Source organism: Puerhibacterium puerhi, assembly GCF_009846865.1.
GTDB lineage: Bacteria > Actinomycetota > Actinomycetes > Actinomycetales > Cellulomonadaceae > Puerhibacterium > Puerhibacterium puerhi.
The window spans coordinates 23,246-106,920 of the sequence record NZ_WUWN01000010.1 but is presented as its reverse complement, the minus strand read 5'-3'; the positions used below and the strand labels follow the sequence as shown (position 1 = coordinate 106,920).

The 83,675-nt window shown below is 73.3% G+C and carries 95 protein-coding genes, 4 tRNA genes and 1 pseudogene; 77 read left to right on the top strand and 23 right to left on the bottom strand.

Annotated features, from left to right (window positions below; genetic code table 11):
• Positions 1-1,229: DEAD/DEAH box helicase (locus GSF02_RS08080; protein WP_159794550.1), on the bottom strand; the 1,229-nt coding region annotated here is incomplete at its 3' end.
• 227 nt (positions 1,230-1,456) lie between these two features.
• On the opposite strand from GSF02_RS08080, the gene GSF02_RS08075 reads away from it, so the two are divergent.
• Entirely contained in the window at positions 1,457-2,224 is a 768-nt protein-coding gene (locus GSF02_RS08075; RefSeq protein ID WP_159794548.1) for a M50 family metallopeptidase, read from the top strand.
• Between the two features lie 76 nt (positions 2,225-2,300).
• Here GSF02_RS08075 and GSF02_RS08070 read toward each other — a convergent pair whose 3' ends face one another.
• Positions 2,301-2,585, bottom strand: coding sequence for an iron-sulfur cluster biosynthesis family protein (locus GSF02_RS08070; protein ID WP_159794546.1), 285 nt, complete (start codon positions 2,583-2,585; stop codon positions 2,301-2,303).
• Between the two features lie 276 nt (positions 2,586-2,861).
• On the opposite strand from GSF02_RS08070, the gene GSF02_RS08065 reads away from it, so the two are divergent.
• Positions 2,862-3,164: a hypothetical protein gene (locus tag GSF02_RS08065; protein ID WP_159794544.1), complete on the top strand. Its 303-nt coding sequence runs from the start codon at positions 2,862-2,864 to the stop codon at positions 3,162-3,164.
• A gap of 94 nt (positions 3,165-3,258) precedes the next feature.
• Here GSF02_RS08065 and GSF02_RS08060 read toward each other — a convergent pair whose 3' ends face one another.
• A complete protein-coding gene (locus GSF02_RS08060) occupies positions 3,259-4,443 on the bottom strand; it encodes an ROK family transcriptional regulator (RefSeq protein ID WP_159794542.1) in 1,185 nt (394 codons plus the stop codon).
• A gap of 151 nt (positions 4,444-4,594) precedes the next feature.
• On the opposite strand from GSF02_RS08060, the gene GSF02_RS08055 reads away from it, so the two are divergent.
• The 10 genes from GSF02_RS08055 to GSF02_RS08010 all read left to right on the top strand — a co-directional run bounded on the left by GSF02_RS08055 (position 4,595) and on the right by GSF02_RS08010 (position 13,125).
• The gene (locus GSF02_RS08055) at positions 4,595-5,542 is read left to right on the top strand and encodes a carbohydrate ABC transporter permease (protein WP_159794540.1); all 948 of its coding nucleotides are present in this window, start codon (positions 4,595-4,597) and stop codon (positions 5,540-5,542) included.
• Positions 5,543-5,549: 7 nt separating this feature from the next.
• Positions 5,550-6,449 carry a carbohydrate ABC transporter permease gene (locus GSF02_RS08050; protein WP_159794538.1) on the top strand — a complete coding sequence of 300 codons (900 nt, stop codon included), beginning with the start codon at positions 5,550-5,552 and terminating at the stop codon, positions 6,447-6,449.
• Between the two features lie 71 nt (positions 6,450-6,520).
• Complete coding sequence (locus GSF02_RS08045) at positions 6,521-7,843, top strand: ABC transporter substrate-binding protein (RefSeq protein WP_159794536.1); 1,323 nt, start codon at positions 6,521-6,523, stop codon at positions 7,841-7,843.
• 48 nt (positions 7,844-7,891) lie between these two features.
• A complete protein-coding gene (locus GSF02_RS08040) occupies positions 7,892-8,878 on the top strand; it encodes a Gfo/Idh/MocA family protein (protein WP_201308844.1) in 987 nt (328 codons plus the stop codon).
• Positions 8,875-9,912: a Gfo/Idh/MocA family protein gene (locus GSF02_RS08035; RefSeq protein ID WP_159794532.1), complete on the top strand. Its 1,038-nt coding sequence runs from the start codon at positions 8,875-8,877 to the stop codon at positions 9,910-9,912. The genes GSF02_RS08040 and GSF02_RS08035 overlap by 4 nt, the downstream gene beginning before the upstream one ends.
• A complete protein-coding gene (locus GSF02_RS08030) occupies positions 9,909-10,901 on the top strand; it encodes an ROK family protein (protein WP_159794530.1) in 993 nt (330 codons plus the stop codon). Before GSF02_RS08035 ends, GSF02_RS08030 begins: the two co-directional genes overlap by 4 nt.
• 213 nt (positions 10,902-11,114) lie before the next feature.
• A tRNA-Lys gene (locus tag GSF02_RS08025) sits at positions 11,115-11,187 on the top strand.
• A 231-nt stretch (positions 11,188-11,418) separates the two neighbouring features.
• Positions 11,419-12,372 (top strand): hypothetical protein, encoded by a 954-nt coding sequence (locus GSF02_RS08020; protein ID WP_159794528.1) that lies wholly within the window; start codon positions 11,419-11,421, stop codon positions 12,370-12,372.
• Positions 12,359-12,574 carry a hypothetical protein gene (locus GSF02_RS08015; RefSeq protein WP_159794526.1) on the top strand — a complete coding sequence of 72 codons (216 nt, stop codon included), beginning with the start codon at positions 12,359-12,361 and terminating at the stop codon, positions 12,572-12,574. The genes GSF02_RS08020 and GSF02_RS08015 overlap by 14 nt, the downstream gene beginning before the upstream one ends.
• A 191-nt stretch (positions 12,575-12,765) precedes the next feature.
• The gene (locus tag GSF02_RS08010; RefSeq protein WP_159794524.1) at positions 12,766-13,125 is read left to right on the top strand and encodes a DUF4190 domain-containing protein; all 360 of its coding nucleotides are present in this window, start codon (positions 12,766-12,768) and stop codon (positions 13,123-13,125) included.
• Positions 13,126-13,179: 54 nt separating this feature from the next.
• On the opposite strand, the gene GSF02_RS08005 is transcribed toward GSF02_RS08010, so the two are convergent.
• Genes GSF02_RS08005 through GSF02_RS07995 form a run of 3 tightly spaced genes read right to left on the bottom strand, consistent with a single transcriptional unit; the run spans position 13,180 to position 15,214 of the window.
• On the bottom strand, positions 13,180-14,358 hold the full coding sequence (locus tag GSF02_RS08005; RefSeq protein ID WP_159794522.1) for a tyrosine-type recombinase/integrase: 1,179 nt from the start codon (positions 14,356-14,358) through the stop codon (positions 13,180-13,182).
• Positions 14,358-14,795, bottom strand: a complete 438-nt coding sequence (locus tag GSF02_RS08000; RefSeq protein WP_159794520.1) for an ImmA/IrrE family metallo-endopeptidase — start codon at positions 14,793-14,795, stop codon at positions 14,358-14,360. Before GSF02_RS08000 ends, GSF02_RS08005 begins: the two co-directional genes overlap by 1 nt.
• A 35-nt stretch (positions 14,796-14,830) precedes the next feature.
• On the bottom strand, positions 14,831-15,214 hold the full coding sequence (locus GSF02_RS07995; RefSeq protein ID WP_159794518.1) for a helix-turn-helix domain-containing protein: 384 nt from the start codon (positions 15,212-15,214) through the stop codon (positions 14,831-14,833).
• Between GSF02_RS07995 and GSF02_RS19100 the strand changes: the two genes are divergently transcribed.
• From GSF02_RS19100 to GSF02_RS07905, 19 genes and pseudogenes are all read left to right on the top strand, one after another.
• On the top strand, positions 15,099-15,590 hold the full coding sequence (locus tag GSF02_RS19100; RefSeq protein WP_328799007.1) for a helix-turn-helix domain-containing protein: 492 nt from the start codon (positions 15,099-15,101) through the stop codon (positions 15,588-15,590). The genes GSF02_RS07995 and GSF02_RS19100 overlap by 116 nt on opposite strands.
• Positions 15,591-15,660: 70 nt before the next feature.
• The gene (locus GSF02_RS07985; RefSeq protein ID WP_159794514.1) at positions 15,661-15,957 is read left to right on the top strand and encodes a hypothetical protein; all 297 of its coding nucleotides are present in this window, start codon (positions 15,661-15,663) and stop codon (positions 15,955-15,957) included.
• A complete protein-coding gene (locus GSF02_RS07980) occupies positions 15,954-16,142 on the top strand; it encodes a hypothetical protein (RefSeq protein ID WP_159794512.1) in 189 nt (62 codons plus the stop codon). Before GSF02_RS07985 ends, GSF02_RS07980 begins: the two co-directional genes overlap by 4 nt.
• A complete protein-coding gene (locus GSF02_RS07975) occupies positions 16,139-16,510 on the top strand; it encodes a hypothetical protein (protein WP_159794510.1) in 372 nt (123 codons plus the stop codon). The genes GSF02_RS07980 and GSF02_RS07975 overlap by 4 nt, the downstream gene beginning before the upstream one ends.
• Positions 16,511-16,513: 3 nt before the next feature.
• Positions 16,514-16,684: a hypothetical protein gene (locus GSF02_RS07970; protein WP_159794508.1), complete on the top strand. Its 171-nt coding sequence runs from the start codon at positions 16,514-16,516 to the stop codon at positions 16,682-16,684.
• Positions 16,685-16,715: 31 nt separating this feature from the next.
• Positions 16,716-17,072, top strand: a complete 357-nt coding sequence (locus GSF02_RS07965) for a hypothetical protein (RefSeq protein ID WP_159794506.1) — start codon at positions 16,716-16,718, stop codon at positions 17,070-17,072.
• Positions 17,069-18,451, top strand: coding sequence for a ParB/RepB/Spo0J family partition protein (locus GSF02_RS19010; protein ID WP_159794504.1), 1,383 nt, complete (start codon positions 17,069-17,071; stop codon positions 18,449-18,451). Before GSF02_RS07965 ends, GSF02_RS19010 begins: the two co-directional genes overlap by 4 nt.
• Positions 18,451-19,722 carry a helix-turn-helix domain-containing protein gene (locus GSF02_RS07955; RefSeq protein ID WP_159794502.1) on the top strand — a complete coding sequence of 424 codons (1,272 nt, stop codon included), beginning with the start codon at positions 18,451-18,453 and terminating at the stop codon, positions 19,720-19,722. The genes GSF02_RS19010 and GSF02_RS07955 overlap by 1 nt, the downstream gene beginning before the upstream one ends.
• 1,042 nt (positions 19,723-20,764) lie before the next feature.
• Positions 20,765-20,938, top strand: a pseudogene (locus GSF02_RS19145) (DNA translocase FtsK); the annotation flags it as partial.
• 41 nt (positions 20,939-20,979) lie between these two features.
• Positions 20,980-21,117 carry a hypothetical protein gene (locus GSF02_RS18575; RefSeq protein ID WP_201308846.1) on the top strand — a complete coding sequence of 46 codons (138 nt, stop codon included), beginning with the start codon at positions 20,980-20,982 and terminating at the stop codon, positions 21,115-21,117.
• Positions 21,114-21,650 (top strand): hypothetical protein, encoded by a 537-nt coding sequence (locus tag GSF02_RS07945; RefSeq protein ID WP_159794500.1) that lies wholly within the window; start codon positions 21,114-21,116, stop codon positions 21,648-21,650. The genes GSF02_RS18575 and GSF02_RS07945 overlap by 4 nt, the downstream gene beginning before the upstream one ends.
• A gap of 3 nt (positions 21,651-21,653) precedes the next feature.
• Complete coding sequence (locus GSF02_RS07940; protein ID WP_159794498.1) at positions 21,654-22,367, top strand: hypothetical protein; 714 nt, start codon at positions 21,654-21,656, stop codon at positions 22,365-22,367.
• A gap of 3 nt (positions 22,368-22,370) precedes the next feature.
• Positions 22,371-22,565 carry a hypothetical protein gene (locus GSF02_RS07935; RefSeq protein WP_159794496.1) on the top strand — a complete coding sequence of 65 codons (195 nt, stop codon included), beginning with the start codon at positions 22,371-22,373 and terminating at the stop codon, positions 22,563-22,565.
• Between the two features lie 3 nt (positions 22,566-22,568).
• Positions 22,569-23,039: a hypothetical protein gene (locus tag GSF02_RS07930; protein ID WP_159794494.1), complete on the top strand. Its 471-nt coding sequence runs from the start codon at positions 22,569-22,571 to the stop codon at positions 23,037-23,039.
• Positions 23,036-23,422 carry a hypothetical protein gene (locus GSF02_RS07925; RefSeq protein ID WP_159794492.1) on the top strand — a complete coding sequence of 129 codons (387 nt, stop codon included), beginning with the start codon at positions 23,036-23,038 and terminating at the stop codon, positions 23,420-23,422. The genes GSF02_RS07930 and GSF02_RS07925 overlap by 4 nt, the downstream gene beginning before the upstream one ends.
• On the top strand, positions 23,419-23,598 hold the full coding sequence (locus GSF02_RS07920) for a hypothetical protein (protein ID WP_159794490.1): 180 nt from the start codon (positions 23,419-23,421) through the stop codon (positions 23,596-23,598). Before GSF02_RS07925 ends, GSF02_RS07920 begins: the two co-directional genes overlap by 4 nt.
• 135 nt (positions 23,599-23,733) lie before the next feature.
• Positions 23,734-24,744, top strand: a complete 1,011-nt coding sequence (locus GSF02_RS07915) for an HNH endonuclease (protein ID WP_159794489.1) — start codon at positions 23,734-23,736, stop codon at positions 24,742-24,744.
• Entirely contained in the window at positions 24,741-25,790 is a 1,050-nt protein-coding gene (locus GSF02_RS07910; protein WP_159794487.1) for a hypothetical protein, read from the top strand. Before GSF02_RS07915 ends, GSF02_RS07910 begins: the two co-directional genes overlap by 4 nt.
• Positions 25,787-26,215 (top strand): hypothetical protein, encoded by a 429-nt coding sequence (locus GSF02_RS07905; RefSeq protein ID WP_159794485.1) that lies wholly within the window; start codon positions 25,787-25,789, stop codon positions 26,213-26,215. The genes GSF02_RS07910 and GSF02_RS07905 overlap by 4 nt, the downstream gene beginning before the upstream one ends.
• Before the next feature lie 150 nt (positions 26,216-26,365).
• On the opposite strand, the gene GSF02_RS18825 is transcribed toward GSF02_RS07905, so the two are convergent.
• Positions 26,366-26,881, bottom strand: a complete 516-nt coding sequence (locus tag GSF02_RS18825; RefSeq protein WP_201308843.1) for an SHOCT domain-containing protein — start codon at positions 26,879-26,881, stop codon at positions 26,366-26,368.
• A gap of 123 nt (positions 26,882-27,004) precedes the next feature.
• Between GSF02_RS18825 and GSF02_RS07895 the strand changes: the two genes are divergently transcribed.
• The 21 genes from GSF02_RS07895 to GSF02_RS07795 all read left to right on the top strand — a co-directional run bounded on the left by GSF02_RS07895 (position 27,005) and on the right by GSF02_RS07795 (position 44,074).
• Positions 27,005-28,429: a glycosyltransferase family 2 protein gene (locus GSF02_RS07895; RefSeq protein WP_159794483.1), complete on the top strand. Its 1,425-nt coding sequence runs from the start codon at positions 27,005-27,007 to the stop codon at positions 28,427-28,429.
• Positions 28,426-29,043, top strand: coding sequence for a hypothetical protein (locus tag GSF02_RS07890; RefSeq protein ID WP_159794481.1), 618 nt, complete (start codon positions 28,426-28,428; stop codon positions 29,041-29,043). The genes GSF02_RS07895 and GSF02_RS07890 overlap by 4 nt, the downstream gene beginning before the upstream one ends.
• A 28-nt stretch (positions 29,044-29,071) precedes the next feature.
• Positions 29,072-29,326, top strand: coding sequence for a hypothetical protein (locus tag GSF02_RS07885; RefSeq protein WP_159794479.1), 255 nt, complete (start codon positions 29,072-29,074; stop codon positions 29,324-29,326).
• Positions 29,326-29,634: an HNH endonuclease gene (locus GSF02_RS07880; RefSeq protein ID WP_159794477.1), complete on the top strand. Its 309-nt coding sequence runs from the start codon at positions 29,326-29,328 to the stop codon at positions 29,632-29,634. Before GSF02_RS07885 ends, GSF02_RS07880 begins: the two co-directional genes overlap by 1 nt.
• A gap of 140 nt (positions 29,635-29,774) precedes the next feature.
• Positions 29,775-30,257 (top strand): phage terminase small subunit, encoded by a 483-nt coding sequence (locus GSF02_RS07875; protein WP_201308842.1) that lies wholly within the window; start codon positions 29,775-29,777, stop codon positions 30,255-30,257.
• Complete coding sequence (locus GSF02_RS07870) at positions 30,257-31,969, top strand: terminase (protein ID WP_159794475.1); 1,713 nt, start codon at positions 30,257-30,259, stop codon at positions 31,967-31,969. The genes GSF02_RS07875 and GSF02_RS07870 overlap by 1 nt, the downstream gene beginning before the upstream one ends.
• Before the next feature lie 11 nt (positions 31,970-31,980).
• On the top strand, positions 31,981-33,366 hold the full coding sequence (locus GSF02_RS07865; RefSeq protein WP_159794473.1) for a phage portal protein: 1,386 nt from the start codon (positions 31,981-31,983) through the stop codon (positions 33,364-33,366).
• Positions 33,338-34,357: a hypothetical protein gene (locus GSF02_RS07860; protein WP_159794471.1), complete on the top strand. Its 1,020-nt coding sequence runs from the start codon at positions 33,338-33,340 to the stop codon at positions 34,355-34,357. The genes GSF02_RS07865 and GSF02_RS07860 overlap by 29 nt, the downstream gene beginning before the upstream one ends.
• Positions 34,358-34,400: 43 nt before the next feature.
• Positions 34,401-35,249 carry a hypothetical protein gene (locus tag GSF02_RS07855; RefSeq protein WP_159794469.1) on the top strand — a complete coding sequence of 283 codons (849 nt, stop codon included), beginning with the start codon at positions 34,401-34,403 and terminating at the stop codon, positions 35,247-35,249.
• Positions 35,249-35,677, top strand: a complete 429-nt coding sequence (locus tag GSF02_RS07850) for a head decoration protein (RefSeq protein WP_159794467.1) — start codon at positions 35,249-35,251, stop codon at positions 35,675-35,677. The genes GSF02_RS07855 and GSF02_RS07850 overlap by 1 nt, the downstream gene beginning before the upstream one ends.
• Before the next feature lie 3 nt (positions 35,678-35,680).
• Positions 35,681-36,715 (top strand): major capsid protein, encoded by a 1,035-nt coding sequence (locus tag GSF02_RS07845; RefSeq protein ID WP_159794465.1) that lies wholly within the window; start codon positions 35,681-35,683, stop codon positions 36,713-36,715.
• A gap of 64 nt (positions 36,716-36,779) precedes the next feature.
• Entirely contained in the window at positions 36,780-37,169 is a 390-nt protein-coding gene (locus GSF02_RS07840) for a Gp19/Gp15/Gp42 family protein (protein ID WP_159794463.1), read from the top strand.
• Positions 37,166-37,495, top strand: coding sequence for a hypothetical protein (locus GSF02_RS07835; RefSeq protein ID WP_159794461.1), 330 nt, complete (start codon positions 37,166-37,168; stop codon positions 37,493-37,495). The genes GSF02_RS07840 and GSF02_RS07835 overlap by 4 nt, the downstream gene beginning before the upstream one ends.
• Before the next feature lies 1 nt (position 37,496).
• On the top strand, positions 37,497-37,796 hold the full coding sequence (locus GSF02_RS07830; protein ID WP_159794459.1) for a DUF5403 family protein: 300 nt from the start codon (positions 37,497-37,499) through the stop codon (positions 37,794-37,796).
• Positions 37,796-38,194 (top strand): hypothetical protein, encoded by a 399-nt coding sequence (locus GSF02_RS07825; protein WP_159794457.1) that lies wholly within the window; start codon positions 37,796-37,798, stop codon positions 38,192-38,194. The genes GSF02_RS07830 and GSF02_RS07825 overlap by 1 nt, the downstream gene beginning before the upstream one ends.
• A 55-nt stretch (positions 38,195-38,249) precedes the next feature.
• Entirely contained in the window at positions 38,250-38,846 is a 597-nt protein-coding gene (locus GSF02_RS07820) for a phage tail tube protein (protein WP_159794455.1), read from the top strand.
• Between the two features lie 103 nt (positions 38,847-38,949).
• A complete protein-coding gene (locus GSF02_RS07815; RefSeq protein WP_159794453.1) occupies positions 38,950-39,330 on the top strand; it encodes a hypothetical protein in 381 nt (126 codons plus the stop codon).
• A complete protein-coding gene (locus tag GSF02_RS07810) occupies positions 39,327-39,722 on the top strand; it encodes a hypothetical protein (RefSeq protein WP_159794451.1) in 396 nt (131 codons plus the stop codon). The genes GSF02_RS07815 and GSF02_RS07810 overlap by 4 nt, the downstream gene beginning before the upstream one ends.
• 3 nt (positions 39,723-39,725) lie before the next feature.
• Positions 39,726-42,872 (top strand): phage tail protein, encoded by a 3,147-nt coding sequence (locus GSF02_RS07805; protein ID WP_159794449.1) that lies wholly within the window; start codon positions 39,726-39,728, stop codon positions 42,870-42,872.
• A gap of 1 nt (position 42,873) precedes the next feature.
• Positions 42,874-43,698 carry a hypothetical protein gene (locus GSF02_RS07800; RefSeq protein ID WP_159794447.1) on the top strand — a complete coding sequence of 275 codons (825 nt, stop codon included), beginning with the start codon at positions 42,874-42,876 and terminating at the stop codon, positions 43,696-43,698.
• 10 nt (positions 43,699-43,708) lie between these two features.
• Positions 43,709-44,074 carry a hypothetical protein gene (locus tag GSF02_RS07795; protein WP_159794445.1) on the top strand — a complete coding sequence of 122 codons (366 nt, stop codon included), beginning with the start codon at positions 43,709-43,711 and terminating at the stop codon, positions 44,072-44,074.
• A gap of 113 nt (positions 44,075-44,187) precedes the next feature.
• On the opposite strand, the gene GSF02_RS07790 is transcribed toward GSF02_RS07795, so the two are convergent.
• A complete protein-coding gene (locus GSF02_RS07790; protein WP_159794443.1) occupies positions 44,188-44,421 on the bottom strand; it encodes a hypothetical protein in 234 nt (77 codons plus the stop codon).
• 47 nt (positions 44,422-44,468) lie between these two features.
• On the opposite strand from GSF02_RS07790, the gene GSF02_RS07785 reads away from it, so the two are divergent.
• From GSF02_RS07785 to GSF02_RS07755, 7 genes are all read left to right on the top strand, one after another.
• On the top strand, positions 44,469-48,926 hold the full coding sequence (locus GSF02_RS07785; RefSeq protein ID WP_159794441.1) for a hypothetical protein: 4,458 nt from the start codon (positions 44,469-44,471) through the stop codon (positions 48,924-48,926).
• A complete protein-coding gene (locus GSF02_RS07780; protein WP_159794439.1) occupies positions 48,923-49,102 on the top strand; it encodes a hypothetical protein in 180 nt (59 codons plus the stop codon). Before GSF02_RS07785 ends, GSF02_RS07780 begins: the two co-directional genes overlap by 4 nt.
• Positions 49,099-49,539: a hypothetical protein gene (locus GSF02_RS07775; protein ID WP_159794437.1), complete on the top strand. Its 441-nt coding sequence runs from the start codon at positions 49,099-49,101 to the stop codon at positions 49,537-49,539. The genes GSF02_RS07780 and GSF02_RS07775 overlap by 4 nt, the downstream gene beginning before the upstream one ends.
• An 88-nt stretch (positions 49,540-49,627) precedes the next feature.
• Positions 49,628-50,557, top strand: coding sequence for a peptidoglycan recognition protein family protein (locus GSF02_RS07770; protein WP_159794435.1), 930 nt, complete (start codon positions 49,628-49,630; stop codon positions 50,555-50,557).
• A 147-nt stretch (positions 50,558-50,704) separates the two neighbouring features.
• Complete coding sequence (locus GSF02_RS07765; protein ID WP_159794433.1) at positions 50,705-51,304, top strand: holin; 600 nt, start codon at positions 50,705-50,707, stop codon at positions 51,302-51,304.
• A gap of 1 nt (position 51,305) precedes the next feature.
• Positions 51,306-51,593, top strand: coding sequence for a hypothetical protein (locus GSF02_RS07760; RefSeq protein ID WP_201308841.1), 288 nt, complete (start codon positions 51,306-51,308; stop codon positions 51,591-51,593).
• Positions 51,590-52,066: a hypothetical protein gene (locus tag GSF02_RS07755; RefSeq protein WP_159794431.1), complete on the top strand. Its 477-nt coding sequence runs from the start codon at positions 51,590-51,592 to the stop codon at positions 52,064-52,066. Before GSF02_RS07760 ends, GSF02_RS07755 begins: the two co-directional genes overlap by 4 nt.
• 54 nt (positions 52,067-52,120) lie before the next feature.
• On the opposite strand, the gene GSF02_RS07750 is transcribed toward GSF02_RS07755, so the two are convergent.
• The 3 genes from GSF02_RS07750 to GSF02_RS07740 all read right to left on the bottom strand — a co-directional run bounded on the left by GSF02_RS07750 (position 52,121) and on the right by GSF02_RS07740 (position 53,781).
• The gene (locus GSF02_RS07750; protein WP_159794429.1) at positions 52,121-52,834 is read right to left on the bottom strand and encodes a DUF2637 domain-containing protein; all 714 of its coding nucleotides are present in this window, start codon (positions 52,832-52,834) and stop codon (positions 52,121-52,123) included.
• A 24-nt stretch (positions 52,835-52,858) separates the two neighbouring features.
• On the bottom strand, positions 52,859-53,455 hold the full coding sequence (locus GSF02_RS07745; RefSeq protein ID WP_159794427.1) for a helix-turn-helix domain-containing protein: 597 nt from the start codon (positions 53,453-53,455) through the stop codon (positions 52,859-52,861).
• Between the two features lie 134 nt (positions 53,456-53,589).
• Positions 53,590-53,781, bottom strand: coding sequence for a hypothetical protein (locus tag GSF02_RS07740; protein ID WP_159794425.1), 192 nt, complete (start codon positions 53,779-53,781; stop codon positions 53,590-53,592).
• A gap of 213 nt (positions 53,782-53,994) precedes the next feature.
• Between GSF02_RS07740 and GSF02_RS07735 the strand changes: the two genes are divergently transcribed.
• Positions 53,995-54,240 (top strand): hypothetical protein, encoded by a 246-nt coding sequence (locus GSF02_RS07735; protein WP_159794423.1) that lies wholly within the window; start codon positions 53,995-53,997, stop codon positions 54,238-54,240.
• A 281-nt stretch (positions 54,241-54,521) separates the two neighbouring features.
• Complete coding sequence (locus GSF02_RS07730; protein WP_159794421.1) at positions 54,522-55,124, top strand: hypothetical protein; 603 nt, start codon at positions 54,522-54,524, stop codon at positions 55,122-55,124.
• Positions 55,125-55,159: 35 nt separating this feature from the next.
• Here the strand turns inward: GSF02_RS07730 and GSF02_RS07725 are convergent, their stop codons facing one another.
• Positions 55,160-55,606, bottom strand: coding sequence for a hypothetical protein (locus GSF02_RS07725; protein WP_159794419.1), 447 nt, complete (start codon positions 55,604-55,606; stop codon positions 55,160-55,162).
• A 244-nt stretch (positions 55,607-55,850) separates the two neighbouring features.
• Between GSF02_RS07725 and GSF02_RS07720 the strand changes: the two genes are divergently transcribed.
• Positions 55,851-56,894 carry an NAD(P)-dependent alcohol dehydrogenase gene (locus tag GSF02_RS07720; RefSeq protein WP_159794417.1) on the top strand — a complete coding sequence of 348 codons (1,044 nt, stop codon included), beginning with the start codon at positions 55,851-55,853 and terminating at the stop codon, positions 56,892-56,894.
• Between the two features lie 137 nt (positions 56,895-57,031).
• Here GSF02_RS07720 and GSF02_RS07715 read toward each other — a convergent pair whose 3' ends face one another.
• Together GSF02_RS07715 and GSF02_RS07710 are read right to left on the bottom strand one after the other, a co-directional pair.
• Positions 57,032-58,231, bottom strand: coding sequence for a glycosyltransferase (locus GSF02_RS07715; protein WP_159794415.1), 1,200 nt, complete (start codon positions 58,229-58,231; stop codon positions 57,032-57,034).
• Positions 58,218-59,618, bottom strand: coding sequence for a sugar transferase (locus tag GSF02_RS07710; protein WP_159794413.1), 1,401 nt, complete (start codon positions 59,616-59,618; stop codon positions 58,218-58,220). The genes GSF02_RS07715 and GSF02_RS07710 overlap by 14 nt, the downstream gene beginning before the upstream one ends.
• Positions 59,619-60,318: 700 nt before the next feature.
• On the opposite strand from GSF02_RS07710, the gene GSF02_RS07705 reads away from it, so the two are divergent.
• From GSF02_RS07705 to GSF02_RS07680, 6 genes are all read left to right on the top strand, one after another.
• Positions 60,319-61,158, top strand: coding sequence for a glycerophosphodiester phosphodiesterase (locus GSF02_RS07705; RefSeq protein WP_235915446.1), 840 nt, complete (start codon positions 60,319-60,321; stop codon positions 61,156-61,158).
• A gap of 46 nt (positions 61,159-61,204) precedes the next feature.
• Entirely contained in the window at positions 61,205-62,203 is a 999-nt protein-coding gene (locus tag GSF02_RS07700; RefSeq protein ID WP_159794411.1) for an NAD-dependent epimerase/dehydratase family protein, read from the top strand.
• Positions 62,204-62,366: 163 nt separating this feature from the next.
• The gene (locus GSF02_RS07695) at positions 62,367-63,395 is read left to right on the top strand and encodes a carbohydrate ABC transporter permease (RefSeq protein ID WP_235915445.1); all 1,029 of its coding nucleotides are present in this window, start codon (positions 62,367-62,369) and stop codon (positions 63,393-63,395) included.
• Positions 63,392-64,354, top strand: coding sequence for a carbohydrate ABC transporter permease (locus GSF02_RS07690; RefSeq protein WP_159794407.1), 963 nt, complete (start codon positions 63,392-63,394; stop codon positions 64,352-64,354). The genes GSF02_RS07695 and GSF02_RS07690 overlap by 4 nt, the downstream gene beginning before the upstream one ends.
• A 107-nt stretch (positions 64,355-64,461) precedes the next feature.
• A complete protein-coding gene (locus GSF02_RS07685) occupies positions 64,462-65,859 on the top strand; it encodes an ABC transporter substrate-binding protein (protein ID WP_159794405.1) in 1,398 nt (465 codons plus the stop codon).
• A 110-nt stretch (positions 65,860-65,969) separates the two neighbouring features.
• Positions 65,970-67,283 carry an alkaline phosphatase family protein gene (locus GSF02_RS07680; RefSeq protein WP_159794403.1) on the top strand — a complete coding sequence of 438 codons (1,314 nt, stop codon included), beginning with the start codon at positions 65,970-65,972 and terminating at the stop codon, positions 67,281-67,283.
• Between the two features lie 26 nt (positions 67,284-67,309).
• Here the strand turns inward: GSF02_RS07680 and GSF02_RS19090 are convergent, their stop codons facing one another.
• Positions 67,310-69,121: a mechanosensitive ion channel domain-containing protein gene (locus GSF02_RS19090; RefSeq protein WP_328799005.1), complete on the bottom strand. Its 1,812-nt coding sequence runs from the start codon at positions 69,119-69,121 to the stop codon at positions 67,310-67,312.
• A 90-nt stretch (positions 69,122-69,211) separates the two neighbouring features.
• The gene (locus GSF02_RS07670; RefSeq protein ID WP_235915444.1) at positions 69,212-69,853 is read right to left on the bottom strand and encodes an antibiotic biosynthesis monooxygenase; all 642 of its coding nucleotides are present in this window, start codon (positions 69,851-69,853) and stop codon (positions 69,212-69,214) included.
• Positions 69,854-70,163: 310 nt separating this feature from the next.
• On the opposite strand from GSF02_RS07670, the gene GSF02_RS07665 reads away from it, so the two are divergent.
• Together GSF02_RS07665 and galE are read left to right on the top strand one after the other, a co-directional pair.
• On the top strand, positions 70,164-71,525 hold the full coding sequence (locus GSF02_RS07665; protein ID WP_159794401.1) for a M15 family metallopeptidase: 1,362 nt from the start codon (positions 70,164-70,166) through the stop codon (positions 71,523-71,525).
• A 124-nt stretch (positions 71,526-71,649) separates the two neighbouring features.
• Positions 71,650-72,672 (top strand): UDP-glucose 4-epimerase GalE, encoded by a 1,023-nt coding sequence (galE, locus tag GSF02_RS07660; protein WP_159794399.1) that lies wholly within the window; start codon positions 71,650-71,652, stop codon positions 72,670-72,672.
• Positions 72,673-72,789: 117 nt separating this feature from the next.
• Here the strand turns inward: galE and GSF02_RS07655 are convergent, their stop codons facing one another.
• The 3 genes from GSF02_RS07655 to GSF02_RS07645 are packed head-to-tail and all read right to left on the bottom strand — an operon-like array spanning position 72,790 to position 76,960.
• A complete protein-coding gene (locus GSF02_RS07655) occupies positions 72,790-73,344 on the bottom strand; it encodes a hypothetical protein (RefSeq protein ID WP_159794397.1) in 555 nt (184 codons plus the stop codon).
• A 7-nt stretch (positions 73,345-73,351) separates the two neighbouring features.
• Positions 73,352-75,406 (bottom strand): primary-amine oxidase, encoded by a 2,055-nt coding sequence (locus tag GSF02_RS07650; RefSeq protein ID WP_159794395.1) that lies wholly within the window; start codon positions 75,404-75,406, stop codon positions 73,352-73,354.
• Positions 75,407-75,460: 54 nt separating this feature from the next.
• A complete protein-coding gene (locus GSF02_RS07645; RefSeq protein ID WP_159794393.1) occupies positions 75,461-76,960 on the bottom strand; it encodes an APC family permease in 1,500 nt (499 codons plus the stop codon).
• Between the two features lie 299 nt (positions 76,961-77,259).
• Between GSF02_RS07645 and GSF02_RS07640 the strand changes: the two genes are divergently transcribed.
• On the top strand, positions 77,260-77,850 hold the full coding sequence (locus GSF02_RS07640; RefSeq protein ID WP_159794391.1) for a TetR/AcrR family transcriptional regulator: 591 nt from the start codon (positions 77,260-77,262) through the stop codon (positions 77,848-77,850).
• A gap of 26 nt (positions 77,851-77,876) precedes the next feature.
• Here the strand turns inward: GSF02_RS07640 and GSF02_RS07635 are convergent, their stop codons facing one another.
• On the bottom strand, positions 77,877-78,221 hold the full coding sequence (locus GSF02_RS07635) for a metallopeptidase family protein (RefSeq protein ID WP_159794559.1): 345 nt from the start codon (positions 78,219-78,221) through the stop codon (positions 77,877-77,879).
• Positions 78,222-78,400: 179 nt separating this feature from the next.
• Here GSF02_RS07635 and GSF02_RS07630 point away from each other — a divergent pair.
• The 5 genes from GSF02_RS07630 to GSF02_RS07610 all read left to right on the top strand — a co-directional run bounded on the left by GSF02_RS07630 (position 78,401) and on the right by GSF02_RS07610 (position 79,786).
• Positions 78,401-78,473 (top strand) — tRNA-Glu (locus tag GSF02_RS07630).
• 128 nt (positions 78,474-78,601) lie between these two features.
• A tRNA-Asp gene (locus GSF02_RS07625) sits at positions 78,602-78,675 on the top strand.
• Between the two features lie 52 nt (positions 78,676-78,727).
• A tRNA-Phe gene (locus tag GSF02_RS07620) sits at positions 78,728-78,800 on the top strand.
• Between the two features lie 225 nt (positions 78,801-79,025).
• Positions 79,026-79,445, top strand: a complete 420-nt coding sequence (locus GSF02_RS07615) for a phage holin family protein (protein ID WP_159794389.1) — start codon at positions 79,026-79,028, stop codon at positions 79,443-79,445.
• Positions 79,442-79,786 (top strand): DUF3618 domain-containing protein, encoded by a 345-nt coding sequence (locus GSF02_RS07610; protein ID WP_159794387.1) that lies wholly within the window; start codon positions 79,442-79,444, stop codon positions 79,784-79,786. Before GSF02_RS07615 ends, GSF02_RS07610 begins: the two co-directional genes overlap by 4 nt.
• A 126-nt stretch (positions 79,787-79,912) precedes the next feature.
• On the opposite strand, the gene GSF02_RS07605 is transcribed toward GSF02_RS07610, so the two are convergent.
• A complete protein-coding gene (locus GSF02_RS07605; protein WP_159794385.1) occupies positions 79,913-80,122 on the bottom strand; it encodes a BldC family transcriptional regulator in 210 nt (69 codons plus the stop codon).
• Between the two features lie 362 nt (positions 80,123-80,484).
• Here GSF02_RS07605 and GSF02_RS07600 point away from each other — a divergent pair, with 362 nt between their 5' ends.
• A complete protein-coding gene (locus tag GSF02_RS07600) occupies positions 80,485-80,688 on the top strand; it encodes a DUF3073 domain-containing protein (RefSeq protein WP_159794383.1) in 204 nt (67 codons plus the stop codon).
• Between the two features lie 100 nt (positions 80,689-80,788).
• Here GSF02_RS07600 and purM read toward each other — a convergent pair whose 3' ends face one another.
• Positions 80,789-81,898: a phosphoribosylformylglycinamidine cyclo-ligase gene (gene purM, locus GSF02_RS07595; RefSeq protein ID WP_159794381.1), complete on the bottom strand. Its 1,110-nt coding sequence runs from the start codon at positions 81,896-81,898 to the stop codon at positions 80,789-80,791.
• A gap of 87 nt (positions 81,899-81,985) precedes the next feature.
• Entirely contained in the window at positions 81,986-83,533 is a 1,548-nt protein-coding gene (gene purF / locus GSF02_RS07590) for an amidophosphoribosyltransferase (protein ID WP_159794379.1), read from the bottom strand.
• Positions 83,534-83,675 lie beyond the last annotated feature (142 nt).

Here is an 83,675-nt window from a genome sequence, read left to right as displayed (position 1 = left end):
CGGGACCGGCCGCCCTGCGACCGGCCGCCCGGCTGCGGCGCGGGCGCCGGCGGCGCCGGCGGCACGAACGCCGCGACCTCGCCCACGAGCGCCGTCACGACGGCGTCGCCGGCCACGACGTCGCGCGGGCGCGCGTCGATCTTCGCCTTGCGGGTCAGGTCCTTCACGTCGCCGCGCTGCTCGGGGAGCATCAGGGTGACGACGTCGCCGCCGGACCCGGCGCGGGCGGTGCGCCCGGAGCGGTGCAGGTAGGCCTTGTGCTCCGCCGGCGGGTCGACGTGCACCACGAGCTCCACGTCGTCGACGTGGATGCCGCGCGCCGCGATGTCGGTGGCCACGAGCACCTTCACCTCGCCGGAGGAGAACGCCGCGAGGTTGCGCTCGCGCGCGCCCTGGCCGAGGTTGCCGTGCAGGTCGACCGCCGGCACGCCGGCGGCGGTGAGCTGCTTGGCGAGCTTCTTGGCCTGGTGCTTGGTGCGCGTGAACAGCACGCGGCGGCCGGTGCCGGCGGCGAGCTGGTGCACCACGTCGCGCTTCACCGCGGCGTCGGCCACGGCGAGGATGTGGTGGGTCATCTTCGGCGGCGGCGCGGCGGCCTCGTCGACCGAGTGCGTGACCGGGGCGTGCAGGTACCGCTTGACCAGCACGTCGACGCCGTTGTCCAGCGTGGCGCTGAACAGCAGGCGCTGGCCGCGGGCCGGGGTGCGGTCCATGATGCGCTTGACGCCGGGCAGGAAGCCGAGGTCGGCCATGTGGTCGGCCTCGTCGAGCACGGTGATCTCGACGTCGTCGAGGCTCAGCAGCTTCTGGTTGAGCAGGTCCTCGAGGCGGCCGGGGCACGCGATGAGCACGTCGACGCCGGCGTCGAGCGCCGCGACCTGCTTGTTCTGCGAGACGCCGCCGAACACCGTGGTGGTGCGCAGGCCGAGGGCCTGGGCCAGCGGCGCGGTCGTCGCGTCGATCTGCGAGGCGAGCTCGCGGGTGGGCGCCAGGACGAGGGCGCGGGGGCGGCGCGCGGCGCTGCGGCGCCCGCCGGCGAGGCGGGTGACGACGGGCAGCGCGAACGCGAGCGTCTTGCCGGAGCCGGTGCGGCCGCGGCCGAGCACGTCCTTGCCGGCCAGCGAGTCGGGCAGCGACGCCGCCTGGATGGGGAACGGGGTGGTGATGCCGCGGTCGGTCAGCGAGGTGACGACGGGCGCGGGCAGGCCGAGATCGGCGAAGGTGGTCAAGGAGCAACTCTCAGGCAGGGCGCGGCGCACGCCTCGTCGACGGTCTGCGTCGAGCGCGGGGCTGCCGCGGCGGTGGTGGTGCGTCGCGAAGGAGGTTCACCACGACGCGCGGCGCGCGGCGGATCGCCGCGCAGCCAGGATTGCCCCCAGTCTCTCATGCCGGTGCGCGCGACCCTGCACGGGACCTCCCCGCGGCCCGCCGCCGAGCCCCCGGCGGCTGTGGTTGCATGGCCGCCGTGGACGACTCCCCCGCCTCGTTCTCGGGGTTCCTGACCGCCGCCGGCGACGTGCTCCAGCAGATCTGGACGGTCGCGACGACGCCCGTGGCGGCGCCGTCGCAGGCCGTGGTGCTCGCCGCGGGGCTGGCCGCGCTCGCCGTCGTGCTGGTGACGCCGGTGTGGCGCACGGCGCGGCACGTGGTCACGATCGCGCACGAGGGCGCTCACGCCCTGGCGGCCACCCTGACCGGGCGGCGGCTCGACGGCATCCGCCTGCACTCGGACACCTCCGGCCTGACCATCTCGGCCGGGCGGCCGCGCGGGCTCGGGATGGTGGTGACGTCGTTCGCGGGGTACGTCGGGCCGGGGCTGGTGGGCCTCGGCGCGGCGGGGCTGCTGCACGCGGGCTACGCCGTCGGGTTGCTGTGGCTGCTCGTGGCGCTGCTGGCGCTGCTGCTGCTGAAGATCCGCAACCTCTTCGGGCTGTGGTCGGTGCTGGTGGCCGGCGTCGCGCTGGTGGCGGTCTCCTGGTGGCTGGAGCCGGCCGCCCAGGCGACTGTCGCCTACACGGTGACGTGGTTCCTGCTGATGGGTTCCGTGCGGCCCGTGCTGGAGCTGCAGTCGCAGCGGGCCCGCGGCCAGGCGCGGCAGTCGGACGCCGACCAGCTCGCGCGGCTCACGCGGCTGCCCGGGCTGTTCTGGGTGGCGATGTTCCTGCTGGTCACCGTGGGCGCCCTGGTGCTGGGCGCCTGGTGGATCGTGGGGCCGGCGGCCTGAGCGGCCGGCGGTCCGGAGACGACGACGGCGGGCCGCCCCCGGGAGGGACGGCCCGCCGTCGGGCGCCGTGTGGCCGTCAGGCCTGCGGCGTGAGCACGAACCCGGGGCCCGAGGCGCCCGGGTCGGTGTCGAGCGTCAGGGAGTCCAGCGCCGTGGCTGCCTCCTTCTCGACGAAGACGTGGGTGCTGCCGGCCTCGTCGACCACCTGGTCCTCAGGCTGCGGGGACGGCACGAGCGCGAGCTCGAAGTTGCCGGGCTGGCCGGCGGACTGCGCGATGCGGAGGCCGCCCTCGGCGGGCACGCCCGCCTGCTGGGCCAGATCCTGCACGACCTCGCGGGCGTTGTCGGTGACGGTGAGCACGCTGAGCTCCTTCTCTCCGGTTCTTGCGGGCACGTTCCACCGAATCAACGCACCCGGTGCGACGCAAGGTTGAGACGCGAATTCCCGCGAATCTCCCGCATGACGAGACTCCGTGTGACGCGCGCCGCGGCGCGGGCATAGGGTCCGCCACCGCCCGGCCGGGACGACCGCGTGCCGGCCCTGCGGTGCCGGCCCTGCGGTGCCTGCCCTGCGGTGGCGGGTGATGCTGGACCGACGGCCGCGGACCCGCCGCGGCCGGGACCAGGAGGGGACGCCGTGCCGCACCGCGTGAAGAACGCCTCGGTCGCCGCCACGGGCGAGTGGACCGACCCCGACGACCACGTGCGGGCGCCGGCCGGCGACGTGCACGCCTGGCTGCCCGGCACCAACCAGACGGTGTGCGGTCTCGCGCTGGCGCGCGAGGGTCTGCGGCGCTTCCCCCACATCTCCTGGGCCGACGTGCAACCCGCGACGGGCGGCCACGCCGACCGCGTCACCTCGGTGTGCCGCCGGTGCGCCGCCGGCACGGGCGCCCGGCGCGACGAGAAGCCCTGGTCGCGGCGGGACCCCCGCCCCTGAGCCGCAGGACCGGTGGCGCCGACCTGCCCTCTCGTCGGCCAGGCGACGTGGGCCTGGCGGCATCGAGGGCCTGGCGGCATCGAGGGGCCGCTCGCTATGCGCGCGAGCGCCGTCGCGCGATCGCCTGGTCCACCGCCTCGGGGGTGAAGGTGCGCTCGAGGACCAGCTTCACCCCGCCGAGCGCCTCGGCGGACCTCCCGGCCCGGCCGACCCGGACGTCGAGGACTGCGGTGACGACGGGCAGGCAGCGCTGGAAGAGGGTGCCGCGGACGGCAGCGACGAACGGTGCCGCCGCCGAGAGCGCCCCGCCGAAGACGACGGCGTGCGGGTTCAGGAAGTTGACGATCTCCGCGAGCACCTCGCCGACGAGCCGGCCGGCGTCGCGCAGCGCGCTGATGACCTCGTAGTCGCCCGCGCTCGCCAGCTCCAGGAGGTCGGCGGTCCCGCGGACGTCCCGGCCCTCGGCCCGGAGCCGCGCCGCGATGGCCGAACCGCTCGCGACCGACTCGAGGCAGTTCTCCGTGCCGCAGGAGCACGGGATCAACGAGGTGAGGCTCGTGGGCGTGTGGCTGATCTCGCCGGCGGCGCCGCTGGCGCCCTGGTGCAGGGTTCCCCCCGAGATGAACCCCGAGCCGATCCGGCTGCCGATCTTCACCGCGAGGAGGTGCTGAGCCCCCCGGTCGGCGAGGGATGCCTCCGCGACGGCGAGGAGGTTGGCGTCGTTCTCGACGAGTGCGGGCACCTGGGTGTGGGCCCCCAGCAGCTCGTACACCGCGACCAGGTCCCACCCGGGCAGCTGGACCGACGACGCCACCGAGCCCGTGCGCGAGTCGACCGGCGCGGGGAGGCCGAGGGCGATCCCGCGCAGGTCGTCCGGGGCCTTGCCCACGGCGGTCAGCGCGTCGCGGATCCGCGTCCAGACCTCCGCGACGACGGCCTCGGGGCCGGCCGCGACGTCGAGCGCCGCCTCGGCGTCGGACAGCGGCACACCGGAGAGGTTGGCCAGCAGGACGCGAGCGTGGTTCGCGCCCAGCGTCGCCGCGGCGACCACGCCGGCGTCGCCGCGGACCCGCAGCTCGCGCGCGCGCCGACCGCCGGTCGGGGCCGCGCCCGAGCGTTCCTCGAGGAAGCCCTCCTGCAGGAGCGTCTCCACGCGCTGCGACACGGTCGACGCCGCGAGGCCCGTGGCGCGAGCGATCGCCCCCCGGGTGTCGATGCCCTGGCGGACGAGGTTGAAGATCGCCCCGGGCGACGCAGGCGCGTCGACTCGCTGCTTCACAGGCCCACCGTACCCAATCTTCGTCGAAGTTCGTCTGAGTTTCGGCTTGCTTTATTCGGAATTCGAACTGTAACGTCCACGAAACCACGCAAGGTCTTCGCTGTTCGTACGCTCCCTGGAGGTGCGAACAACGGAACGCAAAGGAGCAGCCTTGAGCGAACTGCACGCGTCACCGCCCCGGCGCAGGGCCGCCAGCCGCGACGGCACGGCCGACCTGCACCGACGCAGGGAGGGCCGAGCGGGCTACGTCTTCGTCGCCCCCACCACGCTGCTGCTCGCGGTGTTCTACCTGTGGCCCCTCGCCCAGACCGTCGTCTTCTCGTTCTCGGACTGGAACCCGGGCACCGGCCGGGTGACCGAGTCCGTCGGCCTGGAGAACTTCACCCACGTCCTGACGGACCCGGAGTTCCGGCGGGCGGTGCTCAACACCCTGGTCTACGTCGTGACGGTCGTGCCCTGCTCGATGGGTCTGGGGCTCGTCTTCGCCGCGCTCCTCGCCCGGCCCTTCCGCGGCCGAGGGCTCTACCGGACGCTGATCTTCACGCCGTACATCGCCCCGATCGTGGGCAGCGCGCTGATCTTCAGCTTCCTGCTGACCCCGCTCGGCGGCCTGGTCAACCAGGGGCTGGGCCTGCTGGGCGTCCGCCCGATCGCCTTCCTGACCACCGAGCCGTGGGCGATGGTCTCCGTCGTCGTCTTCTCCACGTGGCAGCTCGTGGGGTACACGATGATCATCTACTCCGCCGCGCTCACCAACGTGCCCGAGAGCTACCACGAGGCCGCGACGCTCGACGGGGCGGGCCCGGTACGCCGGTTCCTCTCGATCTCCCTGCCGCTCGTCGCGCCGACGTCGGGGTTCCTCGCCATCACCGGCGTCATCGGGGCGCTGCAGGTCTTCACGCAGGTGTACGTCCTGACCGGCGGAGGGCCGCTGGGGTCCACCGAGACGGTCCTGTACTGGATCTACGAGCAGGGGTTCGTGCTGTTCAACGGCGGACCGGCGAGCGCCGCTGCCGTCCTCCTGCTCGTCTTCGGGATCCTCGCGTCGGTCCTGCAGCTGACCGTCATCTCCCGCCGCGACACCGTCGAGCTGAGCTGAGGCACCGATGACCACGACCCTGGAAGCATCGACCGTCGCGAGCACCTCCGCCGGCCGTGGCCCCGGCCGGCGCCAGCCGGCGTCCCGGCGCCTGCGGCGCGCGCTGCCGACGTTCCTGCGGCACGCCGTCCTGATCGTCGCGTCGGTCGCGGCCTTCGGCCCGTTCGTCTGGATGTTCCTCGCGAGCGTCAAGTCGCCGGCCGAGGCCCTCGCCTACCCGCCCACGTTCCTGCCGCGGGAGTGGCGGTTCGACAACTACGTCCGCCTCTTCGACGCGGTCCCCTTCCAGCTGTACTACCGCAACAGCATCCTCGTCACCGTGGCCACCACGGCGGGCCAGGTCCTGACCAGCCTCGCGGCGGGGTACGCGTTCGCCCGGCTCCGGTTCCCCGGGCGCAACGTGCTGTTCGTGGTCCTGCTGGCGGCGCTCCTCGTGCCGTTCGAGGTGGTCTTCACCCCGCTCATCAGCCTCCTCGCCTCGCTCGGATGGCTCAACACCTTCCAGGGGCTGATCGTCCCGAACATCCCCTCGATCCTCGGGGCCTTCCTGTTCCGCCAGTTCTTCGAGGGCTTCCCCACCGAGATCGAGGACGCCAGCCGCCTGGACGGCGCCGGCGTCTGGCGGCGCTTCTGGTCGGTCATCGCCCCCATGGCGGCGCCGATGATCGGCAGCTTCGCGATCCTGTCGTTCGTCTACAACTGGAACAACTTCTTCTTCCAGTTCCTGGTCGTGACGCGCACGGAGTTCTTCACGCTCCCGGTGGGCCTGTCACAGCTCCAGTCGACCCACGGGACGAGCTTCAACCTGCTCATGGCCGGGTCGGCGCTCGCGATCCTGCCCGTGTTCGTCGTGTTCCTGCTGTTCCAGCGACAGATCGTCACCGCTCTGTCCGGAGGCCTGCGATGAGGCTCTCCTCGCCGGCGCACCCGGCCCGCACCACCACCCCCGCAACTCCACGGCACCAGGAAGGGACGCCCATGCGCACCCACCGCATCTCCCGCACCACGCCCCGCACCGTCGCGGCGGCCGCCGCCGTGCTCGCGCTCGCGGCCTGCTCGAGCGGCGCCATCGGGCAGGACGACGCCGACGCCGGGGGCACCGGCGCCACGTCGATCCTCGTCTGGTCCGGCGTCACCGGCGAGACGGCCACCAAGCTCGACGAGCTCGTGCAGCGGTTCAACGAGTCGCAGGACGAGTACGTCGTCGAGTGGCAGTACTCCGGCACGGGCGACAAGCTCACCGCGAAGCTCCTCAACGCCGTGGAGAACGGCCAGGGGCCGAACCTGCAGTACGGGGACTCGACGCCGCAGATGCTGCCGCAGATCATCGAGACCGGGAAGGTCGTGCCGCTGGACCCCCTGCTCGACGACGCCGGGTCGGAGGTCACCCGCGAGACGTTCACGGAGAACATGCTCGCGACCGGCACGTTCGACGGAACCGTCTACTCGCTGCCGTCCGAGGCCGGGGACTACGCGCTCGTCTACAACAAGCAGATGCTCGCCGACGCCGGGGTCGGGGTGCCGACCACCTGGGACGAGGTGGCGTCAGCCGCAAAGAAGCTCACCACGGACGGGCGCTACGGCATCTACCTGCCGATCGGCACCGGTGAGTGGCCGGTCTTCACCTGGCAGGCCATGCTGTGGAGCGCCGGCGGCGAGCTCCTCAGCCCGGACGGCACCGAGGTCGCGTTCGACTCCCCGGAGGGCGTGACGGCGCTCATGACCTGGACCGACCTGGTGGCGTCCGGGGTGGCCTACCCGTCGAGCCTGCAGACGGACGCCGACGGTCAGGGCATCGCCAGCCTGACCAGCGGCCAGGTCGGCATGATCATCACCGGTGCCTACAACCTCCCGAAGATCGACGAGGCGCTCGGCGCCGAGAACGTGGGCGTGGCCCCGTTCCCGACGATCGAGGTCCCCGCGATGAACACCGGGACGAACAACTCCTACATCCTCGACGGCAGCGAGGAGGAGGAGGCCGGCGCCTGGGAGTTCCTCCAGTTCATGCTCTCCCCCGAGGTCCAGGCCGAGTGGGACATCGCCTCCGGGTACCTGCCGACCAACGTGGACACGGCGCAGACGGAGACGTTCCAGGAGTTCATCGCCGAGGACCCGCGCATGCAGGTCTTCGTCGACCAGCTCGAGTACGCCAAGGCCCGGCCCTCGATCCTCGCCTACAGCGGGATCAGCGCCGCCCTGTCCACCGAGATCGAGAAGGCGCTGCTCGGGCGGGTGACCCCGCAGGAGGCGCTCACGGCGGCGGCGTCCAAGGCGCAGGAGTCGCTCGACCACGAGCAGTGACCCCGCCGCGCACCTCCCGGCCCCGTCCACCCAGCTGCAGACCCAGAGATGAGGAACGTCCCGATGACGACAGTCGGAATGCTCGGCGCCGGCGGTATCGCCACCATGCACATCGCGAGCTGGCTACGGCTCGGGGTCGACGTGCTGGTGCACAGCCTCGAGGGCGCCGACGAGCTCGTCGCCCGCCACGGCAGGGGGGAGGTGGTCGGCTCGCTCGACGAGCTGCTGTCCAGGTCCGACCTCGTCGACGTGTGCACGCCCACCCACACCCACCGTGCCCTGGTCGAGGCAGCCGCCGCGGCCGGCAAGGACGTCGTGTGCGAGAAGCCGCTGGCGCGGACGGTGGAGGACACCGAGGCCATGATCGAGGCGTGCCGGCGGGCCGGCGTCGCCCTGCACCCGGCGCACGTGGTGCGCTTCTTCCCCGAGTACAGCGTGATGCACGACGCCGTGGCACGCGGCAGGCTCGGAGACCTCGCGGTCCAGCGGTACGACCGCCACGGCACCGCGCCGGGGCCCGGCTGGTTCCGCGACGAGGGCCTCTCCGGCGGCATCGTGATGGACCTGATGATCCACGACCTCGACTTCGCCCGGTGGAACGCCGGGCCGGTCGCCTCGGTCCGCGCGGTCCGCTCCGGTGCCGAGGGGTCCGGCACGGTCGCGGCGAACGTGGTCCTCACCCACCGGTCAGGCAGCATCAGCAGCGTCGGAGGCGTGTGGTCGGCCGGCCCGGTCGCCTTCCGCACGCGCTTCGAGGTCGCCGGCACCGGGGGCCTGCTCCGGCACGACTCGGCGGACAACCCGGTCACCTGGACCAACGGCGGCTCCACCCCGGACCGGGACGGGTACGCGCCGAAGGTCGCGATGGGCGAGAGCCCGTACCTCACCGAGCTGCGGGAGTTCCTCGCCGCCACCCGCGGCGGCCCGACGCCCCGCGTCACCGCCCAGGACGGCCTGGAGGCCGTCCGCATCGCACAGGCCGCGCTGCAGTCACTCGTCGTCGACGACGCCGTCTCCCTGGAGGATGCCCGATGAAGGTCGCCCTGATGTCGTTCGCGCACACGCACGCGAGCAGCTACGCCCGCCTCCTCGCCGCCAGGACCGACGTCGAGGTGCTGACGTCCGACCCCGACGCCGGGGAGCGGCCGGCGGGCGAGTCGGGCGGTGCCGCGCTCGCCGCAGAGCTGGGCGTGGCGTACGTCGACTCCTACGACGAGCTGCTCGCCTGGGGCCCCGACGCCGTCGTGGTGTGCTCCGAGAACGTGCGGCACCGGGCGCACGTGGAGGCCGCCGCGGCGGCCGGGGCGGCCGTCCTGTGCGAGAAGCCGCTGGCCACCTCCGTCGCCGACGCCGAGGCGATGGAGGCGGCGTGCGCGGCGGCCGGGGTGCCGCTGATGGTCGCGTTCCCGGTCAGGTTCTCCCCGGTGTTCGTCGACCTGCGCGAGCAGCACGCGGCGGGCGCCCTGGGTCGCATCCACGCGCTGTCGGGGACGAACAACGGGCAGGTCCCGGCCGCACGCGCCTGGTTCACCGACCCGGCCCTCGCGGGCGGCGGCGCCGTCACCGACCACACCGTGCACCTCGCCGACCTGGCGGACGCGCTGCTCGGCGGCGTCCCCGCCGTGCGGGTCCACGCGACGGCGAACCGGCTGCTGCACCCGAGCCTCGAGGTCGAGACGGCGGGCATCGTCACGGTGACGTACGCCGACGGCACGAACCTCACGATCGACTGCAGCTGGTCGCGGCCGGCGAGCCACTCGGTCTGGGGCGGCCTGACGATGTCGGTGGTCTCGGACGCGGGGCTCGTGGACGTCGACCCGTTCGCGCCGCGCGTCTCGGGGTGGTCGGAGACCGACGCCACGGAGCTGTGGCTCGGGTACGGCCCGAACCTCGACGACCTCATGCTGTCGGCCTTCCTCGACGCCGTCCGCGACGGCACGCGCCCGCAGCCGGGCGGCCGGGTCGGCGTCCGGACGACGGCGATCGTCGAGGCGGCCTACCGCTCGCTGCGCGAGTGCCGGGCCGTCGACGTCGAGACCGCGGGGAGCATGGCGGTCACCGCGGGATGAGCGTCGGCTCCCTCAGCGAGACGGCGGCGGCCACCGGTCGCGGCAGCGTGCGCATCGGCGTCGACGTCGGTGGGACCACGGTGCACGCCGTGGCCGTCGGCCCGGACGACGTCGTGCTCGCCGAGCACCGGATGCCGACGAGGCGCGGCGCCGAGGCGGTCGTCCGCGACATCGTCGCGGCGGCAGCCGCCGTCGCACCCGGGGTCGCACGTGAGGACGCGCAGGGGGCGTCGGACGCCCTGTCGTCCCGGGGCGTCGTCGCCGTGGGACTCGGGGTCCCGGGTCTCGTCGACCGGCGGACCGGCCGCGTCCGCGCGGCGGTGAACCTCGGCCTCGACGACGTCGCGCTCGGGCCCCTCGTCGCACGAGGCGTCGGGGTCCCGGTCGTGGTGGAGAACGACGTCAACGCGGCCGCGCTCGGCGCGGCACGCGTCGTCGGCGAGACGGACAGCCTCGCGCTCCTCAACGTGGGGACGGGCATCGCCGCCGGGCTGGTGCACGAGGGACGGGTGGTCCGCGGCGCGAACGGGTTCGCCGGCGAGCTCGGCCATCTCCCGGCCCACCCGACGGCCAGGCCGTGCCCGTGCGGCCAGCGCGGCTGCCTGGAGACCGTCGCCTCGGGGATGGCGCTGAGCCGGGACTGGCCCGTGGCGTCCGGGCACCCCGCCGTCGACCTGCTGGCCGCGGTCCGTGCCGGCCGCCCGCGGGCGATCGAGGTCTGGACCCGGTTCGTCGACGCGGTCGGGCTCGCCGCCCAGGCGGTCGCCACGGCCTACGACCCGGCGGTCATCGTGCTGGGGGGCGGGCTGTCGGCCCTCGGGGAGCCCTTTCGCGACGGGGTGTGCGCGGCGCTCGACAGCCGTGCCGCGCACTCGCCGTTCCTGCGGTCGATGGCCGTGGCCGGCCGGGTCGTGCTGCTGCCCGCGAGCCCGCCCGTGGCCCCGCTCGGCGCCGCCGCGGTCGCCCAGGTGGCGGCAGCCGGGGCCTGACCTTCAGCTCCGCCTAGCCCTGACGTCGCCGGAGGCGCGCATGCACTGCCGCCGCGGTGCAGGCGACGCGTGGTGACCCTGAGCGCCTGCCCCCGGGGTTACGGTCCGGCGAGCTCGACCGAGTAGCCTGACCTCGGCGACACGTACGGGTCATCTGACCAGGCCATCCGCTCCTGGCCGCGAGGACCGCCGGTCTCGTTCGTGCGTGCCCCCGGGCCTCTAGCTCAATTGGCAGAGCAGCGGACTTTTAATCCGCGGGTTGTGGGTTCGATCCCCACGGGGCCCACCGTCCTGACCTGCGGACTTGGTCGGCTCTTGGGGTTCTTGACCCGACTTGCGCAGCAGTTGCGCAGCAGCGGCCGGCCGCATGGGTGGTGAGGAGGGCCGCGCCAGCGGCTCTTTCACCCGGGGCAGGTGCGCCCGGGGCAACAGGCCTGGTCGCCGGGCTTGGTACCGTCTCGCCGAGTTCCGGCGCCGCAACGGGTGCCCGCGATGACGACCACCAAGGGGGATGGGGATGGACGAGCTGGATCAGCCTGAGGTCCACGAGATGGATCGGGACATGATCCAACTGCGCTTCGGCGACGAGCAGGGCGAGTACCACGACATCAATGCCAGGGACCTGGCGGAGGTGTTGCAGGGGCTCACGACGCTCGTGTCCGACTCTGCCAAGGCGGGTGTCTTCGGTGACGGCCCGCCTCCGGAGGTCCGGGTGCGGCCGATCAAGGAGGGCTCGGTCACGGTCGAGGCCGTGCTGCAGTGGGCCGTCGATAACCCGACTTGGTCGGTCCCCGGCGCGACTGCCATCCTCGGCGGCGCCGGGTACGCCGTGAAGGCTGTCATCGGCACCGCGATCAAGCGCCTGCGGAAGAAGCCTGAGAGCGTCGAGCGGCTCGACACCGGCAACTACCTGATCACGTGGCCGGGGGAAGGGCCGGAGGAGGTGTCGGAGGAGGTCTGGAAGCTGATCAACACGCCCTCGCGGCGCACCCGCAAGGCCATGGCGCAGCTCCAGGCCCCGATGTCCGAGGACGCCTCCTTCATGGAGGTGCGCGTCGCCGACCGCGACGCCGACTCTCGAGCCGTCCTGGCGACGCCCACCGACGTTCGGGCGGAGAAGCGGGACTACTACGCGGCCGCGGCTACGGAGCCCGAGAAGGAGCCCAACAAGGACGTCCACCCGGACATCGAGGCGCAGCTCAAGGCGATCAACTTCAGCGACCCGACCCAGTGGCAGGTGGCTGCCCTTGGCCGAACCAAGAAGGCTACGATCGCTGATGAGGAGTTCCTCGCGAGCGTCGAGCGCGGAACCCAGTACGGGAAGAACGACATCTTCCGCGTGACGCTCGTCGAGGAGACGTTCGAACGCGAGGGCCGAAACAAGATCGACTGGACGCTGACCAAGGTCGTCAGGACGCGACGGGGTGCGAATGATGCGGAGGAAGGCCAGCAGTCGGGTGCGCCAGACTAACCGCGCGCTTCTTGCGGTCGACGCGCTCGCGCTCATGTTCGGGATCGCCGCCGTAGTCGTGATCGTCGCGGCGGTCGCACGGGGGTCCAATCCAGCGCTACTGCTCGTCCTTGCTGCTGTGCTCCCGCTTATCGTCTGGTCGATTCGCGACGGCACGTTCGAGATCAAGCTTTGGCGCGCGCTCAACCGATCGTCGAGATAGCCCAGTACGACGACGGCCCTTCCGCCGAAGCGGGAGGGCCGTTGTCGCAGCACTCACGGATGGCGCCAGCGCTCCCGGCTCCGGGCACTGGTGACCGCGTCGACGGGCACGCTGCCCCATCGCCTCGGGCTGCCGCTTTCACCCGCTCGGGACGCCGACCGTAGCGAAGGTCCACCCGCATACTGTCGGTCGTGACTGCCGAGCCGCCGCACCAGCCCCCGCACCAGCCGCCCCCGCAGGTCCAGTACGTGCCGGTCCAGTACGTGCCGGTCTACGCGGTGAAGCCGCCCATCAACACGTTGTCCGTGATCGGCCTGGTCGCCGGCATCCTCGGGATGCTCCTGTTCATCCTTCCCATCATTGGGCTGCTGATCAGCGTCACGGCGGTTGTGTGCGGACACGTCGGCCGGCGGCAGATCGGACAGGAGCACGCGGAAGGACGTGCCGCGGGCGGCCGAGGTATGGCCATTGCGGCCATCGCGCTCGGGTGGGTCGCAACCGGCCTCGCCGCCTTCATGACCATCGGGATGATCATGGTCAGGGTCTTCTAAACCGCCCATCCGCAGGCAGCCCCGTCGGCCCTCCGGCCAGCGGGGCTGTCTGCGTTATCGAGCCTGGCGGCGGGCGCGGCGAGCGGCGAGCTCGTCGATCGGGCTGGTGCCGCCGGCGGCCACGGGCGCCGGCCCGAGGGCGGCGAGCACCTTGTCGGCCTCGAGCTCGTCGAGGTGGGCGTAGCGCTGGGTCGTCAGCGGCGAGACGTGGCCGAGCAGCTTGCCGACCTCGGCCAGCGAGACCCGACCGGACTGCAGCAGCCACGAGGCGTAGGTGTGCCGCAGGTCGTGCACCCGGGCGTGGCCGACGTCGGCCAGCGCGAGGGCGCGGCGAAACGCCTTGGCGTACTGCGCGTACTCGACCTGGGCGCCGCTGGGCATGGTGATCAGCAGCGGCCCGACGCAGGCGCCCTCGACGTGCCGGTAGCCGCAGGTGCGGCCGCGCGCCGGCTGCTCGAGTGCGGACAGGTCGACCCACTCGGGGATCGGGACCTGCCGCTTGCGCCGGCCCTTCGGGTAGGGCTTCATGTGCCGGCCCTTGTCCGACCACGCCTCGATGACGTGGACGACGCCGCGGCGGGCGTCGACGCGGGCGCGGTGCAGCCCGGCGGCCTCGCCCCAGCGCAGGCCGGTGCCGACCAGCAGCAGGGTCATCGCGAGGTAGGGCCCGTCCAGGTGCTCGCAGATCGCGTCGAACTCCTCGCGCGTGAGGTAGCGCTCGGCGCCCGGCGGTGTGCCGGGCAGCGCCAGCCGCATGGCGGGGTTGGTCGGCAGGATCTCGGCGTCCACCGCGGCGGCCAGGGAGACCGACAGCAGGTTGACGATCGCCTTGACGGTGGCCGCGGCGCGGGTGCGCTCAACGCCGTCGGCGTCGGTATAGGCGGCCAGCTCGGCGGCCCAGGCCTTGACCTCCTGACGGGTGATGTCGACCAGCCGAACGTCGCCCCAGCGCGGTCTGAGGATCTTCTCGATGCGGCCTGCGTCGGTCGCCATCGTCGACGCGGCGCGCCGCCGGGTCGGCCACCACTCGTCGCACCACTCGCCCCACGTCCGCCCGGCTGCCTCGGGATCGCGCCAGCCGAGCGAGCGTGCGTCCCTCTCGGCGGCCGCGGCCGCGCGCTCGGCCGCCTTCTTGTGCGTGAACGGGCTGCCGGGCGCTGTGCGCTCGCGCCCGTCGGCGTCGCGGTACTTCGCCATCCACTTCCCGGACGACGACTGCCGAACCCAGGCCATCAGCCCACGGCTCGCAGGTGCCGCGCCGAGCGCACGGCGGCCATCCCTGCGCTCGCGGCGGCGCGGCGCAGCACGTGGTCGCGCCAGACCTGCACGATGCGGGTGTCGACGTCGAGCTCGCGCGCGATCGCGCCGAGGTGGCCCTCGTGCATGCGCTCGGCTAGCGCGTAGTCGACGGGCGAGATGAGCAGGTGCGCGGCGTGGGTGTCGGCCTGCAGCTCGTCGCGCGGCACGTCGTGCATGGCGGAGTACCCGTGTCCGTGCACCCAGTGCCCGATCTCGTGGGCGAGCGCGATGCGCTGGGTCGTCTCGGACTTGCGGTGGTTGATCAGGGTCAAGCCGCTGCGGCGCACCTCACCAGCGCGCCGGTTCAAGTCCGCCCACTTCACCTTCATCCCCAACGACTCCGCGTGGGCGATCAGTTCGTCCATCGTCATCTGCACCCTGCCTTCTCCCCCCACGTGCTCCCCTGCTACGGCTCGACCTGGCGAGCCTCGACCTCGTCGTCGGCGTCGCGGTCCATGGCCGCGAGCGTGTAGTCCTCAGGGTCGACGACCTCGCCGTCGAGCGTTACCAGCGGCGCCTCCGGCGGCGCAGCAGAGCTCGCGGCGACGCGCTCCTCGGCCCACCGCACGACGTCGGACACGCGCAAGTCCAGCACCTCGCTCATCTGGTAGATCTCGCCGACGGTGGCCGGCGGAGCCTCGGCGTTGAAGATCTTGCCGAGCCGCTTCCGCGAGATGCCGGAGCGCGCCTCGAGCTCGACCTGCGTGATGCCAGCTTCGGCGAAGCGCTCGCGCAGGATCTCGGCCACCTGCTCGTCGTGGGGGCCTAGCTGCTTCGGGGTCCGTGCCATACGGCACACATTGCCATATGGCCCAGCCGATGACCAGATGCGCTTGACACTGTGCCATTTGGCCCACATGCTTTCACCCATGGTTGATGTGCCAAATGGCCCAGGGGGGATCACCGGGGCGCTCGCCGGGGAGATCCGGCGGGAGATGGAGTGCCAGGGCCTGACAGGGGTCGCTCTCGCCTCTCGCAGCCGGCTCGACCGCGCATCGCTGTCGCGCTGGACCCGCGGGCTCCGGGCGATGTCGACGGAGACGCTCAGCCAGATCGCGGCGGGCCTCGGCCTCACTGCCTCGGAGCTCCTGGCCCGGGCCGAGGCTGCCATGGAGCGCGGGCCGACCGCTCCTCGGCGGCGCGTCGACGACGACGCCGCGGCCTGAAGCAGCAGAAAGCCCCGGCATCGGTCCTGCCAGACCGCCGGGGCTCCCTACACCGAGAGGAAGCCTAGCCGTGAGCACCGCTCTGATGCACGCACCGGCTGCAGCCGATGCCGCGCCCGCCCCCATGGAGGCATGGGCGCGCGAGCCGCTGACGCCCGCAGAGGTGGGTGCCGAGTTCCGCCGCCACCCCGAGACCGTCCGCGACGCCATCCGCGCCGGCGACCTGCACGGCCACCAGCGCGTCAAGCGTGGCCGCTGGCTCGTCGAGCGCCGCTGCGCCGCAGCTTGGGTCCGCGGCGCCGAGTGCCCGCACCAGACGAATGCCACCGTCGTCCCGATCACCGCTGCCCGTGGACGTGCCCGATGAAGCGCCTCGCGTCCGCGCTCCTCGTTGTCGTCGCTCTCGTGTTGGGCGCTTGCGCTGGCTTCCTCGCTCTGTCTGCCCCGCCGCTGTCCGGTGGCACCGGGTGGGCGATCGTCCTGCTGCTGGTCGTGCTCGTGCTCTTCCTGCGCGCCCGCGCCATCCGTGTCGAGCAAGAGAAGAGCCGATGACCGTCACCGACCTGCCCTCGATGCCCGCCGCGACGGCGGCCGGAGTCCGCGCCCGCCGCTACGCCGGCACCGCCTGCACTGACGCGCAGGTGGCCGCGTTCATGGCCGCCGTCGGCGCCGTGCGGCCCGGCACGGAGTTCTCCGTGAACCTGATCCGCCGCCAGCTCGACGAGGCGTTCGTGCCCACCTCGGCCCGATCCCGGCTGTTCGACCGCGCCGTGGCCGCCGGCCTCATCGAGCCGGTGACGGACATCGTCCGCGGCCGCCGACAGGCCGCCTACGAGCCCTCCACCGGACGGACGGCCAAGGGCGCGCGCGTCCGGATCTACCGCCGCACGCCCGCCCCGTACCGCCCCGAGAGCGGCTGACCCGTGACGGCCGACGACTGCGGCCACGGCTGGCGGCCCGGCGAGCAGACCCGCGGGGGCTACCTCGCCTGCCCCACCTGCCGAAGAGCCCAAGCCGCCGCCGTCGACCGCCTGATCCGCATCCCCGCTCCGCCCGTGGACTGGCAGGCGCTTGCCGCCGGCAACGACGACTGACCCCGCACCGCCCTACCCCGTGGAGAACGCGATGACCGACACGCACCTGTCCCTCGTCGATGGCGATGAGACGCCCACGACGCCCCGCGTCCCGACCCCTGCCGACGTCGCCCGCATGACCGCGGTGCCGGTCGTCGGCCTGCCGATGCGGGAGGACACCCCGGCGCCCGGGCGGGCTTTCACGCCCGAGACGTTCACCGTGCGCATCCGTACCGGCGAGCCGGGCCAGCCGTTCTACGACGTCGAGAACGTCGCGCACTGGAAGGTGCACGACGGCAGCCTGTCCCTCTACGGGCCGCTCGACGGTGACGGCCGCATCGTGAAGCTCGAGACGATCAACGCGCTGCACTGGACCCGCGTCCACCGCCTCCCGGGCGGTGCCGAGTGAACGCCGCCACGCCGCACGTCGCCGCGCCGACCCGCGTCGACCCGCGCGCCCTCGTGCTGGCCGAGAACGTCCGCCAGACGGTCGTGCTCGACACGGCGTTCAAGCGCGACATCGCACAGCGCGGCGTGCGCCAGCCGATCGAGGTGAAGTACGACGCCCTCGGCCAGCTGCAGGTCGTCACCGGGCAGCGCCGCACCCTCGCCGCGCTCGAGGCCGGCCTGCCCGAGGTGCCCGTCGTGCTCGTCGAGGACATCGCCGACGAGGCCGACCGCATCGTCGAGCAGCTCGCCGAGAACCACCACCGCGCCGGCATCACCACGGCCGACGACGCCGCCGCCGTCAAGCAGCTGTCGCTCTTCGGGCTCTCGCCGGCGCAGATCGCCAAGCGCACCGCCCGGCCCAAGGAGGAGGTCCAGGCCGCGCTCGCGCTCGCAGACGCCTCTGAGGAGACGCGCGCGGTGGTCGCCGAGCGCGAGGTCGACCTCGTGACCGCCGCCAAGATCGCCGCGTTCGACGGCGACCAGGACACCGTCGAGCGGCTCACCGACGTCGCGCTGACCCGACCCGAGGTCATCGACCACGAGCTCGAGCGCGCGCGACGCGACAAGGCCGAGCGCGACGCCGTCGCCGCCCGCGTCGCCGAGCTGCGCGCCCAGGGCGTGACCGTCGTCGACGACGTGACCGACTACCCCAACCGGTCGGCGCTCGACCTCCTCACCGACACCCCGAACGCCTCCGGCACCGCGCCCGCGATCGACCCGACCGCGCACCAGCTCAAGTGCCCCGGGCACTTCGTGGTCGTGCACTCCATGGGCGGCCTGCACGAGCCCGTGCTCAGCGAGACGGCCTACTGCGGCGACTGGAAGACGCACGGCCACTTCAACCGGTACGCGCGCAACACCGCCACGGCCACCTCGGGCCCCAAGCCCGACGACAAGGCCGCCGAGCGCCGCCGCGTCATCGCGAACAACAAGGCCGCCGACGCCGCGATCGTCGTCCGTCGCACCTTCATCCGCGACCTGCTGCAGCGCGCCACCCCGCCCACCGACGCCGTCACCTACGCCGCCCGCATGCTCGCCGAGCACCGCACCCAGGCCGGCATGCAGGCCACCGACGCCCTCCACGACCTCATGCCCGACGGCGTCAACGTCGCCCCGCAGGGCACCAAGAACGCCCACCGCTACCTCCTGGCGCTCGCGGCCGCGATCGGCGAGTCGAACCTGCACCGCGAGTTCTGGCGCAGCCGCGCCTACAGCTACGGCGGCTACACGCCCGCCGGCGTGCTGCACCTGCAGCAGCTGCAGGCGTGGGGCTACACGCTCGCCGACGTCGAGCAGACCTGGCTCGACGACTACCTCTCCCGAGAGGGGAGGAAGTGATGCGCTCCCAGGGGATCACCGCCGCCGGCGGACCGCTGCACTACGGCGACCCGATCGACCTCCCCCGCGAGCCTCGCGAGTCGCGCGAGGCCGTCCGCGCCCGCATGGAGGCCAAGACCAACTGGCGGGACCGCTCCCCGTTCGGCCCCCGCACCGAGCGCGAGGAGGAGGTCGACCGCTTCGCGCCGCACACGGACCCGACCTACACCGAGCTCGCGTTCACCACCCCGCCGCGGCGCGACGAGCTCGACGACCTCCTCGCCGCCGGTGACGCCGCGCCCGTCGACGAGACCGAGACCCAGCCCGAGGACGCCCCCGCGGCGCTCGCGGCTGACCAGACCCCGCAGGGCGCGGGCGCTCCCTCCGGCACCCCGACGGGTGTTGGCGCGCCCGGTGCCGTTGAGGTCGAGGGCGCGGCCACGGCCGCGCACCCGCGCCCTGCGGGCACCACCCCGAAGCCGACGCCCCGGCTGCCGAGCGCGCCGGCGCCCACCGCCAAGCCGCGCCGCCGGTCCGCGCCCACGCCCCGGCCTGCCACGCGGCCGGCCCCGCAGGCAGCCCCGCGGCCGCGCGCGGCGTCGAGGCCGAAGCCGGACGCCGCGGCCATCGTCCGGGAGTACACGGAGGACCGCATGACGATCCCGCAGATCGCCCGGAAGCGTGGGCACTCCACCCGCACGGCGCGCGACCTGCTCAAGGCCACGCCGGGCGTCGTGATGCGCGACGACCGCTCCACGCACTCCGGCGGCCGGAACAAGATCGCCGACGACCCCCGCGTCGTCGCCGCGATCCGGCGCCTGTACGTCGACGAAGGCCTCAGCCAGACCGAGGTCGCCGAGAGGCTGCAGCTGACCTACCAGGTCGTGCGCCGCGTCATGCGGACCAACGGCATCGAGGCGCGGCCGCCGGCCAGCGTCACCGGCCACGGATCGGCGCGCCCGGGCGTCTCCACGCTCGCGAAGCTGCGCCAGGCGATCGAGGACGCTGGGCTGACCGCTCGCACGCTGCGCGAGTGGGCGATCGCCAACGGGATCGACGTCCCCACGACCGGGCTGCCCGGCTGGGACGTCCTCGACGCCTACCTCGCCGACCGCCCCGTCGTGACGCCGCCGGCCGCCCGCGGCTCCGTGCGCCGCGCTGGCAACCGCTGGCGGGCCACGTGCTCCGTCTGCGGCCACCTCGACATCACCGCGGTCAGCCACGCCGCCACGCTCAACGCGCTCGGTAGCCACCTGCGCATCCACCAGCCCGCCAGAGAGGCCTCCGCATGACCCCCGGCCGCCGACAGACCGACCGCGACGCCCGCGCCCACCTACTCGCGTCGCTCGAGTACGGCGTCAATCCACTCGTCGGCCGCTGGGCCTCAGCGCCCGACACCGACCAGCCCACCCAGCAGGAGGACGCATGACGACCACCGAGGCCGAGACGCCGGCCACGACGCCGACGGCGCCGCCCGTCGACGTGTACGTCGGCCGCGCGACCCTGCGCATGGCGCTCGCGGCCGTGCTGCCGCACGTGTGCGCCGACGACAACATCCCCGCGCTGCAGCGCGTGCGTCTGCAGTTCGTCGACGACAGCACCGTGCTGGCCCTCGCGCTCGACCGCTACACCGCGGCCGCGGCCCGGATCAGCGTGCACGACGTCCTTGAGCTGCCCGAGCTGGCGACCGTCGACATCGAGCCCCGCTCGGCGCGCGAGGTGCTCGCCGTGCTCACCCCGCCGCGCGACAAGGACGCCCGCCACCAGTGGGAGCAGGATGCCTTCCACCTGTACGTCACCGCCAAGGACGTCACCTTCACCGAGGAGGACGCCTTCCTCGACGGGCGCTCGCTGACCGTGCCGCGCATCCCCACGGACGACGTCGTGCGCCCGGGCGGCGGCTTCCCGGACGTGCCGCGGCTCATCGCCTCGACGCTCTCGCTGCCGACGCGCGAGGAGGTCCGCCAGGGCCTGAACACCGAGCTGCTCACGCGTTGGGTCAAGACGGCGAACGTCTACCAGTACCCGCTCAAGGTCACGCCGCGCCGGCACCCGACGTCCGACCGGGTCGCCGGGTGGACGGTGCGCGTCGGCGACGTCGACGAGTGCGCGGTCGGCGTCATCATGCCGATCGACCTCGACGCCGAGGAGGCGCACGCGGCCGACAACGCCTGGTTCGGGGCGCCTGAGCCGCGCCGCCGGCGACTTCCGGCCCGTCGAGGAGCCGGAGACCCTCGTCGAGGTCGTCCAGCGGCTCTACGAGGTCACGAACAACCCCGAGGTTCTCGACGTCGATACCAACCTCCTGCGCGACGCTGCCCGACTGGTGCTCCCACGCAGTTCGGCTCGACCAGCATGCTGCAGCGCAAGCTGCGCATCGGCTTCGCCAAGGCCGGCGCCGTCATGGACGAGCTCGAGCGGCTCGAGGTCGTCGCACCCCGCGAGGGCAGCAAGGCCCGCGACGTGCTCCTGCCGCCGTCCGCGCTCAACGAGGTCCTCGCCCGCATCGAGACGGCCGAGGAGGCCGACAGCTCGCTTGGCGGCGCGCAGTGAGCGCGGCCGCCATCGTCACCGTCGCCGGCGCGGCCGTCGTCGTCACCGTCTCGCTTGCCGTCGTCGTGCTCGCGTGCGCCGAGGCTGCCGCCGCGCGCCGGCTGTTGCGCCGCCGCGGGGAGCGTGCCTCGTGAAGATCGTCGGCCTCGACCTCTCCCTCGCGTCCACCGGCGTCTCGGCCGTCTACCCGGACCTCGGCGGCCGCGCCACCGTCGCGCGCATCCAGACCAAGCCCGACGGCGACAGCCTGCTGGCCCGCCGTCAGCGTCTGCGGACCATCCGCGACGCCGTCGCCGGCTGGACGCGCAGCGCCGACCTGGTCGTCGTCGAGGGGCTCGCGTTCGCCAGCACCAGCCCGCACGCCACCGAGCGCGCCGGCCTGTGGTGGCTCGTCGTCGAGAGCGTGCTCGCCCGGAACACCCCCGTCGCGGTCGTCAGCCCGACCGCCCGCGCGAAGTACGCGACCGGCAAGGGCAACGCCGGCAAGGACGCGGTGCTCGCCGCCGTCGTGCGCCGCTACCCGGACGTCGACGTCACCGGCAACGACGAGGCCGATGCCCTCGTGCTGGCCGCCATGGGCGCCCGCCACGTCGGCCAGCCCATCGACCACCTGCCCACCACCCACACCGACGCCATGGCCAAGGTCGCCTGGCCCGAGGAGGACTGACCCATGCCGAAGATCACCCTCTACAGCATCACCGGCCTGCCGCTGGACGCGGGCGTCGCGGCGGAGCTCGACGCCGTCGCGGCGAGCATCCGCTCCCACGACGAGCACCTCGAGGGGGCCGGGGGCTGCGACGTCGACCACGAGCCCGAGTTCCGCGCTGCCGTCGACAAGGTGCTCCGCTACTACGGCTACGAGGTCGCGCCCGAGTACACCGAGGACAGCTGGGGCAACATGCGCGACGGCGAGAACGGCCAGCGCCTGCTCGACGTCTACGCCGCCCGGCAGCTCGACACGGCTCTGGCGTACCTCGGGATCCCCGACGGCACCGAGGTCGACTCGTGGCAGGTCGACGCTCCCGCCGCGCCTGAGCTCCACGACCTGCGCGACGTCGCCGCCGAGTTCGGCGTCGACCTCGACGAGCCCGAGCCGAGCGGCGAGCCCGTTCCCGCCGCGGCCGCCGACACCGCAGGGCTTCCGCCCGTGCCTGGCCCGTCGGACTTCCTCTACACGCTGCGCAACACCGCTGGCCGGGCCGCCGACGAGTTGCGTCCGGCGATCGAGAAGGCGCAGGCCGTGCTCGCGTGGCTCGACCGGGTCGCGGAGGACGCTGAGGACGCCGCCCGGCTCGTCGGCGCCTCCGATCTGGAGCCGAGTGCCCGCGCGCTCATCCCCGAGCGCTCCGGGCTCGTCTACGCCGACCCCACGCGGGAGGCCTGACCGATGATCACGACGACCTACACCGCTCGCGGCACGGGCGCCGGCCCGACGCTGGCCGAGGTCAAGCGCCTCGTCGCCGAACTCGAGCGCGCCAAGCTGCCGGAGGCGACCGTCATCGCCGTGCACCACGAGTCCGGCGACCGCCCGGGCGAGCTGAGCGCCTGGTCCCTCACCGTGACCGGCGCGGGGAGGGCCTGAACCATGGCCACCCTCGACCTACGCACCAGCCTGCCCGTCGCGCTCACCCGCATGGAGCTCCACGCCGCTCACTACGCCGCGGCCGGCACCCTCGCCGAGGCCATCGACGACGCCCGGGCGCTCGTGGCCGACCTCGAGCACGAGACGGCCGCGTACATGCGCGCCCGCCTCGGCATCGACCCGGACAGCGGCACGCTGATCACGACCGAGGACGACGTCCTCGCCACCGCGGCCGCGCACCTGTCCGCCGGCACCGACCTCGGCGTCCGGCTCGCCGCGGCCACGCTGCGCGGCTACCTCGACCGCCCCGGCGTCGCGGCACGGTACGCACCCGTCGACCTCGACGTCATCGTCGCCACCTTCGACGCCTTCGCGCGCGCGTTCCGCCGCGTCACCACGGCGGCCGCCGCCGGCATCAACGCCTTCGCGGCCGCGTGGAACGCAGCGATGGCCAGCGAGAAGGAGGACGCATGACCCGCGAGAGCCGACCGCGGCGCCGGATCCGCGAGGCCGTCGAGTCGCGGGGCTACCGCGTGAAGTCCCTCGAGTGGGAGCCGATCTACTACGCCGGCGAGATGTCGGGGTACGCGGGCGGCTGGACTCTCGCCCTCGATCGCCCCTACGTCCCCAACACCTACCCGGGCGACGAGCTCGGAGGCCTGTCCGTCGAAGTGACGCTGGCGGACATCGACTGGTCGCTGCGTCCCAGCGAGCCGTGCGGCTGCTACCCCGAGGACCGCCCAGGACGTCACCCCCTGCACCGGATCAAGGGCGACCCCGAGCGGCCCCTGCACGAGCCCGGCTGCCGCTGGCACATCGCCTACCGGCCGCGCTGGTGGAAGGACTCGTCCACATGACGGGCCCCCGGCGCTCGCGGCCCTGCACGTCCTGCGGCAAGGCCCCGGCCCGGCTGTACGCGGGCGGCTGGCGCTGTGACGAGCACGCGCCGCCGCGGCAGCCGGCCCCGCCGCCCGGCACGACCCTCGCGGAGATCCGCGCCCGCTACGAGCAGCAGAAGGAGGTGAACCGATGACGACGACCCCAACCCCGCCCCGGCAGCTCGAGCGCTGCGACTCCTGCGGCGGCGTGATCAACCCGCAGACCGGCGAGTGCCGCTGCTCCGACTGACCGCACCACTACTGCACCACCACGACAGGAGACCGATCCCGTGCCTTGGGTTCGCAACGGCGACTCCGCCGCCACCTACCCCGACCTCATGCAGGTCGCGGGCGACCCGTCCGCCGACGAGCGGACGGTTAACGAGGTGGCCGGCTGGCTCTGGCGCTGCTCCACCCTGTCGGGGGCCCACACCACGGACTACGTCGTCGACTACGGCACCGCCCTCATGCTCGGCGGCTCACGCACCGAGGAGCTCATCCGCCTCTGCGTGGCCGCCGGCCTGCTCACCCCGACCACGACCGCGAAGGGGCACCGGGCCTGGCTGATCATCCAGGACCCGGAGTTCATCCACATCCGTCTGCGCGACGAGATCGAGTGGGAGCGGCAGCAGCGCAACGACACCCGGGACCCCGCGCTGGTCGTGCCAGTGCGGCGCCGCGATGGCGACACCTGCCGCTGGTGCGGGGTCCTGGTGCAGTGGCGCGGCAAGAAGACGAACCGCACCGGCACCCTCGACCACCTCAAGCCCGGCGAGGCCGGCACCGTCGACACGCTCATCGTGGCCTGCCTGGGCTGCAACTCCGCCCGCAAGGACAACGCGGAGCTGTGGGACGACAACCACCAGCTGCGCCCCGCCCCGACCGCTCCCCTGTACGGGAAGTGGACCGCGAAGCTCCTGACCGAGAACGGCTGGCCCACCGAGGCCAACATCCGCAGCGACGACGCAGCGCCCCACGAGGCAGCAGCGGACACCGCACCCCGCCAGGGTGTGCGACCCGCAGCGCCAGCGGCAGCGCGTCCCGCGCCCGAACTCGGCCAGAAGTCCCCCGCGAAGTCCACTCCCCAGGTCGACAGAAGTAGTCATGCCGGGTCGGGTCGGGAATCTCTCGGTTCGGGTAACCACCCACCTACGGGTGGGGGCTCGCCAACCTCTCCCCCCGCCACGCCTGCACCGCCTCGCCGGCACCAGCCCCAGCAGACCCCCTCGTCCACTCCCCGCCGTCGCCGTCGTGGCAAGCGGGGAGGCTCCCGCCGATCCCCCGGAGGTTCCAGCTCATGACCCCCACCTGCGACCAGCACGACTGGCGCGTCGTCGTTGACCCCGCCGCCGACGGCCACACCGTGTGGGGCTGCGCCACGTGCACGCTCACCGTGCCCGGCTGCCTCCACTGCGGCCACCGCCTCGAGCACACCGCCCTCACCGTCTGCGACCGCTGCGTCACCGCCGGCCGCCGGCTCGTGCTCGACGTCCTCGACGACCTCGACCGCTTCCCGTACACCGTCCTCGAGGTCACCGGGCTCCGCTCCGCCCGCTACGACCTCGTGCGCACCACCAGCTCCGACGACGACCTGCGCCTGCCGTTCGGCCTCGACGCCCACATCGCCGACCCGGCCGCCGGCTTCACCGGAGCCAAGCACCCCGAGACCGCCCTCGACGTCCTGCGCGAGTGGGCCAACACCTGGGCCGACTTCCGCGGCGAGCCCCACCCCCACACCTGGGAGACCTACCTCGCCGACCACACCCTCTGGGCACTCCAGAACCCCAACGACTCCGACTGGAACCAGTACCAGCACGAGGCCCGCCAGGTCCGCACCACCGTCCGCCGCATCCTCGGCATCACCCCCGTCCCCGAAGGCACCCCATGCCCCGACTGCGGCGGCACCACCGTCCGCGACTGGCAACCCCGCGCCGACCACACCCCCACCCACGAGGCCGACCCCGCCACCCACCGCCGCGGCCTGCCTACCGAAGGTCTCGCCGACACCGTCCGCTGCACCCGCTGCCACCGCTCCTGGGACACCACCACCGACCTCCACCTCACCGCGCTCGCGGCGATGGAGACGCTGCCGGGACACAGGCCGTGGGCACTCCTAACGTTCGCCGAGCTGGTGCTCGCGCTCAGCGGTCGTGTCGGCCGCCAGACGATCGCCACGTGGATTCACCGCGGCCATCTGCGGCCGATGCAGGGTCCGTGGCCGCGGTCGGAGAAGCGCGTCCGCCGGCGCCGCGACGGCACGACCGAGAGGCTCTACCGGCTGGGGGACGCCTTCGCGCTGCTCGCGGCCGCCTCCGCGCCCGCCTCCACCGCTATCGTCCAGCCATGAGTGATGACCGCATCCGAGTCGAGCGCATCCGTCCCGAGATCTTCGAGTGCTCCGTGCTTCGTTGCCCTGAGCAGGCCACGGCGTTCCGGACGGTCGACGCCATGGACCCTCTGTCAGAGACGTTCGCGGTCTGCCCGGAGCACCTCGCTCAGCTCGACCGCGGCGAGCCCTTCAAGTACGACATCAACGACAGGGTGGTCTTGATGGGCGCTGACCTCGATGCCGCAGACATGCGGCCGGTAACCGCCCTCCTCGGCGTCAGCCAGGACAGCGGAGATCCGACGATGATCACGGTCAAGTTTGGGTACGACGAGGCTGGCAGCAACGAGCCGATCACGCTGCGAATCACGGAGGACGTCGCACGCGCCCTCACCGTACTGCTGCCCAAGTTCCTGACCGACATGGACGGCCAGCCGCTCGGGTGAACTCGGAAGGCGCTCACGACACGCCGCTACTGGCGCTCTGGCGTCCCCTCGTGGCATCATCCTCGTGAAAACGCTTCTGGGTTCGTTCGCGCCCTGAAACAGACGTAGAAGCCCCGCCGGATCACCGGCGGGGCTTCGTCGTTCCCGAGATCAGAGCCCGAGTGCCTTGGCCTTCGCCGCTGCGAACTCCTCGTCGGTCAGGATGCCGGCGGCGTGCAGGTCCGCGAGCTCGCGGAGTCGGTCGCTGCTCGAGGGAGCGGCCGGCGTGGCAACGGGCGCCGGCGTAGAGGCGGCGGCGTGGTGTCCGGCCCTCGCGGCCTTCGCAGCCAGGATCGTCGACTTCAGCCGCTCGCCCTCGTCGCGCGAGACACGCATGTCGATCGTGTTGCCACCGGTGATGACGGAGACGACGTCGTTGAACATCGAGTCGCGTCGGGTCGTCACCGAGGTGATCGCGTCCATCACGATGACCTCCGTGCCGGCACCCCTCCGGGTGCGCAGGCCGGTCGCCAGAGCCGAAACGCCGGCGGTCAGGACGGCGGCGGTGACCTTCCCGCCGGACACCGTCTTGCCGCGCTCCCACTCGACGCGGTCCGGGTAGACGCGCACGGTCGCGTTCTTGCCCGCGATGTGCGAGGTGAGCTCAAGCAGGGGCGCGTCAGACATCTGTGCTTCTCCGGTGGGGTCGCGTGGTCGGTGCGTGCCCGAGCGTACCGACGGTGCACGGGCCCGCGAACGACTGTGCAGCGCAGGAAGCGGGTGAACCCGCCGTCGCGAAGGGAGGCCCGCGTGGACGAGGTCGTGGTCAACGGCACCCGGTACGTGCCGGCCGGCGCGGTGGAGGTGGCCCCGCGGATCGGGGTCGCGATCACGACCCGCAACCGCCACGACGTACTCGCCCGAGCGCTCGACGCCTGGCGGCAGTACCTGCCCGCCGGCGCGGTGATGTTCGTCGTCGACGACGCGTCCGACAAGCCCGTCGACGGCGCGGACTACCGCTTCGACGAGCGCGCCGGCATCGCGGCCGCCAAGAACAAGAGCATCGAGCTGCTGATGGACGCCGACGTCGAGCACCTGTTCCTGTTCGACGACGACGCCTGGCCCAAGGTGGCCGACTGGTGGCGCCCCTACGTCGAGGGCCCGGAGCCGCACTACGCGCACTCGTGGGACCTCGTCGAGCACTACCGCGACGAGCACGTCGTCTCGACGCACGCTGTGGGCGGCACGGTGCTCTACCTCGAGCGGCGGGTGGTCGACGAGGTCGGCGGCATGGACCCCGCCTTCGGCAAGTACGGCCGCGAGCACGTGAACCTCTCCGACCGGATCTTCGCCCGCGGGCTGACGACGTTCCGCTACCAGGACGTGCCGGCGGCGACCGACGGCGAGCTGTTCTACGAGCTCGACCGGCACGAGCGCGGGAAGGTCCAGTCGACCGCGACGCAGGACGACCTGCGCTGGGACCAGGGCGAGGGTCGGCAGCAGTGGATCGACCGCCGGCACGAGACGGTGTTCGTGCCGTACCGGGCGCCGCGGCGGGTTGTGCTGACGGACCTCTACACGAAGGTCAAGGACCCGCAGCGCGGCACCGTGACCGGCCTCGGCGCCCACAGCGCCGCGAAGTTGCTGGACTCCCTCGACGCGCCGGCGGTCGTGTTCACCGACCTTGACGCCCCGCCCGAGCGCGATGGCGTCGAGTGGGTGCCCTCGCGCGCGGCGATCCGCACGGACTTCCAGCGGTGGGTGAACGTCGTCGCCTGGCTGCGCGACCACCCCGATGTCGACTGGGTGTGGCACGTCGACGCCACCGACGTGACGATGACGCAGCCGCCGTGGGAGCACATGCGCCCCGGCGTGCTCTACGTCGGCTGCGAGCAGTCCACGCTGCAGTCGCCGTGGCTCCTGCGCTCGCACCCCGACGCGACGCTGCAGGGGTTCTTCGCGGCGAACCCGACGCTGCAGTTGCTGAACGCCGGCCTGGTCGGCGGGGACCGCGCCACGGTGCTCGATTTCGCCCGCCGCATGGTCCGCATGTTCTGCGACGACCAGATCGACAAGGTGCAGCGCTGGGAGACGGGCGAGCTCGGCACGGACATGGGCGCCTTCAACTACGTCGCCTACACGCACTTCGCCGACCGGCTCTTCACCGGCCCGGCGGTCTGCAACGTCTTCCGCAGCGGCAGGCCCGGGGAGCACTCATGGTGGGCACACAAGTGAGCGTGGCGATCGCCGTCGTCGCGCACCCGGCGCGCGCGGCCATGGCGTCCGACCTCTTCGACGCCGTGGCCGGCAACGTCCTGGCGCTCGACGTCGACGGCCGCGGCGAGCAGGCCAACCACCAGGCCGCGCTCGAGGCGCTGCTCGACGTCGACGCCGACTGGCTCGTCCTGCTCGAGGACGACGCCGTGCCGGCGCCCCGCTTCCGCACGCAGCTCGCGGCCGCGCTGGCTGACGCCGGCGACGCCGTCGTCTCGCTCTACCTCGGCACGGGCCGCTGGGCCGGCACGATCCCCGCGGCGCACGAGCCCGTCGTCCGGCGCCTCGTCGCCGACGCGGACGCCGTCGGCGCTCGGTGGATCACCGCCGACGCGCTGTGGCACGCCGTCGGCTTCGCCGTCCCGCGCCGCGCCGCGCGCGAGCTGCTCGCGCACCTGCGCGCCGACATCCTGCCCACCGACCAGGCCGTGACGTCGTGGTGCCAGCGCACCGCGACGCCCGTCCGCTACACGTGGCCGTCGCTCGTCGACCACCTCGACGGCCCGACCGTCACCCAGCACCCGGACGGCCAGCCTCGACGCGAGGCCCGCAGAGCCTGGCGCGTCGCCGCGTAGCGCCGTCCTCCACGCTAGGAGGTGAACCGTGGCTACCGGACACGTCGACGCCGTCGCGGACCCGCGCCCCGGGTCGCGCGGCTACCTCAAGTGGTACTGGACGAAGGGCCCGGGCCTGCGGAAGTGGGTCGCCAGCGCGCACCCCTGGACGGCGCTGTACCGGCACCTGGTGAAGTACATGAGCGCACCGATGGCCAAGCGCACCGCCTCGCAGTGGTTCCACGACGTCACCGGCATGTGGCCGGGCGAGCGCAAGGGCGACAACCCGCTCGGACCCGGCTGATGGCCACGGGCTGGAAGGGCTCGACCCGGCGGCGTCGGCTGCCGCGCAACTGGCCACAGATCCGCGCGCGCATCCTCGAGCGCGACCGTCACGCGTGCCGCTGGATCCGTGAGGACACCGGCCGGCGGTGCGGCGCCTACGCGACCGAGGTCGACCACATCCACCGCGGTGACGACCACCGCGACAGCAACCTGCAGGCGCTCTGCGACTGGCACCACCAGCAGAAGAGCGCGATGGAAGGCGGCATGGCGTCGAAGGCGGCAGCCGAGCGACGTCGTGCCGAGCCTCAACACCCCGGCCTGATCTGACCCCCGGTCAGGGGCCCCTCCCCCGCCCCCTCTCCCGTGACCGCTCCGCGTTCTGCTGGTCGCTGTCTGTACGGGTCTGGGGGATCTGACGCTGCGCCGACACGGCGTGTTGTCTACCGCCGCCGACAGGAGGCCGACTCATGGCTGGACGTGGTCCCGCGCCCAAGCCCGGCGCCGTGCGCCGGAACAAGGAGCCCGAGAAGACGAAGCTCGTCGCCGGCGATGAGCCGCGCGGCCCCGAGCTGCCCGATGACGTGCTGCCGATCACGGACACGCTCGTGCAGGACGGCAAGGAGGTCATCGTCCGCGAGGAGTGGCACCCGCAGACCCGCCGCTGGTGGGACAGCTGGCGCACCTCCCCGCAGGCCTCGCGCATGCTGTCCGGGCCCGACTGGGACTTCCTGCTGGACACCGCGCTGATGCACCACGTCATGTGGTCGCGGCAGAAGTGGGAGTTCGCCTCCGAGGTGCGGCTGCGCGTCGCGAAGTTCGGCGCCACCCCCGAGGACCGCCTTCGCCTGCGCGTCGAGATCGAGACGCCCGAGGAGGCCCCGGTCGGCGAGGCGTCGGCCACCGTGACGTCGATCAGCGACCGCCGGCGCCGCCTGACCGAGGGCGGCTGATGGGGCGCCAGCTCATCACGGGGCCGGACCTGGACCGCTCCCGCTCGCTGGGCTGGCTCGCGCTGTGGTTCATCGAGACGTTCGTCGTGCACGGGCCCGGCGACGTCGAGGGCGAGCCGATCCGCCACGGGGACGAGTACTCCGGCTTCATCGTCGACTGCTACGCCCTCGACCGGACCGGCCGCCGCCTGCACGACTCGGCGTTCTTCTCCCGCCCGAAGGGCGCGAACAAGTCCGGCCTGGCCGGCGAGCTCGCGATCTTCGAGGCCGTCGGGCCGTGCCGGTTCGAGGGCTGGGCCGAGGGCGGCGAGACGTTCGAGTTCCTCGGCGAGACGTACACCTACGAGCCCGGCGAGCCCATGGGCCGGCCCAACAAGTACCCGTTCGTCCGGATCATGGCCACCGAGGAGGGCCAGACCGGCAACGTCTACGACCTGGTCCACCGCAACTTCGACCAGGGCCCGCTCTCGGCGCTCAAGGCCTACGGCCTCGACGCCGGCCAGACCCGCATCCTGCTGCACAACGGCGGCGAGATCCGGCCGTCCACCGGCGGCTCGGCATCCAAGGACGGCGGCAAGGAGACGTTCGCCGTCTTCGACGAGACGCACCTGTACGAATCGCGCGAGCTGCACGCGATGTACCGCACCGTCACGAGGAACCTGCCCAAGCGCGGCCGCTCGGCCGAGCCGTGGTACCTCGAGACGACCACGATGTACGAGCCCAACGCGGACTCGATCGCCGAGCAGACCTACCGGTACGCCCAGGCGATCGCCGAGGGCCGGGCACGGCGCTCGCGGATGCTGTTCGACCACCGCTTCTCGCCGCTGGGCGAGGAGGAGCTCGGCGACGAGGACAAGCTGCGGGCCGCGGTGATCGAGGCCTACGGCGAGGCGATGGACTGGAACTCGCTCGAGTCGATCATCGACAAGATCTTCGACCCGCGGCACTCCCCCCGGGAGTCGATCCGGTACTACCTCAACGCCAAGACCTCGTCGCGCAACGCGTGGGTCACCGACGCGCAGCTCGCGCCGGTCACGGTTCACCAGGACGTCTACGACCGCGCGGTCGCCGCCGGCCGCGAGGCGGAGGCGTGGCGCGACGTCGTCGAGCCGGGCGAGCGCATCACGCTCGGGTTCGACGGCGCGGTCACGAACGACGCGACGGCGCTGGTCGGCTGCCGCGTGTCGGACGGCCTGCTGTTCCCGCTCCTGGTGGCCGAGTGCCCGGATGGGCCCGAGGCCAAGGACTGGTCGGTGGACGAGGAGTCGTTCGACGCCGCAGTCGCGCAGGCCTTCGAGCAGTTCGACGTCGTGGCGTTCTTCGCGGACCCGCCCTACTGGCAGGACTGGATCGAGCGCTGGGAGCGCGAGTACGGCGAGCGGCTGAGGCTCAAGCAGTCCGGGAAGTCGGCGATCAAGTTCTGGACCAAGAACGACGCGCCGATGATCGCGGCGCTCGAGCGTCTGCACACCGCGATCCAGGCCAAGACGGCGCAGATCTTCGGCGACCGCACGCTCCTGCGGCACTTCACGAACGCGCACGAGTGGCGGCGCCGGGCCGGGACGCTGATCGGCAAGGCCACCAAGAACTCGCCGCGCAAGATCGACGCCGCCATGGCCGCGACGCTCGCGTTCGAGGGCCGCGCCCGCTTCTTGGCGATGGGCGACGAGCAGCCCAAGACCGCGTCGTTCATCCCCGCCCGCATCCGCTAGGGAGGTCGCACGTGCTGTACAAGACCGACGTCCCGGGCACCGACGAGTGGTGGCTCATGCGCCTGGCGACGGCGCTCGGCGCGTCGTTCCCGCGCAAGGCCAAGCTGCGCGCCCACCACCAGGGCACCATCCAGGTGCCCGACGGCGGCAACGACGTCATGCGCGAGACCTACCGCCGGTTCGTCAACCTCGGCCGCCTGAACGTCGCGCGGCTGATCGTCGACGCGCCTGTCTCGCGCCAGCAGCCGCTCGGCTTCCGCACCACGACGGCCGGCGACGCCGAGGGCGACGCCGAGGCGATGGCCCGCTGGAACGCCTCGCACATGGCGATCCAGGCGCGCAGCATCTTCACCGACGTCGGCATCTACGGCGAGGGCTACGCCAGCGTCGACCGCGACGGCGGCATGCACCACGAGTCGGTGTGGACCACCTGCGCCGAGACAGCCCCGGGCGAGCCCTGGAACGTCGAGGCCGGCATCGTCGTGGGCTACGACGCGCTCGAGCGGCAGGACGTCATCACGCTCTACCGGCAGGGCCCGGACGGACGCGTGTACTCGCGCACCGCCGTGCGACCCGGCAGCGTCTCGTCGATCCCCAGCAGCGGCGCTCGCTGGTACCCCGGCCGCGCCTGGGACTGGATCGGCGAGGCTGAGCCGCTGGGCCTGTCGCGGGTGCCGCTGGTGAAGTTCTCGGCGCCCGACGGGCTCGGCCAGTTCGAGCCGCACCTCGACACGCTGGACCGGATCAACCACACGATCTTCCAGCGGCTGTGCATCACGGTGATGCAGGCGTTCCGCCAGCGGTGGATCGCGGGCGACCTGCCGGACGTCTACCCGGCGGACCACCCGCTCGCGGGCCAGCGGATCCCCTACGACGAGATCTTCCAGGCCGGCCCCGCCGCCATGTGGCGGCTGCCCTCTGGCACGGAAGTCGAGGAGTCGGCGGTCACCGACATCTCCCCGCTGCTGACCACGGTCAAGGACGAGCTGCGGGCGCTGGCGATCGCCTCGTCGACGCCGGCGTACATCCTCTCGCCCGACGCCGTCGACGGCTCGGCTGCGGGCGCCAACCTCACCCGCGAGCCGATCCTCTTCAAGGTCGAGACGCTCAACGCGCTCGCCGGTGACGCGCTGGCGACGCTCATAGAGCTGTCGTTCGAGGCGACCGGCACGCCGCGCGGGGACTTCGAGGTCATCTGGGCGCCCGTCGACCGGGCCTCGTGGACCGAGAAGGCGCAGGCAGCCTCGCAGGCCAGCACGACGCTGCCCCGCAAGACGATCTGGCGCGAGATCTACCAGCTCACGCCGCAGCAGATCCAGCAGGCGGAGCAGGACCTCGACGACGAGCAGTTCGCGGAGGTGGTCCAGGTTGGCGGCGAACCTGCAGCGGGTAGCTGAACGCAAGGCACAGACCTACGACGCCCTCGTCACCAAGCTCATCGCCGCGCTGTGGAACCTGTGGGCCACGGCGACGCCGTCGCAGCTGTGGGACGACACGTTCGCCTGGGGACGCGCCGCCCGGTCGGCCGTGCTCGTGGAGTCGGCGCTGCGCCAGGCGCAACGACAGAGCCGGTCCTACGCGATGACGGCGCTGCGCTCGCTCGACGCCGCGCCGTCGCAGATCGACCCGGTCGAGTACATCTACCCGCGCTTCGACACCACCACGCTCGAGGCCTACCAGCGGCCGGCCACCGCCGGCCGCTGGGCATGGTCCCAGGGCCACCAGGGCGAGGCCATGGACGCCGTCCGTGACCGCATCGAGCAGCTCGTCGAGGCCGACGTGCGAGCGATCGACAACCGCGAGCAGCGCGACACCTACGCCGCGACGCCCACGGTGACCGGCTACCGCCGCGTCATCCACCCCGAGCTGTCGACCTCGGGCACGTGCGGCCTGTGCATCGCGGCGGCGAGCCGCTTCTACAGCGTGCGCGACCTAATGCCGATGCACGACCGGTGCCGGTGCGAGACGCTGCCGATCGTCGGCGACGAGGACCCCGGCCTGCAGCTCAACGACGACGACCTCGCGCGGCTGTACGGCGCCGCCGGCGGCACCGGCCGGCAGGAGCTGGCCCGCGTGCGCATCCAGACCGTCGAGAACGGCGAGCTCGGCCCCATCCTCGCGCCCGAGGGCCAGAAGCACCGCGGCCCGGCCGCCGCCGGCCACCGCCGCTACCGCGAGCCCAACCGCGACGACCAGCACCGCTCCTGGCAGCGCATGCGCGAGACGTCGCAGACCTGGGCCGACCAGCTCGAGCGCGCGGCCGCCACCGGCCGCCCGCAGACGTTCACCTACCTCGGCCGCGACTACACCGTCGAGGCCAACCCGGAGGCCCTCCGGTACCACCGCGCCCTCGTGGAGCGCATGACGGCCAACCTGCAGGCCGCCTGACCCGGGCGCCACGCCCACCCATCCCCTGACAAGGAGACCCGCCATGGCAGACGACACGTCAGCCGCCCCGTGCACCTACACGCCCGGCACCGCACACATCGACATCACCGCCCCCGGCGGCATCGACGCCCTGCTCGCCTTCCACCGCCGCACCTTCGGCTCGGCCGTCATGCACGCCGGCGACGGCGAGGACGGCGACGGCGAGGGTGGCCAGGACGGTGGCGGCGACGGCGGTGACCAGGGCGGCGACGACGACGGCGGCGACGGCGGTGACCAGGGCGGCGACGACGACGGCGGCGACTGTGACGACCTCGGGTTCCCGCCGGACACGCCCGTCAGGGACATGACGCTCGAGCAGCAGGTGGCCTACTACCGGCACCAGTCGCGCGTGAACGAGCGACGCTGGAAGGCCACCGGCGTCGACGCCAAGGAGATCGTGCGCCTACAGGACGCCGCCGACGAGCTCGAGCGGATCAAGGCGCAGGCCGGCGACGACGTCGACCTCGACCAGGTGCGCGAGGACGCCCGGCGCGAGGGCGAGAACCTCGGCGCCGAGAAGTTCCAGCGCGTCGCCGTCCGGTACGCGGTGCGCGCCGCGGCCGCGGCCGCTGGCGTCTACGACCCCGGCGACGAGGAGAGCCGCACGGCGATCGACGCGCTCACCGACGTGCTCGACGCATCCCAGCTTCTCGCTGACGACGGCGAGGTCGACGAGGCCAAGGTCCAGTCGATCCTCGACGCGTTCGCGCAGCGAGCCCCCGACAGGGGACCCCGCGACCCGTACTCGATGAACCACCGTCGCCTCCGGCAGGGGGACTCGCGGGCGGGTTCGGTCGCAGCCGCACAGGCGAAGTACGCCGAGAAGTACACGACCAACCACCAGGAGGACTGATGTCCGACTTCTCCATCAAGACGTCGGCGACCGGTGGTGGCGACTACCGCTGGCTGCGCTCCAAGCACGGCCGCGACAACGCCATCCCCGCCGCCATCGACGTGAAGCTGCTGCAGGCCGGCACGCACTACGACGCCAACGGCGTCGTGCCGTCGGGCCTGCCGCTCGGCAAGGTCACCGGTCAGGCGACCTACGGCCCCTACGACCCCGACGCCTCGGACGGCCGGCAGCACCTCGCCGGCTTCCTCCTCGAGCCGCAGCAGCTCGAGGCCGACTTCTCGGGCGTCACCACGCAGGTGCTCAACGCGCCGCTGCTCGTGCACGGCATCGTCGACCCGGCGCACGTCCCCACCCGCCCCGACCTGTCGACCGCCACGAAGACCACCGGCGTCTTCGTGTTCGTCGGCGTCGACTACAAGGAGGCCTGACACATGCCGCTCAACACCGACTACCGCTCGGCGGTCGAGCTCACGGCGGCGGCGCGGGCCGCGGTCGCCGCGGTGTCCAACGCCCTGCCGCTGAGCGCGTACCTGCCCAACCGAGAGAACCCGTCGCTGAACTTCGAGTTCGAGGCGGGGGCCAAGAGCCTCGTCGACGTCGCGGAGTTCCGCGCCTTCGACACCGAGGCGCCCTACGGCCGCACCGGCGGCGGCATCCGCAAGTCCGGCAAGCTGCCCCCGATCAGCCGCAAGCTGCCCGTCTCGGAGCTCGCCGAGCTGCAGCTGTCGGGCCAGACGGAGGCGATCGGCGCCCGGCTGGACCGGTACGCCGAGGATCTGGGCCGCGGCGTCGCGTTCCGCCTCGAGCTCGCCCGCGCTGAGGCGCTGCGCACGGGCAAGCTCGTGCTGAGCGAGAACGGCCTGACCGCGTCGATCGACTTCGGTCGGGACCCGTCGCTGACCGTCGTCCCGTCGGTCCCGTGGACGGCCGCGAACGCCACCCCGGTCGACGACGTGATCGGCTGGATCCAGCGCGTGGCCGCGATCAGCACGGCCCCGACGGCGGCGCTGCTCACGCTCGACGTGATGGAGACGCTGTCCAAGAACGAGCAGGTGATCGGCCAGGCCCTCGGCCGCACGAGCAACCTGCCGGGCCGCGTGTCCTACGACGACGTGCGCGGCGTGTTCGCCCAGTACGGTCTGACGCAGTTCACCGTCGTGGACCAGGCCTACAGCGGGTTCGACCTCGGCCGCCCGGTGTTCCCGGCCGGCACGTTCGTGCTGCTGCCGTCGCCGGGCTCGAGCGTGGCCGGCGGCTCGCTCGGCGCCACCGACCTCGGCATCCCGGCCGAGTCGCTGCAGCCGTCCTACGGCATCCCCGAGGGCGAGCGCGCCGGCATCTTCGCCGGCGCCTTCTCCCGCGAGGACCCGCAGGGCCTGGACGTGCTCGTCTCGGGCATCGCGCTGCCGATCGTCGAGCGCGCCAACGCGACCCTGTCGGCCGCGGTCACTGTCTCCGGGTCCTGACCGGTCACCACGCGTGCGGGAGGGGCTGCGGCATGCAGCCCCTCCCCGTCTGAGGGGAGGGCCCATGGCCGAGATCGACTGGCTCAAGGAGCTGCGGGACCGTGCTGAGGGCGACGTCCTGGCCGGCTACAGCGACGCCTACCTGATGACGAAGATCGGGGACGCGGTCGCGTTCATCGACGACATGGTGCCCGCTGCCAAGCGGCGCCTGCAGTCGGGCCAGCTCTCGCAACGCACCTACATCAAGACCGTCTGCGACGTCGTGCTGCGCGTCCTGCGCGACCCGGAGGGCTACCGGTCGGAGTCGGACGGCACCTACTCCTACACCCGCTCGGCCACGGTCGCGTCAGGCGACATGTGGCTGACGAACAACGACCTCACGGTGCTACGCGGCACGACGACGCCAGTCGTCGGCACGATCGGCCTCAGCGCCGACCGGGGGTGGGGCCGGTGAGCATGCTCAACCGGCCGCGCCACGTCGTCACGGTGCAGAACCGCCGGCTCGTGCGCGGTGCGCACGGCACCGAGTACCGGCTCGACGGCGACCCCGTCGAGGTGCCCTGTACCGTCCGGTCGAGCTCCGCCACAGAGACGAACACCGACGGCCTGCAGGTCAGCACGCTCAAGCGGGTCATCGCCCGCACGTGGCCGGGCGACGTCCACTCGCTGATCACCTTCCGCGGCGACGAGTACGAACCGCAGGGCGACCCCCAGGAGTTCGACGGCTCCGAGCGGACGACGCACTGGGAGATCCTCATCCAGCGGGTCAAGGGGGCGTGACGTGGCCGAGGTCTTCAAGCGCGCCCACATCGACGCGGCACAGATCGCCGGCGACTCGGCCGAGATGGACGCCGTCGCCGACGAGCTCGCGGCACTCGCCCGGGCCCGTGCCGCCGGGCACGGCTCCCTCGCCGGCCGGATCGAGGTCGAGCGGTCCCGCAAGGACCGCCTCGTGGTGCTCGACCACCCCGAGGCCGCCTACGTCGAGTTCGGCCACGTCCACAACCGTGACCGCACCCAGTGGGTGCCCGGCCTGCACATCATGCGCAACGCCTACAACGACATGCCGGAGGGCGGCTGATGTTCGACGCCGCACCGCTCATCGACGCCGAGTCGATGGTCTTCGACCTGCTGACCGCGGCGTTCTCGGACGCCTACGTCGCCTCCGAGTACGAGACCGACCTGACCTTCCCCGCGGTCATCTACTCCGTCTCCGGTGACGGCCAGGTCGGCAACGGCCCGGGCCTGTGGACCCTCAGCCTCGAGCTGTCGTTCCTCGGCCCCGCCGACCAGGCGTGGGCGCTCGCGGCCCGCGGCTACCGCGCCGTGCACTCGTGGGCTGGCACCACGACCGCGCACGGCCACGTCAACGCGGTGGACGACGAGTCCATCCCGTCGCGTGTCTCCACCCCGGAGGCGAACGCGAAGACGACCCGGCAGTACACGGGGGTCTGGACCCTCACCTGTCGCTCCGTGTGACACCACCCGACATCTCCGGCGCAAGAGGGCTGCACCCACGCGAAGGAGATCCGCGATGACCGTTTCCACCGCCTACGCCATCCCCGGCCGTGGCACGTTCTTCACCGCTCCGAAGAACACGCCCCTGCCCACCGGAGGGATCGCCGCGTTCACGCTGCTCGGCACCGCCCCGGCCGACTGGGACAACTTCGGGCACACCTCCGAGGAGAACACCCCGGAGCTGTCCGTCGACGGCGGCGACGCCACGGCCCTCGGGTCCTGGCTGCAGGCCAACCTCTACACCATCTACGAGACGACCACCTGGTCGCTCACGGGCAACTCCATCCAGCTCGACAAGGTCACGCTCAAGAAGATCTACAACGGCTGGGACACCGCAGACGGCAAGGGCGTCGTGGTGCCCGCCGCCAAGCGCGGCCAGGAGCTCGCCCTCGTGATGCTCGCCTCCCACGACTCCGGCAAGTTCGGCCTCTACATCCCGAACGTCAACTTCACCTACGGGGACGCCCCGGCGGTGGACCGCGAGACGTTCATGGAGGTGCCGTTCTCGGCCACCTTCCAGGCCGCCGACGAGTCGGTCATCCCCCTGTCCCCGGACGGCGAGCCGGGGCTCTTCGAGATCTACGGGCCCGAGGCGTTCGTCAGCGGGTCCTGACACAAGCCGCCGCGGGCGGGGTCCGGATGCAGCCCTGCCCCGCCCGCGGCTCCACCTCCCCTAGGGCTGCACACCCCCACACATCGACACGAAGGGCTGCACCATGTCGACCACCCGCAAGCCGGCCACCAAGCCGGCCACCAGCAGGACCCTCGAGGAGCGCGACGCGCAGATCGCCGAAGACGAGCTGCTCAAGGGCGTGCCCGCCCTCAAGCCGGCGACGGCGTTCCGTCAGCGCGACCGGTCGAACCTCCTCAAGCTCGGCCTGCAGCTGAGCGACGTCGCCGGCGAGGACGGCGAAGTCGACGAGAACGACCCGAGAGCTGCGGCCGCGATGCTCGACCTGCTCGCCGACGCCGACGAGTTCTTCGAGTCGATCGCCGTCGACCGCGACGCCTACGTCGCCTGGTCCGAGGGGCTCGAGCACTCCGAGCAGGTGTTCTCCGCGCTCATCGCGAAGTACACGAGGGCCGTGGGGGAATGACGGCCGTCTGCGGCTACCTCGACCGGTACGAGGTCGAGCTGGTCGCAGACTTCCAGCAGTTCTACGGCCTGCGTCTCGAGCAGATGTGGGCCGGCCACCTCGAGCCCCGCGAGGTGCTCGTGCGGATCCACGGGCTCATGACCGAGCCGTGGTCCCGCTTCCGCGCCGCCCACCTGCGCGACAACCCGCCGGACGTCACCGGCGGCGACGGGGTGCCGTCCTGGCTCGGCTGGACGCCGAGCACCCAGTACCTCGTGACGGTCGCGAACCTCCTGATCACGAAGTGGGGCGGCAAGAAGGCCAAGCCGTCGCTGCTCAAGACGCCCGCCGACGGGCGCCGCGTGATCCGGCCGAAGTCCATCCAGGAGCTCTTGAAGCATCTCGGGAGGTGACGCATGGCCACGGGCGGCAAGACCGTCGGGCGCGTCTCGATCCGCGTCATCCCGGACACCTCACGGTTCCGGGCCGACCTCAAGAAGTCCCTCGACCGGATCGAGAAGCAGGCCCGCCTGCTGGTGTCGGTCGACGCCGACACCAAGCCGGCGCGCCAGGCCGTGCTGCGGCTGACCAAGGACATCGCCAAGACCAAGACCGGTGTCGGCGTCACCGCCGACACCGCCGAGGCGTCGCGGAAGATCGACGGCCTCGCCGACGACCGCGACGTCACGGTCAACGCCGACGCCGACACCGGCGTCGCCGCGACGGCGCTCGCGCTGCTGGCGCGCCGTCGCGTCGCGGAGATCGTCCCGCAGATCAGCCGCGGCGCGGCCGCCCGCGCCACGACGATGCTGGCCGCCCTGTCCGGCGCCCGCGTCGCCGGCGACGCCGTGCGGCGCCTGTCGACGTCGCTGTCCAACGTCGACCGCGCGGTGCCGAAGCTGGCCACGACCGCCGTCGCGATCGGCAGCCTCGGCGTCGTCGCTCTGCAGTCCGTCGCCGGCCTCGGCTCGCTGGCCACGTCGCTCGCGCAGATCGCGCCGCTCGCCCTGATGCTGCCGGCCGCCTTCACCGCGGCGGCCGCGGGCATCGCCGCGCTCATCGTGGCGTGGAAGGACGCCGGCAAGCAGCTCGCCCCGCTCAAGTCGAGCATGCAGGAGCTCGGCGACGTCATGTCGGCGCGCTACTGGGACGCCGCGCGCAAGCCGATCATCGAGATGACGCGCACCCTGCTGCCCGAGCTGCGGCTCGGCATGATCGGTGTGTCGAACTCGCTCGGTGGTATGACGGGCGACCTGGCCCGGGCGATGCAGTCCAACCTGGGCGGCGGCGTCCTGCAGGGCATCCTGCGCAACGTCCGCGACAGCATCACCGAGGCGCGCGCCGCGGTGGCCCCGTTCGTCGAGGCGTTCACCACGCTCGGCTACACGGGCAGCCAGTACCTCCCGGCGATCGGCCGCTGGCTGGGCGAGATCGGCACCCGCTTCAACGAGTGGGTCCAGACCGCCGACTCCAACGGGAACCTGACCGCCTGGATCGAGAACGCAGCGACGCAGTTCGGCTACCTCGTCGACGTCGTCAAGAACCTCGGCTCGATCATCGGTGGCGTCTTCCGGGCGATCGGCTCCGGCGGCGGCGGCCTGCAGAACTTCGCCGCCACCCTCGGCACCATCGCCGGCATCGTCAACGGCCCGGTCTTCCAGACGGCGTTGTCGACGATCTTCGCCGGCGCTGCCCAGGGCGCCCAGGCCCTCGCCGGCGCACTCGGCCCGATCGGCAACATGCTGGCTGCGCTCGCGCCGACGATCAGCACAGTGCTGGCTGGCCTGGCAGCCACCCTCGCAACGGCCCTCACTGGGATCTCTGCTGCGCTGTCGCAGCCGGTCGTCGCGACCGGCCTCGAGGCGGCGCTCGCGGGCATCCAGGGGCTCGTCACCGGGCTGCTGCCCGCTCTGCAGCCGCTGGGCTTCCTGCTCGGCCAGCTCGGGCAGATCGTCGGCCAGCTCGGCCCCGTCATCGGCACCGTCCTGGGCGGGGCATTGCGGGCGCTCGCGCCGACGATCACGCAGGTGCTCATGGGTCTGCAGCCGCTCATCCCGGTCCTGGGCTCGGCGCTCGTCGGGGCGGTGCAGGCTCTGGCGCCGCTGCTGATCCAGATCGGGCAGGCGTTCCAGACGCTGCTGCCGGCGCTGGGCCCGGTGATCCAGGCGATCACCCCGCTGATCGGCATCGTCGGCCAGCTGGCCGGTGCGCTCGAACCCGTGGTCGCCGCCCTCGGGCAGACGCTCACGCAGGCACTCACCGTGCTGGCGCCCGTGGTGCATCAGATCGGCACGACGCTGGGCACGGTGCTGCTCGGCGCCGTCCAGGCGCTGCTGCCGGCGCTACTGCAGCTGGTGCAGCAGGCGATGCCGATCTTCCTGGCGATCGCCCAGGCGCTCGGCCCGACGCTGCAGCTGCTCGCCCCGGTAGTCCTGGCGATCGCCCAGGCGGTCGGCACGCTGCTGCTGACGGCGATCCAGGCAGTCCTGCCGCTTCTGCTGCAGGTCGCGCAGACCGCGCTGCCGGCGTTCCTGTCGGTGGTGCAGGCCCTGGCGCCGGTGCTGCTGCAACTGGTGCAGGCGCTGCTGCCGGTCCTCGTCTCGATGTTCCAGGCGATGGCTCCCGTCATCGCCGCGGTGGCGCCGATCGTCGCCCAGCTCGTCGCAGCGATCGCACCGCTGGTCGCGATGATCGGGAACCTGCTGATCCCGATCATCGAGGCGCTACTGCCCGTCGTGCAGACGGTGTTCAACACGGTCGCGAACGTCATCGCGTCGGTGATGCAGATCGTCCAGGGCGTGATCCAGGTGGTCACCTCGGCCATCCGTGGGGACTGGTCCGGTGTCTGGAACGGGATCCTGCAGATCCTCTCCGGCGTCTGGAACACCATCGAGGCGATCGTCACGGGCGCGATCAACATCGTCCGGTCGGTCATCACCGCCGGGATCAACGTCATCCGGTCGGTGTGGAGCTCGGTGTGGAACGGCATCAAGGCCGTCTTCTCGACCATCTGGAGCGGGTTGCGACAGGCGGCTGTCGCCGGCGTGAACAACGTCGTCGACACGGTGACGGGCATCAGGGACCGGATCCTCGGATTCTTCTCCGGCGCCGGCTCATGGCTTGCCGAGTCCGGCCGGAAGATCATCAGCGGCCTGATCGACGGCATCAAGGGCATGGTCGGCAAGGTCAAGAACGCCGTCGGTGGCGTGATGCAGGCGGCCCGAAATCTCCTGCCGTTCTCTCCGGCTAAGGAGGGCCCGTTCTCGGGCAAGGGATGGTCGCTGTACTCCGGCCGCTCGATCGTCGACGCGCTCGCTCAGGGCGTCCTCGACGAGAGCGGCCGGCTGGTCGCGGCCACGACCACCGTGATGTCCGCGGCGAACGCGGCGATCACTGACGGCGGCCTCTCTTCGGTCGGCCTCGAGGGCACGGTGTCGGACGCCGACGCCGTCGGCAGCGGTCCGCGCGTCGTGCAGCACATCACGAACAACTTCCCCCAGGCCGAGCCGACGTCTGTGACGACCAACAAGGCGCTGCAGTACGCCGCGGCGATCGGAGTGTGACGTGCCCGCAGACATCACCTGGCTGCTGTCCGGGGTGGACGCCAACCGTTGGTTCATCCAGAAGGGCACCCTGTGGCGCCCCCCGGTCAGCGTCCGCGCCGCGACGATCGACGTACCCGGGCGCCACGGCGTGATCGCGCCGGGGCTGCCCGTGTTCGACGAGCCGCAGCTGAACCTCAAGCTGCAGCCAGTGGGGCCGCAGACATCGCTCGAGGAAGCGCAGGCCGAGCTCGTCGCGCTGCTCGCCGCGCCGGGCCTGACCGTCACTCGACGGTCGGCCGGCGCCGCGGCCAGCGCTCCGGCACGGCTCGTGTCGCTGTCCCCCGACGACTTCCGCCCCGGGCAAACGGCGGCGTTCAGCGTGGCGCTGGCGATCCCCGGCGTGTTCCTGCGCGGCCCAGTCGCGTCGTCGCCGGCCACGGTCGTGGCCTCCGGCGACACGGTCGAGATCGCACACCTGGGGGTGTCGACCGGTCCGGTCGCCGACGCCATCGTCCGTGTGACCGGGCCGGCCACGACGGTGGCGGTGACCGACGTCGTCTCAGGCACGGGCCTGTCCTGGGCTGGCGCGGCGCTGACGGCCGGCCGCTACCTGTACCTGGACGCCGGCACGCTGCGCGCGTGGTGGTCGGCCTCGTCGTCCGCCTGGACCGGCGGCACCGACGTCACGTCGGGCCTGGACTACCCAGCGGCCGGTCCGCTGCAGATCTGGCCGCGCATGCAAGGCACCGACCCGGCCGACCGGCGCGCGCGCCTGCGCGTGAGCGGGTCGGGCCTGTCCACCGCGACCGCGCTGATGGTGCGCGGCGCGCCCGCATATCTGTGAGGAGGCACCTGTGAGCGAAGTCGTCGACACCGAACCCACCGACGAGCCGGCCGACCCGACGGAGGCCGACCCGACAGAGGGTGACCCGACGGACGGTGACCCGACGCAGGACCCGATCGCCGACCTGACCGCTCGCGCTGCGGCAGCCGAGGCGCGCGCGGCCGCCGCGGAAGAGCGTGCGATCGCCGCGACCTCTGCGGCCGCGAACGCCGCGGCGCTCGCGAACGCCGCGCTGGCCGCCGCGACCGCGGCTCAGGGCACCGCGGACGCGGCCATGCGCGCGGCGACAGCCTCCGAGACCGACCCCGAACCTGATCCCGCGCCTGGCGATCCAATGGCGCCGGCCGAGCCCGCTCCGATGGGAGACCCCTCATGAGACCGACGTTCGACTCCGCGCTGATCGCCGCTCAGAACGTGCATGTGGCGGACCTGAGGTCCGGCAGCGTGCACGTGCTGCCGACGATCAGGATCGACCCGACCGAGCCGGGGCTATACCGCCTGCGTCCCACCAGGGACGGCGACGTTCGTGCGCAGCGAGTAGGTGACGTAGATGACGTCACCGCCAGGGATCAGCTGGGTGTTGATGACCTCCCAGCCGTCCATGTGCTCGGCGAGCTCGGGGATCGACCCGGCGAAGTCGATGGTCCGCACGTTGACCGTGCCGACGGGCGGCAGTAGCTGGCTGGCAGGGAACGCGAACGTCACGAGGCGGTATTCAGTCACGGCCGCGACCGTACCGGTCAGCGTGTGCCGAGAGAGGGTGAAATCTGTTGGCTGACTTCGGCATCCGCCTGGTGGCCTACGCCCCGGCCGGTGAGCGGCTCGGGCTGCTGCCGCAGCCGCTCAAGCTCGAGGCGTCGTTCCCCCATGACGACGCCGGGGCGCTGAGCGCGACCTACTCGCGGCTCGCGCTGGGTGGCACGATCCTGGACCGCGCGCTGTCGCAGGGCGTCGAGCTGGCCGTCGAGGTCACCGACCACGGCGGGGCGTGGGTCGAGCCGGACGGCGGGCGGTTCCTGTGGATCGCCAAGGACGACGATCTGGCAGACCAGTCCCGGACGGTCACGATCACCGCGCCGTCCTACGGCTGGCTGCTGCGCAAGGCCCGCCTGCTGGACCTGAGCAACGTCCTGCCGGAGGACCACTCCCAGGCCGGTAAGCGCCCGTTCTACTCCGCCTCGGCCGGCACGATCATCGCCACCCTCATGGGTGAGAACGCCGCGCGCGGCGGCGTGCCCGTCACCCTTGGCTTCGACACCAACCGTGACGCCGCCGGCCAGGCCTGGGCCAAGGTCGTCACCCTCTACCTCGAGCCCGGCATCGAGGTCTTCCAGGTCCTCGACAGCCTCACCGCCCAGGGTATGTGCGACTGGCGCACCCGCGGCCGCCAGCTGCTGGTGTGGAACGCCGACACGGTGCTGGCGGCGGACCGGTCCGCGTCGGTGCGGCTGCACCTGGGGCGTGACGTGGGTGAGGCGCCCTCGAACGAGTCGCTCGAGGAGATCGTCGGGCGGGTACTGCTGCGCGGTGACAACGGCCTGGCGCTCACGCTGGACAACCCGTCCGCGCCGACGCCGTGGGGCGTGTGGGAGGGCTACATCTCTCAGGGCGGGGTGAGCGACGACGGCACCGCGCGCACGCTCGTGCAGGCTGAGCTCGAGCGGCGGGCGCGCACACGTGCGCAGTACACCCGCAGCCTGACGCTGTCCGGCGCGCAGTTCTGGCCGATGGTGGACTACGCGCCCGGGCAGTGGATCACCGCCCCGACGAACGTCCAGGCCGAGCGGGTACGTGTCGCTCAGGTGACGCTCACGCTCGAGGGCGGCGTGCCGGGCGGGTCGGTCGTGCTGAACGACCGGGTGCTGGACGCCGAGCTGCGCCGCGCCAAGCGCATGGCCGGCATCACCGGCGGAGCTACCGCTGACGGCGGGTCGGGCGCACGCCCGGCGCCGGAGGGCCCCGACCGGCGCCAGCCGGCCGCACCGCCCGGGCTGGTCGTGTCCTCCGACGCCTACATCGACACCGACGGCGCCGCTCGCGGCGTGCTGTCGATGGACTGGGGCGACGTCACGACCGCGACCGACGGCACGGCGATGGAGATTGCCGACTACCAGGTTGCGGTGCGGCGCAACGTCGTTGGTGCGCCGTGGAGTGTCGTCATGTCGGCGGACGACTCGCAGGCGACCTACCAGCCGGTGGCCGTCGGTGAGGTGCTGCAGGTGAAGGTGCGCGCTCGTGGCCGCTACTCCGCGGTGCCGGGCGCCTGGTCGAGCGTCGTGACCGTCACCGTGGAGGACGACGTCACCCCGCCAGCGGTGCCCTCGGCACCGGTCGCGTCGGTGTCGCGCGCCGTGGTGCGGGTGACGTGGGACGGTAAGACCGCCGCCGGTGGGACGATGCCGCTCGACTTCGACCGGGTCGAGGTGATCCAGGAGGGCGCGACCAACCCGGTCGACTCGATCCTCGACAAGACCGGCGGCTACATCCTGGTCACCGGCCTGCCGTACAACCAGCAGGTCCGCTACCGCGCTCGCGCGGTGGACCGTTCGGGCAACGCCTCGAGCTGGTCGGCCTGGTCGAACTACGCCACCCCGACCCCGCTGGTCGTCGATGACATCGACAAGAACATCACCGAGGCGATCGAGAAGAACCGCGAAGACCTCGACCTGCTGAACCCGAAGGTCACCAAGGCACAGCAGGACATCGCCAATGCCCAGGAGAGGATCACCGAGGCCGAGTCTGAGGTCGCCACCGCGATCCAGCAGTCCGGGCAGGCGGGCTCGCTGGCGACGGCGGCTAGCTCCACCGCCAAGGGCACCCCGCGGATCTTCCACTCCACCGCCGCTCCGACGTCGAACGACAAGGCGCCGCAGAACAGCACCTGGTTCCGCCACCAGGGCAGCCTGTCCGGCGTCGTCATCGGGCAGTGGACACAGACCGCGGCCGGGGACGCCGGGGGCACGTGGACACCTTCCCAGCTGGGCAACGGTGTGCTCGCCGGGCTGGACGTCGGCAAGCTGACGGCGGGGTCGGCCGAGGTCATCGAGGCCGTGGCGCAGAAGATCGCGGCCAGCACTGCGGCGTTCCAGCGTGCCGACGTCGCCAACCTGTTCGCCAGCAATGCCACCGTCGACACGCAGGTCGCGCAGAGAATCTGGACGGCCAAGCTGATCGCCGGCAAGGTGCTGGCCAACGAAGCGCTGATCGGCGCGGGGCCGAACATGATCCCGTGGAGCCCGGAATCCGGCACCGAGCCGCACGTCGGCTGGACCGGAAGCGCGATTCGTGGGCTCAATGACGCCGACCTTGGCTGGGTCATCGCTGCGCGCGGCAGTGGCGGCACGAACGGCACCTTCTCTGGGTTCATCGCGCTGCGGTTCGGCGGCACCTCGCGCAACAACCGGGTGGGATCGTTCGACGTCGACCCCGGGTCGAGCTACCGGTTCCGGGTTGGTATCGGCATCGCGGGCAGCTTCCCCGAGGCCCCTGCGGCGGGGCGGCGGGTTCGCGCGGCGATCCAGTTCCACGACGCGGCCGGCGCGTCAGTCCGCACGGCCACGTCGGACCCCGTGCCCGCAGACCGCTACGGCGCCGATGCCCGCTACATCGACTACATCGTCGAGGCGCCAGAAACGGCCGCGTCCGCCACCATCTACCTCGACAAGAACTACTGGGGTGAGACGGCCGGCGACACCCTCGTGCTGAACCCCTCGCTGACCAACGCCACCGACGCATCGCTGATCGTCGACGGCAGCATCCTGGGCAGGCACATCAAGGCCAAGGAGATCGAGGGCGTTCACGTCAAGGCGAACACCTTGACGGCCGACAACTTCATCGTCGGGGTGATGGACGGGTACGTCATCACGGGTGCGCTGATCCAGTCGCTGGCGCAGGCCAACCGCGGCGTCAAGATCAGCGAGTCGGGGCTTCGCGCCTACGACAATGCGGGCAACCTGACGGTTCAGCTCGAAGGCAGCACCGCGTCGATCACGGGTGCGCTGATCCAGTCCGTGGCGCAGGCCAACCGCGGCGTCAAGATCAGCGAGTCGGGGCTTCGCGCCTACGACACCTCGGGCAACCTGACCGTGCAGATCGAGGGCGACACCGCGTCGATCGTCGGTGGCACGATCCGGGGTGGCTCGGTGGTCGGTGCGTCCGTCCAGACCGCGGACAGCGGCAGTCGCGCGCTGCTGACGAGCTCCACCGGGGGCGACCCGAACCTGTGGATGTTCGACAGCCGCAACGTCAACCGCATGACGATCGGCGTCAACGGTGAGACGACCGCGCTGTGGCTCATGGACACCGCCGGCAGGAACCGGCTGAGCGTGATGACCAATGCCAGCTTCAGCGGTGTCCTGGGCTACGACTCCTCAGGGACGACGCGGCTGCAGATCAACACCAACAACCAGCTGTCGTTCTACGACGAGGACGGCGCGCTGGCGCTGCTCGTCGGAGCGTGGAACTCGGTCGAGGGCAATCAGCACGGATGGATCCGTGGCCCGGCCTACGGTGCGCTCCGCTCGACGCTCGCGTTGGGCGTGACCACCTACGACGGCGTGAAGTCGAACTACGCGCAGCTGCGCGTGGAGGAGACCTCGACGGGCAACTCGAACAACGACAACGCGCGCGTCCTGGTGCACGGCGGTGGGTCCTGGTACATCGGCTCGCCCAACCGCGGCTACATCTCCATGGCGAACTCCTCCGGCGAGATCGCCATCTACACCCGCTCGAACTTGCTGTCCTTCTACAACCTGCCGGCCACCACCGCCGCCGGTCAGCCGCTGACCATGATCGTCTCTCCTACCGGGAGGGCGAGCATCTACCGCGGCAACGGCTCGCTGCGGGCCGCGAAGGTCGACATCGCCGACATCGACGCCTCGGTCAACCCGGCCAGGGTGCTCGACGTCCCGGTGCGCGACTGGATCGACCGGGGCATGTACGACCGTCAGCACTCGGCGCTCGACGAGGTCCGCGCCACCGACGACCTGGCCAGCCTCGATCCCGACGTCGTCGCCCGCGCCGGGGTGCACCTGCCGCGCATCCCGGGCGTCGTCGCTGAAGAGGTCGAGGCCGCCGGCCTGGCCGAGTTCTGCACCTACGACGAGGACGGCACCCTCACCGGCGTGATGTACGACCGGCTGCCGCTGCTCCTCATCCCGGTCGTGCGCTCCCTGGTCGAGCGCGTGGCCATCCTCGAGTCCCTCCTCACCACCACGGAGACACCATGAACGAGCCCACGCAGGTCGACGTCAACGGCGTCATGAACTCCCTGCGCGTCCAGCTGTCCGATGCGACGTTCGCCGTCGCGATCCAGACGGCCCGCGCCGAGCAGGCCGAGGCACGCGTCCGCGAGCTCGAGGCCCAGCTCGCCGACACCGCACCGGCGGAGGCCACCGAGGCATGACGTTCATGGAGCAGGCCGCCGAGCAGGTCGCCACGTCCGGCGGCCTGCTCGGCGCGCTCGGCACCGTGCTCGGCACCGCGGCCGTCGTCGCTCTGGGCCTGGCGGCGAGGTGGCTCAAGCCGCGGCTCGACGAGCTGCTCGGCAAGACCGAGAAGGTGCGCGAGCACGTCGCCAACGACCACAAGACGAACCTGCGCAACGACGTCGACGGCCTCGGCTCCAAGCTCGACGCGGTGCTCGCCGGCGTGGCCGAGATGCGCCGCGACATCGGCGGCCTGCGCGAGGAGAACCGCCAGCAGCGCGCCGAACTCGAGGGCGTGCGCGGCGACGTGCGCCGCGTGCAGGACACCGCCGAGTCCGCCCGCCGCGAGGCCGCCACCGCCAGCCGCCGCCTGCGCGACCTCGACCCCGCCTACCCGCCGCCCGACGGCGACTGACCCACCCACACCCACACCCACACCCACCAGCAGGCCGCGACCGCCCCCGGGCGCTCGCGGCCTTCGTCATGCCCGGGAGGCACCCGCCATGGTCTACAGCCCGCTCACGAACGAGGTCATGCCCCCGACCGGTCGCTACAAGGGGGGCAAGAAGTGGTCCGCCCGGCCCAAGGGCGTGCGGATCAACGGCCTGAACGTCCACCACCACGCCGCGACCAACGACTCCGGCATCCGCCGGCTGGTGACGTCGAACGACCCGGCCAGCGCGAACTACATCATCCGCAACAACGGCTCGCTGATCGGGTCGGTGCCGGAGGAGTACCGCGCCTGGACGACGTCGGCCTACGCGAACGACGACGACAAGATCACCGTCGAGATCCAGAACGAGACCGGCGCCCCCGAGTGGCGCATCTCCGCGGCCGCGATGGACACCCTCATCCGCCTGTACGCCGACATCGCCCAGCGCCACCGGTTCGCCCCGGTGCGCGCCAGCCTCAAGGGCCACCAGGAGTACGGCGTGGCCACCGCCTGCCCCGGCCCGTACCTGCTGCCGCGCCTGGACGACGTCGCCCGCAAGGCCGCCGCGCTCGGCGGCGTGGTCTCCGGCGGGGGCGGCGCCTCCGCCCCGACCCCCACGCCGTCCGGCCAGGCCAAGCTCGACGTCGACGGCAAGTGGGGCACCGGCACCACCACCCGGCTGCAGCAGGTGCTCGACATGGACGTCGTCGACGGCGAGGTCTCCCGCCAGTCGGCCACCTGGCGCGACGACAACCCCGGCTGCACCACCGGCTGGGACTGGACCGGCAAGACCGGCGACGGCGGCTCCCCCACCATCCGCCGACACCAGGAGATCCTGCGCGACCGCGGGCGCTACAAGGGCGCGATCGACGGCAAGGCCGGCCCGCAGTACTTCACCGCCCTGCAGCAGGACCTCGGCACCAAGGCCGACGGCGAGCTCTGGAAGCCGTCCACCGCCGTCGAGGCCCTGCAGGAGCGACTCAACACCGGGCGCATCTGAGGTGCGCCCTCTTCGCCGCGCGGCCGCGGCGCTCGCCGCGGCCGCGCTCGTCTTGGCCGCGTGCTGGGCCGCGTTCGTGCTCGTCGTCTGGGCCGCCTCCTGGCCCGTCCTCACCCTGCTCCGACTCTTCGCCTACGGAGGCTACCCGTGATCTCGACCGCTACCTTCTGGCGCGCCGCCGGCTGGCGCGCCCTCTACACGCTGCTCGCCGCGGCGCTGCCGTTCGTCGTGCCGCTGCTCGCCGATCCGTCCGCCCGCGCCGCGCTCGAGGCCCTCGCGGGCGTCGGGTTCGCCGTCGTGCTGTCCCTCGTCACCTCGCTGGCCAACCTGCCCGAGCTCGGCGCCGGCCGCCCGCCGTGGCTCGCCGTGGTCGACCGCGTGGCGCGCACGTTCTTCCAGGTGCTCCTCGCCGCCCTCGGCACCGCAGCCGGCTTCGGCGACGTCGACATCCGAGCCATCCTCGGCCAGGCCGCCGGCGCCGCCGCCGTCACGCTGATCCGCTCCGTGATCGCCGCCCTGCCCGAGGAAGCCACGACCAGCCCCGACGGAGCACAGGTCATCACCACGGCGCCCAACTCGGCGCCGGCGCTCGCGGAGGGCGACCGGGTCATCACCCCTGGCGGCGCGCACGGCGTGATCACGAGCCTCTCCAGCGGGGACGGCGGGTACACCGCTGCCGTCCGGCCGGACGACGCGCGTCAGGCGACGTGGTGGGGTCCTGTTCGCGAGCTCGAGCGGGAGGCCTGACGTGGCGAGCCCGATCCTGCGGTACTTCGAGCACGGCCACCTGTCGGCCGGACCGCTGCGCACGACCTCGGCCCGGTTCCACGGGCTGGCCCTCGAGATCGACGAGACGCTGCCCGACGGGCCCGAGAAGTCCGTCGCGCTGCGCAAGCTCCTCGAGGCCAAGGACGCCGCCGTGCGCGCCGCGCTGGACCTGCCGCCCGAGATCCCGGAGTGCGACTACTGCGGCAAGCCGGACGGCTCCTGCGCCGGCTGCCTCGCCGCAGCCGCTTCGGCCGGGCCCGCACGGTGAGCCTCGACGAGTCCAGCGCGCCGGCGCCGGAGCCCGAGCCGGAGAAGGAGCCCGTCCTCGAGCTCTCGTCCGCCCAGGCCGATGCGATCCAGGAGTGCATCTGGCGCGTGCGCGACGGGCTCCACCTGGGTCACTGGGACACGTTCCTCGCCGCCGAGCCGGCTATGGAGGGGGCCATCGCCCACGTCGACCCTGTCGAGGGTCGCTACGTCGCTGGCATCCATCTGTGCGAGGACTGGCTCGAGCGCTCGCCCGAGGGCCAGCGCAACGACATCGTGCACGAGTTGCTACACCTGGCCCACCGTGAGCAGACCGACGTGATCCGTGTCGGGCTGCTGCGCTCCGGCTTCCTCAGCCAGCGCGCCGGCGACATGCTGTGGGCCACGTTCAAGGACGCCACCGAGCGCATGGTCGATCACCTCGCCGGCGTTGTCGCCGAGCAGTTCCCGCTTCCGGAGATCCCGGAATCTTGAGAGCGCCCCGCCTCCCCTACCCGGGGAGGTGGGGCGCTCTTCGCCGTCCACCCGTCATCCCGGCGCGGTGCGCAGCAGCTCCGCGACGGTCGTCTTGCCCAGCCCCACCCGCTCGGCGATCTGCCGAATGGACAGTCCGTCGTCCCGCATCGCCAGGACGTCCGCGCGATGTTCAGCGGCGCGGCCACGCGCGGCGCTGGGACGGTGGCGGCGCACCTCGACGGGGTCGGCGTCCGGCGCCCGTCCGGCGTCCGTTCCCGTCCAGGCGTCCGACTTCGGCGCGCTGTCCGCGTCCGGGACGGCGTCGGGCACGGCCACCGGACCGTCTGCGGCCGCGTGGACGGCCGGCGCAGGTGCGACGACGAGGCGGGCGATCGTGTGGGTGGCGAGCAGCACGGCCACGGGCGCGAGGCCGGCGACGACGGTGCCGATGGCCGTCTGCCAGGTGTCCGGGACGCCGGCGGCGTGCGCGGCGTTGGCGGCCACGGACACGGACGTCCAGAGCGCCAGGGCGGCCCAGGCGCCGGCCGCGCGCTCGCCGCGGGCTCGGTGCACCAGGACGGCCAGGGTGTAGACGAGGATCGCGACGTCGAGCATGACCGGGACGGCCCAGGTGAGTCCGTCTGGGACGGCGGCCCAGGCGGACACGGCGGACAGTCCGGCGAAGGACAGCAGGAATGACACCGCGGCGAGCCCGGCCGTGAGCACGACGGCGAGGGCAAGCACGGGCAGGGTGTCGGGGTTGATCCGGGCGGGGCGGTGCTGCATCGGTCTCTCCTTCGAGGGCACGGGTCAGCTGCGCCGCGCGAGCATCGCGCGGATGCTCGCCAGCGTCTCGGGGCGGACGGGGTTGGCAGCGGCGTGCGCCGCCTCGTCGACGAGCTGCTTCTGCACGGTCGACGGCGCGGTACGCACACCCCAGCGGGGTGCGCCCGCCTTCCTCCTGAGGGAGGGGAAGGGCGGTCGCGGTGTCAGGTTGGGAGCGCCGCCAGGGCGGGCGGCGCGGGCCCGGGCGCGGGCGTCCTTGGCGGCGCGGGCGCCGGGCAGCATCGCGACGAGCGCGCGCTTTCCGAGCCGCAGGAGCGAGGCGACGCCGCGCAGTCCCTGGCGGGCACCGCGGCGCAGCTGCTCGAGCAGGCCGGCCTCTTGCAGCCAGGTGCGCGCCCGGATGATGGTCCGCACGGACAGCCCGGCGCGCTCGGCGGCCTGGGCGTCGGTGATCTCGGCGAGGCCGGTGCGCGCGTCGGCGAGCCGGCCGAGGGCCAGGAGATAGGTGCGCACCGACTGCGGGGCGTCACGCAGCTCGCCCCACCCGGAGGCGGCGAGGGCGTCGACGATGCGCCACAGGGGCGAGTGGGCGTTGATGCGCACGGGGGGCGGCAGTGTCACCGCGCCCCCGCTATGCTGCGGGGAAGCCATTGAGAGGGCCAATCTCTCGGTGGTGAGGCCCCGTCCGGTGTTCCAGCACCTGGCGGGGCCGCTCTGTTGTTGGAGGGCGCCACGGAGGCGTGACGCCGGCTCGGTCAGCCGCTGTCGCGGATCTGGTAGACGCGCTGGCGGTGGAGCCCGGTGGCCGCAACGATGTCCGCCACGCTGACGCCGGCCGCCAGCGCCTCGCGGATGGCGGCGTCGCGCTCGTCCCGAGCGGTCTGCGCGTCACGCTCCGCCGTCGCGACGGCGGCCGCGAGGTCAGCGAGCTTCTCGAGTGCGGTCATGACGCCAGTATGTCTAGGGTGCTAGACGTTTGTCTAGTCCGGTGGACAGGCAGGTGGGGTGAAGTCGTCGCGCGGCGTCGCCGCGCGGACCTCGGCGCCACGCACACCCTGTCGGGGTGCGCCCAGCTTCCTCCTGAAGGGAGGGGAAGGGGTGCCGCGCTGTCATGTTGGGGAGCGCTGAAGTTCTCCGAACTGAAGGCGCACACTGAACCCGTGTACGGCGACAGCCCGATCCCCCACCAGGCGATCCTCAACGCCCAGGAGATCCCGCCCCGGCGCTCGCAGATCGACTGCGACATCCCGGTGACGGCGCGGATCGTGTGGGAGCGCGACGGCGAAGAGCGCATCGAGACGGTCGCCTACGCCTACACCCGCGAGCTGGCGCTCGTGCGGGTCTCTGATCCGCGGTCGCGGTTCGCCGGGTGCTGGCTGACGCCGGCCGATGTGCGCCGCCGCTGACCAAGCGTTCACCGGCGGCGGCCGCTGCGCAGCAGATGCGCAGCAAACGCCGACTGCACCACACTGCACGAGGCTTTACCCGCCGCTCGGCGCTCGCGGCGATCTAGTCCTTCACCTGCGGAAACGCTGCACGAGACTGCACCAGGCGGCACCAGGTTTCACCGTGCGGGACGGACTTTTAATCCGCGGGTTGTGGGTTCGATCCCCACGGGGCCCACCCTCGCCCCTCCCGGCGCCCCATGGTCGACGTGACCGCCGTCACGATCGGCTAGCGTGCCGCCATGACACCCGACGGGCACCGACCCCGGAACGTCACCCTGCCCGCCGCCGTCGCGGCGTGCTTCGTCGTGCTGGCCGGCTGTGCCGGCATGGGCGGTCCCGCCGACGCGGACGCGATCGCGGAGCGCGCCGCCGGCGCCGGCATCGCGCCCGAGCTCGTGTACGTGCTGGACCTCGACGGCTTCGACCTGGCGACCCAGTCGGTCGGCGTCTCGGGCGCCGACGGGATGTCCGCCGCGTACGTGCGCGCCGCCGACGGCGGGGCGTCCACCGTCATGCTGACCACCGACCGCGCGGGCTCGGGCGACGCCTGCGACGCCCTCGCCGACGCCGGGCGGTCGACCTACACGTGCGTGGTCACCGAGGGCGAGGCGACCGTGCGCCTCGAGGGGTCCGACGTCGACGCGGCGACCATGCGTCAGGCGGCGGACTCCGTGCGCGTCCCCACGGCGGGCGAGCTCGACGAGCTCTTCAGCGACGTCCCGCAGCCGGAGGGCCCGGTCGAGCAGGGCGACGAGCCGGCCCCGGGGGAGCCCGTCGAGCGGGGTGACCTGCCGGAGGAGGGCGACGGCGCGCCGCTCAACGAGGTGGGCGTCGGCGGCTGAGCGCCCGCAAGGCGGCGGTCACGACAGCGCGGCGGTCACGACAGCCCGTCCTCCTCCCGCGGGTCCGCCGGCTCGACCGACGCCGACCGCTCGACGACCCGCGGCACCGTGCCGTCGTTGCGCCGGGCGGGGATCTCGGGCAGGGCGCGGAACGTGTCCGGGTCGTCGTCCTTGCGGATGCGCGGCACGAAGCTGCTGTACGCGACGGTCGACAGCCCGGCCGCGCGCAGGCGCTGGGCGAAGATCGGCCACGCCCGCGACTCCCAGAGCGCCTGCGTGGCCGCCGACGCGGCGTCGTGCTCGTTGCGGTCGCGCAGGGGCCCGTCCGCGACCGCCTGGTCGGCGACGGCACGCTCCACCGCGGCCCAGATCGCGGCGTCGGACGAGCTCTTGAGCACTGCGGCGCGCAGCGCCGTCGGGTCGACCACCTCGACCTCGACCTCGAGCACCAGGCGCACGTACCGGCGGAGCTCCTCCCCCATCACCGCAGCATCGCGCCGCAGAGCACCGCGGACCGCCCGGCACCGGGCCCCGCCCGGCTTTTCACCCGGAGGCTCACCCGACGCCTCACCCGATCCGGACGACACCCTGACCAGTCGGTCGTGAATCGGCTCACAAACCTCCCCCGGCTCACCCGATCCGGCGCCGCCCGGGCGAATACTGGCGGCGGGGGCGGGCCGCCCGGTCCGTCCGCGGTTTCGACGAAAGGCCAGGACAGTGAGCACGATGCGCGCCGTCGTCTTCGAGAAGTTCCAGACGTTCCCCTCCCTCACCGAGATCGAGCGCCCGACACCGGGCCCCGGCGAGGTGCTGCTGAAGGTCGCCGGGTCGGGCGCGTGCCACTCGGACGTCAGCATCTACAAGGAGTTCACCCCGGACGGTCCCGGCTCCATCCCGCCGGCCTTCGTGCTCGGCCACGAGGTCTCGGGCTGGGTCGAGGAGGTCGGCCCGGGCGTGGACGGCTTCGCGAAGGGCGGCGCCTACCTGGTCTACGGCCCCATCGGCTGCGGCCACTGCCCGGCCTGCTCGCGCGGCCAGGACACCTACTGCCACAACGTGGCCTCGATGGACTACCTCGCCACCGGCATCGGCCGCGACGGCGGCATGGCCGAGTACGTGACGGTCCCGGCCCGCAACCTCGTGCCGCTCGGCGACGCCGACCCGGTCGCCGCCGCGCCGCTGAGCGACGCCGGCCTGACGCCGTACCACGCGATCAAGCTCGCCCTGCCGAAGCTCGCCGGCGGCGGCCGCACCGCCCTGGTCATCGGCCTCGGCGGCCTCGGCCAGATCGCCGTGCAGATCCTCACCGCGCTCACCGGCGCCACCGTCGTCGCCACCGACATGAAGGCCGACGCCATGGAGCGCGCGGCGGCGGCCGGCGCGGTCACCGTCCCCGGCGGCGAGGGCCAGGTCGAGGCGATCCGCGAGCTCACCGGCGGCCGCGGCGTGGACGCCGTGTTCGACTTCGTCGGCGCCGCCCCCACGATCCGCACCGCCCAGCAGGTGGTGGCGCGCCAGGGCCGCATCACCGTCGTCGGCGTGGCCAACGGCACCGTGGACTGGTCCTTCTTCGGCAACCCGTACGAGGCCGAGCTCACCAACACCTACTGGGGCACCATCGAGGAGCTCTACGAGGTCGTGGCCATGTACAAGGCCGGCCAGATCACGCCGCACGTCGAGCGGTTCGCCATGGACGACGCGCTCGACGCCTACCGCCGCCTCGAGGCCGGCGAGCTGAGCGGCCGCGCCGTCGTCGTGCCGCACGCCTGAGGCGCGCCGCACGCCTGAGGCGCCGAGGCCGTCGGCGCCGGTGACCGGCGCCAGGAACACCGACGCCGGCCGGGCTGCCCAGGGGGGTATGGCTGCCCGACCGGCGCGGTGCACCGGACGCCCGAAGGCGACCGGAGCTATCCCCCGTCGACCCAGTCGCGCACCTCGCGACGGAAGCGACGGACACCGAAGGTCCGCTCGGCCAGCGCACTGACGTCGGCGCGCGGCAGGGCGGCGGCGGCCTCGACGGCGCGGCGCAGGCCGGCGTCGTCGAGGCTCTCGGCGACGACGCCGAGGCCGAGCCGCTCGACGCTCTCGCGGGCCCCGCCCTCGGCGTTCACCACCGTGGGCGCCCCGAGCGCCATGGCCTCGACGGGCAGGATCCCGAAGTCCTCGACCGGCGGGAACACGTACGCCAGCGCCCGCTGCATGAGCAGCCGCAGCAACGCGTCCGACACCGCCCCGAGGAACCGCACCGGCACGGACGCCGCGGCGGCGAGCTCCGCCAGCCGGCCGGCCTGCGGCCCCTCGCCGACGAGCAGCACCGGCAGCCCCGCCGCCTCCCCCGCCCGGATCACCAGGTCCAGCCGCTTGTACGCCACCAGGCGCGAGGCGCCCAGGACGTACGTCGGCGGCAGGGAGTCGACGACGGCGCGCTCGGCCCCGGTCACCTCGTCCGCCCAGTCGGCGACCCGGGTCAGCGCCGCCACGTCCACCGGGGGGTAGATGACCCGCGCGTCGCGCCCCCAGCTCAGGGCGATGCGGGCGCGGACGTACCGGCTGTTCGCCGCGAGGTCGTCCAGGCGCCGGGCGCGGCGGCGGTCCACGTGCCGCAGCGCGGGGGCGGCCAGGCCGACGACGGGGTGCCGCCCGCGCGGGTCGCTCTCCGGCGCCCACAGGAACCGGGCCGGGGTGTGCACGTACGCGAGGGTGCGCGCGCCGCGCGCGGCCGGGCCGGTGCAGAAGTGGTGCCCGAAGGAGTGGCTGGTCGCCAGCACCCACTCGGGGTCCTCGACGCCGGACCAGCGCCCGTGCCACACCGAGGGCATGAGCGGCGCGGTCAGCGCCTTGTGGCGCCGCAGCGGCGTGCGCGCCAGCGCCGACTCGCGCACCGTCGTGCCCGGGTAGCGCCCCGGCGCGTCGTCCCACAGGCACACCACCGGCGCCCCGGGGAACTCCTCGACCAGGTGGTCGAGGACGCGCTCGGCGCCGCCGGTGCGCTCGATCCACTCGTGCACCAGCACTCCCCCGCCGCGGACGGCGTCGGGCCGGGCGTCGGCGGTGGTGGCCGCGGCGTCGCGCGCGGTCCCCGCGCGGGCGAGGTCAGTAAGCGCCACGACGGCTCACCACCGCTCGGAACGTCTTGAGCAGGATGCTGATGTCGACGAGCGGGCTCCAGTTCTCGACGTAGTAGAGGTCGAGCCGCTTGCTCTCCTCGAGGGACAGGTCCGAGCGGCCCTTGACCTGCCACAGGCCGGTGAGCCCCGGGCGCACCAGCAGCCGGCGACCGATCTCGCCGTCGTGCATCGCGACCTCGCGGGGCAGCTGCGGGCGCGGCCCCACCAGGCTCATGGAGCCGGTGAGCACGTTGAACAGCTGCGGCAGCTCGTCGAGGGAGTAGCGGCGCAGGAACCTGCCCACGCGGGTGACCCGCGGGTCCTCCTTCATCTTGAACAGCAGCCCGTTGCCCTCGTCGAGGATGCGGATGCTCTCGAGCCGCGCCTCGGCGTCCGGCACCATCGAGCGGAACTTGTACATCGTGAACGGCCGCCCGCCCAGGCCGATGCGCTCCTGCGCGAACAGCACCGGCCCCGGGCTCGCCAGCAGCACGGCGAGCGCGATCACGGCGAGGGGCACGGCCAGGACCACCAGCAGCGCGGCGGCGCCGACCAGGTCGAAGGTGCGCTTGACCACAAGCTGCGGCCCCGTGTACCCGGGCGCCTCGACGTGCATCAGCGGCAGGCCGGCCACCGGCCGCGTCCGCACGCGCGGCCCGGCGACGTCGGTCAGCGCGGGCGCCAGGATGAGGTCCGCCCCGACGGACTCCAGGTCCCACGCCAGGCGCTTGACCGACCGCGGCGTCACCATGTCGCAGCTCGTGACGATCACGGCGTCGGCGCCCAGGGCGCGGGCCCGCTCGGCGGCGTCCGGGACGTCGCCGACGACGGGCACGCCCCGCACCTCCTCGTACGGCCCGATCGCGCCGCCCGGCACGCACGCCGCGACGGTCTCCAGCACCACGCGCGAGTCGCGGCCCAGCTCGTCCACCAGCTGGGTGACGCTGTCGCGACCGCCGACCACGAGGGCCCGCGTGATGTGCCGGCCGGACCGCCGCTCGGTCTCGAGCAGCCGCCGGTGGACCAGGCGCCCCACGTTGAGCAGCACCAGGCCCAGGGGCATGGCGATCGCCACGTACCCGCGCGCCAGGTCGTAGCGCAGCAGGTAGGCGACGACGGCGACGGCCCCGAAGTACGCGAGCGTGATGTTGGTGACCCGCAGGTACTCGTGCGGGTCGGTGCCCATGAGCTTGGGGTCGTGGGCCTCGCCGAAGCGCAGCGCGGCGAGCCAGGTCAGGAACATGACCACGGAGATCAGCACGTACTCGTCGCGCACGTGCAGGGTGGCGGCGCCACCCAGGCCGATCTGCTCGAACCGCAGCACGTAGGCCACGGTGAGCGTGATGGCGACGGCGCCCGCGTCCGTCAGCGCGACGCGGCGTCGCACCGCACGCTCCCAGACACGGGCGGAGAGCGACCGCACTCGTGCCCGGGTGGGCGGTTGCGCACCCGTTTTTGGGCGCACGAAGTCCTTCTCGACAACCATGGAGGTTCCTTCGGACGGGACGGCGGCGACGCGGGCCCGGCGCGCCAGGAGCCAGGGGCTCCGCGCTGCGCGGGCGGCCGTGTCGGCCGGAGGGTGGTGGGACGGGGCGGCTCAGCTCGCCCGGCGGCTGCGCGGGACGGCCGGCGACCGCCACGCTCGGCAGGTGCCGCGCGGGTGCGGCGCGCCGGGCGGAGGCGGGGGGTGGCGGCGAGAGCTCATGGGGTGCCCCTGTGACGGGTGGACCGGATGGGTGACGCCGAACCGTGCGGCGTTTTCTCGAGCCGGCCTGCGCCCCCCTGGCGCCTGCTCCTTGCGACGTGGTGCGACCAGTAGACGTGGGTGGTGACCGGGGCCACAAGGTTGAATCCGGACGCCTGCCGGGTGAAAGTTCCCCGGTTCTCCTCAAAAGTGCCTGCCGTCGGCCGTCGCTGCAGGTCAGTGCGCTGAGCGCTCGGGGCAACGAGCGGTCTGGGCCGCCGCGGGCGACCGTCCGTGCGTCCGGTGACAGCCCGCCGACGTCCGCGTGAAGCCTCGGCGAACATCGGCCCGCGGCGCGCCGCCACGACCTGTCCCGCACCGCCGCGGCCCCTAGCGTGGGGGCGTGACCACGCTGCTGCCGTCCCTCTCCTCCCCCGGCCCCGCCCCGACAGGCTCCGCCTCGCCGGTCGTGATCGCCCACCGCGGCAACTCCTCCGTCGCCCCGCAGAACACGCTCGCGGCCCTCGAGTCGGCGTGGCGCGCGCAGGCGCACGCGGTGGAGATCGACGTCCAGCTCACCGCGGACGGCGAGGTCGTGGTCATCCACGACGACACGGTCGACGCCACGACCGACGGCACGGGGGCGGTGGCCGGGCTGGCGCTCGGGGCGCTGCGCGCGCTCGACGCCGGCGTGACCTTCTCCCCCGCGTACGCCGGCCAGCGCATCCCGACGTTCGCCGAGGTGCTCGACCTGCTCGCGGCCCGGCCCGGCACCGACCTGCTGCTGGAGCTCAAGGGCTCGTGGGCGGCCGACGACGCCCGCACGGTGACCGACGCGATCGACGTCGCCGGCCTGGCCGACCGGGTCGTGGTGCAGTCGTTCCACCCGGAGACCGTCGCGGCGCTGCGCGACGTCGCGCCTCACCTGCCGCGCGGCTGGCTGGTGCACCAGCAGTGGGACCGCCTGCTCGAGGTGGCGGCCGAGCTCGAGGTGGTCGCGTGCAACCCGTACGTCGGGATGGTGCTGGAGGACCCGGCGCTGGTGCAGCGGCTGCACGACGCCGGCCTGCGGGTCATGACGTGGACGGCCAACGACGCCGAGCAGTGGGCCGGCGTGCTCGCGGCCGGCGTCGACGCCGTCATCACCGACCGGCCCGACCGCCTGGCCGGCTGGCTCGAGGGCCGGGCGACGGCGGCAGCACCGACGCCCGCGACCCCGGCCGAGGCGCGGCTTCTGCCCTGAGCGACACCGCTCGCCACCGCGCCCGGCAGGCCGCCAGGGTGGGCGCATGAAGCTCCTGGTGCTCGGCGGGACCGTGTTCCTCTCGAAGGCCGTCGCGACGGCGGCGCTCGCTCGCGGCCACGACGTCGTGGCCGTGAGCCGCGGCGTCTCGGGCGCGGTCCCGCCCGGGGTGCGGCACGTCGTCGCCGACCGCGACGCCGGGCTGCCGGCGGCGCTCGCCGCCGAGCGGTTCGACGCCGTCGTCGACGTCGCCCGCAAGCCCTCGCACGTGCGCACGGCGGTCGCCGCCCTGCCGGACGCGCACTGGGTCTTCGTCTCGACGATCAACGTCTACGCCGACGAGGCGACGCCCGGTGGAGGCCCGGGCACGCTGCCGCTGCGGCCGGCGGTCGGCGAGGACCTCGACAGCCTCGACCCCGCCGCCTACGGCGGCATGAAGGTGGCGTGCGAGGAGGCCGTCCGCGCCGGCACCGCGAGCAGCACCGTGGTGCGACCGGGCCTGATCGCCGGGCCCGGCGACCCGTCGGGGCGGTTCGCGTACTGGGTGGCGCGCCTGGCGCGGGCGGCGTACGAGCCAGGCGCGCAGGTGCTGGCACCCGGCGACCCGTCCGACGCCGTCCAGCTGGTCGACGTGCGCGACCTCGCGGCCTGGCTCGTCGACCTCGCCGAGGCCCGCGCCGACGGCGTCTACGACGGGGTGGCGCCGCCGGTGCCGCTCGGCGACCTGCTGGCCGAGGTCGCCGCCGGGTGCGGCGCGGCGCCGGCCTGGCGGTGGGCGTCGCACGCCGCGCTCGAGGCCGCCGGGGTGGCGCCCTGGTCCGGGGAGCGCTCGCTGCCGCTGTGGCTGCCCCGCCCGCAGTACGACGGCATCGTGGGGCACGACGTCGCCGCGTCCCTCGCGGCCGGGCTGCGGCCGCGGCCGGTCGCCGAGACCGCCCGGGACACGCTGGCGTGGCTGCGGGCCACGCCGCGCGCCACGGTGACGGGCCTGACGGCGGCGCAGGAGGCCGAGGTGCTGCGCGCGCTCGACGGCCGCCCCGCCTGACGCCCCACCGCCTGACGCCCCACCGCCGGACGCCCCACCGCCTGACGTCCACCTGCCGTTCGACCCGGCGTCGCCGGACCTTCCCGGACCCTTCCCCGCCGCTTCCGCGCCGGTTCGCCTGCCGGTCGGCTGCCCGCAACCGCCGACCCGTCGAATGTGGCCCGTGACCCACACCGTTGCTGCACCGGCCGCGCCCACGCGGCCCGACGTCGGCGGGCCGCAGGTCCCGGCCGGCACCGCGAGCGCCGCCCGCACCGCGCCGTCGTCCGCCTCGCCCGTGCCGGCCCCGTCGGCCGAGCGTCGCCGCGCCCGCCGCCGCCGCGGGCTGCGCGAGGGCCTGCTGTTCGCCGCGCTGGTCGCCCCGAACCTGGCCGCGATCCTGGTGTTCTCGTACTGGCCGACGATCTACAACGTCGTCCTGAGCCTCATGGACTGGGACTTCATCTCCCCGTCGCCGGTCTTCGTCGGCCTGCAGAACTACGTGGACCTGCTCCAGGACCCGGAGTTCGGCACCGTGCTGGCCAACACCGGCGTCTTCACCGCGGTCACCGTCGGCGGCACGCTGGTGGGCGGCCTCGGCATCGGCTACCTGCTGTCGCGCAGGCTGCGGTTCGCCGGCCTGACACGGACCATGACGTTCGCCCCGCACATGCTGCCGGGCGCTGCCGTCGGCATCGTGTGGCTGTTCATGTTCGACCCCACCTACGGCCTCAGCCGCCTGGCGTTCAACGCCTTCGGCGCCGACTCCCCGCAGTGGACGACGACGTCGGACTGGTCGCTGTGGGCGATCACCGTCGCCTACGCCTGGCAGCGCCTCGGGTTCGTCGCGATCATCTACTACACCGCGATCCTCGACCTGCCGAAGGACCTCTTCGAGGCGGCGTCGCTGGACGGCGCGCACGGCTGGAAGCTCTTCCGCAGCATGACGCTGCCGCTGCTCAGCCCGGTCACCTACTTCCTGCTGCTGACCGGCATCATCACCAGCGCCCAGGCCTTCGACATCATCGCCATCCTCACCTCCGGCGGGCCCGGGGTCTCCTCGACGACCCTCACCTGGATGGTCTACGACCAGGCCTTCCTGCGGTTCGACATCGGCTCGTCCGCCGCCGCGGCCACGGTGCTGTTCGTGATCCTCATGGTGGTCACCGTCCTGCAGACCCGCTTCGCCGAGAGGAAGGTGCACTACTCGTGAGCGCCGTCGTCACCCCCACCGCGCCGGCCGACGCCGCGCCCACCACGCCTGCCGCGAGCGCCGGCAGAGGCGCCGGCAGGGGCTCCGGCCGCCGGCGCAGCACCACCACCTCGGGCCCCGGCTCGGCGGTGACCCGCCGTCCGCTGCCGCTGACGATCGTCCAGTACGTGCTGCTGGCGCTCGTGCTGCTGCTGTTCGTCGTCCCGGTCTACTGGCTGTTCAGCTCGGCGGTGAAGCCCGAGTCCGACATCTACGCCTGGCCCCTGCGCTGGTTGCCCTCCAGCCTCGAGTGGTCGAACTTCGCCGAGGCCTGGCGGGCCGCGCCGTTCGACCGGTTCTTCGTCAACTCGATCATCACCACCGGCGTCGGCACCGTCCTGGAGATGGGTTGCGCGATCCTGTCCGCCTACGCCTTCGCGTTCGTGCGGTTCCGGTTCAAGAAGGCCGTGTTCGTGCTGGTGCTCGGCTCGCTGATGCTGCCGGGCCACGTGACGCTGCTGGTCAACTACATCACCGTGGGCGAGCTGGGCTGGCTCAACACCTACGCCGGCCTGATCCTGCCCGGGATGGGCAGCGCGTTCGCGATGTTCCTGGTCTACCAGCAGATGCGCCAGGTGCCCGGCGAGCTGATCGACGCCGCGCTCGTGGACGGCGCCGGCCACCTGCGCCGGATGCTCACGCTCGTCGTGCCGCTGTGCAAGCCGATGATCCTCACCGGCACGCTCATCGTGCTCATCGGCAAGTGGAACGACTTCGTCTGGCCGCTCATCGTCACGAGCACCGCCGACATGCGGACGCTGCCGATCGGCCTGATGTTCCTGCGCAGCCAGGAGGGCTACACCAACTGGGGCTCGATCCTGGCCGGCACCGTCATGGTCGGCCTGCCGATGCTCGTCGTCTTCTTCGTCGCCCAGAAGCGGATCATGGGCGGCATCGCCGCCGGCGCGCTCAAGGGCTGACGTCCCGCCCGGCCGCCACCCGGCCGGGTCCTCCCCTGCGGCCCGCGGGCCGCCCCCCTCGTCCCGGCCCCTCGCCGGGTCTGCACACCCACTCCGAGGAGACCCCTGTGTCCAGCAACCTCTCCCAGCTCGTCCTCGACCGCCGCACCCTGCTCGCCCTGCTGGGCGCGGGCGGCGCGGCGGCGACGCTCGCCGCGTGCGCCGGCGGGGCGCCCGCCGCGGGCGGCTCGAGCAGCGGCGGCAGCAGCAACCTGCGCTCCGGCTTCTCCCAGGCGCCGGTCAAGGTGCCGTCGCAGTACGCCGGCCGCACGGCGATCCTGTTCTGGGCGCCGTTCACGGGCGTGAACTTCGAGGCCGTGCAGGCGCTGTTCACGGCGTTCAACGAGTCGCAGGACGAGATCTACGCCGCGGCGGAGTCGCAGGGCTCCTACGCGGACCTCAACCAGAAGTACACCGCCGCGCTCCAGGCGCGTCAGGTGCCCGACATCGTCTGCTTCCCGGAGCGGCAGTGGCTGCAGTTCTGGCAGGCCGACTCCCTGGCGCCGCTGGACCGCTACTTCGACGACGAGTGGTCGCTCGACGTGTACATGCAGAACTACGTCGGCGAGGGCACCGCCGGCGGCGAGACGTTCGTCGTGCCGTTCGCCCGCTCGACGCCGCTGTTCTACTTCAACAAGGACCGCTTCCGCGAGGCGGGCCTGCCGGAGACCGGGCCGACCACGTGGACCGAGTTCGCCGAGATGTCCCCGGCCCTGCTCGCCCTCGACGCCGGCGGCCAGTCGCTCAAGCCGATGGCGTTCAGCGCGGAGGACGCCTGGTTCGGCCAGTCGCACATCTGGGCGTGGGGCGGCCGGTGGTCCACCGACACCGAGGTCACCGCGGACGCCGGCCCGGCCGCCGAGTGGCTGCAGTGGAAGAAGGACTTCATCCACCGTGACGGCTTCGGCTACATGGCCAAGGCGGCGATGACCGACTTCCAGACCGGTGTCGCCGCCGCCACGCACGGCTCGACGGCGTCGCTGCGCGGCGCCACGGAGGCTGCCGAGTTCGAGATCGGCACCGCGTTCATGCTCGGCCACGACGCTCCCGGCCCCAAGGTCCCCACCGGCGGCTCGGGCCTGAGCATCGTCAAGGCGGAGTCGCAGGAGCGGCAGGACGCCTGTGCCGAGCTGTTCCGGTTCCTCGCGGAGCCGGAGAACTCCGCGCAGTGGCACGCCAGCACCGGCTACCTGCCGATCGTCACCGCGGCGCAGGAGACCCAGACGGTCAAGGACCTGGTCGCCGCCGACGCGAACTTCGGCACGGCGCTGAAGCAGGTCGCCAACGCCCAGACGGCCGACCCGATCGGCTGGTACCAGTCGGCGGTCACCGAGATCAACGCCGCGATGGCGCAGGTGTACGGCGACGGCGCGGACGTCGCGTCGGTCGTCTCGAGCCTGCAGGGCAAGCTCGAGGGCATCTTCGACCAGAACGCCGAGAGCATCGCGAAGGTCCTGGCCTCCTGACCTCGCCGGCCCGGTCGCCCCGCGCGGGGCGACCGGGCCGTCCCGTTTCCGCCCCACCGCCGGCGGCGGTCCCAGCAGCATGCCGCCGGCCCGCCGCCGAGGAGTCCCCCGTGCACCAGAAGCTCGTCGTCATCTCGGTCGACGCCATGTCCGGCGCCGACGACATCGCCTACGCCCGCACGCTGCCCGCGCTCGGCCCCCTGCTCGAGCGCGCAGCCGTCGCCGAGATCGAGGCCGTCTTCCCGACGCTGACCTACCCGAACCACTCCGCCCAGCTCACCGGCTGCACGCCGGCCGTCTCGGGCGTCTTCAACAACGTGCTCATGCAGCCGGGCATCGACCACCCCGACTGGTTCTGGGAGTACGAGCGCCTGCAGGCGCCCACGCTGCTCGACGCCGCCGAGGCGGCGGGCCTGCGGGTGGCGGCCGTGCAGTGGCCCGTCACCGCGGGCGCCCCGTTCGACGTCGTCGTCCCCGAGCTCGCCAACGAGGACCACTTCGGCGGCCTCGAGGCGGCCATGGAGCGGTTCTGCTCGCCGCGCGGGCACGAGCTGTGGCAGCGCCACCGCGACAAGATCGTCTGGGAGCCCAAGCGCCGCCACGACGACATGTCCACCGCCGTCGTCGTCGACACGCTGCTCGAGGACCGCCCCGACGTGCTGTTCTGGCACCTCGTGGACGTCGACTCGGCCCGGCACCTGCACGGCGCCGCCGGCGAGCACGTGCGCGCGGCGCTGCGGGCCACCGACGCGCGGATCGGCCGGGCCCTGGCCGCCCTCGAGGCCACTGGCGACCTCGAGCGCACGAACGTCGTCATCGTCTCCGACCACGGCCACCTCGACACCGAGCAGCACACCAACCTCAACGTGCTGCTGCGCGATCGCGGCTTCCTGCGCACGGACGCCGAGCACCGGCTGCTCGACTGGGAGGCGTACTGCCACAGCGCCGGCCTGTCGGGGCAGGTCTTCCTCGCCGAGGACATCACGCCCGCGCGCCGCGCCGCCGTGGAGGAGCTGCTGCGCGAGGTCGTCGCGACGCCGGAGTACCGCGTCGCGCGGGTGTGGACCGAGGCCGAGGCGCGCGCCGAGCTCGGCCTGGGCGGCCCGTTCGCGTACGTGGTCGAGTCCGAGCCGGGCGTGATCGTCGGCGGCGCGCTGGACCGCCGCGTGGTGGTCCGCAAGGGCGACCCGGACTTCCGCGGCTACCTCGGCAACCACGGCCACCACCCGCGGCACGGCGCGCAGCCGGTGTTCCTCGCCAGCGGGCCGGCGTTCGTGCCGGGCGCCGACGCCGGCCGCCGCCGCATGATCGACGAGGCGCCGACTCTCGCCGCGGCGCTGGGCCTGGCGCTGCCGCAGGCCGAGGGCGCCGCGATGGCGGACCTGCTGGTGGGCGCGACGGAGCCGGTGGCCCTGCCGGCCTGACGCGCGTCACCGCCGGGCGCGGGCCCTCAGGACTCGCGCCCGGCGTCGTCGGCGTCGGGCACCCGCGGCGCGCGGCCGTCGACGCGGGGCAGCTGCGCAGTGCCGCCGTCGGCCGGCTCGGCCGCGGGCGCGGCCTCGACCGTGGGGTCGCGCTCGGCGCGCAGCTCGCGCTCGCGGACCACCTCCTCCGACGGTCCGCTGAAGGCCCGCGAGCGCTCGACGGCCTCGACGCTGCCGGTGAACAGCGCCGAGCGCTCGGCGCCGCCACCATCGTCGGCCGCCGGCACGCGTGCGGCCGGTGCCTCCACCGCGCCCAGCAGCACGGTCTCGCCCGCCGCCATCGCCGCGGCGGCCGACTCGGGGACCGCGCCGGGGACGTGGTCGGCGCGACGCCGCGAGCTGGGCGGCGGGACGAGGACCGTCGGGTCCTCGGGGGTGGCCGGGGACGACCCGCCGTCCTGCGGGGCCACGCGCACCCGCACCGAGCGGCGCGCCGGCGTGCGGCGCCGCTCCGTGCGCGGCTCGTGCTCGTGGCGCCGCTCGGGACGCTCCCCCGGCTCCGCGCCCGCCGCCGCGCCGGGGGCCTGGCCGGCCGGGCGCTCGGCGGCCGCGGCGGCGCCGACCCGCGCACCGTCGACGTCGGCGTGGGCGTCGGCGCGGTGCTCCGCCCCCTCGCCCACGCCGCCCTCAGCGCGCCCGGCAGTGCTCTCCGGCGCGGCCGCAGCCGCCCCCTCCAGCCGCGGCAGCGCGGGCTCGGCGAGGAAGCCGCCGCCCTGCGGGGCGCCCTCGAGGCGCGTGCGCGGCAGGGCGTGCGGCGCCTCCCGCTGCAGCCACTCGACCAGTCCCTCGCGGACGAAGCAGCGCAGGTCGAACAGGGTCGGGGCGTCCGCGGCGCTGACCAGCACGCGCACCCGCACCATGCCGCCCACGGCGTCGGTCACCTGGAGGATGCCCACGCGCTGGTCCCACAGCTCGGTGCGGGCCAGCAGCCGGTCGAGCTCGGCGCGCATGGCCCGGAACGACACCTGGAAGTCCAGGTCGAGCTCGACCGTGCCGAGCAGCTCCGCCGAGCGGCGCGTCCAGTTCTGGAACGGCGTGCTCGTGAAGTACGTCGAGGGCAGGATGAGCCGCCGGTCGTCCCAGACGTGCACGACCACGTAGGTCAGGGTGATCTCCTCGATGCGGCCCCACTCGCCCTCGAGCACCACGACGTCGTCGACGCGGATCGCGTCGGTGAACGCGATCTGCATCCCCGCGAAGACGTTGGCCAGCGAGGTCTGGGCGGCGAGGCCGGCGACGATGGACAGCAGGCCGGCGGACGCGAACAGGCTGGCGCCGGCGGCCCGCGCCTCCGGGAACGTGAGCAGCACCGCGGCGGCGCCGCACACCACCAGCACGGCCACGGTCAGGCGCCGCACGATGGTCACCTGCGTGCGCAGGCGCCGCGCGTGCCGGTTGTCGGCGACGTCGAGCGGGACGCGGGCCAGCACCCGGTCCTCGACCACGAAGGCGAACGCCCCCACCACCCAGGTGAAGGCGACGATGCCCGCGATGAGCAGCAGGTGCTGCAGCGCCGGCAGCCAGGGCTCGTCGGGGTCGGCGCTGTAGCGCACGGCGAGCCCCACGGCCACGACCATGAGCAGCGCCCGCGTGGGGCGGCGCATGCGCAGCGACATCTCGCGGGCCAGCGGGCTGCGCCTGCCGATCCGGCGGACGGTCACGGACAGCACGGTGGCCAGGAGGAACGCGGCGGCCACCCCGGCGAGGGCCCAGGCGAAGGTCACGCCCAGGCTCGCGGTGGCCTCCAGCTCGGAGTCGGAGGGCATGTCGGCGGGCATGGCTCCACCCTAGGAACCACCCCCTGGGTGCTCGCTGGGCGTCTCTCTCCTGGCGAACGCCCGGCGCGGCCGCCGCGGGCCCCGCGCGCCTCAGCCCCGCCGGCGGGGCGCGTGGAGCCACGGCCGCAGGCGGGCGGTGACCCACGGCAGCACCCAGCACGCCATGATCGGCGTCAGCACCAGGGTGGAGACGAGCACCCGTACTGCCGCGGGCCAGTGCGCCGACGACGGCACCGCCCAGCCGAGCAGCAGCGTGAACGCGAGGTTCACGGGGAAGAAGCCGAGCCAGATGGCGGTGGCCTGCTTCCACCGCGGCGGTGCGGGCAGCAGCGGGGCGCCGGCGGGCTCGTCGGTGCGCAGCGGCGCGTCGAACCAGCCCTCGATGCCGGTGCGGCGCTCGACCCGGCGCTCCTGCACGAGCCCGGCCCCCTGCGCCAGCCACTGCGCGCGCTCGGCGGAGCCCTCCCAGGCCTCGAGCCGCTCGGCGTCGGCGAAGCGGTAGAGCATGTACCAGTCGCTCGAGCCCTCGGCGGCGCGGATCCAGCCGGAGCCGAGGAACCCGTCCCACCGGTTCGCGAGCCGCACGCCGGCCTGCACCCAGGCCGTGACCTCGGGGACGCGCTCGGGGCTGACGACGCGGTGGACGGAGACCGTCACGGGGGCGGACGCGGGCGCCGAGAGGGGCTCGTCGGCGGGCGCGCCGCGGCCCGGGCGGGGGCGAGAGGTCGTCATAGCGGGCAAGTGAACGACGCCGACGTCTCCGTCGCGCGTCGCGGCGGCGGCCGCGGGACGCCGCGTCCCGGATGGCGGGCAGCGGGGGCCTCGCGCAGGCCGAGCGGCGCGGGCACGGCCGGCACGCGGAACGCGGTGAGGTCACTCACCTCTGCGCCGCCTGAGCGCCGGTCTTGCCCGGGATTGTCCGTGTTTGGGCGGGTTGCGCGCCGGAACCGTATTTGGTCCGCCCGCGGGCCCCGCCTTACATGGACGGTCGACCAAGACGAGCGATCCGCTCGCCGCACCGGACCTTCGAGGAACCGAGCGCTTGACTGTCACGCACCTTACCCGAGCTTCCCTGCGCCACCAGCGGGAGGCCAGACGAGCACGCCTGCGCCGCTCCGGCGCGGCCGCCCTGGCCACCGCCGCGCTGGCCGCCACCCTCGTCACCGCCAGCCTCGGTGACGACGCCACCGCCGCCACCGCCGAGCCCGCGAGCCCTGCGGCGAGCGCGACGGCCCCCGCCACGCCCACCGCCCCGGTGCCGCCGGCGACGGCGGACGCCGTCGCCAAGGCCGGCCGCGTGCTGGGCCGCGCCGACTTCGTCGTCCACGAGTCCGCCGCGAGCCGCGCGGAGCGCTCGCAGATCGCGAAGGCGACCACGCAGCTGCGCAAGCTGGTGGACCGCAGCACCGGCGCCGCCGCACCCGCCACGACGTCGGCGCCGACCGACGCCGCGGCCACCGAGCGCCGTGGCGCCGCGGCGTCGCGAGCCGGTGAGCGCGGCACGCGCGCGGCTGCGCCAGGCGCCGCCCGGGGCGCCGCACCGGCCACCTCCGCGGCCGCCGCCGCGCCGGCGCTCGCCCTCGTGCCGTCGTCGCCGCAGGCCGCGGCGTGGCGCACGACGCCCCTGTCGAAGACTCTGTCGAGCACGCTGCCGAGCACGCTGTCGACGCCCCTGTCGAAGACCGCGCCGGCGGCCCCGGACGCCGGGGCGCCCGCCGAGCCGGAGCCCGCGGGCACCGCGGACGCCGCCACCCGCGCGGGTGCGCCCGCCGCCCTCGGCGCCAAGGCCGAGGCCGAGCTGACGACGACCACGCAGACCCTCGAGTCGCTGCTGAAGGACGCCTCCGCGGCGGCGGCCGTCGACGTCGAGCCGCGCCCGGTCGTCAAGCCGAAGCCGAAGTCGAAGCCCCGGGCGGCGGCCCGGCCGGAGGCGGCCGGCCAGCAGGCAGCGGCGGCCGCGGTCGACCGGAACCGCGCCGCGAAGGCCGCACGTGCGGCCGCCGGGGCCCGCAACGGCCGCGTGCCCGCCGAGGCGCTGTGCGAGCTGCCGTTCGCGGGGGGCGAGCAGCTGCGCTGCGACGCCGTCGAGGCGCTCACGCGCCTCGACGCCGCCTACCGCGCGCAGTTCGGGACGCACCTGTCGATCAACGACTCCTACCGCTCGTTCGAGGCGCAGGTCGCCGTCAAGGCCTCCCGCGGGTTCTGGGCCGCCAAGCCCGGCTACTCCAACCACGGCTGGGGCGTGGCGGTCGACCTCGGCGGGGGCATCCAGGAGCGCTCGAGCGCCCAGCACGCGTGGATGGTGCAGCACGCCGGCCGCTACGGCTGGCGCAACCCCGACTGGGCGCAGGCGGACGGGCGCAAGCCCGAGGCCTGGCACTGGGAGTACGGCACGCGCGACTGACGCGCCGAGCCCCAGCGCCGAGCCCCCAGCACGCCGAGCCCCAGCGCCGAGCCGCAGCGCGCCGCCCCGCCCCCGCGCCCCCGCGGCGCCGGGCGGGGCGGCACGGCCCTCTACGCTGGGGCCCATGCGCGTTCTCGTCACCGGCGGCGCCGGCTACATCGGGTCCCACACCGTGCTCGCCCTCGTGGCGGCCGGGCACGACGTCGTCGTCGTGGACGACTTCTCCAACGCCAAGAAGGCGGTGGTCTCCCGGCTCGAGGAGCTCGCCGGGCGGCAGATCCCGGTGCACGCCTTCGACCTCACCGACGCGGCGCGCACCGACGAGCTGTTCGCCACCGAGCAGATCGACGCGGTGATCCACTTCGCGGCGTTCAAGGCCGTGGGCGAGAGCGTCCAGAAGCCGGCCATGTACTACCGCAACAACCTCGACACCACGCTGTCGCTCGTCGAGGCCATGCAGCGGCACGGCGTCACGCGGTTCGTGTTCTCCTCCTCGGCCACGGTGTACGGCGAGCACGCGCCCGTGCCGTACCAGGAGGACTGGGACCGGCTCGACTCCAGCAACCCGTACGGCCAGACCAAGGTGATGATCGAGCGGATCCTCACCGACGTCGCCGCGGTCGACGAGGCGTGGCGCGTCGCGCTGCTGCGGTACTTCAACCCGGTCGGCGCGCACCCCTCGGGCCGCATCGGCGAGGACCCCACCGGCACGCCCAACAACCTGATGCCGTACCTGTCCCAGGTGGCGGTGGGCCGCCGCGAGAAGCTCACGATCTTCGGCGGCGACTACCCGACCGCCGACGGCACCGGCGAGCGCGACTACATCCACGTCGAGGACCTCGCCACGGGGCACGTCGCGGCGCTCGAGCACCTCGACACCATGGTGACGCGCACCCGCGCGTTCAACCTCGGCACCGGGACCGGCACGTCGGTGCTGTCGCTCCTGCGCGCCTTCGAGCGCGCCGTCGGCCGCGAGCTGCCCTACGAGATCGGCCCGCGCCGGCCGGGCGACCTCGCGGTCACCTACGCGGACCCGGCCCGCGCCCACGCCGAGCTGGGCTGGCGCGCCACCCGCACCATCGACGACATGTGCGCCGACACCTGGCGCTGGCAGTCGCAGAACCCGCAGGGCTACCCGGAGGACTGAGCCCCTCCTGGACCCGCAGGCTCCCGCGCACCTCGGTGCGCGGGAGCCTGCGCCGTCGTGCGGCCCGGCGGACCTGCCGCCCCGCGACCCCCGCGGCCCCGGCGGCGCGACGAGCGGTCAGGCGACGACCGCGGCCGCCATGAGCGCGACCGACCCCGCGCCCGCCAGCGCCCCGACGCGGGCAGCGGGGGACGCGCCCGCGCGCCGGGCGCCCGTGGCGCAGCCGGCGACGACGAACGCCCCGGCCCCGAGCAGCCCGGCGGCGGTCAGGGGGTCCGCCCCGCCGTGGTGGTGCGCGGTGGCGGCCCCCACCGGCGGATGGCCCGCCATCGCGGCGGTGAGGACCGCCATGACGAGCAGGCAGCCGACGTGCAGCAGGTGGGAGGGGCGGTCGACGGCGGTCGCCGCCGCGCCCGGGGCCGCGGCACGGCCCGCGGCGCCGCGCTCGCAGGAGCGCAGCACCGCCGTGGCGGCCAGGGCGCACGCCACGAGGACCGCGCTCCAGGCCAGGGCGGGCACGCCGCCCGGGACCAGCGCGGCGTCGGCCATCGCGACGAGCATGACCAGCCCGGTGGCCAGCGCGACGGCGCCGCACCGACCCCGGACCGGGGTGCACGCCACCGCGAGCGCCGCGGGGGCGAGCGCGGCGGCGTGCACCCAGGTGGCGATCATCCGCTCCTCACCCGTGGTGGTGCGGGCAGGGACCGTCGCCGTGGGCGCCGCCGCAGCACTGCCCGTGCCCGGCGGTGGTGCCGGGTGCGCAGTGGGCGGAGGTGGACGCCGGGACGTCGAGGGTGGGGTTGCGGTCGAAGAAGCCGTACGGCTTGAGCGTGAACTTCGCGTAGTCCACGGGCATGACCGGCCAGTCCTCGGTGCGCGGGAAGTGGGTGAGGCCGAACGTGTGCCACAGCACGACGTCCTGGCCGTCCAGGTCGCGGTCGGCGGCCTGGAAGGCGGGCAGGCCGGCGTCGCCGGGGTGCTGGTTGACGTAGGTGCCGGCGGCGTAGCGCTCGTCGTCGGCGAACCGGGTGACCCACACGTGCTTGGTGGCGAAGGCGGCGCGGCGGGTGATCGAGGCCTCCGGCGCGGCCAGGAGCGTGGGGGTGTCCTGGGCCTGCAGCACGTAGGCGGTCGGGCGGCCCATGCGGTTGGTGCGCTCGGTGGACAGCACGTGCCAGGTGCGGCCCACGGACCCGTCGGCGAGGCGGGCCGCGTCGGCCTCGGTCGTGAGGCGGGTGCGCCGGGCCGTGAAGCCGTTGCCGTAGGGGTTGGTCTCGGACACGGGCAGCCGCACGGCGTCGACCTCCTCGACGGCGTTGGCGGTGCCGTCCACGTCCATGTCCAGCCGGGCGGAGAACAGGTGCTGGTGGTACGGGGCGCCCAGGCCGGGGGCGACGTGGGAGGCGAACGGGTAGGGCTCGCCGTCCGGGCCGTCGCCCGGGTAGGCCGAGGAGAACAGGAAGCCGGTGAGCTTGGCCTCGCACTCGATCGTGCCGTCCAGGTACAGGTACCAGTAGAAGCCGTAGTCGTAGTTGCCCACGGTGGTGAAGAACGAGATCACCAGGCGGCGCTGGCGCCGGGTCTCGTCGACGCCGGTGAAGATGTCGGAGTGCTTCCACAGCACGCCGAAGTCCTCCTCGTGCATGCAGATGCCGTTCCTGACCACGCGGGGGTTGCCGCGCTCGTCGGCCAGGGTGACGTCGAGGTAGTGGATCTCGCCGAGGCAGTCGCAGCCCAGCTCCAGGGAGTTGACGTACCTGCCGAACAGGTACTCCCCGGTGTCGAAGTAGTTCTGCCAGTACCGGGTCGGCGACGGGTCGGCGTAGGGCACCACCATCTCGGAGATCGAGGCGCGGTAGACCACCGGTCGGTGCTCGCCGGCGTCGTCGATGCCGATGCGGTGCAGCACCAGGCCCTCGCGCGCGTCGAACGAGACGCGCACCTGCCAGCCCTCCCAGGTCACCAGCCCGTCCTCGGCCACCTGCAAGGAGGCGCCCTGCGGCTGGGTGATCTCGATCGGCAGCAGCGTCGCGCGCGGGGAGCCGGCCAGGTCCGGCTCGGTGTAGTTGGCGTGCTCGGCGGGCACCGGCATCACCGCGTGGTCGACCACCCGGGTCACCTCGCGCGTCGTCAGGTCCAGGTAGGCCACGAGGCCGTCCACCGGGTGCGCCCACGGGTGGTCGGCCGGGTGGTCCATCCGGAAGGCGAACACCCGGGCCATCCGCCGCCCGGCCTCCTCGGGGGCCCCGAAGTGACCCGCCGACAGCGGCACGGTCACCACCTGCTCGGGCGCCAGCCCGCGCCGCGCCAGCGCGGCCACCCAGTCCGCCGAGCCGGCCACGATCGCCGGCACGAGCTCGAACTCCTCGTCGAGGATCGGCAGCTGGCCGACCTCGGCGGTGACGAGCTCCTCGGCGGACACCACGGCAGCGGCGGCAAGGTCCACGACAGCGTCGTGGGACACGCCGGTGGCCAGGTCGAGCAGCTGCACCCGCGCCTGCCGCGCGGGCGCCGGCGCGATGCCGGCCTCCCAGGCCAGCACGTCCGCCTTGGGCGCCTCCAGCAGCCCGACGTAGACGAAGCGGGTCGTCTCGCCCACCAGCCCGGCGGCCTCCAGGGCGCCGCGCGCGGTGGCGATCTCGGCGGCGGTGAGGGAGGCCAGCGGGTGGCGGGCCGGGGCGTCCGGCGTCGGGCCCGGCGTCGCGCTGCGCGCGGGCGTCTCGGTGACGGTCATGGGTGGTTCCTCTCGGGTGGTGCGGGCGGTGCGAGACGGTGGCGCCGGGCCGTGTCAGGAGATGGCGTCGGCGATGCGCTGGTAGGAGGCCGGGCGACGGCGGCGCAGCACCTCGGCCTGCACCCAGCCGACCAGCGGGAAGACGACGACCAGGCCGAGCAGCACGAGGCTGACCGCGCCGAAGGTCGGGTTGCCGGCGGCGTCGACGTCGCTCACCAGCAGGGGGAAGTTGGCGACGATGGCCGCGGCGGCGGCGAGCAGGCCCACCAGGCCGAGCGCGGGGGCGACGCGGGTGTTCCACGCGCGGGTGTCGTCCCGGTGCCGCGTGAACCAGACGATGACCGCGAGGCTGGTCACCGCCATGAGCACGGCGATCGCGATCGTCGAGACGCCGGACAGCCAGGTGAAGACCTGCAGCATCGGGTCCCACCCCAGGGCCGCGAACACGGCGGTGAGCACGGCCGCGGTGGCCGTCTGGACCAGCGACGAGGTGTGCGGCGAGGCGTGCCGGGCGTGCACCCTGCCGAGCCGCCCGGGCAGCACGCCGGCGTGCGCCATCGAGTGCTGGTAGCGGGCGACGACGTTGTGGAAGCTCAGCACGCAGGCGAACATGCTCGTCACCAGCAGCACGTTGACGATGACCTGGCCGGCGGTCCCGAGGTACTTCGCGGTGGTGACCATGAGCATCGCGCCCGGGTCCTGCGCCGCGACGTCGACCACCTCGTCGGGGCCCCAGGCCATGACGATGCCCCAGGTGGCCACGGTGTAGAAGACGGCGACGCCGACGACGGCGGCGTAGGTGGCGCGCGGGATGGTCCGGTCGGGGTCGCGGGCCTCGTCGCGGAAGATCGCCGTCGACTCGAAGCCGATGAACGCGGCGATGGCCATCATCAGGCCGATGGCCGGCGAGCCGGACATCACGGTGGCCGGCTCGAACGGCGTCAGCGACAGGCCGTCGGCGCCGCCCGTCACCAGCACGCCGGCCACGACGGCCAGGACGATGGCGATCTCGGCGACCAGCAGCACCCCGAGCACCTTCGACGACAGGTCGATGTGCCGGTACCCGAGCAGGCCCACACAGGCGACGACCAGCAGCGTCCACAGCCACCAGGGCAGCGTCACGCCGAGCCCGGCGAAGGTCGTGGCCAGCACGTAGCCCAGGTAGCCGTAGACGGCCACCTGCACGGTGGTGTAGCTCAGCAGCGCCAGGAACGCCGCGGCGAGGCCCGGGCGGCGCCCCAGCCCGTAGCCGACGTAGGTGAAGAACGCGCCGGGGCGGGGCACGCTGCGCGTCATCGTCGCCAGCCCCACGGAGAACAGCAGCAGGACGACGCCGGCGGCGACGTAGAGGGCGGGATATCCGGCGCCGTTGCCGAGCAGGATGCCGAGCGGTGCGGCACCGCCGACGACGGTCAGCGGCGAGGCGGCGGCCACGACCATGAACACGATGGCTGTGGGGCCGAGCGTGCCGGCCAGGGTGCGGGCGCCGGCCGGCGCGGGCGCGGCGGCCGCCGGGGAGGCCGGGGAGGGGACGGGAGCGACGGGTGCGGACATCGACGGGCTCCTTCGAGGGCAGCGTCGGCAGGCGGCGCGGCAGGGCGCGGCGCGCGCAGTGCCGGGCAGGTGGGGCCGGGCAGGTGGGGCCGGGGAAGCGGGGCTGCGGCCGGTGGGGTGGCCCGGTCGCGACGCGTCGCGCGGTCCCCCTCGTGGCGGGGCCGGTGGCGGCGTGACCTCAGTTTTCTGTACAGCCGTACAGGAAAGGTTGCGCGCCCGTAAAAGGCCCGTTGCGATCGAGGTCCGTCGTGTTACCGACGGGGACGCGCGTGCCGACACCGACGGGCTATGGTCCTCGGGTGCCCCGGATCGTCGACCACGAGCAGCGACGCGCCGAGTTCGTCGAGGCCGCGTGGCAGCTCGTCGCCGCCGAGGGGATCGAGGCGCTGACCACCCGCCGCATCGCCGAGGTCACCGGCCGGTCCAACGGGGCGCTGCTCTACTACTTCCCCAACAAGCAGTCAGTCGTCACGGCGGTCCTGCGGTACGCCTTCGAGGCGACGAACCGCCGCGCCGACGCTGCCGACCCCCGCCGTCGGGGGCTGGCCGGGCTGCGGACGCTGTGCCTGGAGATCATGCCGCTCGACGACGTGCGCACCCTCGAGGCACGCATCGTGGTCACGTTCTGGCAGCAGGCGCTGACCTCGGCCGAGAACCGGCGCCTGTTCACCGCCGAGCTGGCCACGTGGCGCGAGGAGATGCTGCAGCGCCTGCGCGAGGGCCAGGCCGACGGCGACGTCGCGGCGGACCTCGACCTCGTCGCCGCGGTGGACGAGCTGCAGGCGATGCTGATGGGCCTGCAGGCGCTGCGCGTGGTCGACCCCGCCACCACGACACCCGAGCGCCAGCTGGCCCAGCTCGACGCCTTCCTGGCCCGGCTGCGCGCCTGAGGCGCGCGCCTGAGGCGCCGCGCGCCTCAGGCCCAGCCGAGCTCGTGCAGCCGCTCGTCGTCGATGCCGAAGTGGTGGGCGATCTCGTGCACCACGGTGACCGCCACCTCCTCGACCACGTCCTCGCGGGTGTCGCAGATCGCCAGCGTGGGGTTGCGGAAGATCGTGATGCGGTCGGGCAGCGCGCCGGCCGCCCACGCCAGGTCCCGCTCGGTGAGCGGCACCCCCTCGTACAGGCCCAGCAGCTCGGGGTCGTCGGCCGGCGCGTCGTCCTCCACGAGCACGACGACGTTGTCCATCTGCGCGGCCAGGTCCGGCGGGACGAGGTCGAGCCCGTCCGCGACCGCGTCCTCGAAGTCCTCGCGCGACATCTCGACCGCCACGGTGCCCCTCTCCCCGCGGCGCCCGGGCGCCGCCGTCGTCCTGCGCCGCCCGCCGGCGCCGCCCTCGCGCCGTGGTGGCGCGGCCCCATCCTCGCCGACGACGGCCCCGGCGCACCACGACGCGACCCACCACGGCGGCGGCGCACCGGTATGCTGGCGGCCGTCCAGCCCCCATCGTCTAGCGGCCTAGGACCCCGCCCTTTCACGGCGGTAGCACGGGTTCGAATCCCGTTGGGGGTACGCGACCACCCTCGCCCGAGGGCGGTCCAGATGATGCGTCTTCCCAGGTCAGAGGCCGATTTCAGGTTTCCGGCGGGGTGGGGTACGCTTCTTCTCGGCTCGAACGGCGGGAACGCCGGCGGAGTCAAGGCCCTGTAGCGCAGTTGGTTAGCGCGCCGCCCTGTCACGGCGGAGGTCGCGGGTTCAAGTCCCGTCAGGGTCGCGCACCAGGCGCCCGGATCGTCGGAAACGACGCCCCGGGCGTTCGTGTCCGAGGCTCTGTAGCTCAGTTGGTAGAGCGCACGACTGAAAATCGTGAGGTCAGGGGATCGACGCCCCTCGGAGCCACCGGAACGAGACCCCCGGATCCACCAGGATCCGGGGGTCTTTCCGTTCCCCGGCCCGGTCCGCGCGCGCCGCGCCCGGCGCGGGGACACGTGCGGGGGGCCGCGGCCCCGCGACCTGCGGCGCCGTCGTCGGGCCCCCGAATTGCCGGGACCAGCGCGTCCAGGTTGAGTGGGGCCCGTAGTCCTGCGAATCTTCACCTCAGGACCACCAAGGATGGAGCCACGGATGACCGACTGGGACGACGGCAGCAGCACACCGCCGAGGGCGCAGCAACCCACGCTGGGCAAGCTCGTCGAGCAGCTCTCGGAGCAGGCCACGCGCCTCGTGCGAGCCGAGATCGCGCTCGCCAAGACCGAGATGACCGCGAAGGCCAAGCGCTTCGGGATCGGTGCCGGCCTCGTCGCCGCCGCGCTGGTAATCCTGCTCTACGCCGTCGGCGTGCTCATCTGGGCGGCCATCACCGGCCTGGCCGAGGCGTGGCCGCTGTGGCTGTCCGCGCTGGTGATCGGCCTGGCCATGATGCTCGTCGCGGGCCTGTTGGTGCTCGTGGCGATGCAGCTGATCAAGCGCGCCGCCACGCGGCCGGAGACGATCGACCGCGTCAAGGAGGACATCAACGCGGTCAAGGAGGGGATGCACCGGTGAGCGTCGAGGACAAGCTGCCGCGCCCCGCTGCCGGCGTGGGCGGTCCCGCGCCCGACGGCAAGGGGCCCACGCCGTACGAGCTGAGGTCCGAGGTGGAGCGCGCCCGCGCCGAGCTGGGCGCCACGATCGACGCGCTGACCACGCGCCTGTCCCCCGCCTACCAGGCCCAGCAGCTGGGCGACGCCGCGCGCACCGCCGCCCAGGACGCCGGGACGTTCCTCACGGGCAACGGCCTGCCGCGCGACGGCGACCGCGCCCGCAACGCCAAGGTCCTGCTGGGCGCCGTCGTCACCTGCGTGGCCGTCGTCACCCTCGCGGTGGTCCGCTGGGCGCGCCGCTGACGCCCGCCGCCCCACCGGGCGAGCCCGGACAGCACCGTGCCCGACGGCGGGTCTCCGCCGTCGGGCACGGTGCTGTGGTGGCTCCTGCACGGGCCGGCGGCGGCGACGCCGCGGCCCGCGGTCCGCTTACTTGTCGGCGCCCTCGGCGTTCTCCGACGCGGCCCCGAGCAGCGCCCGGACCTCGGACTCCTTGTACCGGCGGTGCCCGCCGAGGGTCCGGATCGACGAGAGCTTGCCCGCCTTGGCCCATCGCGTGACCGTCTTGGGGTCGACACGGAACAGGCTCGCGACCTCGGCGGGCGTGAGCAGCACCTCAGACTCTCCGTGGAGCGACATCCCGACACCTTCCCTCATCGGCGACGGCCGGCCCGGGGGTTCCCGGGCGCAGAGGCGTCCGTCGTCCCACTATTGTCGCTGCAAGGTCGACATATGCGACTTGGTGACAGGATGAAAAATGCCCAACCTGGGCTGGTTGAGGCGGGATGACCTGCGCAATCGCCCCATGTCGGGCCCGCGGGGACCCCCGTCTCGCGCCCACGGAGTGACACGCCGTCTCGCAACGTGACGCTGTCGACTCCGCGTGGAGTGGAGGGAATCGCCCCGGTTCCTGTACCGTTGTGGACTGAACAGACACGCACTTACTCCGGGGCCGCACGTCTGAGCACGTCGCCGCCCCGCTCCTACGTTGAGGGGGAGCCATGGGCCGCGGCCGACAGAAGGCAAAGCAGACCAAGGTTGCTCGCGCGCTGAAGTACTACAGCCCCGAGACGAACTATCACGCGCTGGAGCAGGAGCTCAGGGGTAGCGGTCGCACCGACCTCGCCACCGAGGACCGGTTCGGTTCCGACGCCGACGACGAGTACGACAACCAGTACTCGACGTGGGTGGACGACGAGCGCTGATTTCTGAGCCGGTTGCAGCCGGTTCTCCAGAAGTGACGAGGGGCCGGACGGTGCTGCGCACCGTCCGGCCCCTCGTGTGCTCCCGGCACCCGGCCAGCCGTCAGAACCGGTAGTCCCCCACCAGCCGGACGGCGCCGCCGTCGACACCCTTGGTCCCGGCCACGAGGTCCTGCGCGGGAGCGTCGGCGTCGAGCTCGCCGACCGCGCCGAGCACCCACGCGGGCACGCCGAGCGCCGCGAGCCGCGCGAGCGCGGCGTCGCCGCCGTCCCGGCCGACGACCGCCACCATGCCGACGCCGAGGTTGAGCGTGCCCTCGAGGTCGCGGACCGGCACCTGGCCGAGCTCGCGCACGAGGCCGAACACCGGCGGCACCTGCCAGGTGTCGCGGTCGACCGTCGCGACGAGGCCGGCGGGCAGCACGCGGGCCAGGTTGGCGGCCAGGCCGCCGCCCGTGACGTGGGTGAACGCGTGCACCTGCGCGGCGTCGTCGGCCGCCAGCACCAGCACGTCCGAGGCGTACACGCGGGTGGGCTCGAGGAGCTCCTCCCCCACGGTGCGGCCCAGCTCGTCGACGTGCCGCTCGAGCCCCCAGCCGGCGTGCTTGAGCACGGCGCGCACGAGGGAGTAGCCGTTGGAGTGCAGGCCGCTGGAGGCCATGCCGATCAGCAGGTCCCCGGGCCGGACGCGCTCCGGGCCCAGCACCTTGTCGGCCTCGACGATGCCGGTGGCGGCGCCCGCGACGTCGTACTCGTCCGGGGCGAGCAGCCCGGGGTGCTCCGCCGTCTCGCCGCCCACCAGCGCGGTGCCGGCGACCTCGCACGCCTGGGCGATGCCCCGCACGATGTCCGCGATGCGCTCGGGCACGACCTTGCCCGTGGCGATGTAGTCGGTCATGAACAGCGGCTTGGCGCCGACCACGACGATGTCGTCCACGACCATGCCCACCAGGTCGAAGCCGATCGTGTCGTGCTTGTCGAGGGCCTGGGCGATGGCCACCTTGGTGCCCACGCCGTCGGTCGACGTGGCGAGCAGCGGCGCGCGGTAGCCCTGGAAGGCCGACAGGTCGTAGAGCCCGGCGAACCCGCCCACGCCGCCCAGCACGGCGGGGCCGTGGGTGCGCCGCACGGCGTCCTTCATCAGCTCGACGGCCTTGTCGCCCGCCTCGGTGTCGACGCCGGCGGCGGCGTAGGTCAGGCCTTCGTTCGTCACGTCGTGGTGCTCCTCGTGCAGGGGTCGCAGGCTCGCGCCGCAGGGTGTCTCAGCGGTGGCTCGGGTGGCTCAGGGGGTGCTGCAGGCTCAGGGGTGCTGCAGCGACGCGCCGCCGCCGGCCGCGACCGACAGGGAGCGCAGGCCGTCCTCCGGCGCGCCGAGCGGCAGCTCCTCCTGCTCCAGCAGGTGCTTGCCGAGCTGGTCCTCGGGCGGCAGCTCGATGGGGTACTTGCCGGTGAAGCAGGCGGCGCACAGCTGCGACGCCGGCTGCTCGGTCGCGGCGATCATCCCGTCGAGCGAGATGAAGCCGAGCGAGTCGGCGCCGAGGGACTGACCGATCTCCTCGGGCGCGAGGCCGTTGGCGATGAGCTCGGCGCGGGAGGCGAAGTCGATGCCGTAGAAGCACGGCCACTTCACGGGCGGGGAGGAGATGCGCACGTGCACCTCGGCGGCACCGGCCTCGCGCAGCATGCGCACCAGGGCGCGCTGGGTGTTGCCGCGCACGATCGAGTCGTCGACGACGACGAGGCGCTTGCCGCGGATGACCTCGCGCAGCGGGTTGAGCTTGAGCCGGATGCCGAGCTGGCGCAGCGTGTCCGACGGCTGGATGAACGTGCGGCCGACGTAGGCGTTCTTGGTCAGGCCCTGGCCGAACGGGATCCCGGACTCCTGGGCGTACCCCACGGCCGCCGGCGTGCCGGACTCGGGCGTCGGGATGACCAGGTCCGCCTCGACGGGGTGCTCGCGGGCCAGCACGCGGCCCATCTCGACGCGGGAGGCGTGCACGGAGCGGCCGTTGATGGAGGTGTCCGGGCGCGCCAGGTAGACGTACTCGAAGACGCAGCCGGCGCGCTGCGTCTCGGCGAACCGGTGGGAGCGCAGGCCGTCGGCGTCGATCATGATCAGCTCGCCCGGCTCGACCTCGCGCACGTACGACGCGCCGACGATGTCCAGGGCGGGCGTCTCGGAGGCGACGACCCAGCCGCGCTCCAGACGGCCCAGCACGAGGGGGCGCACGCCCTGCGGGTCGCGGGCGGCGTAGAGGGTGCGCTCGTCCATGAACACGAGCGAGAAGGCCCCGCGCAGGCGCGGCAGCACCTCCATCGCCGTCTGCTCGAGGGTGTGGTCCGGGTCGCCCGCGAGGAGCGCGGTGACCAGGGCCGTGTCCGTGGTGTTGCCGCGCGCGAGCTCGCCGCGGCGCTGGGCGCCGTACCGCTCGGCGACGAGGTTGACCAGCTCGGCGGAGTTCGTCAGGTTGCCGTTGTGGCCCAGGGCCACGGTGCCCGACGCCGTGGCGCCGAGCGTCGGCTGGGCGTTCTCCCACGTCACGCCGCCGGTGGTCGAGTAGCGGCAGTGCCCGACGGCGATGTGGCCCTGCAGGGCGTTGAGCGCCGTCTCGTCGAAGACCTGGGAGACCAGGCCCATGTCCTTGTAGACGAGGATCTGCTCGCCGTTGCTGGTCGCGATGCCCGCGGACTCCTGCCCGCGGTGCTGGAGCGCGTAGAGGCCGAAGTAGGCGAGCTTGGCGACCTCCTCACCAGGTGCCCAGACGCCGAAGACGCCACAGGCGTCCTGCGGCCCCTTCTCGCCGGGCATCAGGTCGTGGTTGAGACGGCCGTCAGGGCGCAGAGGCATGACCCGAGTATTTCACAGGGGTCCGGACGGGGTGTCCCGGCGTCCGGCGACCGGATGCGCGCCCGCCGTCGAGCCCGCTGCTCGTGAGGTCGGCACCTCGTCGCGAGGTCGGCACCTCGGGGTGCCGACCTCGCGACGAGCT

What these genes read in the sequence shown, in the direction of transcription:
- GSF02_RS07870 (WP_159794475.1), top strand. Translation starts at nt 30,257, where the DNA reads ATGGGGCGCCAGCTCATCACGGGGCCGGACCTGGACCGCTCCCGCTCG.
- GSF02_RS07750 (WP_159794429.1), bottom strand. Translation starts at nt 52,834, where the DNA reads ATGCAGCACCGCCCCGCCCGGATCAACCCCGACACCCTGCCCGTGCTT.
- GSF02_RS08000 (WP_159794520.1), bottom strand. Translation starts at nt 14,795, where the DNA reads ATGACGATGGACGAACTGATCGCCCACGCGGAGTCGTTGGGGATGAAG.
- GSF02_RS08020 (WP_159794528.1), top strand. Translation starts at nt 11,419, where the DNA reads ATGGACGAGCTGGATCAGCCTGAGGTCCACGAGATGGATCGGGACATG.
- GSF02_RS07910 (WP_159794487.1), top strand. Translation starts at nt 24,741, where the DNA reads ATGACCCCCACCTGCGACCAGCACGACTGGCGCGTCGTCGTTGACCCC.
- GSF02_RS07805 (WP_159794449.1), top strand. Translation starts at nt 39,726, where the DNA reads ATGGCCACGGGCGGCAAGACCGTCGGGCGCGTCTCGATCCGCGTCATC.
- GSF02_RS07995 (WP_159794518.1), bottom strand. Translation starts at nt 15,214, where the DNA reads ATGGCACGGACCCCGAAGCAGCTAGGCCCCCACGACGAGCAGGTGGCC.
- GSF02_RS07770 (WP_159794435.1), top strand. Translation starts at nt 49,628, where the DNA reads ATGGTCTACAGCCCGCTCACGAACGAGGTCATGCCCCCGACCGGTCGC.
- GSF02_RS07815 (WP_159794453.1), top strand. Translation starts at nt 38,950, where the DNA reads ATGTCGACCACCCGCAAGCCGGCCACCAAGCCGGCCACCAGCAGGACC.
- GSF02_RS08045 (WP_159794536.1), top strand. Translation starts at nt 6,521, where the DNA reads ATGCGCACCCACCGCATCTCCCGCACCACGCCCCGCACCGTCGCGGCG.
- GSF02_RS07975 (WP_159794510.1), top strand. Translation starts at nt 16,139, where the DNA reads ATGACCGTCACCGACCTGCCCTCGATGCCCGCCGCGACGGCGGCCGGA.
- GSF02_RS08030 (WP_159794530.1), top strand. Translation starts at nt 9,909, where the DNA reads ATGAGCGTCGGCTCCCTCAGCGAGACGGCGGCGGCCACCGGTCGCGGC.
- GSF02_RS08005 (WP_159794522.1), bottom strand. Translation starts at nt 14,358, where the DNA reads ATGGCCTGGGTTCGGCAGTCGTCGTCCGGGAAGTGGATGGCGAAGTAC.
- GSF02_RS07650 (WP_159794395.1), bottom strand. Translation starts at nt 75,406, where the DNA reads ATGACCGTCACCGAGACGCCCGCGCGCAGCGCGACGCCGGGCCCGACG.
- GSF02_RS07875 (WP_201308842.1), top strand. Translation starts at nt 29,775, where the DNA reads ATGGCTGGACGTGGTCCCGCGCCCAAGCCCGGCGCCGTGCGCCGGAAC.
- GSF02_RS07615 (WP_159794389.1), top strand. Translation starts at nt 79,026, where the DNA reads ATGACCGACTGGGACGACGGCAGCAGCACACCGCCGAGGGCGCAGCAA.
- GSF02_RS07850 (WP_159794467.1), top strand. Translation starts at nt 35,249, where the DNA reads ATGTCCGACTTCTCCATCAAGACGTCGGCGACCGGTGGTGGCGACTAC.
- GSF02_RS07700 (WP_159794411.1), top strand. Translation starts at nt 61,205, where the DNA reads ATGAAGCTCCTGGTGCTCGGCGGGACCGTGTTCCTCTCGAAGGCCGTC.
- galE (WP_159794399.1), top strand. Translation starts at nt 71,650, where the DNA reads ATGCGCGTTCTCGTCACCGGCGGCGCCGGCTACATCGGGTCCCACACC.
- GSF02_RS07920 (WP_159794490.1), top strand. Translation starts at nt 23,419, where the DNA reads ATGACGGGCCCCCGGCGCTCGCGGCCCTGCACGTCCTGCGGCAAGGCC.
- GSF02_RS07600 (WP_159794383.1), top strand. Translation starts at nt 80,485, where the DNA reads ATGGGCCGCGGCCGACAGAAGGCAAAGCAGACCAAGGTTGCTCGCGCG.
- GSF02_RS08035 (WP_159794532.1), top strand. Translation starts at nt 8,875, where the DNA reads ATGAAGGTCGCCCTGATGTCGTTCGCGCACACGCACGCGAGCAGCTAC.
- GSF02_RS07845 (WP_159794465.1), top strand. Translation starts at nt 35,681, where the DNA reads ATGCCGCTCAACACCGACTACCGCTCGGCGGTCGAGCTCACGGCGGCG.
- GSF02_RS07635 (WP_159794559.1), bottom strand. Translation starts at nt 78,221, where the DNA reads ATGTCGCGCGAGGACTTCGAGGACGCGGTCGCGGACGGGCTCGACCTC.
- GSF02_RS08075 (WP_159794548.1), top strand. Translation starts at nt 1,457, where the DNA reads ATGGCCGCCGTGGACGACTCCCCCGCCTCGTTCTCGGGGTTCCTGACC.
- GSF02_RS07980 (WP_159794512.1), top strand. Translation starts at nt 15,954, where the DNA reads ATGAAGCGCCTCGCGTCCGCGCTCCTCGTTGTCGTCGCTCTCGTGTTG.
- GSF02_RS18825 (WP_201308843.1), bottom strand. Translation starts at nt 26,881, where the DNA reads ATGTCTGACGCGCCCCTGCTTGAGCTCACCTCGCACATCGCGGGCAAG.
- GSF02_RS07740 (WP_159794425.1), bottom strand. Translation starts at nt 53,781, where the DNA reads ATGACCGCACTCGAGAAGCTCGCTGACCTCGCGGCCGCCGTCGCGACG.
- GSF02_RS07955 (WP_159794502.1), top strand. Translation starts at nt 18,451, where the DNA reads ATGCGCTCCCAGGGGATCACCGCCGCCGGCGGACCGCTGCACTACGGC.
- GSF02_RS07820 (WP_159794455.1), top strand. Translation starts at nt 38,250, where the DNA reads ATGACCGTTTCCACCGCCTACGCCATCCCCGGCCGTGGCACGTTCTTC.
- GSF02_RS07930 (WP_159794494.1), top strand. Translation starts at nt 22,569, where the DNA reads ATGGCCACCCTCGACCTACGCACCAGCCTGCCCGTCGCGCTCACCCGC.
- GSF02_RS07825 (WP_159794457.1), top strand. Translation starts at nt 37,796, where the DNA reads ATGTTCGACGCCGCACCGCTCATCGACGCCGAGTCGATGGTCTTCGAC.
- GSF02_RS07925 (WP_159794492.1), top strand. Translation starts at nt 23,036, where the DNA reads ATGACCCGCGAGAGCCGACCGCGGCGCCGGATCCGCGAGGCCGTCGAG.
- GSF02_RS07605 (WP_159794385.1), bottom strand. Translation starts at nt 80,122, where the DNA reads ATGTCGCTCCACGGAGAGTCTGAGGTGCTGCTCACGCCCGCCGAGGTC.
- GSF02_RS07935 (WP_159794496.1), top strand. Translation starts at nt 22,371, where the DNA reads ATGATCACGACGACCTACACCGCTCGCGGCACGGGCGCCGGCCCGACG.
- GSF02_RS07965 (WP_159794506.1), top strand. Translation starts at nt 16,716, where the DNA reads ATGACCGACACGCACCTGTCCCTCGTCGATGGCGATGAGACGCCCACG.
- GSF02_RS07655 (WP_159794397.1), bottom strand. Translation starts at nt 73,344, where the DNA reads ATGATCGCCACCTGGGTGCACGCCGCCGCGCTCGCCCCCGCGGCGCTC.
- GSF02_RS07670 (WP_235915444.1), bottom strand. Translation starts at nt 69,853, where the DNA reads ATGACGACCTCTCGCCCCCGCCCGGGCCGCGGCGCGCCCGCCGACGAG.
- GSF02_RS07840 (WP_159794463.1), top strand. Translation starts at nt 36,780, where the DNA reads ATGGCCGAGATCGACTGGCTCAAGGAGCTGCGGGACCGTGCTGAGGGC.
- GSF02_RS07645 (WP_159794393.1), bottom strand. Translation starts at nt 76,960, where the DNA reads ATGTCCGCACCCGTCGCTCCCGTCCCCTCCCCGGCCTCCCCGGCGGCC.
- GSF02_RS07855 (WP_159794469.1), top strand. Translation starts at nt 34,401, where the DNA reads ATGGCAGACGACACGTCAGCCGCCCCGTGCACCTACACGCCCGGCACC.
- GSF02_RS07905 (WP_159794485.1), top strand. Translation starts at nt 25,787, where the DNA reads ATGAGTGATGACCGCATCCGAGTCGAGCGCATCCGTCCCGAGATCTTC.
- GSF02_RS08050 (WP_159794538.1), top strand. Translation starts at nt 5,550, where the DNA reads ATGACCACGACCCTGGAAGCATCGACCGTCGCGAGCACCTCCGCCGGC.
- GSF02_RS07810 (WP_159794451.1), top strand. Translation starts at nt 39,327, where the DNA reads ATGACGGCCGTCTGCGGCTACCTCGACCGGTACGAGGTCGAGCTGGTC.
- GSF02_RS07725 (WP_159794419.1), bottom strand. Translation starts at nt 55,606, where the DNA reads ATGGGGGAGGAGCTCCGCCGGTACGTGCGCCTGGTGCTCGAGGTCGAG.
- purF (WP_159794379.1), bottom strand. Translation starts at nt 83,533, where the DNA reads ATGCCTCTGCGCCCTGACGGCCGTCTCAACCACGACCTGATGCCCGGC.
- GSF02_RS07940 (WP_159794498.1), top strand. Translation starts at nt 21,654, where the DNA reads ATGCCGAAGATCACCCTCTACAGCATCACCGGCCTGCCGCTGGACGCG.
- GSF02_RS07880 (WP_159794477.1), top strand. Translation starts at nt 29,326, where the DNA reads ATGGCCACGGGCTGGAAGGGCTCGACCCGGCGGCGTCGGCTGCCGCGC.
- GSF02_RS19090 (WP_328799005.1), bottom strand. Translation starts at nt 69,121, where the DNA reads ATGCCCGCCGACATGCCCTCCGACTCCGAGCTGGAGGCCACCGCGAGC.
- GSF02_RS07780 (WP_159794439.1), top strand. Translation starts at nt 48,923, where the DNA reads ATGAACGAGCCCACGCAGGTCGACGTCAACGGCGTCATGAACTCCCTG.
- GSF02_RS07720 (WP_159794417.1), top strand. Translation starts at nt 55,851, where the DNA reads ATGCGCGCCGTCGTCTTCGAGAAGTTCCAGACGTTCCCCTCCCTCACC.
- GSF02_RS19100 (WP_328799007.1), top strand. Translation starts at nt 15,099, where the DNA reads ATGCCGGAGCGCGCCTCGAGCTCGACCTGCGTGATGCCAGCTTCGGCG.
- GSF02_RS07775 (WP_159794437.1), top strand. Translation starts at nt 49,099, where the DNA reads ATGACGTTCATGGAGCAGGCCGCCGAGCAGGTCGCCACGTCCGGCGGC.
- GSF02_RS07730 (WP_159794421.1), top strand. Translation starts at nt 54,522, where the DNA reads ATGACACCCGACGGGCACCGACCCCGGAACGTCACCCTGCCCGCCGCC.
- GSF02_RS08040 (WP_201308844.1), top strand. Translation starts at nt 7,892, where the DNA reads ATGAGGAACGTCCCGATGACGACAGTCGGAATGCTCGGCGCCGGCGGT.